This is a genomic window from Acinetobacter sp. ACIN00229 (assembly GCF_016106645.1).
Taxonomy (GTDB): Bacteria; Pseudomonadota; Gammaproteobacteria; order Pseudomonadales; family Moraxellaceae; genus Acinetobacter; species Acinetobacter oleivorans.
Map to the genome: position 1 here is coordinate 115,343 of NZ_JADWOM010000007.1, position 93,430 is coordinate 208,772.

Here is a 93,430-nt window from a genome sequence, read left to right on the forward strand (position 1 = left end):
TTGGCTTGATCCACTTTGGCTTGTGCCGCCACAATGTCAGCTTGTTTCTGGGCTATGGATTGCGTTTGATTGGCTAAGGTATTTTTAGCTTGCTCAACACCAGAAGCTGCTTGCGTTACTTTTTGGTCGTAAGTGGTTGCATCAATATGCATGAGCACTTGACCTTTTTTGACATGATCAAAGTCTTTAACGACTACATCTTTAACGTAACCATTAATTTGTGACGACAAAATCGTGGTTTTACCTTTGACATAACTATTGTCAGTTTGCTGAACACTCGTTGCAAACGGCCCGATTCTCCAAGCCCATAAAATCACTAAAATACCGACAATAAGAACACCTAACATCCATAACAGTGTTGAGCGTTTTGTCGGAATCAGTTTACTTGCAGGTGCAGGTGCAGGTGCAGGTGCAGGTGTTGGCTCGTTGGTAGGTGCCTGAGCAGGTGTTGGTTCCGGTTTGTTTTGATCATCTGGCATATATCAATCTCAATTTCTATTTCATCAAATACGAAAGCCATTAAGGACGGCTAATTCCTCTGCGTTGTAGATATTTACTACGTGCAATATTAAATCCACCCCATAAGAGTAGGGCGACGGCAAAAATACCGTTTAAAGCAATAACATCATTGTAGGCACGCACTTGGGCTTCACGAGTGACCACTTGATTAAGTGAGCGCATGGATTGAGCTGTTTGTAATGCTGGGTCAGTAGTGGTGATGGATGCACTACGCTGATAGGTGGAGAGCCTTTGAGAAACTAATGGATCGGATTGTTCTAAATCTTTAATAATCTCGACTTGATAGTTTTGCGTGCGGTGTTGTTGATAGGTCGAGAAGAAAGAAGACCCGACCAGACCACCAAAGGTTTGAGTTGCTGAGAACAGCACAATAAAAGTCACCACATAGGAAGGACCTTTAGCCAAAGTTTGGGCAAAACCAATCAGAAGTAACGGCCCAATAAATAGACCACCAGCAAAACCGACTAAAAACTGACTTGCAAAGAAATTCACAGGTCGAACATCACTGGTTAGGTGATAATCTAGTCCACAAGCAACCAGAATGAGGAACTCTGCAAAAAGTAAGTGAAAGATAATTCGTTCGCGTGAAAAAGTAAGTGCACTAAAAAGTGTTCCGCTTAAAATCCCAACCAATATGACAACATAGAGGGGTACAAATTGGTCAGGACCCATTCCCATGGCTTTTAAGAAATTAACAGCAGCGTAGCTTTGTTCAGACATTAAAAGTCGAATAGCAAAAGCACCAAAAATGAAACGCAAGGTTGAAGAGGCGCCTAGCCAACGTGTCATAATTAATGGATTGGCGCGATAGTGTTCATAGAGCAAACCTAAAACAACTAAGCTAAAACCTGCAATCAAGACGTAAGCGAGCCATTCACTATTAAACCACCATAAAATTGGGCCTTGCGTGAGCACAATACATAAGCAGGCAAAACCTGGAGCCAGTAAAGCAAAGGTAAAGAAATCTTGCTTCTCAAAAACATAAATTCGTAAGCTACGTGGTAATTTCAATGAAACAACCATCGCTAAACAGCAAAGTGCTAAACCTAGCTCAAAGGTATATAGAACAGACCAACTGTCTGTACTGACAAGAAATGGAGAAATAATCCAAGCGAGGGGAACCCCTAACTGCTGAAAACCGAAGGCGATATATATACCTTTTGCCATATCTGCTTTTTTAAAAGCTTGCATGGTGTAATACATACCTAAAGAGCTGAGAGGTGCTCCTGCTAAACCTGCAACAACCCGAGCGAATAGTGCCATTTCATAGGTGTGTACAAAAATATGCAACACAAGCACGGCAATAAAAATGACAAGCCCTATTTCTGAAAATACTCTCAGGCCATACTGTTGTCTGGCTTTAAACAAAATCAAGTTTGAGCTGACATTTGCCATGACATATGCCGCAGGCAGCCAAGCAGCTTCGGAAGGCGTCAGGCCATATTCACCTTGGATTAAGGGTAAATTTGCCGTAATAAAACCATTACTTAAGCTTGCCGATAGCGCGATGAATAAACCAATAAAAAAGTAAATAAACCGCTTAGGTACAGAGTGAGCAATAGCTGCTGGTGAACCGGGTAGAGTCGGTTGCTCTTCTGGTGTCCAGTCGGGTGGTGTTTCTAAATAACGAGGCGTTTTACTCATTCTATCCCTCGAATTTTTTGTATTTGAATACCATGAAATAGTAATTCAATTGCTCGTTTTGCTAAGCGAGTCTGTTCTTCTGGCTCATGTCCTTGAAATGAAGAACCCAACATTGCAGTGACCATTGCATAGTCATTGGCAGTGAAATCAGCTCGGCACAATTTTTGTTCTATCGCATTTTCAATCAGTGGGTTAAGTGCATTATTTCGCCGTTCATAAATTTTTAACATAATTGGGTCTTGTCGATCAATTACTCTCCAAAAATCTTGCAAAATTGCGAGCTTGGGAAGTTGCCCAATATGTCCTTCAATTAAACGAAATAAACCGTCCTCGAATTGTTGAAAATGAGCTGCTTTTTGCTCTAGCTGTGTAATCGCACGCTCTAGAAGCGCGCTAATTAAAGCCTTGCGATCACAAAAGTTGCGGTAAAAAGTTGCTCTGCCAACACCAGCGTGGTCAATTACAACTTGTAAGGGAACATTAATGCCATGAATACGAAAACATTCTTCGGCTGCATTGAGTAATTCATCCCGATTTTGGGCAGCAATTTTTTGACGTTTACTCATGTCATCGATTGGGGAGTTTCAAAGGTGATATATTTAACGGACATTTTTGTCCGTTGTGAAGATATAAATTGTAAAAACATGAAAATTCAATTTTCATCATTTATATCTTCTGCATTTTTATATGCGTCATAAAAAACTGTTAGAATACCGCGCAATTGCGTGATGCTAGGTCAATACAATGTTTGAGTCCCTTATTCCTCTTTTTTCAATTGCGATGGCATTGATGCTTGGAGCAATAAGCCCTGGGCCAAGCTTTATTTATGTAGCGCAAAATTCGATTTCTAAATCACGTAAACATGGCTTGTTTACAGCGTTAGGAACAGGAACGGGCGCAGCTCTGTTTGGCCTATTAGCTGTTATGGGGTTACAAGCAGTTTTATTGGCAGTGCCTTCTGCTTATTTGATTTTAAAAATTGGTGGTGGGCTGTATTTGCTTTGGCTTGCTTTTAAAATTATTAAACACGCCAAAGAGCCAATTGCCATGGAAAATGATGGCAAATCAAAAATGACCTATAAACAGGCATATCGTTATGGTCTTATTACGCAGTTAAGTAATCCGAAAATTGCAGTCGTGCTAGCCAGTGTATTCACTGCTTTGTTGCCAAAAGAAATCCCAAATTATTACTACGTCGCATTACCAGTGATTTGTTTTATGATTGATGCTGGTTGGTACTCATGTGTGGCAATGCTGCTCTCTTCAGAGAAGCCTAGAACGATGTACTTAAAAGCAAAAACTGGCGTTGACCGAGTCGCTGGAAGTATTGTGAGTGTATTAGGCTTAAAGTTAATTTTCTTCAAATGATAAGTCTTTAATTAAAATATCTAAAAAATCCAAAGCCAGCTATTTATAGTCTGGCTTTATTTTTGCGTAAAATATATACAAATTGAAATATCTTTTTTAGCACTTAAACACTTTAAAAGTGGTAACTTAATAAATAAAACAAAAAGAAATGAGGATCACGTTATGAAAAAACTAATGGTGAGCATTTCTGTAGTTTTTCTCATTTTAACTACAGGATGTGAGATGAGAACAATGAGCAAGCAACAGCCAGCAAATGAGAGGACCATGAGTATTGTGGGTACTCCGGTTCATGAAAAGGATTATAAAATTTCCGATATACAAGTGAATAATCATGAGCAAGCTAACTATTAAGTTACTTGCTGGATGTGCAACTTACTGTATTTTGAATATGGTAAATGCATGTGAGCCTGCTTCTTTAGATTGGAAACTTTTTCAGGAAAAATATGATTTAAATCATGATGGCATGTATAGCCTAAAAGAATTTCAACGTGTTGAAGATTTCTATCCTTACAACTGGCCGAGCGATAAACGTTTTCAAGGTGAAAACAAGCAAACAGAGCTATTTCATTATCTAGATGAAAATAAGAACGGTTATTTAACAAATGAGGAGTTAGGAAACATACATGTTTTATTTAATAACCCTTGTGAAGGCTGGCCGTGGTCATAATTTGAAAGCACTGGCTTCCTAAGTTTATTTAATATTTTAATTCACTCAGTTTTGATATTTCAAAAATAAAAAAGCTTCCAATTTAGGAAGCTTTTTTATTAAGACAGATTAAGAAACTTTATCGCCTGGTTTCGCGCCTGTATCTGGAGAAATAATGAAAATACCTTCACCATTTCCAGCAGCAAGTACCATTCCGTTTGAAATACCAAAACGCATTTTACGTGGTGCAAGGTTAGCCACCATGACGACCAATTTACCTTTTAAATCTTCTGGTGCATATTGGCTACGAATACCACTGAATACATTGCGTGGTTCAGCTTCACCAACGTCTAACGTCAGTTGAAGTAACTTATCTGAACCTTCAACTGTACCTGCTTCAACAACCTGAGCAACACGCAAGTCAACTTTTAAGAAGTCTTCGATACCGATAATTTCAGCTTCACCCACTGCTGGAGTAGGGGCAGCTTTTTTCTCTGCCGCTTTGTCCTTTTTCGCCGTTGCTTTAGTTGCTTCTGGAGCAGGAGTACCTAAAGACTCTTTAGAAGCATCCACCATTGCGGTAACAGCTTTGGGATCAACGCGCTGCATGAGCGGTTGGAACTGTGCAATCTCGTGGCTTACAAGAATTTGTTTACGTGATTCGAAATTAAAACTTTCAAGTTTTAAGAAACCTTGAACTTGCTCAGCCAAAGTTGGAAGAACAGGAGCTAAGTACACTGCTAATTGACGGAATAAATTGATACCAACCGAGCATACATCAAGAACTTGTTGCTCTTGACCTTCTTGTTTAGCAAGTGCCCAAGGTTTTTTCTCGTCAATATATTGGTTTGCACGGTCAGCTAGCGCCATGATTTCACGAATAGCCAATGAGAATTCACGTGCTTCATATGCGCTAGCGATTGAATCACCTGCATCAATAAAGCTTTGTACCAATTCAGGCTCTGCACATTCAGCAGATAAAGTATTGTTAAAGCTACTGTTGATAAATTTAGCGCAACGGCTAGCAATGTTGACTACTTTACCGACTAAGTCAGAATTTACTTTTTGAATAAAATCATCAAGATTTAAATCAGAATCTTCAACTTTATCTGAAAGTTTAGAAGCAAAGTAGTAACGTAAATATTCTGGATTCAAATGCTGTAAATAAGTCTCTGCTTTAATAAAAGTTCCGCGAGACTTAGACATTTTTTGTCCGTTCACAGTCAAGAAGCCATTTACAAACAGACCAGTTGGAGTGCGATAGTTTGCACCATCTAACATTGCAGGCCAGAACAATGCATGGAAATAAACAATATCTTTACCAATGAAATGGTAAACATCGTTTTGGCTGTCTTTTTTCCAGAAATCATCAAAGTTTAAATCTGGACGTTTCGCTTTGATGTAATTTTCAAAACTAGACATATACCCGATCGGGGCATCTACCCATACGTAGAAGTATTTATTAGGCGCATCTGGAATTTCAAAACCAAAGTATGGCGCGTCACGAGAAATATCCCAATCTGCTAAACCTGCTTCAAACCATTCATCCAGTTTGTTTGCAATTGAAACAGGTAAGCGACCTTCATCACGGGTCCATTTCTGTAAATACTCAGCAAAGTTCGGTAGTTTAAAGAAATAGTGATCTGAAGATTTTTCAACTGGTGTTGCACCACTTAAAGTCGAGCGCGGGTTAAGTAACTCAGTTGCATTATAGGTCGTACCGCAAACTTCACATGAGTCGCCGTATTGATCTTCTGATTTACATTTTGGGCATGTACCTTTAATGAAGCGGTCAGATAAGAACATGCCTTTTTCTGGATCAAATAATTGAGTTACAGGACGAACTGCAATATTTCCAGCTTCACGGTTTTTAATGTAGATATCTGTTGAACGTGCTTTATTGGCATCGCTATGAGTTGAATCATAGTGATCGAAATGTACGCCAAAACCGTCAAAATCACGAATGTGTTCTTTCTGAACGTTCGCAATTTGCTCCTCAGGGCTAATACCGTTTGCCTCAGCACGTAGCATGATGGCAGTACCATGAGCATCATCCGCACATACATAAGTCACATCATGACCCATTGCCCGCATGGCACGAACCCAGATATCTGCCTGGATGTAACCGAGTAAATGACCCATATGAATTGGACCATTAGCGTAAGGAAGGGCATTAGTGACTAAAATTTTACGCACGGATTTCATTCTCTCATTCGTATTTATAAGGTGGAAGATTTTAACTGATGAGCGAGGATAAGCAAAGATTAATAATCTTTGCCCGACTGCAAGACGAGAGCTGTGCTTGAGTGGTGGGATAAGCAAAGGTTAATATTTTTGCCCAAGCGCAAGGAGAGAGCTGTTCTTGAGTCGCGGGATAATATCTTTGTTGGGCAACAATGAGTATTCGTAAAAATCGGGTTTTAATTGCGAAGTTATTTCTCTTTAGAACAGATAAACAAATCGAAAAATATTTGAATCTTCCTGTATTGTCTTTGTTTCAAATTGCAGTTACGGTCAGAAAACAAGCCATAACGATGTATAACTAATAACTTATTCAGGTAATTTTTTAATTAACTACGAGGATAACAACGATGACTACTGAAAATAAATTAGATGATTTAAAGGCAAAAGCGGCAGATGCAAAAGTTCAAGGTGAAAAAGCTTTGGATGATTTAAAGGAAAATGTAAAAGAGAAACAAGCTGCTGGTAAAGAAGCAGTTGAAGATACAGTAGACAAATTAAAAGCAAAAGCGGCAGATGCAAAAGCTCAAGGCGAAAAAGCTTTGGATGATTTAAAGGAAAATGTAAAAGAGAAGCAAGCTGCTGGTAAAGAAGCGGTTGAAGATAAGGCAAGTGATTTGAAAGGCAAACTTGAAGATGCTCAGCACACTCTGCAAGACAAGTTCGATCATTTACGTACTGAGGCAAGCCATAAACTTGATGATGCCAAAGCTAAGGCAGCAGAGTTAAAAGATGAGGCTGCAACAAAATTTGATGAGTTAAAAACTCAAGCAACAGCAAAATTTGACGAGTTAAAGAAAACAGCAACTGATAAGTTAAATAAATTGAAAAACCATGATTCTGCTGAATAAGCTGATCTAAACTAAAATCTGCACTCCTCACCTAAAAGATGAGATTGTAAGTGAGTAATTATTCATCTCAAGGTGAGCGAGTGCGGACCAATACTGTTACACTATCTCCATTAAGCTGTAATGATCTGTTTTTGGAGTAAACAATATGTCTTGGCTTTCTTCACTAAAGTCTGTTTTTTCACCCGCACAAGAAGTGAAAGAAGATGAAATCCAAACCGTACTCCAAAATTATTTACTACCCCATTCAAAAGATGCTTTAAAAGATCGCATTAGTCAGCTCCAAGTTCAGGGGCGTGTATTACAACTTACTATTAATACATTTCCTGATGAAAAAGAGCACTTGCAGCAAATTCATGATGATTTGGCTGGGGCTTTAGAAAAGTGTGGTATTGAAGAATTAAACCTGCATGTGGTTCAACAGAAGTGCCCTACACAAGAAAGTTCAAATTTACCTCCTGTGCTAGATGCTTCACCTAAATCAGAACCAGATCCGAATAATCCCCCTATTCAAAAAGCTGCTCCACAACAAAGAGATGTTCCACTTCATCCACGCATTAAGCATGTTATTTTAGTTTCATCTGGTAAGGGCGGTGTTGGTAAATCGACAACTACGGTCAATTTAGCACTTGCCTTGCAAAAAATGGGACTTAAGGTTGGGGTTTTGGATGCTGATATCTATGGCCCAAGTATTCCGACCATGCTAGGCAATGCAGGTAAAACTCCTCTTATTGAAAGTGAAAATTTCGTGCCTTTAGATGCCTATGGAATGGCCGTGTTATCGATTGGACATTTAACTGGCGATAACAACACACCTGTCGCGTGGCGTGGACCAAAGGCAACGGGTGCTTTAATGCAATTGTTTAATCAAACGCTTTGGCCTGATCTAGATGTGCTCATGATTGATATGCCGCCGGGTACTGGTGATATTCAACTCACGCTTGCACAGCGTATTCCAGTGACTGGTTCAATCATTGTGACTACACCACAAAATGTTGCCTTACTGGATGCTACAAAAGGTATTGAGTTGTTTAATAAGGTTGGCATTCCAGTATTAGGTGTCGTTGAGAACATGTCGACCCATATTTGCTCTAACTGTGGTCATGAAGAACAAATTTTTGGTATTGGTGGGGGGGATAAGCTCTCTGAGCAGTACCACATTCCATTATTAGGTCGTTTACCTTTAAACGCTCAGATCCGTGAGCATGCCGATCAGGGTAAACCAAGTGTTGTAGCAATGGATGATGCGGCTGATAGTTATATTGATATTGCTAAAGTTATGTGGGAACAAATTGAAAAAATTCCTCAACGTACACGTGATGACAAGCGGATTTTTTAACTTATTAAAGCCCGACTTTAAGTCGGGTTTTTTATTGTCTGGTTAAAATAAAAAATTAAATTACTGAATTTTAATAACAAAGCTAAACTTGAAATTGGCATGTAGATTGCTACTTTACACTTTTTAAAAACAAAGGGTAAAAAATGCAATTTAAATGTGCTTTTGGCGTAATCAGTTTATGTAGCGCTTTATTTTTAGTCGGATGCAATAATGACGACTCTTCTGTTTCACAAACACCAACAGTTCAGGACCAAAAACAGAAATTACAGCCGATTATTATTCAGGGTGCTTTGCCAGTAGAATCGGAAAAAATGGCTTCAAAATTAGAGAATAAGACTGTTGAAGAAATTGGTGGGTGGAAATTCTGGAAGGGTACCTATAACGGTTATCCAATGATTATTTCTAAAACCCGTATGGGTATGAGCAATTCTGCTGCAGCAACTGCTTTAGCTATTGAGCGTTATAAACCGATTGCGATCATTAATCAGGGAACAGCAGGTGGGCACGACCCAGATCTACACGTTTACGATATTGTCTTAGGAAAATATGCGACCAATATTGGTGCATTTAGAACTCCTAAACAGCCATTGGGTGCTGGGTCAAATTCACTCACTTGGGTTGAAGCTTTTGATGTTTTGCCAACAGATGAGTCTGATCCAGAACCGATTGCAATACGCAAATTTGAAGGTGATCAAGAGCTATTAATGGCGGCACATAAAGTCCGTTATGACAAAGGTGAGGTGGTTGAGGGAACGATTGGTTCAGCAGATGTTTGGAATAACGAACTTGATCGTATTCAATTTTTCCATCAGCGTTATGGCACTTCAGTTGAGGAAATGGAAGCAGCATCAGTTGCCCAAATCGCAAGTCAGTTGAATGTTCCGTTTTTAGGCATTCGAATCTTATCTAATAATATTACGAATAACGGAGCTTATGACCCTGGTACAGGAGAGGCTTGCCAAGAGTATGTACTCAATGTGGCTGAAGAATATATGAAATCAAAACTACCAAAATAATAATTTAAGACTTAGCAAGAAGCTTGGAGTTTTATAAAACTTCTTCTTCTTGCTTTTTATGACGATGTCTATTTTTCCAGTTCTTAATAACCATCCATCGCCAGAAAATTTCTGTAGATAGATATAAAATGACGGCAAATACGAAAGCTTCGACAACTAGACCCGTCATCAAAATTTTCGCGAGACTAAAATCAATGTGTCCATGCCCGAAATGAGTAATCCAGCGGGAAATTTGGTGCAATACACCTAGCAACATTTCTTTATTAATCATATGCACATGAAAAATATGTGCACCAAACCAAAAACCAATATACAGAATAGGAACTAAAGTAAGAGGATTACTTAACCAAGCCAGCATTAAGCTAATTGGTAAATTGACTTCGAATAGTAAGACCGCCATCACAATAAATACACTGTGAAAAGGAATAGGCAGTAAACCAAAAAAAGTTCCGACAAAAACAGCTCGGGTAATCGATTTCCGATTGACATACCAAAGCACAGGATTCAAGGTCTTTTTACCAAAAATCCTTAGAAATTTCATATTTGAAACTTTCTCGGGTGAGGGAAGCCAAGATTGAAAAAAGTGCTTTGCCATAATCATTAAGGTAGTAGAGCTCGGTGCTCTATATAAAAAAATCAGAAACAATATATGAATTGAAACTTATTAAAAGCTTAAAATTTAAACTTACCATCGCTATATATTTTTTATTATAAAGGCTTTTGATGGAAAAATAGACTTAAAATAAAAATACTTATGTTACTTAAGTACGAAATTATTTGAAAAGCATAACAACTGACCGTAAAGTTTTCTTTACTGCTTTCTCTAGTAATTTTTTAAGTAATTGTTTTTAATTTATTTATTTTAAATTAAAAAATGATTTGAAAAACTTTGTCTTACAATTACCTTTTGCCATGTGACAGGATATCTATTAATCTGAGGTGACTATATTGTGAGGTCATTCAATGATTTCATGGCTTTTTATTGGCTTAGTAGCCACAATTTTACTTACCCCTGGTCCAACTAACACTTTGCTTGCTTCTTCAGGCGTGCAAGTAGGACTACGGAAGTCAGTAAAACTTATTCCAGCAGAAGTTTTAGGTTACGTAATCTCTATTTCTGCATGGGGAATGCTAATTGGGAAAGTGTCTAACACATTGCCCTTGCTGCCGCCTATTCTTAAGCTGTTGAGTGCTTGCTATATTATTTTCTTAGCCATTAAGTTATGGCATACGGCAAATCAAGAAGTTGAATTAAATCAGCCTACAATTCGTGCTCGTGAATTATTTTGTGCAACTTTATTGAACCCAAAAGCCTTACTCTTTGCTTCAGCAATTTTTCCGGTAGCTGCATGGAGTGATTTTCATATTTATTTGGTTCATATGATGGCTTACTTAGCACTTATTACACCAATTGCATTGTTCTGGATTTTCTTAGGTTCAGTTTTAGCATCTAAGAAAGTGGGTTGGTTAAATCAAACTAATTTACAAAGAACGGCTTCACTTGTTTTAGTCAGCTTTTCAATTCCAATTAGTTATTCTGCTTTACTGAACCTTTAAATGTACAGCTGAGCTATTCTTATCGAGAAGAGTAGCTCAAGCGTTGTTTTCATAATTGCTTTTTTACGTTAAAGTACGTCGCAATCAATGAAATTACCTTTTGGATAGAAAATACATGGCTATTAAGTCTGATCGTTGGATTCGCGAGATGAGCGAAAAACACGGCATGATTGAACCTTATGCAGAGAATCAAGTCCGTTTTGATGAAAATGGTGAAAAGTTGATTTCCTACGGGGTCTCTAGCTATGGCTATGATGTACGCTGTGCCCGTGAATTTAAGGTTTTTACTAACGTACATTCTGCAATTGTCGACCCAAAGAATTTTGATGACAAAAGCTTTATCGATATTGAATCTGATGTTTGTATTATTCCGCCAAACTCATTTGCTTTAGCCCGTACAATCGAATATTTCCGTATTCCTCGTAATGTGTTGACAGTCTGCTTAGGTAAATCGACCTATGCTCGCTGCGGTATTATTGTGAATGTGACTCCATTAGAACCTGAATGGGAAGGTCACGTAACTTTAGAATTTTCAAATACCACTAATTTACCTGCCCGTATTTATGCAGGGGAAGGTGTAGCACAAATGCTATTTTTTGAAAGTGATGAAGTATGTGAAACATCTTATAAAGACCGTGGTGGTAAATACCAAGGCCAAACAGGTGTTACACTGCCTAAGACATAATTTTTCTTAGATAGAGAAGAATTTTAAAATAATGGGTCGCTTAGGTGGCCCAATTTTATGAATAAAATTTACAAGAGATGCGTTTATCGGAATAGTGATAAATGACAGTTTCCTTTTGTAAAAAATAATATAATATGATCAATAATTGATTTGTTTTTTTGTTCTGCATCACAGAATTTAAAAGCAAATGTATCGGTTGTCTTTTAGTAGTAATTGTTTAGATATCTACTAAATTTAGGTAAACCAAATAAAAAGAAATTAAACAGGATTATGCCCCCACGGATACGGAGGTCGGCCATGCGACAGTTTACGTCTCTTCGAGTAGCACTTTTGACACTCGGAAGCTTATGCTTTTCTTCAGCTTATGCTGCTTCTACATTAGTGCCTATGTCAGATTCGGAACTATCCGCAACTCGTGGTCAAGCTTTAATGAGTATGTCTTATATTGCGCCTACGGACTCGGCAAATTTAGAAAAACTACGTGATAATAATAGTAATGTAGGTTTTTATAAATTGGGCTTAGATGCTGATTTAGAGCTGAATGCGAATATTAAAAAACTACAGCTTGGGTGTGGTGGAGCGAATGGAGCAGGTGCATGTGATATTGATATCGATAACTTAAGTCTAAGTGGGCTTTCAGATACTAATGATGGTCGTGCTAGCTCTTCAGCAAAACTAACTAATCCGTTTATTGAGTTTGCGATTAAAAATCCTAACAGTGCATCGACTCGCGAAGTAGCTGGGGTGAGATTAAGTGCCGAATCTATTCAGGGTCTACTTACTTTTGGTTCAGAGAATACTGCTACAAAAAATGGTATTAACTCTTTTAGTGGTTATATGGTGACTCAAGCGACTGGAGGCAGTGTTAGCACAGCTGCCCGTCCAACAGGTTCAGGGTTAACGCAAGCCAATTTAGGTACACAAATTACTGGACGAGCAAAAGGAACATTGTTTGGTCTTGATGTTATCAATACAAATTTCCGTTCAACTAGTTATGATTTAGGGCTTAGTAGTGCTTCTGGTAGTTTATTTTTACCTTCTCAAGTCATCTCTGGCAAACGTATAACTACTGCCAATTTAACTGGTACTGCTAATGTGAGCGGTATTAATTTGTCAGGTACAATTGCAGCTGATACTGATTTAATTATCAAGATTGCAGGTAACTTAAGTGGAACAATTAATAACTTAGGAGTAAATGTTGCTGTCAATGAAGATTTAGGTTACTTCCATAAAGTTAATTTGAATGGCACAGCGGCTTCTCTTTCTTTACAAGGACAAAATTTGCAATGGACAGGCGCGAAGTCAGTTTCTCAGGCAGGTTGGTGGTTAGAACTGTCAAATCCGATTGATATTGGTGATGTAACACCACAATCACAAGTGGTAATTACTGATGATGTGGTGAAAGCAACATTAGGCAAAGTTAGCCAGTATTTGACAGCTAACCCAGTTAACTGTGGAACTTTAGCTTTCGATTGTTTACTAGGTAATATTGATGTAAGTACTGTCGATTTAACAGGTCAGTATGTTCCTATGAATTTAACGAATTTAGTTTTAAAAAATCAGAGTTTTGCTCCTAACTGTTATGGGAATTTAAAGTTCTGTTAATTTTAAAAGAATGTTATAGCTAATACTTTTCATTCATCGGAAAAGTAATTTTTTACATGCTTTTTTTTGCATTTGTGCAAATATTCCGCATAATAGAAATGTGGAAAGGTTGGCAATATCTTTTAGATTTGCCTCTTTGTCTAAGGTGAAAAGGATAGATTCACCTGGCATCAAGGATTGTTAAAGAAAAATAAATATGGTGCGCGGCATCGTATAAAACAGGAAGGTCAAGATGACTACACTTAATTATACGGTAAGGTTTCAAAAAACCGTTTTGGCAAGTTTAATCGGGCTTTGTGTAAGCCAAGCTAGTTTCGCACTCGAAGAACTTTCTGATGCGGGCTTAAGTGAAACTACAGGTGAAGGTATTGCTATCTTGCCACAGAATGCCTATATGGTATTTCGTGGTGCAGGCGCTAATGAAACCTCAAGTCAGATATTAACCGATCGTACTAAAGATACTGGTTATATCAATTATGTACCTGTCGGTCCTTTGAGTATGACAGCAGCCGATACTAATAAAAATGGCTCTGTCGATTCGGGCGATCGTGCAGTTGGTAAAGCAGATATTTTTCTTTATGGTTTAGCACTTTCTAAATCTGATAATGATACAAATACCCGCATTGCTTCTACTGATGCGGCCGCTGCAATTTCGAGTTGGGGTACTGCGGTTAACCCATGGATATTTAAAGTTGCGACTGAAAATTCAGTGCCGAATTTTAGTGCAAATAATTGTACAGGTGCGACTGATCCTACTTGTCAGGTAACTTACTTAGCTCTGGAAGCACCTTTATATGAAGTCGGAACGAAAGATACAGCAGGTATTGATGCATATAAGCTGAAATTAGGTTTGTGGACAGATATCTTTGTTCGAAACCCAAATAAAATAAATGGTGCAGCAGATCAATTTAATTATGGCGACTCAAATGGCTTAATTGGTACGAGTACGGATGCAAGCCGTGCAAACCGTCTTCGTTTACAAGGGGTTTGGAATAACTTTAGTTTAAATGGCAGTCGTTTACAGCTTTTCCAGACACTAGGTGGAGCGACATCTGCTGGAGGAATGAGTCCTTTTTATAACGATACTTTAGGTTTAGCAGGAGTTATTCGCTTAAACAGCGGTGATGCCTCTAATTTAAGAGCAACCATCACTTCAAATACCCCAACATCTACAGTTGGGCCATGGGTAAATCGTTATAGTACCCAATATACTGGCGCACCAAGTAATAGTTCACCTAGCTCGGATTGGTTATATCGGGTTCGTAGTCAAACTACGACGGTTACTTCAACTGGTTCATGGACTGCCCCAACAGACAGCGCTATGAATAATGTATTACGTTTGAGCACGCGTGAATCTGGAACTACTCAAGGTAATTTGGTAACACCTGCAATTAATGGTGGGCTTGCTCCAACTTTTGATGCAAATGAAGGTTTATATCTCTATAACCCAAATATTAACCTTGTTTTGGGCTCGTTATATCAACCCTTAGTTTTAAGCTCAGATGGTAAAAACTTTAGTTTAGAACTTGCTCGTATTCCAAATAAACCTGAAATTTATAAGAAAATTTATACAGACTATAGTGGTGCCGACACAAGTTACTTAGGCTCAACTTGTAATATTTACCAATGTGGTACTAGTGTCACGTTAGGTGGTAAAACTTATCAAGGTTCTAGTGCAACGCATAGTAGTATTTCAATTGGTTCAACAGTTTATAATGCAACGAATAATACTCTAGAAGCATTTAAAGGGAACAGTACACAAGATGCGGTCGGTATTTCATTTGGTAAATTACCTACAGGCACTGTAGCAGCTGTAACCCAGACTAAAAACTTCTATCAATTGCAAAATCAGGAACGTCGTGTAAATAGTTATACATGTAGTTTAATTTTTACTTGTTATGACTGGCAGTATCGTACAGCAACAGGCTGGACTGGCAATGCAGGCTCGGGTTTAAAATTTGATTCTCAAGGCGCGAACTGGGCTAATATTGATAGTACCTCTTATTATAACCCAACAGTAAATAATACAGGGTATACCTTAGCTGATGCAGGTAATGGCGCTCAGTTTGCTGTACCAGCTGGCACACCTTTACCAGATGCACTTTATAACAATGGACGTTGGTCTACTACCACGCCAAATGCAGATATAAATACCTATAAGTTATCTGGAGCACAAATTAGTTCTGCGATTACGAATAACATGGGTTCTGCTGTTATTGATGGTGTTTTAATCCAGCACTTGAAACTTACCACTAAGGGTCTATAAGAGGAGGAGATTGATATGAAAAAAATAAGCACTTTGATCCTCGCTCTTTGCACAACGGTTACGCATGCGGAGCTGCAAACTTTAGATAATGATGCTTTGCAGGCGATTAATGGTCAAGCTGGTGCTGATTTATCTTTAATGCTTAATTTAAACCAGACAGCTAACGGTGTCTTTGACAATGGTAGTGGTGGTGTCTGTGAGAACGTTGAGTTCTGTCATATAGGTTTAGCGATTAATAAACGTTTTGTACAAGCAGATGCAACTAAGCCAAGTGGTTGGGCTGAAAATAGCGATAGTGGTAATAAACTTTGGCTCGTGTTTAAAGGCGTACAAGGAACTTTAAATATTCAAAAAATGGGCTTGGATGGCGTTGATTTAAAGTATCTTGATAAAAGTAATACTGAAATTATTAAGCCTGCTATTCAGCTTAGTTTTAGCTCAGCTCAACCGATTTTATTCCGTAATTTTGGGTTCAATGCTTTATCAATTGAGCAAGATAACTTTACCAGCTCAACAACAACGCAAGGCTCGAGTGCAAATATGTATGATTATGCATATTTCAAAAAAACGACATATGCTGCGACTGCTAATAGTGCAGCACAGCAAGTTGCTACAGCGACTCCATCGGCCTATGACTATGGGCGTGAAACTGGTTTTATGGGTTTAATGATGAACGGAAACTTGGCTATCCAAGGAAAAGTCATGGTCTTTAGCTGTGATGGTAGCCATCCTCGTTGTTAAGGGTTAATGTAGATTTCAAAGGAACTGAAGTGATGAAAAAAAATAAAGAAAATCACAGCTCAAAGTTTATTTTAAATACATTAGCAACCAGCATGTTGTTAGTGAGTGGTCAAATTTATGCTTTAGAAGCTTTAACAGATGCTGATTTGAGTGCCGTCAATGGACAAGATGGGATCTCTATTCAAACTACGTTTAATGAAATTAATATTGATAATGCTTACTGGGATGACCATGCAGGCACACCAACAAGTGCTGATCAGGTATTAAGAGCTCAAGCAAGTGGTGTAAAAGTCCAAAAAAGTAATGCATCTAGCCAAACTTTAAGCACTAATTATCGTTTAGATGTAGGGAGTAACCCAACTACGGGTAAAACTGGACTCGACTTTTCTATGCAAAGTAGTCCATCACTTATTACCGTAAATAGCGTTAAAGTTTGTAATAGTTCAGCTACATGCTCGCCAACTTTAGGGCAGTTGGCTATTCAAACGACCTCTCCTTTAAATTTGGCACTTACAACCCAAGATGGGCTATTTAATGCAAATAGCCAGTCAAGCATGACACTTGGTATTAATAATGCCAATATTTATCTAGGGCAATTGGATGCTCGCAGCCAGTTAAATCAGTTAATTTTAAGAAATTTTAACTTTAATTTTGTTGGTAAAGGGGCCATGTTGATTGACCCAACTCGTGGCTTAGTTTTACAGACAAATACTGGAACTAATGTTGCTGGTGTAGGGCAAACTCCGAATACTACCTATGGATATGTTGATTTTAACCGTGTAGCAGATTCAGCTTCTGGTTTAACTGCGGGTACATATGTTGACAGTAGTGGTAAAGTAACCAATTCAGGCCTGAATATTGAGGTAATGCTCAGCTCGAATGTAGATAAAACTAACCCTTATGCTTTAGATGCAACTAATAGCCCACAAAATGCGAAAGGTTTGATTCGTTTAGGTGCTAGCGGACGTATGGTAAATAGTTATTTACAAGTCCGTGGTATGGATGGTACGTCAGATTCAACAATATTAGGTACGGCAAATACTGCTTCTGGTACCAGTTCAAGTAATAGCATTTTAGGTAATTCTGGCATTGCCTTTCGCATGAAAGGTGAGTTCACTAAAGATAATGACTCAATGCTAGGTGCAGATGGTAAAGCAACCACTTTAGAAATTGGTGGAGCAGGTCTAAATGCTTATGGTTTCGAGTTTGGTAATTTAACAGGCCTTAACTCAGCTACACGTGGTTATTTTGACAGTGGAAATATTTATTTAAATCTCGCTGATACAAAAACATTATTAATGCCAAATAACGCGACTTTAAATGCAATTCGTTTAGGATCGGGCACTTTAACGACAGCTGCTGATTATCAGCATAATATTCACCGTGATACGGTTACTAATCCATTCAGTTTAATTCTTGCAATGCGTGGAGCAGAGTTTCAAGCATTTTCAAGACGTGGTCGTTTTACGACAAGTGCGAATGTCGCTCCTGCAAATCAGTTTGCAGACAATGGTGCAAACAACCAATGGGGCTTAGCACTACCTTTTTATAACTTAAATGCTAATGCTGCTGTATATGGTTTAGACGCGCCAGCAAATAGCGCTTATTACTATACAAAAGATGCCAATGGTAAACCTGTTCAGAATGTTGTTGCGACATCTGGAACGACTTCACGTTTGGGTTTTGGTATTGCAGCTGGAACTACAGGACGTGATGCGACTGGAACCAAAACGACCTCAATTTTATTAATTGATGGTTCTCCAAATGCTAATAATGGCGGTAGTCCTACTGATTATTACATGGGGTTACGTAACATTGATATGTTCGTTAAAGGCAATGGAAGCATCGGTTTAGAAAATGGCAGTCTTAACATTAGTTTAAAAGAGATGCTACTTGCTTTATCAACCGAGATCGCAGCAGGTTATTTACCTGGAGCAAAATATAAAACTTGTCCAGCTACCGGTTCATGTACCTCACCAATTGATAACTTTGCCAGAAATAATGATGTCTTATTTGGTCTAAAACTGCGTTTAGGCGGAGATCTTAACTTATCGATCGTGCCAAACAGTTCAATTGCAGATGGTAGTGCTTTAACTGTACTGGGCGATTTCACCATGCCTGCCACAGCAACTGGAAATACGGTTCAAATTAGTGATCCGATCGATGGTTCTGCAATTGGTTTTGATAATATTACTGGAAAGCTTGCGTTTAATACTGCTTTAGTTGTTGGTAAAGATAGTGCAAGTGGTTTAGGTAAAGTTGGCGTAAATACGGCAGTTTATTTTAATCCCGATAAGAGTATTGATGGTGCATTACGTGTTAAAGATATTAACTTCTATCCTCCATCAACTGGTGCAGGTGCACGTTTAGGTGAGCTTGCGATTACTGGTGGACGTTTAAATAGTAGCTTTAGTATTGTGCCTAGAAATGGTGCTTTTAACTAATCAAAAAAGTGGCAGCCATTGCCACTTTTTATATGGTTTTTATTTTAATGTGATTAGATTTGCATTCGTCGGGTTATAGGGATAATTGCTTTGTACTTGAATATTATTCTGATAGTCTGAACAAATAATAAGCGTTTGTCTCTTAAGGATTAGAGCGACATGAAGAATAAAAATATAGGGTGCTGGTTGCTACTTGCCAGTAGTTCAAGTGTTTTTGCAATGCAGCCTTTAGATGATCAAAGTCTTGCGGCAGCAACGGGCCAAAATGGTTTAACTTTAGGTATTCAGGCTGATAAAGTTAAATTTAATCAAGTCGCTCTGATTGATACAAACGGTATTGCTTCAACTTCATATAACAGTAAGGCTGGCTTTGTCATTGCAGGAAATTCTACGAATCCAGTTCCTGGCATAGAGTTTATTAAAGCTGCGGTATCGAGTAATCCTTCTTTTAATATTGCAATGGATACAGATGCTGGTGGTGGAAATCCTTTTTTAAATTTAGCAGTATCGATGGGGAGTGATGTAAACGGTATTCGACTTTTACCTTTTTCAGTTTATTTAGCCCCAAGTGCGTCTTTATCTAGTCCATCCGATTATGCATTAACCAGTTATGCACCAAAATCAATTTTTAGTTCGGGAACGACAGTGAATACGGGTGTAAAAGAACTGATCCGTTCTACTGGTAATTTAGATATTAACTTTGTACAAACCAATAAACCTCGTTTAAATATTCAGCTTGGCCATGCTGCTCAATCAGTTATGGTTAAATTTGGAGGGGCAATTCAATCTATTTGTTCTGCTGCTGCGGGTTGTCCAATTACTTTAGTGTCCGATAATACGGGTGCTACATTCGGGTTTAAATTTGCTGGCACAAATACCTCAACAGGTTTTGTACTTGATGGTTTCTATGCAGGTGTTGATCCAACTGGATTAACTTTTGGAAATACAGGCGTATCAAGTAAATTTGATGCTTCACTTAATAATGTCACTTTAGGAAATATGGGTACTCAAAATACAACAACGTTTAATAATTTACCGAATGGCTCAATGGGGAGTTTTGGTGTCACTGGCGTTTCTGTAACTGACTTTAAAATGAAAGTAAGCGGTTTTTAAATAATTACTTAACCTGAAAAATGAAAGAGGGTGGTTGTAAAAACAATCACCCTCTTTTTTATGACTATATTGCGTTAAATGGTTTCTGATCTGGTGTGTTCTAACTGTTGAACAATTTCATCCAAAGCTTTAATACGTTTTACTTGGTCCCATAGGTCTTTTGCTTGTGGATAGGCTTTAGTCATCATGCCTAACCATTGCTTATAACGACCAACCATACCAATTTCTGTTTTTGCTTGACCGTTTAAAAAACGAATTTGTAAATCAACCAGTTGTTCCCAACTAAATAACGCTTCATCCATGTTTTGGCGAATGCATTGTGTTAAATCTGGAGTAGTTACAGCACCACGTCCAATCATTAAGTCTTCACAGCCAGACTGTTGCTGACAAGCTCTAGCATCAGCATTATTCCAGATTTCACCATTAGCAATGACATTAATTTTTAAAGCTTCTTTAATGGGCAGAATTTTTTCCCAATAGGCAGGAGGCGTGTAACCATCTGCTTTAGTACGTGCATGAACCGTTAACCAGTTTGCACCAGCATCTTCAACAGCATGGGCATTTTCCATGGTGTGATTTTCATCGAGATAACCTAAACGCATTTTTGCTGAAACAGGAATATGTGCAGGTACTGCATCTCTCACTGCTTTAATAAGCATATGTACAACATCAGGTTCATCAAGAAGAACAGAGCCGCCTCTGTGTCGGTTTACAGTTTTCGCAGGACAACCGAAATTAAGGTCGATTGCTGGTGCACCAAGCTCTACAACTTTTGCAGCATTTGCTGCCAGCATATCTGGGTTGTTACCTAAGAACTGGACATGGACAGGTGTACCCGCAGCTGTTTTACCGTCGTTCTTTAACTCAGGGCAAAAACTATAGTAAATATGGTCTGGCAAAATGCTGTCTGTAACACGAATAAACTCGGTCACACACCAGTCGAAATGACCAACAGATGTGAGTGTATCCCGCATGATCGGGTCAGTTAAACCTTCCATTGGAGCGAGTATGAGTTTCACAGTCTGTGTCACCTGAGCAAAAAGAAAACAGCGTTATACGGGATATGTATAACGCTGTCTAGTATCGAAGAAATTTTAATTTACTTAACGGCCCAAGATCATCTCAAGCACAAATTTACTGCCAATAAAACCAATCGCCAAAAGCACAAAACCGATTAACGTAAAACGAATCGCTTTTTGACCTCGCCAGCCAAGTTTGTAATGGCCAATCAAGAGTGAGCCATAAATAAACCAAGAAATAATACTAAATACGGTTTTATGAGCAAGATGCTGTGCAAAGAAGCTATCGATCGTCAAGAAACCAAAAGTGAGTGCAATTGTTAATAAAATAAAGCCAGTAATGATCAGATCAAATAACAAAGACTCCATCGCCTGAATTGGCGGGAGTAAATTGACCCAAAAGCGTTTTTTTTGTTTCTTTTTGAGTTCACGATTTTGGAACCATAGCAAAATAGCGTGAATGGTTGCCATCAATAAAACTGCATAGGCAGAAAGTGAAAGAATAATATGAGTATCTAAGCCTAACGAATGCTGCTCAATAAATTGATCTGGTCGACTGAATCCAAAACCTAAAATTAGACCAATAGCCGCTACAGGAATGCCTAATAAATTTAGCGGTACGATGGGACGAAAAATACTAAAAATTAAACTTAACAACAGCATAAGCCACGATGTAAAAGATACTAAATTAAAAACATCGTAGTTAATTCCGGCTGGTGTCAGCATGGCGTGACATAAAACTGTACCATGCAACAGGAGCGCCAAAGTCGCAACAAAAGCAAATAACCATGGGTTTGGTTCACGTTTTGACATTAAACGAATAAACAGATACCAGAAAGAAGTGGTATATGCGATGAGTGCCAAAATTGTGTAAACCAAGGGGAGGCTAATCATGTCAAACCTTTTTCAGGATTAATTCATCTATATAAGATATAAATTCGCTGCGAACTAAAGTATCCTATAGCATTCTATGCATAAATTTTCTATTTCGAGAAAGATTTTTTTGCAACTAGCCATTTTAAGCGGATTTTGCAATGTTTGATACCTTAACAGAACGACTCACACAGAGTTTAAGAAATGTTACTGGCTCAGGGCAGCTGACCGAAGACAATATTAAAGATACCTTACGTGAAGTACGTATGGCACTTCTTGAAGCCGATGTCGCGTTACCTGTAACTCGTGAATTTATCGCGAAAGTTAAGGAAGAGGCATTGGGCCAAGAAGTGATGACTCAGTTATCACCAGGCCAGGCATTTGTAAAAATTGTCTATGACGAACTCACCAAGATGATGGGTGAGGCGAATGAAACACTTGATTTAAGTGCTAAGCCTCCCGTTGTTGTATTACTTGCTGGTTTACAAGGTGCGGGTAAAACGACAACTGCCGCTAAGTTGGCACGTTTCTTAAAAGAACGTCAAAAGAAAAAAGTAATGACGGTTTCTGCTGACGTTTACCGTCCAGCAGCAATTAAACAGTTAGAAACTGTCTCTAACGAAGTTGGTGCTGGTTTTATTCCTTCAGATGCTTCTGAAAAGCCAATTGATATCGTTAATCGTGCAATTGAACAGGCAAAAATCCAGTTTGCTGATGTATTGATTGTCGATACCGCTGGTCGTTTACATGTCGATGCAGACATGATGGACGAAATTAAAGAATTACATGCTGCTGTTAAGCCAACTGAAACTTTGTTCGTGGTTGATGCCATGACAGGTCAGGATGCTGCAAATACAGCTAAAGCCTTTAATGATGCATTGGCACTTACGGGTGTGATTCTCACTAAGACTGATGGTGATGCACGTGGTGGTGCAGCGCTTTCTGTGCGTGCAATTACGGGTAAGCCAATCAAGTTCTTGGGTATGGGTGAGAAGCTTGATGCTTTAGAACCATTCCATCCAGATCGTGTTGCTCAACGTATTTTAGGCATGGGTGATGTACTTTCTTTAGTCGAGGAAGTTGAACGTAAAATCGACAAAGAAAAAGCCGAAAAAATGGCTAAAAAATTGCAAAAAGGAGGCAGCTTCAACTTTGAAGATATGCTGATGCAATTTGAGCAAATGAAAAGTATGGGCGGCATGATGGGCTTCTTAGATAAGTTGCCTGGCATGAGCGGTGCAGGAATTCAGCAAGCGATTGAGCAAGCAAATCCTGAAAAACAGGTCAAGAAAATGGAAGCTATTATCCAGTCAATGACCGTTAAAGAACGCCGTAATCCAGACCTGATGAACCCAAGTCGTAAAAAACGTATTGCAGCTGGTTGTGGTATGGATGTTGCTGAAGTAAATAAACTCATTAAGCAACAAGCACAAATGGCTAAAATGATGAAGAAGTTTGCGAATCCATCTGGTATGAGCAAAATGATGCGTTCATTAGGCAATATGCAAAAACAATTTGGCGGCGGCGGTGGTGGCGGAATGGGACCACTCTTTGGTAACAACGACCAAAAGAAATAAGTTCGTAAAATAAAAGGCGCATATAGCGCCTTTTATTTTGTTCTGTATTTTAGTCTTTAGGATAATGAGCAATATATTGTTGTAATCCTTTGAGCAAAAGATCAGTTTCTACGACTGGATCATATTTTTTCAAGAACTTGGCAAATAGTTGTGCATCTCCACCGGTAAGGAGCAGTTTTTTCGGAGATTGCTGCATAATGCTTTCAATTGTACTAATCAGGCCTAACAAAATACCGTGGTGTACTGCATCGACTGTGTTATTGCCTGGGTTTAAATTATCAAAAGCTGAGTCTGGAATTTTAATGCCTTTAGTATTTTGAATGAGTGCATCGCGCTGCAAATATAAATTAGGGAGGATGTAACCGCCTAAATGTTGTTTGCCTTGCGTTAAATCAATCGTTAAGGCTGTTCCACATCCAATAATGCAATAGTTTTCATCTGTTTGAGCTACAGCGAGTACTTGTAGCCAACGGTCAACCCCGAGCTGACTTGGAACTTCATAGCCGCACTTTAACTCAGCATATTCAGCATGTACTTTGGCAAAAACAACAGGTATTTCTAACCATTTTAAAATCTGCTGAATACGTTGGTTGTTCTCGGTATCGAGTACTGAGGAAATCCCAATGCGATGTAGACCCTGATGTTTAAAGTGTTGAATCAAACCCAGTAATAAATCGGCAGGGGATTGTAAATGTAGCTCAGCTGCATGTTCAATAATCTGCTGATTTTCAGTAATCCAATACTTTAAACGGGTGTTTCCGATATCAAGCCATAAACTTTTCATGGAAGAACACCTATTTATTGATTCACTTGTGGTCTTAAGCGACCTTGATAAAACTGCTGAGGTTCAGGAGTCTCAAGAATTACTGCACCTTCATTGGATATTCCAACAAAACGACCATGAACCAGTCCCTGACTATGTTCGAACTGCACCAACTGATTAAGCCATGCAGCGTGGTGATTAAAACGTCCAGCCAAGTTGTAGCAACCATGATCAAACCAGCGAGCTGCATTTTGAATCGCCACATAAAGCTCTGAAATGAGTTCAAGACGACTCATTTGTTCTAGGCCTAAATCCTCTAGAGAGGTAATCGGTTGATCACTATCAGTCACTGGTGGTGTTTTTAAATTAATACCTACGCCCACAATAGCTTGATGCTGGGAAAGCGGTTCGACCAAAATTCCACCCCATTTTCCATGCGTACTATACAAATCATTTGGCCATTTCACTTGCAAATTCAGCGCTTGTAACTGCGGGATTTGCAAAATATTCAGAGCAACTTCAAGTGCTAAGCGACCATCTAAGGGTGTTCGAGTTTGCACCAATGTGCTTAAATAAATGTTTCCTTCAGGTGAAATCCATTGCCGTTGATGTTGACCTCGCCCTTGAGTTTGTTGAGCACTGCAAACCAAGCCCGTTGTAATGCCTTTTTGGGCAATTTCACGAATATCATCATTGGTCGAAGTTGTGGTTGCTTTTAATAAAACCACTTCTGGAAGCTGGTTTTTTGCGCTTAAAAGTTGTTGTAGTTGGCGAGTCTCTAAATCCATGTTGAATATGAGCAGAGTGGTAAAACATTTATGGAGTTAATCATATATTTACTCATTGGCGCAATTGCTGGTTTTACTGCCGGATTGTTTGGAGTTGGTGGTGGACTAATTATTGTACCAATCCTCTATGTCGTTTTTACCCAGTTGCACTATGACCCAGCGGTAATCATGCATATTGCAGTTGGAACATCGCTTGCAACGATTATTGTGACGTCTTTTAGTTCAGTTTCGGCCCACCATAAAAAGGGTGCAGTTCTTTGGCCTGTTTTTCGTAATTTAGCACCTGGACTGGTGATTGGTTCATTTTTAGGAGCGGGTATTGCCGATTTGATGTCTGGTCAGCATTTACAGCTACTTATTGGTGTTTTTGCAGTTGTGATGGCTTATCGTATGTTTAAAGGGGCAAATGTGGTTGTTGACCCAACACGTCAGCTTCCTTCAACACCTATGCAATTTATGGCGGGTGGTGGCATTGGTATTGCCTCTGCAATTTTTGGTATTGGAGGCGGTAGCTTAACTGTTCCGTATTTAAACCGTCATGGCGTCGTCATGCAAAAAGCAGTCGCGACTTCTGCCGCTTGTGGTTTACCTATTGCTATTGCCGGTGCAATTGGTTTTATGTGGTTTGGTGCCAAAGAACACATCTCTGTACCTAACACGATTGGTTATGTGCACATCTATGCGTTTATTGGTATTAGTGTCATGAGTTTTGTTACAGCCAAGTTTGGCGCTAAAGTTGCTCATGCATTGTCACCACAAATGTTGAAAAAATGCTTTGCCTGTTTGTTAGTGGTGGTAGGTAGTTACTTTATTTATAAAGGGATTATGCACTAGAGAGTAAAATATTAATCTCACTAGAACTACGATTTAAGAGCTTGAGTTTTTAGAAATTCGAGCTTTTTTTATTCAGTAAAATAAGAACATTCGAGGCTTTTATTCATCCGATTTTGGTGTTGTTTTTAAATGGGTTGGCTTAAAATGCAATAAAATTGTCAGACAATGACATAGTTTTTAATCGGTACGATCAGTTAAAAACAAGGATGCGAAAGAAAAGCATGGATTAATGCATATAAAAAGTAGCGGGTGATTTATGAATCTCGAAGAGACAGAAAGTCTTTCTGAGCAAATTGTCAAATATATTAGCGAACAGATCATTAGTGGTGAGCTGGTTGAAGGCGAGCGTATTCAAGAATTACGTATTGCCAAAGAGCTTGATGTAAGCCGAGGGTCAGTTCGTGAAGCATTGTTATTATTAGAGCGTACTCATTTAATTGAGATATTTCCACGCCGCGGGGCAATTGTTTCAGAAATGTCTGCACAGCAGGTTAAAGCACTGTTTGACACAAACGTGATGTTATTAGGGCATATTGTTCAACGTATCAGTGAAACATGGCGCGCACATGAAGCCGATCAATTGCAGCTATTGTTGGAACAACTACTTGAGCATGTAAAAGCAGGTGATATCGAAAAATTTTATGATGGTGTTTTTCAATATCTCGCTGAACAGCAAGATATGGTGGGCAATCCCTACCTAATGAAGTTCTATAAAGAGTTACTACCTTCACTACGTCGCAGTTATTTTTTGACCTTAAATACCTCTAAGCGGGAACTACAAGAAGCATTTGCATTATTTAAACTCGTGACTGATGCAATTTTGATCCGAAAATCACAACAAGCCGCTTTATTTATGGAAGATTTTTGTCGACACTTACGTAACCTTGTGTTGGAATCGCTGACACGAATGAAACAGATTGAATTGGCCTGGGCAAGACGCTCACGCCGCTAGTTAGGGCATTATGCGTTTAAGCAGTTTAAAACTTTCAGGCTTTAAATCTTTTGCAGATAGTACAACTTTAAATTTTAAGGCGAACCGCACAGCAGTGGTTGGTCCAAATGGTTGTGGCAAATCAAATGTAATTGATGCCATTCGTTGGGTGATGGGTGAATCAAATGCTCGTCAGCTACGTGGTGGTAGCATGCAAGATGTTATTTTTACAGGAACCTCCAAGCGTAAGCCAGTGGGTGTAGCGAGTGTTGAGCTACGTTTTGACAATACCTATGGCAAACTGGGCGGATCTTATAATGCCTATAATGAGCTAGCGGTTCGTCGTCAGGTCACCCGTGAAGGTAAGTCCGAATATTTCTTAAATGGCACACGTTGCCGCCGTCGTGATATCACCGATATTTTCTTAGGAACAGGGTTAGGGCCACGTTCTTATGCAGTGATTGAACAAGGCATGATTAACCGTCTGGTTGATGCTAAACCTGAAGAAATGCGCATCTTTATTGAAGAGGCGGCAGGTGTTTCACGCTATCAAGCTCGTCGACGCGAGACTTTGCAACACCTTGAACATACTGAGCAAAACCTTTCACGTTTAGAAGATATTGCCCTCGAATTAAAATCACAGCTGAAGACGCTTAAACGTCAATCCGAAGCAGCGGTTCAATATAAGACTCTGGAAAGCCAGATTCGTACCCTGAAAATTGAAATTCTATCTTTTCAGGCAGATAAAAGCGTACGCTTACAAGAAGAATATACAGTTCAAATGAATGAACTGGGTGAAACTTTTAAATTGGTTCGCTCAGAGTTAAGTACGATTGAACATGATTTAGAAGCAACCAGTGCTTTATTTCAGCGCCTCATTCAGCAATCTTCACCACTACAACAAGAGTGGCAACAAGCTGAAAAAAAATTATCTGAACTGAAAATGACTCTGGAACAAAAACAGAGTTTATACCAGCAAAATAGTATGACTCTCGTTCAGTTAGAACAGCAAAAATTCCAAACTAAAGAACGTTTACAACTTTCTGAATTGCAACTTGAAACACTCAATAATCAGTTAGATGAACAAACTGAATCATTAACTGGAATTGAGCATACTGCAACGGAAGCTGAACAAAACTTTGCTGATTTACAATCTCAGCAAAAACAAGCACAGCAACAATTTGAACAAGTAAAAGCTCAGGTTGAAAAACAACAGCAGCAAAAAATGCAGATGTCTGCCCAAATTGAGCAGTTAGGCAAAAATGTTCAACGCATTGAACAGCAAAAAGAAACGTTGCAGCACCAAGCAAGTCAGATTCAATCGCAGGTTCATGAAGATGAGCAGGGCGAATTTGAGCAACTACAGCAGCAATTACGTCGTGAAATCTCGACGTTAGAGACTGAAATTGAGCAGTATGTGCAACAGATTGAACAGTCTCAACAAGCGCATCAGACAACCAAAAATCAGCAACAAACGCTAAAAACAGAAATACAGGTTTTATTATCTGAGCAGAAAAACTTAAGCCAGCTTGTTGCTAAACAAAGTCCAAAGCAACATCAAGATGCACTACGTTTAATGCAGGCTCTACAGTTAACGGAGCAAGGCAAACCGCATGCGCAGATTGTTGAAAAGTTTTTAGCAAAATGGTTACAAGCTCATATTCTTGAGACTGAACAAACTTTTCAAGAAGGGGTTGCTCGCCAGTTAAAACCGTCAGAGCAAACAAGCAAATTTAAAGGGAATTTGGCCTGTTTAAATGACTGGATTGAGTCTCCACAACTATCAATCTTTTCGAATGTAGCGATTGCACAAGATTTGACGGTCGCTTTAAATGAGCAAAAGCAACTACAACATGGTCAGTCTATTTTGACCTTAGATGGTTATCATGTCGGGCAGGATTGGGTGATTGCCCTTATGTATGATGACGAGAGTCAAAGTGCACAAGGTATGCTGAGCCATCGTATTCGTCTAGATGAAATTGAACAAGCCCTTGAAAAGCAGCAACCTGAATTACAAGTATTAGATCAAATTTTAGTTCAGCAAAAAGATGAGCTAGGGCAGTTACAGTCTGACTTGCAGCAGAAACAGCAAGTTGTTAAACAAAAACAAAAAGACTTACAACAGCTTGATGTGCAAATTGCTAAACAGCAAACCGCAGCTCAAGCATTTTTACTGCAAAAACAACAATTGAAAGATCAGTTAGCTCAGTTAGACATGCAGCTTGAAGAAGATGCAATGCAGAAAGACGATCTGGAAATTGATTTACATGCTCTAGCAATCAAACTTGAAACCATTTTACCTGATTATAAAACTATGCAATTTCGGGTAGAAGAGTTAACAGAGCAGTTAGAAGAACAGCAACAAGCTCTACAACATCAGCAACAAGAACGCGAGATTTTACGTCGTAGTAGTACGCAAACCACTCAACAAATCGAGTTGCTTGAAAAAGATATCTCGTTCTTGCAGAGTCAATATCAGCAGATTAATGCTCAAATGGAGCAGGCGAAAAAATTTGTTGACCCTATTCAGTTAGAGTTACCAAATCTTGAGTCAGAATTTCAGCAACAATTTGCTCAAACTGAAAAGTTGCAAAAGAACTGGAATGAATGGCAGCTTGAACTCAATAGTGTGCAGGAAAAACAACAAACCCTGACAGATCAGCGTCATCAATATCAACAAAAAGATGAACAACTCAGAGAGCAACTTGAAGAAAAGCGTTTGGCATGGCAAGCGGCTAAGTCAGATCGTGAACATTACCAAGAGCAACTCAAAGAGTTAAATGCTGAGATCCAAAAGGGCTTACAAATCGATTTAACTGAGCACCAGCAAAAACTGGAAAAAGTACAGAAACAGTTTGAAAAAATCGGTGCGGTAAACCTTGCAGCTTCACAAGAATTTGAAGAGGTTTCTCAGCGTTTTGATGAGTTGAGTCACCAGATTCAAGATTTGGAAAATACGGTAACTCAACTAAAAGATGCGATGAAAAGCATTGATCAGGAAACCCGTAAGTTGTTTATGACAACGTTTGATCAGATTAATCAAGAGTTGCAAAATCTGTTTCCAAAGGTCTTTAATGGTGGCGAAGCGAGTTTAAGCCTTGAAGATGACTGGCAATCTGGTGTTAAACTGATGGCAAGACCACCTGGTAAAAAAAATAGTTCTCTAGCATTACTTTCCGGTGGAGAAAAGGCTTTAACAGCGTTAGCATTAGTATTTGCGATTTTTAGATTAAATCCGGCACCGTTCTGTGTGTTAGATGAAGTGGACGCACCACTTGATGATGCGAATGTTCAGAGATATTGTAATTTGGTAAAAGAGCTTTCTGAACATGTACAATTCATTTACATTACACATAATAAGCTGGCGATGACCATGGCAACTGATTTGTTGGGTGTGACCATGCCTGAACCGGGTACATCAAAATTAGTCACTGTCGATTTAGAACAGGCAAAAGAATACGGGTTAGTTTCGGAGTCATAGAATGGAAATCAATACGATTATTGGCATCGTTGTCGCCATTATTATTATGCTAATTGGCTTAAAAATGATTTTAAAAAAGTCAAACCATGCCGAACCCTCATTAGACAGTGATTTGCATATTAATCCTGATAGTAATCAACCAGTTATACCTAGACATGTGCGGGATCAGCTTGAACAAGCTGAAGCTGAACGTGTATCGGCAACTAGTACAGAGCGAGTAGAGCCGACGTTAAATGAATCTGCATCGGTAGAAACTAGTACAACAAAACAAACAGAAACTTTGGCTGTAGAACCTGCTCAATCAATTTCAACTGAATCAACTCAACCCGCTGTTGAAAATTCTTCAGACCAAATTAAATCTGAAGAAACTGTAAAAAGTTCTACCATTAACACAGACAGTTCAGCTGAGTTAGTTGGTACGGTTTCTGTTAAATCAGAAATTGAAGCTTTATCAGAAGAAAACTTGAAATCTGAAAGTGAAAAAACTGAGCCTGAGTTGAGTTTAAACCCAAATATTGAAACTGCCGAAATTGCTGAATTTGAAGGCGAGAGTAATATTCTGGATGTACATTTGCATGAACAGCAACGCTATGATGATGAAAGTGCATTAGCGATGGCTGAACAGATTATTGCTTTAAATGTCTATCCGAACCCACGTCGCGCGTTGTCTGGCGATAAAGCACTTAAAGTATTGTTAAAATACGGTTTACGTTATGGCGAAATGTCGTGTTTCCATCGCTATGAAAATACGGATGAGCCGAGCGTACTGATGTTTTCAGTATTACGTATGACTGACAATGGACCAGCTGGGTTTGATCTTGAAACGTTGTCTAGTGAACAAGTTCAAGGGTTGGCATTTTTCCTTGCGCTTCCAAACAGTAAAGCCGTGACTGGTTTTGACATGATGGCGAGTATTGCAGGTTTAATTGCTCGTGAAATTGATGGCAAAGTTTATGATGAAAATAATCTTGAATTTACACCACAGTTAAAAGAGCACTGGCGTCATCATGTGATTGATTATCGTCCGGCACATGCGACTGCCTAGTTTTATTTTTTTACGTTCGTTGCGATAATTGCAACATATCTAGTCGCAGCTCAGGGTGGAGAAATTTCCACCCTTTTTTATGGTGAATAACATAATGGCAACAACTTCCGTGATCGAACAGATGCGTCAGCTTATTCAACTGATTGCAAAGCATAACCACGCCTATTATGTGATGGATCAGCCGACAATCTCGGACAGTGAATATGATCATTTATTTCACCAGTTAAAAGCTTTAGAAGAGCAATATCCTGATCAGGTTCAATCAGATTCTCCAACGACAAAGGTAGGCGGCCAAGCACTCTCTAAATTTCAAAGCGTGACTCATGTCGTTCCGATGCTTTCTTTGGGGAATGTTTTTAATCAGGAAGACTTATTTGCATTTGCTCGCCGTGTAGAAGAGCGTTTGCCTAACCAAAAAGTACAATATGAAGTAGAACTAAAACTTGATGGTCTTGCGATTTCGCTTTGGTATGAAAATGGTGTGTTAACACGTGGTGTTACACGTGGTGACGGAGAAACCGGAGAAGACATTACCCAAAACGTCAAAACGATTCGTAACTTGCCTAAAGTGTTGCATTCAGATCATTTTGAAATTCCACGTTTGCTTGAAGTCCGCGGTGAAGTTCTCATGCCAAAGTCGGGCTTTGAAAAACTTAATGCCGATCAGGAAGCAAAAGGCGATAAAACCTTTGCGAACCCACGTAATGCCGCAGCAGGTAGTTTAAGACAGCTCGACCCGAATATTGCTGCTAGTAGACCTTTAGCGTTTTATGCGTATGGTATTGCCCAGTGCGAACCAAATCATAACTTAACGACCATGCACGACAGCCTGCAATGGCTCACACAACTTGGATTTGAAATTGCTGAGCGTCAATATCTGTGTAATTCAATTCAAGAAGTACAGCAGCGTTATGAGCAAATTCAGAAAGAGCGTCCAGATCTACAAGTTGAAATTGATGGAATGGTCGTAAAGGTTGATGACTTAAAACAACAACAACAACTTGGTTTCTTAAGTCGTGAGCCACGTTGGGCAACTGCTTATAAATTTCCTGCACAAGCTGCATTAACTACAGTTGATCAGATTGATTGGCAAGTAGGGCGTACAGGTACTTTAACCCCTGTAGCGCGTTTAAACCCTGTATTTGTAGGGGGAGTAACGGTTTCCAACGTAACTTTACACAACATTGGTGAAATCCATCGTCTAGATGTGCGTGTTGGTGATACGGTTAGTGTTTATCGTACGGGCGATGTTATTCCTAAAGTAGAAAAAGTTTGGCCAGAATTCCGTTCACCTGATGCTGAAATTGTACATTTACCTGAAAGCTGTCCTGTTTGTGCTTCACCAGTTGTAATGCCTGAAGGAGAAGCTTTAGCACGTTGTTCTGGTGGACTTTACTGTGCTGCACAGCGAATTGAAGCTATTCGTCACTTCGTATCACGTAAAGCACTGGATATTGAAGGTTTGGGCGACCGCTGGGTAGAGTCTTTATTACATCTCGATTTGCTCAAAGATGTTGCTGATATTTACCATTTGCATGAGCACCGAGAAACTTTGCTCGGTATTGAAAAAATGGGTGAGAAATCGGTACAGAACCTCATTGATGCCATTGAAGCCAGTAAGAAGACAACGCTTGCTCGTTTTATTTATGCTCTGGGAATTCGTGGAGTTGGTGAAACAACAGCTAGAATGTTGGCCAATACTTTCCAAACTCTAGAAGCACTTAAAGCTGCCGATGTTGAAGCTTTAAAGAAAACCCCAGATGTCGGTGATATTACCGCAGAGTGGATTGCTGACTTTTTCTTGGCACCACATAACATTGAAGTGCTTGATCGCTTAATTGCAGCCGGGATTCATTGGGATGCGCCAACAGCTCCAACACGTCAACCGTTAAATGGTGAGAGCTGGGTGTTAACAGGCACATTAGAACAAATGACCCGTGATCAGGCGACTCAAATGCTACAAGCATTAGGTGCGCGTGTAAGCGGTAGTGTATCAAGCAAGACCAAATGCGTTGTTGCGGGCGAGAAGGCTGGTTCGAAATTAGAAAAAGCAGCAAAACTTGGTATTGCTGTTATGAATGAGACTGATTTCTTATCACTTATGGCTAGCTACGGACAGACTTTAAGCGAATAGGTCTACCGAAATAAGAACCATTGATTTTAGTTACAAATTTATAAATTGATGGTTTAAGTTATATTTTAACGCTTGTTTGAGCTTATAAATCAGACAAGCGTTTCTTTTTGCACAGGAAATTTAAATAACTTAAACTGCAAATGCGTATGTTTCTCATTTTAATTTGATAAAAATCATAAACTTAACTATTTTTTATTTTGCAATCATTTTTAAGATTGCCCATAATAGTCTTCATACGATAGGAGATTTATTATGCGTGGCAATCCAGAAGTCATAGACTATTTAAATATGCTCATTGGCGGAGAATTGGCTGCCCGTGATCAATATCTAATCCATTCTCGTATGTATGAGGATTGGGGCCTAAATAAAATTTATGAACGTATTGATCATGAGATGCAAGAAGAAGCTTCTCATGCTGATGCGATCATTCGCCGTGTATTGTTCTTAGGTGCTAAACCAAACATGCATCGTGAAGATATCAATGTTGGTACAGACGTTGTATCTTGTTTAAAAGCTGATTTGGCGCTTGAATATCATGTTCGCGAAAAGTTAGCGACAGGTATCAAACTTTGTGAAGAGAAGGGCGATTACATTAGCCGTGATATGTTGCGTCAACAATTATCAGATACTGAAGAAGACCATACATACTGGTTAGAAAAGCAATTACGTTTAATTGAGTTAATTGGCTTACAAAACTATATTCAATCTCAAATTTAATAAAAAAACCCAGCTAAGGCTGGGTTTTTTTATTGGCTCATTTTAATAAAATGAAGTCTTAACTTGGGTGTTAATTTTGTCAAATTGAACATATTCAAAGCCTTACTATATAAGGCTTTGGCAGTTACAAAAAAGTCAGAAAAATTGTATCGCACCCCCTGTTTTTTTTATGAAATTGGATATAATTTCGCCAATAAAACCCTTGCCTAGAAATTTAATGAGGCAAGGGTTTTTCTATGGAAAATCGGTTGGTATGGATCGCCAATGATTTTATGGTGAGTTCGCGAAATATGTTATTTACCAAACCTGCTGTTTTAGATACAGCTACTCTCTTAAGCACACAGCGTCTTGCAACACGACTAAGCTTTTTTAGCTTAGGTTTTGCGACTGCAGCTTGGGCACCTCTCATTCCTTTTGCACAGCAGCGCCTAAATCTAAATCATGCCGATTTTGGTTTACTTTTGCTTTGTATGGGTATTGGCTCAATGATTGCTATGCCTGCGACAGGTGCTTTAGTCAAGCGCTGGGGATGTCGTCCGCTAATTGCTTTAGCATTGATGCTGTTAATGGTTTTATTGCCTAGCCTTACGATGTGGAGCAGCATTGTGACCATGGCTGTAGCATTGTTTGTCTTTGGATCGGCAGCAGGATGTCTTGGAGTGGCTATCAATTTACAAGCAGTAGTTGTTGAAAAACATAGCTTGCGAGCGCTCATGTCTAGTTTCCATGGAATGTGTAGTCTTGGTGGCTTAACGGGCGCTATGCTTGTGACAGCACTATTAGCAGTAGGACTTTCACCCTTAATGAGTACTTTATCAGTCGTTATGATTTTGCTTGTTATTGGTGGTATTGCTATTCCTTCTTGTTTAACGTCTTTTGAACAGGATGAAAAGCCACATGAAGATACAACTCAAGCACCCCAAAAACGTTATCGTCCCGATGGCATTATTCTGCTTATTGGTATGATGTGTTTTATCGCCTTTTTATCAGAAGGTGCGGCGATGGATTGGGGTGGTATTTATTTAACGAGTAAATATCAACTTAATCCTGCTTTTGCTGGTCTCGCATATACTTTTTTTGCTCTTAGCATGACCATTGGTCGTTTTGCAGGTCATGTCTTGCTTAAGCAATGGGGCGAAAAAAATATTGTAACTTATAGTGCAATTGGGGCTGCGATTGGTATGGCTGTTATTGTGACAGCACCCGTGTGGCAAGTGGTTGTACTAGGTTATGCGCTATTAGGATTAGGCTGTTCTAATATTGTGCCAGTGATGTTTTCTCGCGTAGGTCGACAAAACAAGATGCCGAAAGCAGCAGCACTTTCTTTAGTATCTACGATTGCCTATACAGGTTCATTAAGTGGACCAGCTTTAATCGGTTTAATTGGTGAATGGACTGGTTTAAGTACGGTTTTAACAGGCGTAGCTGTATTGCTTTTTGTTATTGCTTTACTTAACCGTTTTACATTAATCAAGACAAATTAATTTATAAATAATATCTACCCTCTAGCGAACATCGAGAAATTAAATTTCTCGATGTTCTTTTTTTAGATTTATAAAACTTGATAGATAGATTGATAATTATCTTGTAATAATCGCTGAGGCTTCATCAGTAGAGTCGGTGTCTTTTCTAAATCATCCAAGAAGTTATTTCGCCAATTGGTAAGATCAGAAGATGTTAATCCCTCTATTAATTGCTCATAACGATTAATACGCTCAGTTTTAGACATTTCTAAAGCCATTTTCAAAGTATCCATCATTGCTGCTCTATCTTGCGGATCAACAATCAAGGCTTGAGACATCTGCTCAGCAGCTCCCGCATATTTAGATAAAATGAGTACCCCAGGATTTTCTGGGTCTTGGGCTGCAATATACTCTTTAGCGACTAGGTTCATACCATCGCGTAGTGAGCTGATCCAGCAAATATCTGAATGGCGGTAAATGTGCATAAGATTATGGTGTTGAACCGTGTCATAGCAGCAATCTACCGGTCTCCAGTCTTCATGTGCAAACTCTTCGTTAATTAACTCCAGCTTGTTTTTAAAACGTTGGTATAAGCGTTGATAAGCTGGAATATCGGTACGAGATGGTATTGCAACTTGAAGATGTCGAACTAAACCATGATATTCGGGACTGGTTTCCAAAAAGGTTGCAAATGCATTAAATCTTTCGAGTAAACCTTTTGAGTAATCAATACGATCAACACCAATAATCGTTTTTTGACGTGGGATTTCTTCAAAATTAAACACGGAAGAAGTCGCCAAATCTTGTTGTGCTTGCTTTTGTATAATCTCTGGCTGAACACCAATTGGGTACGACTTAATTAATATTTGACGTTTTTTATAGCTAATACTGTTGCTTTGAATTTTCTGAGCTTCGAGTAAATTTAGACAAGTTTGCATACATGCATTTTGATCGATCTGAGTTTGTAAGCCAATAACATCATATTGACTCAAGTCTTGAATTAATTCTCGAGCTACTGGAATTTTGTGCCAGATATTTAGGCTAGCAAAAGGAATATGTAAGAAGAAACCAATTTTATTTTGCATGCCTAATTCACGGCAGTAACGCGCCACACTAAAAAAGTGATAATCATGTATCCAAATAAGATCGTCAGGCTGTGCAAGCTGTTTTAATTTTTCAGCAAATAACCGATTGACCTTTTGATAGGTATTATATTCTTCTGCATCATATTCAATCAGGTCTTCTCGAGCATGCATTGCTGGCCAGAGAACCTTATTTGCAAATCCACAGTAATATTGCGCGTATTGTTGATGAGTAAGAGGACAGGTAATGTAATCAATTCCTTCAGAATAAGCCTGTTCAAATTCTGGTGCTTCGCCATCGGTGATTTGCTGACCATTCCAGCCTAACCAAATGCCATTACTATCATTCAAAGCATCTTGTACAGCCACGGCAAGGCCACCTGCTGAAGCTTTACCTGATGGCATACTTATTCTGTTCGATAACACAATTAATTTAGACATATTTGTTCTCCATTCTCATTTTGGCTATTTTTGACATATAAGCTTTTTATTCTGTTTTTAAATAAAAGAAGAAAATTCGCGACATTATCAATATCTTTTAATCTGTAGTTGGCTTGTGTTTCGCCGGACCCTACTTTAATCGTGAGACCAGCGTGCTGATTAATAAAAATAAAACCAGATTCATCTGTTAAATCATCTCCTATAAAAATCGGTACTACAGAAGGTAAATTAAGATGATTTAATATAGTTTGAATTGCTTTACCTTTGTCAGCTTGGTTTGGTATTAACTCAACAACAAATTTCCCATGATTTATTTTTAATTGTGGATAATCAGGATTGATCTGATGCATAATATTAATAGCATTATTTTCTAGGGTAGGGTTTTTTCGATAATGTAAAGCAATAGAATATCCTTTATCCTCAATTACTAATTCAGGATATTTCTCACAAGAATTTATAATATCTTGTTTTAATTTTTTAAAATTAATCGAACTTAAATCTGGTCGAATATAATGATCTGAGCCAAAATAAATATCTAAACCATGCAAACCAGCAACAGGGATCTCAATAGACGGTAGTAGTTTGCAAGCTGTGTCTACATCTCGACCTGTTACAGCAATAACGGGTATATTTAATTGAGTTATTTCTTTTATAATTGCTAATGTAGTGTTTGGAATAAAACTTTGCTCAGGATTAATTTGGAATGGTGCTAACGTCCCATCAATATCCAAAAATAAGCAATAATTTTTATCTAAAGATAAGGTATTTATAATATCATCTGGTGTAACAAAATATGTATTTTTTTCTCTCCCATCAGATATTGTACTTTGACTGTTCATATTAGCCTTCCCAATATATTTTGTTCAATAATTAATCTTCTAACATTAAAATGAATTGATGAGTCATTTCTTTTAATAAAAAAACATAAGTATTAACATTAATTACATTGCATAATGGATTTATAGGCGAAGTGTGGATTATGTTGTTTTTTGAGTGGCTTCAATGTTTAGATAATTAAAGTTTTGTATATTTACTATGAATAATGCAGGTCTTGTTTATCAATATATTTCAGAATATTAAATACTCATAAATCATTGATTTTAATTTTTGAAATTCAATTTTTATGTTGATTTTAAAAGATATTTTAAAACGATAATATTATATAATCCTGATAAAGTTGGCTTTGGACAGGCATATGAAGTTACAAAATAAAATTTTATTAATTACGGGTTGGGGAGTAGGCGTGGAACCTTTGCAATCTTTAAAATTGCATTTGGAAAAAAAGGGTTTTGAAACTCAACTCATTAATATTTTTAATGTTTTAGATCGTAACTTTCAAGCACAGCTTGATTTAGTGGCTGAAGTTGATGTGGTAATCGGTTGGTCTTTAGGTGGGCAGTTAGCGACTCAACTGGTTGATATTTTTTACCAGCAAACAGGGCAAACTAAAACTTTAATTACGCTCGCTTCAAACCCTTGTTTTGTGGCCAATGACAATTGGCAAACAGCAATGCCTACTGATGTATTTAGTCAATTTAAAGCGTCTTTTTTACAGAACTTGCAAGCTACTTTAAAGCGCTTTTATTATTTAATTACACTTGGCTCATCTCAAGCCAAACAAGATTGGCTAAACATGCAAAATATATCAAACCCGCCTCCTTATGACGTGTTATTACAAGGGTTAGAAATGTTAGAGCATTTAAACTTGGTAGATAACTTAAAAAATTACTCTGGTCCACAGCTTCATTTATTCGCAGAGCAAGATGGTGTCATTCCGTGCAAGATTGTTGAAAATTTTAAGGATATAGCGACAAAAAACATGAGTTATAAGCTGCTAAAAGATGCTACACATGCTTTTCCTTACCTACAGGTGGAAAGAACAATTGAAGAAATCTGCCAATTTTTAACAATTCATCAGCAAAGTTAATAAGCTTTGATTGATATCGCAATTTTCTTTAATTCTTAACAGGTTTAACATGTGTTCAATGAAAGATTTGAACGCTGTAAAAGGGTAAATAGGATGACCGATAATTTTGATTTAGAACATATTTGGCATCCTTATACTTCAATGACCCAACCTTTACCCACATTTAAAGTGAAACGTGCCTATGGGGCAACGATTGAACTAGATGATGGTAAAACTTTAATTGATGGTATGTCGTCTTGGTGGTGTGCAATTCACGGCTATAACCACCCTGAACTCAATCAGGCAGTGACAGATCAATTACAGAACATGTCACATATCATGTTTGGTGGGCTAACCCATGATCCTGCGATTGAACTTGGGAAAATTCTTTTAAAAATTACACCGCCAAGTCTCGATAAAATTTTTTATGCAGATTCAGGGTCGGTTGCCGTTGAAGTTGCTTTGAAAATGGCTGTGCAATTTTGGACAGCACAAGGTCAACCACAAAAAACAAATTTTATTACTACGCGTTCTGGTTATCACGGTGATACATGGAATGCGATGTCTGTCTGTGATCCAGTGACAGGCATGCATCAGATTTTTGGCACAAGCTTACCAAACCGTCTTTTTGTAGCAGCACCACAGACCAAATTTCATGAAGATTGGAATCCTCAAGATACTGCCGAGCTAGAACAGGTTATTCAGCAAAATCATGAAAACCTTGCTGCACTCATTATCGAACCAATTGTTCAAGGTGCAGGGGGCATGCGTTTTTATCATCCTGAATATTTACGTCAGGCTAAAGCGCTTTGCGAGAAATATCATCTGTTATTAATTTTTGATGAAATCGCGACTGGCTTTGGCCGTACGGGTAAGCTTTTTGCGTGGGAACATGCACAAGTTGAGCCCGACATTATGTGCCTAGGTAAAGGGTTAACAGGCGGCTATATGACGTTATCTGCGACCTTAACAACAAAGCATGTTGCAGAAACGATTAGTCGTGGTGAGGCTGGAGTATTTATGCACGGCCCAACCTTTATGGCCAATCCGCTTGCTTGCGCTGTTGCCTTGAGAAGTACGCAATTGTTAATTGAGCAAGATTGGCAAGCTAATATTAAGCGAATTGAGCAACAGCTTAGCCAATATTTAACGCCTTTAAGTCAGCTTGATTATGTTGCTGATGTACGAGTGCTGGGTGCAATTGGTGTCGTAGAACTTACCTTTAATGTCGATATGAAAACTTTACAGCAACAATTTGTAGACCGTGGAATCTGGATTCGTCCTTTTGGCAAACTGGTTTATGTGATGCCACCGTATGTAATCACTCAACAAGAGCTAAGCGATTTGCTTGAACAATTGGTTGACGTTGTTAAAACGTTGCAGGGAGCACATTAAGATGTCATTGCTTGATCATTTTGCTAACGAGTTAGATGAGTTAAAACAACAAGGTAATTTCAGACAATTTACCCAAAATGTGCAGCATGGCCGTTTTATTACAATTCAAAATAAAACAATGCTCAACTTAGCTTCAAATGATTATCTTGGACTGGCGGCTGATCTAAATCTTCGCCAAGAGTTTTTAGATAGCTTGCCGTTAGAGCGGAGCTATTTTAGTTCTTCATCGGCCCGGTTATTGACGGGTAATTTTGATGAATATGAACAGTTGGAAAATAGCCTAAGTAAAGCATTTGGTGGTCGGTCGGCTCTGCTATTTAATAGTGGCTATCACATGAATATTGGTATTTTGCCAGCTGTTGCTGATAGCAAAACTTTAATTTTGGCAGATAAGTTAGTCCATGCGAGTATGATTGACGGTATACGTTTATCTGGTGCGCAGTATGTGCGTTATCGACATAATGATTTAAAGCACTTAGAACAACTTCTGCAAAAGTATCATGATGATGACAAGATTGAACGAATCATTGTGGTCACAGAAAGTATTTTTAGTATGGATGGTGATGAAACGGATTTAGCTGCATTAGTCCAGCTTAAAAAACGTTTTGCTAAAACCATGCTATATGTCGATGAAGCACACTCAATTGGCGTTCGTGGTCAGCAAGGCTTAGGATGTGCTGAACAATATAATGTGATTCAGGAAATTGATTTTCTAGTTGGTACCTTCGGTAAAGCATTAGCAGCAGTTGGTGGTTACATTATTTGCGATCCAATTATTAAAGATTATCTTATTAATAAAATGCGTCCGCTTATTTTTACTACCTCTCAACCCCCTATTATTGTAGCTTGGGTAAACTTTATATTCCAAAAAGTATTGGTTGCTCAACCTCAGCGTGAACACTTAAAAAATATTAGCCAATATCTTCAACAAGCCGTTATACAAAAGGGTTATGTAAGCCCGTCGACTAGTCATATTGTTCCAGTTATTGTTGGAGAAAGTCAGGCTGCGATTGATAAGGCAAAACACGTTCAAGAAAGCGGCTTTTATGCCATGCCTGTACGCCCACCAACAGTACCTAAAAATAGTGCACGTTTACGTATTTCTTTAACGTCAATGGTGCAACAGCATGAGCTTGAGGAATTGGTGAGTTTTCTGTGAGTTTGAATAAAAACTTGGTTGCCCAGCGTTTTGCCAAAGCTGGGCAAAGCTATTCAGAGCATGCAATAGTTCAAAAACAAATTTGCCAAAATTTAACGGGCTTACTAAAGCAGTTTTGCCCAAGTACGATGTCACGTGTTTTTGAAATCGGTTGTGGTTCTGGTAATTTAACTCGTCTTATTACTGCATCTTTTCAGATTAAAGAGTTAATTTTGAATGATCTGTATGCAGATGTGCAGCAGCACTTCAATCATCAAGAAAATCTGAAATGGTTGATTGGGGACATTGAAACTTTAGAGTTTCCCCAGCAGCTCGATATGATTGTTTCAGGTTCTGCTTTGCAATGGATGCAGGATTTGCCGCTTTTGCTTAAGCGTTGTAATGAGGCTTTAGTTGATCAAGGCTGGTTATGCTTTTCAACATTCGGCTCTCAGAATTTAAGAGAAATTAAAGAGCTGACAGGCCAAGGTTTAAGTTATTGGTCAGTTGAAAATTGGAATAGTGCCTTAACTCATGCTGGTTTTGAGATTTTGCATTTGTCAGAGTCAGAAACTCAACTCTATTTTGATTCGCCTAAAGCCGTGTTGCAGCATTTAAAAGCAACAGGTGTAACGGCAACTGCTCAGCATCGTTGGACAAAGCAAACTTTACAACAGTTTTATCAAGATTATGATCGATTTAAGTACGCTGAGGGATATTCCCTAACATACCATCCGATTTATTGTATTGCCCGGAGAGTGAAGTAAATGAGTGGCCAGATCTATTTTGTGAGTGGGATTGATACCGACATTGGTAAAACCTACGCTACAGGCTTTTTAGCAAAATTATGGACTGAGCAGGGTAAAAAAGTGATTACCCAAAAACTCATTCAGACGGGTAATGCTGATATTTCTGAAGATATTGAAAAGCATCGTGAAATTATGGGACAGGGCTGGTTTCAAGAAGATCATGACAAGCTAACCATGCCTGAAATTTTTAGTTATCCTGCTTCGCCTCATCTTGCAACACGCCTAGATAACCGAGAAATTGATTTTCAAAAAATTGAAAATGCGACGCAAACATTGGCAGAGCGTTTTGAAATTGTATTGTTAGAAGGTGCGGGCGGCTTAATGGTGCCACTAACTACCAGTCTGCTTAGCATTGATTATATTGTTCAGCACCAGTTTCCAGTTATTTTAGTAACATCAGGTCGTTTAGGAAGTATTAACCATACTTTACTTAGTCTTGAAGCACTTAAGTCTCGTGGACTTAAATTAAAAGCTTTGGTTTATAACTTAAAAGATGAATCAAAAGATCCATTAATTTCTCAAGATACTTCAAATTATCTGAAAGACTATTTAGCAGTTCATTTTCCTGAAACTGAATGGATTGAGCTGGAAAAAATGAATTAAGTTAAAAAGCTATAAAAAAACCGCTCTGATTTGAGCGGTTTTTTATATCATTAAATCTTAGAATTTTTTTGAACCACGGTTAAAACCAGTCGATTTACGTTGGTTACCCGTGTTAGCAGGAGCTTCTTTTTCTTCATCACGACGTTGTTGGCGTAAGTAACCGCCACGACGAGCAGCCATTGGCTTTTCGGTCATACGGTCAGTACGACGTTTTGCCATACCAAATAAACCTGTACCTTGACGTGGTTTTAACTCAACAGATTTTGCTAGATTATCGATGTCAGTTTTATCGAGTTCCATCCAGCGGCCAGTACGTAATTCGCGTGGTAAAATAACTGTACCGTAGCGCGTACGCAATAAGCGGCTTACTTTAAGTTCTTGTGATTCAAAAATACGACGAACCTCACGATTACGACCTTCTTTCACCACAACTTGATACCAGCGGTTAATACCTTCACCGCCAATTTCTGAGAAGGATTCAAATTTAGCAGGGCCATCTTCAAGTTCTACGCCATTAACCATGTTTTGACGTATTTTAGGTGTTACTTCACCCATAACTCGAACAGCATATTCACGTTCAACTTCATTTGATGGGTGCATTAAGCGGTTAGCAAGCTCACCATCATTTGTAAATAGTAATAAACCAGTACTGTTAATATCTAGACGACCTACCATTACCCAGCGGTCATTCGCGATTTGTGGCAAATGATCAAATACAGTCGGGCGTTTTTCAGGATCATTACGTGAACAGATTTCGCCTTCTGGCTTATAGTAAATCAATACACGGCGACGAATTTCGTCTTCAATTTGAAACTGAACTTTACGGCCATCAATGCGTAATTCATCGCCTGGTTCAATGCGCTCACCCACTTGGGCAACACGACCGTTTACACTCACGCGTCCTGCGGCAATAACCTCTTCCATATATCGGCGGGAACCTAATCCGATTCGCGCTAATACTTTTTGCAATTTTTCACTCATGACAGCACAACCTTAGACATAATGATCAACAGTCCACCTCTTTATGATTTCGGTGCATTTGCATCGAGAGCCATAAAGGCTTCCTTGGCGTTCTGTAGGGGAGGCAATTGGCCTAGCGATGCTAGACCAAAAGCATTCAGAAACTGAGGCGTTGTAATTAGCAACGCGGGTCTTCCGGGTAAATCTCTAAAACCGGCTTCTTTAATCCAGTTCCAGTCAAATAGTGTTCTAAGAATCTGACTATTATTAGACACACCACGAATTTGTTCAATATCAGCGCGGGTAACCGGTTGATGATAAGCAATGACAGCCAGGGTTTCTAGTAATGAAGGCGACAGTTTTGTTGGTCGCTCTGGCCAAATTTGAGCAATAATACTACGATATTTAGATCTTACCTGAAAGCGAAACCCTTGCGCTGTTTCAATCAACTCAATAGATCGGCCGTGTTGTAATAGCGCGAGCTGTTGTAAAAGTTGACGAAGCTGTTGTTTATTATATTGATTATTGAATGCTTCTTTTAAACGGGCAATTGAAACGGGCGCTTCACTGGCAAAAATAATAGCTTCAAGTTGTAATAAGACTTCGTGGTGAATGTCAGCTAATGACAAATCCGTATTATTTTGTTCAAAGCTCATATTGAAGATCCTTGAATTGCTAACGGAGCTTCAATACCTGAGGCAATAATTTTAATTCGCTGTTGTCGGGTTAACTCTAAAACAGCCATAAATGTAACAACCATTCCCATGCGACCTTGCAGAGGATTGAGCAATTCTTTAAAACTTAACACGTCACCAGACTCTAATTTCTCTTCAATATATGCAATGCGTTCTTCTAGTAAGACAGGCTCTTGAGCCACAACATGCGTAATAGGTTCTGGTCGGTTAAACACACAGAATAATGCGTCATGTAATGCTGAAATATCATAGCCTTCATAAACAGGAGCAATATAACCTAAGCTCACATTTGCACTGAATGTATCACGCTCAAGAATTGGCATTTGACCCAAACGTTCAGCTGCTTGCTTGATACGTAGATAGGTTTCCAGTCGATCAATGAGTTCCTGCTTAGGATCTTTTTCAATACTGATGATTGTTGGCTTTGGTAAAAGCAGGCGAGACTTTAAATCTGCCAATAAAGCTGCCATCACCATATAATCAGCGGTTAGCTCAATATTTAAGGATTTCATACTATCCATATAAGTTAAATATTGAGTTGCGATAGGCGCAATATCGACGTGAATTAAATCAAAACCGTTTTTTTGAATCAGATAAATTAAAAAATCTAGTGGACCTTCAAACTGTTCGAGCAAAATCTCAAATGCAGCAGGAGGAATATAGAGATCTTCAGGAATCTTGTCATGCCACTCATCTAAAACACGGATGTGTGGAGCGTCTTCCATGGATTGATGAAGTGATTGATTCATTACGATTATAAGCCACGCGAATTTTCAAAAGCATGAGACTTGTTATTCAAGTCAAAGAGAGCTGTAAACAGAAGAACAGCAGATAGTGAAAATCATTCTAAATGAATTGTGCCTTTTAATAAATTACTTAACGACTAAAGTGTAAAAAAAATCCAAAATAAATAAAGAGTATTTTTTTGAGTGATAATACTTTTTTTAAAACTATTGGTAAAAAATGTAAGTGCTTATTCAAAAGCACTTACATCGCCAATACCACGACGGATAATTTCAGGATGTTCACCCGATAAGTCGACAATACTTGTGCTTGTTAAAGTACCGAAACCACCATCAATAAATACATCGATTCGTTTATCTAGCTGATTTTCAATATCGTAAGGATCATCTAGAGGATCTTCTTGGCCCGGTAAAATTAATGTACTCGTAAGTAGGGGCTCACCAAGTTCTTGTAATAAAGCCTGACAAATTGGATTACTTGGAATACGTAAGCCAATCGTTTTCTTCTTAGGATGCATTAACCTACGAGGAACTTCACTTGTTGCAGGTAAAATGAATGTCGTTATAGCAGGGGTATTGGCTTTCAATAAACGATATGTCGCATTATCAACTTTTGCATACGTTGCAATATCTGATAAGTCACAGCACATAATGGCATATTGATGTTTAGGTCCTAAACCGCGAATCTGCGTAATACGTTCCATGGCATTTTTATTACCGATTTGGCAGCCAATTGCGTAGGCTGCATCGGTAGGATAAACCACAACATCTCCGGCACGAATGCGTTCAACCGCTTGGCTAATAAGGCGTTGCTGTGGATTTTCAGGATGTACATGTAAATGCATCATATTTTAGAGACTCCATCACGCCAGTGTTAAAATAATTATTAGGCTTTTTAAACAACCTATGCAAGTAATTAACGTGGTTTTTTTGTCAATTAATCAAGGAGTTCACGTTTAAATTCATTTAATTGTAATGCTAGGCCTGAACGTGTACATTGGCAAATAAAACCAATAAATGCTGCTGCATCACGTGGCAACTTGGCTTCACCTGAAAAGTAACGTTGTACTTGAGCATAGACATTATCTTTAAATATTTTGCCATCTCCACCATCACCTGTCAGGTTATCAAGCGAGACTCTAAATTTTCTACCAAAAGACTGTGCAAACAACCATTCAATTGCCTGAGGCTTAATTTCGACTTGTTCAAATAGACTTTGCTGTTCTTGCGTACGGCCATCGGGAGCATACCAATATCCTAGATCCGATAATAGACGTCTTTTTTCACCAGCAATAGACCAATGACTAATTTCATGCAAGGCACTATTAAAGAAACCATGGGCGAATTGAATCTTGGCAGGTTCTATATTTGTTGCAGGGAAATATTCTGGTTCAAAATCTCCACGAACTAATGTCACATTATGGTGGGAAAACCAGTGATTAAAGTGTAAAATAAGCCAATCGACTTGCTCAGACTCCGATTTTGAGCTTGACCATGGTGAGAGTTGCACTATGTCAGGTACAAGAGTGTTCTGATGAGTTGAATGGGTGCAAACGAGTAATGAAGTGTTAACTTCAGGTTGCGGCTGCAACAGGTGCATTGCTTAATTTACCCCGAGTTCTGTCTGAAGAAGTGCAAAATTGTATCTTAATCTTTGACAGAGTACCGATGAATTTGTAGAATTGCCGCCTTAATTATGTCAGCAAATACCTTTCCGGCACAGATTGAGCCGTTTAAATGGGCTGAACAAGGCTTTACATGGTCAGGTCAACTGCCCTTGTCTCGCTTTGCTCGTATCGCTCGTGAAGCTGTTGGATCAATTGATAACCAATTGATCAACATAGACTGTAAGCTATCAATGGATGCATATCATCGCATTGTGTGGATGGATGGTCATATGGACACGATAGTTCCAATGGAGTGCCAACGTTGTTTGGAACCTGTTGAAATGCCTCTTGTCTTAGACTTTCATATTGCATTAGTGGATGATGAGTCACTGATAGAGCGCTTGGATGAGGATGCTGATTTCATCGTTTTAGGTGAAAGTGAGTCTTCGACGAAAGGCGATTATGATACGCCAGCCTCGATTAACTTGCTCGCATTACTAGAAGATGAACTGTTATTGTTGATGCCTTTATCTCCCAAGCATGATGCTTGTGAAAATAAACATCAACCTACCATTCAAAATGTTGTTGAAGAAAAACGGGATAACCCGTTTGATGTTTTGGCAGGTTTGAAGGGTAAACTTAACTCATAATTTGTGATATAATTGTGAGATAAGACAACTGAATTTGTTCTGATCCATTTTTTCGATCTTTGTAAGGAGCCATCATGGCCGTTCAGCAAAACCGTAAAAGTCGCTCTCGCCGTGACATGCGCCGTTCACATGACGCTTTAACCGAGAATGCATTAACAGTAGACCAAGCAACTGGTGAAACTCATCGTCGTCACCACGTGACTAAAGACGGTTTCTACCGTGGTCGTCAATTATTCGCTAAAGCAGCTGATGCTGAATAATTGTATGATATGCATTAAGCGTGATGCTTAAGTATAGAAAAAATGGGAGCGAAAGCTCCCTTTTTTTGTTGTTTTTCGCAATTATAAAAATATAAATAACATGTTAAATTTCCGCTCCAGAAATGAGTGAAAACCCAAAAAAGGATTTCTTATGTCTGCTAAACGTCTTGAACAAGTAGCTTTAGCCACAAAAACTGCGTTTGTGTTTCCTGGTCAAGGTTCACAAAAAGTCGGTATGCTTGCTGAACTAGCAGAACAGTTTAGTGGGGTTGGGCAAACCTTTGCGGAAGCTTCAGATGCACTTGGATTTGATCTGTGGCATATTGCGCAAAGTGGTGAAGGTCTCAACCAAACAGAAAATACCCAACCTGTATTATTAACTGCCAGTATCGCTTTATGGCGTGTATGGCTTGATTTAGGTGGTCTGGCACCTAAGTACCTTGCAGGACATTCTCTAGGTGAATACAGCGCTTTGGTTGCTGCAGGATCTATGAGCTTGGCAGATGCAGTGAAACTCGTGAATTTGCGTGGCAAACTCATGCAAAATGCTGTTCCTCAAGGGGAAGGTGCTATGGCTGCAATCCTTGGTTTGGCTGATGAAAAAGTGGTTGAACTTTGCCAAATCGTGAATGCAGAAGGTCAAGGCTCAGTAGAAGCTGCAAACTATAATTCACAAGGCCAAGTCGTAATTGCCGGAAGTACAGCATCTGTACAACAAGTAATGGCTTTGGCAAAAGAGCAGTCTGCTAAGGCAATTGCTTTACCTGTGTCAGTTCCTTCGCATTGTTCATTGATGAAGCCTGCTGCTGAAAAATTTGCAGAAGCTTTGGAACAAACTGCCATTGAGCTGCCTACCATACCTGTAATACAAAATGTCAACGCGGGAATAGCTACCGATGTTGCTCAATTGCGTCAGGCGTTGACTGCTCAATTGTACCAATCTGTACAATGGACAGACACGATGCAGTTCTTACAAGACCAAGGTATTCACTACGTTGTTGAGTGTGGCCCTGGTACAGTATTGAGTAATCTCGCGAAGCGTTTACCAAATATAGAAAAAGCTTTTGCGATTGATAGCAAGAGTAAAATGGAAGATGCCCTAAATGCTGTTTTAGTGGCAGAAGGAAAAATTGCATGACACAAGAACGCAAAGTTGCATTAGTAACGGGCGCGAGTCGGGGCATTGGCGCTGCAATTGCCCAGCAACTTATTCAAGACGGTTATTTTGTTGTAGGTACTGCGACATCTGAATCTGGTGCACAAAAGTTAAGTGAAAGCTTTGGTGAGCAAGGTGCAGGTTTAGCTCTCGATGTGCGTAATCTCGATGAGATTGAAGCAGTCGTTTCTCATATTGAACAGAACTATGGCCCTGTGCTTGTTTTGGTTAATAATGCGGGTATCACGAAAGACAATCTATTGCTACGCATGTCAGAAGATGATTGGGATGACATTCTCAACATTCATCTTAAAGCTGTATATCGTTTATCTAAACGTGTGCTTAAAGGTATGACAAAAGCACGCTTTGGCCGCATTATTAATATTAGTTCTGTTGTTGCGCACTTTGCAAACCCAGGCCAAGCGAACTACTCTGCTGCAAAAGCAGGTATTGAAGCGTTTAGCCGTAGTCTTGCAAAAGAGATGGGTAGCCGCCAAATCACTGTGAACAGTGTGGCACCAGGCTTCATTGCAACAGAAATGACAGATGCACTTAGTGAAGAAATTCGCAAAAAAATGAGTGATCAAGTGGCTTTAAATCGCTTAGGTGAGCCACAAGATATCGCAAATGCGGTGAGTTTCCTTGCAAGTGATAAAGCAGGTTACATTACCGGTACGGTATTACATGTAAATGGTGGTTTATACATGGCCTAGGGCTGATGTATAACTTTTAAAAATTTTTATATTCAATTAAACTAGTGGCAAATCAAACGCCACGAGCAATGAGGAGAATTCCTGTGAGCGATATCGAACTACGCGTTAAGCAAGCAGTTGCAGAACAACTTGGTCTTAAAGCTGAAGAAATTAAAAACGAAGCATCTTTTATGGATGACTTAGGTGCTGACTCTTTAGATTTAGTTGAACTTGTAATGTCTTTCGAAAACGACTTCGACATCACTATCCCTGATGAAGATTCAAACGAAATCACTACAGTTCAATCTGCAATTGACTATGTAACTAAAAAACTTGGTTAATTCGCATATTGCTGAATAAAAAGAAGGCCACCGTAAGGTGGCTTTTTTTTATTGGAGAAAAAATTTAAGAGATACATATTTTTACAAGATCAACCTCAATTGATAGCAGAGGCATAACTTTTTTGAAGTATAACAATAAAGGTCAGTTTAATGACTTTACTATAAACAATAATATGAGGACTAAAAGATGGGTCTTTTTGATTTTGTAAAAGGTATTGGTAAGAAAAATACCGCTCCTGCAGAACCACAACCGGCTCCGGCAACACCAGCAGAACCTTCTGCACAAGAAGTTGCAAATAAATTATTAGGTTTAATTAAAAGTTTAGGCTTAGGGGTAGAGGGCTTATCTGTAACCTATAATGGTGCTACAGATACTGCAATTATTAAAGGGCAGGTAAAAAGCCAAGCAGATAAAGAAAAAATTATTCTTATTGTTGGAAACATTGATCATGTGGCACAAGTAGATGACCAGATGACTGTTGCAACTCCTGAACCAGAAAGTAAGTTTTATACAGTGAAATCTGGTGACAATCTTTCAAAAATTGCGAAAGAATTTTACGGTGATGCAAATCAGTATCCAAAAATCTTTGAAGCAAATAAACCAATGTTAAAAGATCCAGATGAGATCTTCCCTGGACAGGTTTTACGTATTCCTCAATAATTGAGGATAAGAAAAAAGGCGCTTTTGGCGCCTTTTTTCTTTTTAGAATCTTTTTGGTATTTTTTGCCCATTCGGCACTGGAGTGTCAGCATTCTTTAAAACACCGAATAACCATGTTTCAGCATGCTGAACTGCAATTTTCAAAGAATCACCTAAAGCTAAACGACCCGCAATAAAACTAGCTAAAGAACAACCTGATCCATGATATTCTCCATCTAAGCGTGGGCAGCTACTACTCGCTGCAAGTTCATCATTAATATATAAACTATTTTTAATATGATCTGGTGTATCTTCGTGTCCACCTTTAACTAATACAGCTTTAGCACCCATTTCAAAAAGTTTTTTGGTTGCTTGGTCTAAGTCATCTGTACCAGTTAATGCACGTAATTCGACTGTGTTGGGAGTAATAATAGTGGCTAGGGGAATAAGCTCAACAAATGCTTTAACAAGAGTCGCTTGATCACCTAAAGAGCCACCACTGTTTGCCACTAAAACTGGATCAAGTACATATTGATAGTCAGGGTGTGCGCGAAGAAATTCAGCTAGAGCAGCAATATTATCTGTAGTGCCAAGCATGCCTGACTTAACGCATTTAATTGGTAAATCACCAACAACGGCATTGGCTTGAGCTAATAAGAGTTCTTTTGAGGTTGCTTCGAAGCCAAATACTTGTTGTGAGTTCTGAATGGTAAGCGCTGTACATGCAATTGCTGCATGAGCACCACTTTGTCCAATTGCTTCAATATCAGCTTGTAAACCTGCACCACCTGAAGGGTCTAAACCCGAGAAACAAAGTACGGTTGGACGCACGGTTATTTCCTTTTCAATTTAAATTTACGTTAGTATAAGAGAGTTTGATTAAACTCTCGACCAATTGAATTAAATACTTTACTGGGTTAGTGATTGAATGGCTATAAAACATATTTTGATTGATTTAGATGGAACCCTAACAGACCCAAAGGTTGGTATCCATACTTCAATTCGCTATGCAATGGAAAAACTAGGCTATCCATTGGCTGCCGATTTAAATATTGACTGGACCATTGGCCCCCCCTTAAAACCTTCACTCGCAAAATTGTTGGCTACTCAAGATGATGCGTTAGCTGAACAAGCTCTATTTGCTTATCGCGAGCGTTTCTCGGTGATTGGTTTATTTGAAAATGAAGTATATCCTTCTGTTGTACAGACACTTAAAGCGTTAAAAAAGGAAGGGTATCGTTTATTTGTTGCCACTGCTAAACCAACGATTTATGCAAAACGTATCTTGGATCATTTTGAGTTAAGCCAATATTTTGTAGATATTTATGGCAGTGAATTGACAGGTGAGCGCACCAATAAAGCTGAACTCATTCATTATATTCTTGAGCATGAGCAACTAAACCCAGAAGAATGCTTAATGGTAGGTGACCGTCAATATGATGTTTTAGGTGCACGTCATAATGGTATTGAGGCAGTCGCTGTGACTTATGGTTATGGAACAGCAGAGGAACTTGCTCAAGCACAGCCAAAAGCAATGATTAATCAATTCTCTGAACTCTTGGACTATGTTGAAGAAGTGGCAGCACAAAAGAAAGTTTCTTAAATATAAGTAAGATTTAATTTAAAGGTTTGGCTTTGATATAAAGCCAAACCTTTTTTTATTTAAACACCGTGTTGTTGACGGTATTGAACAAGTTCTTCAATTGTAATCACAGTTAAGTGATGAGTTTGGGCATATGCTAAAACTTGAATACCTGATGCCATAGTGCCATCTGGGTTAGTCAATTCACATAACACACCAGCAGGTTTTAAACCGGCTAATCTTGCGAGATCAATTGTTCCTTCAGTATGACCACGTCGAGTAAGCACTCCACCATTACGAGCACGTAATGGAAAAACGTGACCTGGACGATTAAGATCGCTTGGGACAGCACCATCTTTAATTGCAGTTTGAATGGTAGTAACACGGTCTTTAGCAGAAACACCTGTAGTAACACCTTGAGCAGCTTCAATGGTCACTGTAAATGCAGTATGAAACTGGCTCGAGTTTTGAGAAACCATTGGTGGTAGTTCTAGATGATCTGCTAGCTCTTCTGTAAGGCATAAACATACGATACCCGAGCCATCACGAATCATGCGTGCCATTGTTTCTACCGTTAACGTTTCGGCTGCAACAATGAGATCAGCTTCATTTTCGCGATCAAAGTCATCCATAACCAAGATAGGTTTACCTTTACGGATATCTTCTAATGCTTGTTGAATGCGCTGCTCAGCAGGAGAGAGGGCTGAGAAAAAAAGTTCTGGTTGAATTAAGCTAGACATAATGAAACGCTCTCGTAAAAATACGGTTGAACATTTCAGGACTGATGTAAAAACAGGCTGGCACTGAAATAAAACGGATTTATCCCAGTTCGTCGTCTTCTTTCATCCGGACTATACCGTCGGCTTTGGAGTTTCACCAAATCTGCTCAAATTACACAATTTAAGCTCGTGGGCTTGTTAATCTAATCATAAAAATTAACTTTACCACCGGTGGGGAATTACACCCCGCCCTGAAGCGATGGGTTTTATTATAGCGCGCTTGGCAAAATTGGCTAGATGCTTTTGTAGAATGCTAAGTCTCATTATGAATAAGTATTTTCATAAACAGAATTAGGCTTTTTAACACGAGCTTACTTGTTGATATGAAAATGGAATGCTATGTTTTTTATAGAAAATTATAAATAAAATAGGTGTTTCATGCAGATAAGAGACGATTATCCTCTAACAAATAGCTCATTTATTCAGCATCTCCATATTTTCAGTTATGTATTTATGGCGGTAAGTATTCTTTATTTAATTGCTGCTAACTGGTTGATGCTTCCAGATAGCATTCAACTCGCTATCCCGCCCCTTATATTACTTGTGACAGCATGGTTCAGTGTAAAAGATACCTTAACTGAAGGTGTTAGGCAGACCTTACACAGTATTTGTGGCTTGATGATAGGCTTAAGCTCGGCCGTTATCGGACAGGTTTATCAAACTGGTGCAGATAGTTATTTGCTTTTTTTAATTTGGACATTGCTTTTACTACCGTGGCTATATCGACCGAATATTGGAATTTTTGGTCTAATTTGTATAACCAGCCAGCTCACACTTTTTTTATTTTTTAAACAGACTTTTTGGTCAGAAAAGTTTCCATATTTATATCTGTTCGCTCTAAATTTATTAAGCCTGGTCGAGTTTGGGGTGTGTATAAAGAAGTATCGTGCTTTAAGATTTGTTTTTATCGCTTGGTTTGCAGTTATTTCAATCATTGGAATGATCCAATATTTATCGAATGAAAATATTACTTATCTGATCTCGGCTTTCTTTTCAGGACTCATCGCTTTTTATTATTTCTTCAAAAAAGATGATCAGTTATGTGCCAGTTTGATGGCTGCTGTTCTTGGTGTGACTGCAACAATATGGCTTGTAGATGGGATTAATAACTTATTTAAAGATTCTAATGAATTTATCTTTTTATTGATTGCGGGCATTATTTTTATTTGGTTTGCACTGATTAGTTATCTTTTAATAAAAATTTTTCGTCAAAGCCGCTTTTATGTCATTCCATTGGCAATTGGTGCTTGGCTTGCAGGTCTAGCACTTGCAGCTTTTACACTGGTGTTTTGGGAGGCCATTTCTTTAGTTATTGGAATTATTTTTGTTGGACTAGCTTTTATTCTTTTAAAGAAATCACAAAGCTATTTCTTTCGACAATTTGCTTATTGTTTATTTATCAGTGGACAGACTGCTTTCTTATTTCATCTTGGTTCCGAAACAGATCAAATTCTATGGGTTTTAATTGCGCAGATTTTTATTCTATGTATCAGTTATTTCCTTAAACCGCATTGGTTCTTCATTTTAATTCAATTGCTTGCTACATATGGCATCGCTTTTATCTACTTGCTGCAATTAGACCATTCATTGTGGTCAATACATTCTAATCAGACCTATTTAAATTTAACTTTGCTCAGTTACTTGGTTTTTAGTTTGGTGCTGTTGCCTAAGAGTGAATCAATAGCGTTATATGAGCGTAGTATTTTTTTATGTGTGCTTGTAGTAATTCTAGTAGCTTCTTTTTTTGATGCTTTTATGGGGTTAATTCCAGAGAGTTCGATAGGTCAGCAGCTATGGGTTTTGTATTTGCTACCTAGTCTATGGTTGCTATGTTTTGGTATTTTTCATTTATATAGACAACTTCATGGAGTCACTTTTTTTGCCTTTTTAATTTTTGGCATATTGCTTATTACACTTGGCTATTTTGAAATTTTTATCCTGTTCATTATTTTAACGTGGGCATTAAAAAAGAAAGATTATATAGTTTATGGAGTTAGCTTGGCTGTATTAGTTTTAGTGTTCTGGCAGCTCTACTACAACTTACAAATAACTTTTCTAGCCAAGAGTGCTTCAATTTTTATTTCTGGTGTTGTTCTCTTTGCTCTGTCATGGTTACTTCATCGTGAAAATAAAGATGAACTCGTTGAAGTTGAAGGAGAGAAAGAATGAAAAAGTATTTTTCTCTTATTCTTGCATTAGTCACCCTATTAATCTTTGTAGGATTAGTGGCAAAAAACGAATGGCATCTGCATCATAGTAAAAGTATATTTATTGAGCTTAGACCAGTCGACCCGCGTTCAATTTTACAAGGGGACTATATGGCACTGGCTTATAAGTTAAATTTACAATCTCTTAAAGCTCTTGCAGGAAGTGAGAGTGAGGCTCTAGATCAGGTAATTTTTAATCATTCTTCTGTTCAAGCAAAAGTTATTTTGGATTCACAAAATCGAGTAGTTCGTACAATTTTAGATACTAACAATTCATTTGCTGGGCAAAGCTTAATTTTAAAAAATCCTGAAAATCGTTTACAGGCTTTATATCCCGCTTCACGAAGTTTCTTGTTTGCTGAAGGTCTAGCTCAATGCTATCAGAAAGCAAAGTATGCTGAATTTAAGGTAAATACAAAAGGAGAGGCGATTCTGTTTGATTTGCGAGGAGAGGGGCTTCAACCATTGAATTGCAAACAGCAAAAGAACTGGTGGGAAGGAACGATTTAGGATTTATAAAATTATAAAAGCCCGTCAAAGCGGGCTTTTTTATTCTTAGAAGAAATTAAGCAACTTGAACAGGGATACAATTCGCTGTGTGGTTGACTGTATTATTTGGGTTTGCATAGACCAAACGTGGTTTATGCATGTTTGCTTCAGCTTCAGTAAAATCACCAAATGTAGCAATAATGACGAGATCACCAACGTCTGCTTGATGTGCAGCACCGCCGTTTACTGAAATAATTCCAGAGTTATCTTCACCACGAATCGCATAAGTCGTGAAGCGTTTGCCATTGGTTACATTCCAAACATGAATTTCTTCATATTCACGAATACCAGCTAAGTCCATCAATACGCCATCAATTGCACAAGAACCTTCATAGTGAAGTTCAGCATGGGTTACAACTGCACGGTGAATTTTGCATTTTAATAAACGAGATAGCATGGCTAGCGTCTCCTGAGTAGACCTAAGATGTAGATCTTATGGTGAAATCTTTAGCTTTTGCGGTTGGCAAAGTGGCTGATGCGCATTTTGCTCCTAAAAAAGCAAGATAGCAAGCATGATTGTTCAACAATTTAAGTGGGTTTATATGCATTAATTTGATTCATGGCCTGTGGAACTTGTCCTTGAACAAGTAGTTTCACTTTAGAAAGGGCATGATCAATTGCAGCATCCATCAGACTTTGTTCACTACTTGGTGCTTTTCCAAGTACGTGACCTGAAACTCTTTCTTTTGAGCCAGGATGTCCGATACCAATACGTAAACGATGAAAATTTGGACCAATATGAGGGACAATGTCACGTAAACCGTTATGACCGCCATGTCCTCCGCCTGTTTTTAAGCGAATTACACCAGGATTCATATCAAGTTCATCATGAGCAATCAAAATTGCTTCGGGAGCAATTTGATAAAATTTTGCAAATGGAACTACACTTTGTCCAGAACGGTTCATAAATGTAGTGGGTAGAAGTAGACGGACATCGTGTCCTTCTATATTACCACGTCCACTGATTCCGTGAAATTTCGGATCATTTTTTAATGTAATGCCATATTTATTAGCAAGCTGTTCAATGAACCAAAAGCCTGCATTATGGCGGGTTTGGGCATATTCTGAACCAGGATTGCCCAAACCAACAATTAGCGAAATATTTGACACTAATCTACGCCTTTCAACACTTATGCGCGTTTGAAGTCAGCGTGCATAGGAGTGTTTTTAGATGGGTGACGTTGTAACGCTTGGATTTTAACGTTTTCAACTTTGTCGCCTACTTTGATTTCTACAACTTCTTCAAAGAAAGCATTGTTTTCTAAAGCTTTTACAAGCTCACGAAGTTCTAAAGTAATAGCTACAGGCTCAGCATTGCCACCATAAATGATAGCTGGAATTAATGCTTCGTGACGAAGGCGGCGGCTCGCACCTTTCCCTTGTTTGTCTTCAGCACGCGCTTGAGCGTTTAATACGAAGTTTGCCATGAGTAAATCCTCATTAAAGTTTAAATATACTAAACTTGCGACCAGTTTAGTGATAGAAAACCCCAGCCAAGGCCAGGGTTCATAAAAGCTGCGGTATTATAAACTATCGAACATCGCACTGATAGATTCTTCGTTATTAATACGACGAATCGTTTCAGCAACCATGCTAGCAACAGAAACCTGACGGATTTTGCCCAAGGTTAATGCTTCATCAGAAAGAGGAATGGTGTCAGTGACAACCAATTCATCAATAACTGAATTACGTAAGTTTTCAATAGCCTTGCCAGAAAGTACAGGGTGAGTTGCGTATGCAACTACACGGCGTGCACCAAATTGCTTAAGCGCATCAGCTGCTTTGCACAGTGTACCGGCAGTATCAACCATGTCATCTACGATAACGCAATCACGATCTTTTACGTCACCAATTAAGTGCATAACTTGCGACTCATTGGCTTTTTGACGACGTTTGTCAATAATTGCTAAATCGATGTCACCCATCTGTTTGGCAACGGCACGAGCACGTACTACACCACCAACGTCAGGAGAAACCACCATAAGGTTGTCATGCTGTTGTTGACGTAAGTCAGCAAGCAAAGCAGGAGTACCGTAGATGTTGTCGACTGGAATATCGAAGAAACCCTGAATTTGGTCAGCATGTAAGTCAATCATTACGACACGATCAATACCAACAGTGGTAAGCATGTCTGCAACAACTTTAGCTGTAATCGGTACACGTGCAGAACGTGGACGACGGTCTTGGCGAGCATAACCAAAATAAGGGATAACAGCGGTAATACGACCAGCACTTGCACGACGCAAAGCGTCTGCCATAACCAAGATTTCCATAAGGTTATCATTGGTAGGGGCACAAGTAGGCTGAACGATAAATACGTCTTTACCACGAACATTTTCAGTAATTTCTACTGAAATTTCTCCATCAGAAAAGTGACCGACTGATGCAGCACCTAGAGGGATATGTAAGTGACTTACGACTTTTTGAGCGAACTGTGGATGAGCATTTCCACTAAAAACGACAAGATTGGGCATGAAGCACCCTTGGCGGTTGGTATGTAATTAAATAGATGGCAGGGGCGGCTGGATTCGAACCAACGGATGCCGAGATCAAAACCCGGTGCCTTACCACTTGGCGACGCCCCTAATGCGGCAGAACTTTAATATTTTTGCAATGCAATGTCAAGATTAATCAACAAAAAGCATAGCAATTAAGTCTGTCTTTAAAATAAGAGAATGGCAGGGGCGGCTGGATTCGAACCAACGGATGCCGAGATCAAAACCCGGTGCCTTACCACTTGGCGACGCCCCTAAATTCGATGATATATATGATGGCAGGGGCGGCTGGATTCGAACCAACGGATGCCGAGATCAAAACCCGGTGCCTTACCACTTGGCGACGCCCCTAATATAATCATCATTACAGGTGAGGTTGGCAGGGGCGGCTGGATTCGAACCAACGGATGCCGAGATCAAAACCCGGTGCCTTACCACTTGGCGACGCCCCTAACTTGTAACCTTAAAATGATTAAGAGGAGATTCTTTTAAACTATTTACCAAGTAAGATTTACAAGGTGAATGGTTAAGAATTTCATCAATATTCATTTCATTCGTTACTTCAATAAAAACACAAGCACCTGTACCTGTAAGCTTTGCTTGACCAAACTGGTCTAAATATCGCATTGCTTCTTCTACTTCAGGGTATAACTGCCGAGCTAATGGCTCAAAGTTATTTCCAAAATTAGAAGGTTCTAACTGATAGGCGCAAAATTTAGTGGTCTTAGAGTCTCTTGTCAATGTTTTTTGTGAAAAAAGCAATTGAGTGCTGATAAAACAATCAGGTTTTAAAATAATGAACTGTTTTTGATCTAAGTCTATGAATGATAAATGTTCACCAATACCTTCAGCCCATGCATTTTTACCATAAATAAAAATAGGAACATCGGCACCAAGCTTCACTCCATAGTCCGCAAGTTGTTCTTGATTTAGTCCACATTCCCATAATTGATTTAACACAATCAGGGTTGTGGCAGCATTGGATGAACCTCCGCCTAGACCTGCACCCATTGGAATATTTTTTTCAATTTTGATGTGTAGACCGCAGAATTTTTTTGCATGCGGTCTTAGTATTTGAGCAGCCCGATAAATCAGGTTTTCTTCAGGTCTGACTTCACTCAATCCATCAATTTCGATTTGTTCATCCAAAGTCGGCGTAAATATCATCCAGTCATATAAATCAATAAGTTGGAAAATAGTTTGTAACTCGTGATAACCATTTTCGCGTCGGCCTGTAATATGCAAAAACAGGTTGAGCTTAGCTGGAGAAGGAACTCGAATCATAGATTTATATAATTAGACTTAACGGTTTTGGATGACCATTGTAATACGGTTTTCTTTATCTTCAGCAAGAGCTTGCTTTAAAACCAGTTTGTTTGGCAAAGTTTGTTCGCCATCATAGCTAAAATTAACAGTCCAGCCATCTTCAATCAGTTGGTTTACACGATTTTCATTATCTTTACTGATCCGAGCACTTAAAGTTGCAGGTTTGGCTAAAATCCAACTCGTTAAATGAGTAATTGGTGCTTGCCAACCAGTTGCACGCTCTAAAAGCTCTTCTGGAGAGGCAGCAGTAATTAATCCAGTTTTCGCACTATTTAACTTCACTTCACCGGGTTTGCCCTGAATTTGGGTTTTTCCTACGCCTAAAATACCGCTTAATTCAATATCAAAATTATCTTGTTGTTGAACCCATGTGAAAAAAGCACTACCGGTTTGCTGTGGTGTGCGAACCCCGATTTTACCTTGTAAATTAAAGTGTTTTTCATCTTGAACTTGCTGGGTAACCGCAGGTTTTGGTTGAGTAAAATGCTGACAACCGGTTAGAAATAATACACTTGATCCACAGATCGCTGTGCACAGTTGGGCAAATTTGCTCATATATTTAACTCTTTTTTGCAGATGTAGGTAAAATTAACGCATCAAGCTGTTGTAATTGTGGATCATTGGCATGTTTTTGTTTCAGTTGTTGTAACACAGCGCTAAATTGAGTTAATGATCCTTGCATATACAATGCTTTAGCATAGCGAACGCCAATATTTATATTGTGACTAAGTTCATAAGCTTTGCCTAAAGCCTCTGCCGCGGCTTCATAATCATTCTGTAAAAATGCAATATAGCCCAGCGTATCAAGAATTGAGGCTTGTTCCGGTGCATATTCTAAAGCTTGCTCTGCATATTGACGTGCTTCTTTTAGCCGACGGTTTTGCAGGGCTAATGTATAAGCATATGCATTGAGGTAGGTTGGACTGTTAGGCTCAAGTTGTAGTAATTGTTTTAATGTTTTGTCGAGTTTATCTCTGTCAGTATACGGATCAAGTAATAAAATTTCTGCGTAAATGAGTTCCGGATCATCGGGTAAATTCTTTATCGCTTCATCTAATAAGTTTAATGCAGCTTTTTTATTGCCCATTTTCTTTAAGATTTCAGCTTGAGCTTGATATAAGAAACTCGCATGTTGGGGATAATTTACGCGTTCTTGCGTGAGGAACCGTAAAGCATCATGTAAATTTTCTTGTTTATCATATATTGCAATCAGATTGCGTCTGGAAACGACGTATAAGCTGCCATCGACTAAACGATAGTAAGCTTTTGCGGTTTCATAATGTTGTTTACGTTCTGCATTAATTGCTAAGTAGTAATAGGCTTCATTTTGATATTTTGCAGAGTTTCGTAGATCAACAAGATATTGTTCTGCTTTGTCATACTGCTTTAAATCGATACTGGTTAAGCCTGCAATAAATAATGCTTCTTCAGCTTTAGGATTAGCTTCTATAACGTTTTCGAGCTTTTCTAACGCGAGTTGAGATTGATTGATTTGTATGAGATAGCGGATTTCAGCTAAACGAATGTCTAAATTTTTCTTATATTTACGGCTGGACTTCGCATACCATTTAAGTGCACCTTCTTGATCGCTCAGAGCAATGAGCAGGTTAGCTTTCATTAAAATAAAGCTCGTCACTTTAGGACGTCGGCGTAATGCCTTGTTAATGTTGGTTAGAGCAGATTCTAATTGGCCATTTTGGGCTTCTAAGTTGGCGATGAGTGCTAAAATAGAAGGGTTATCTTTTTCAGCACTAGAGCGTAAAGCTGTTAATAGTACATCTCGATCTTGAGCATTTTCTGGAGCAATACTTGCTAAAATTTGTTCTAAATCAGCAGTCGGATCTATTTTTAAAATTTTATCTAATGTTTCAGCGGCAAGCTGGTATTCATGTGTTTTTAAGGCAATATGTGACAAATAGAATAAAGCCGGCACATCTTTTGGCTCTTGAGCTACCCAATGTGTAGCAATATTTAAAGCGGCTTGTAAGTCATTATATTCAAGAGCAACATCTAAAGCTCGTTGTTTAATTGAGGTAGAGTTGCTTTTAATTGCGAGCACTGTGTAATTGTGCAAAGCGTTAGGAATATCATCATAAGCCAGAGCAAATTCAGCGACCATAGTTTGTTCTAAGGCCTGATCAAATGAATGCACGGTATAGGTCTCTTGCACAGGACGTGCATAGACATGCGAGGACATGCTACCTAACAATAAGAATGTGGTAGAATACTGTCTTATCGAAGCACCGTTAAAATTAATACGGCTATTCATTTGACGCAATTTTTATTGATCCAAAGTAATGCTTTTTATGACACCGATGTTGCACAATAGCATAAATTTAGCGAAATGATGATCTGATATGTCTTTCTTTGCATTGGGTGTCAACCATCAAACAGCTTCTGTCGAACTCCGCGAAAAAATTGCTTTCAATGCAGAGCGATTAAGTCGTTTGCTTGCCGAACAAAACCATCACCAGAACTTAAAGGATTTGGTGGTCGTTTCGACGTGTAACCGCACAGAAGTGTATGCCATGGCAGAAAATGCCGAAAGCCTTCTGAAATGGTTAGCCGATGCCAATAATATTGATGTACAGCACTTAATTCATCATGTTTATCGTTACGAGAACACGCAGGCTATTACACATTTAATGCGAGTAGCGAGTGGTCTTGACTCTCTCATGTTAGGTGAGCCGCAAATTTTAGGGCAGGTTAAAAGTGCTTTAGCATTGTCTAAAGAAGCTCAAACGGTTTCTCCTGAATTAAACAGTGTTTTTGAATATGCTTTTTATGCTGCTAAACGTGTACGTTCCGAAACGGCGGTGGGTAGTCATGCGGTTTCGATGGGGTATGCAGTAGCGCAATTAGCTTTACAGGTCTTTAGTAAGCCCGAAAAACTTACTGTAATGGTCGTTGCAGCAGGTGAAATGAATAGTTTAGTTGCTAAACATCTGGCTGAAATGGGTGTTGCCAAAATTATTATTTGTAACCGTAGCCGTGAGCGTGCTGACCAATTGGCTCAAGAGATTTCACATCAAGTTGAAGTTGAAATTATTGATTTTTCAGCATTGGCTGAAAATTTATATCGTGCTGATGTTGTGTCTAGCTGTACTGGTAGTTTATATCAAGTTATTGCTTATCCAGATGTTAAGGCTGCATTAAAGAAACGTCGCTATCAACAAATGTTAATGGTTGATTTAGCCGTACCTCGTGATATAGATCCTAAAGTTGAAGCGCTTGATGGGGTCTATTTGTATGGTGTTGATGATTTACAAAGTGTGATTGATGAAAATCTTGCTCAACGACGTCAGGCCGCTGTTGAAGCAGAAGTCATGGTTAATCAGTTAGCTACCCAGCTTATTACTCATCAGAAAGTTAAAGAGGCTGGCAGCACAATTCATGCTTACCGCCAACATAGTGAAGAAATTAGTCAACAAGAGCTTACGCACGCATTAGAGGCTTTGCATCATGGTGAAAATGCTGAACAAGTATTACAGCAATTTGCGCATCGTTTGACGCAAAAGCTTATGCATCCGACATCTATTTTGCTACGCGAAGCTGCCAAGGCAGAAAATCCTGATTATTTAGAATGGCTACAACAGCATTTACAGGACGTCTTTGACCATGAGCGTAAGCCAAAACATTAAGACAACAGTCTTAAACTAATTTGTTTTGTTAATTCATTGAGTTGCTGTCTTAAATTTCTTGATTCAATCAGAGAAATCGGTGACTTAAGCTTTTGACGTAAATATCTTTCTTTTAAGCCTAACGCATATTCTTGAGCTAACTTGTCAGCCACTTCAGGTGCTTGAGTTAATGCCTGGATATTGGTCCTTTGCATAATATCTGCAATTTCATGGCAATAACTGCTGCATGCACCTAAAACATAATAAGTCGCTAGCTCTTGGTCATCAGGCAATTCATCAAATATACGGTTTAAAGTTGCTAATATTTTAGCTAATAACTCATCTTGGGGAATATAGGCACGTAATCCTTCAAAATGAATATAAAGGAATGGATGATGCATCAAAATTGCGACAGCAAAGTCTTCATCTTTCGTTTGAATATTAAATGATAACGATGCATCGTGACTAACTTGTGGGGTAAAACGTTTACCTAGTCCGAGTTTTTCACGGAAAGATTGATTAAGTAAATAACGGAAAGAACCCTGTTTGGGTAATAGTTCAGTTAGTTCCCTGAGTTCACCCATGACCAAGCTTTTGCCTTCAGGAGTGCTAATGTCGTGTTGACCTGTTAAATGGGCAAACACAAAATCAGACAAAAGAGGGGCCTGTTGTAATAGTTTCTGGAAATTTTCAAGCCCTTCACGACGAATAAGAGAGTCCGGATCCTGGTCATTTGGTAGAACGAAAAATTTGAGTTCACGGCCATCATTGAGAAGTGGTAAAGCAATTTCTAGCGTTCTGCGTGCTGCTTTTTGACCCGCAGCATCACCGTCAAAAGCAATGGTAATTCGGCTATTTTGTTTAAATAAAATATTAAGATGTTCTGTATTACTTGCAGTCCCTAAAGTTGCGACAGCCCCTGTAATGCCATATTGCTGAAGCGCAATGACATCCATGTAGCCTTCAACCATCAACCAGTCGCTAGACTTAAGTTTTCTGCCTTCATAAAGCCCATAAAGTAGCTGATTCTTGTGAAAGACTTCTGAGTCAGGTGAGTTGATATATTTGGGTTTGATTTCATCATTTAAGGCACGTCCACCAAAACCAACGACGCGACCTTTTGGGTCTCGAATCGGGAAAATGACACGGTCACGTAATAAGTCAAAATCACGGCCACTATCGCTTGAACGAATAAGTCCAAGTTGTTTTAAACCATCAATGTCATAAGGAAAAGCTTTTTCTAAGTGTTGCCAGTCTTCTGGTGCATAGCCCAAGCGCCAAAACTGAATAGTCTGATTAGTTAAGCCACGTTGTTTAAAGTAGTTTTTTGCCTTTTGACTATTAGGTAATTGGTGCTCATAGAACTGAGCAACATTTTCCAGTAAGTCATATAAATTACCTTCTTGAACTGGTTCATCAAAACTAAAAGGCTGCTCAAACTGAGCAAATGGATCATCAAAAAATACAGGTTCAAGCGTGTTATAGCTTTCATCAGTTGGTTGTTGTGGAGTTGGAGTTACAGGCTCCGCCGTATTTGCTTTAGCAACTGGTGGTTTCGTAACCTGACGGGTATAAGACAGCTTTTTATTTTCAGTATTATCTTTCGGTAGTTCGACTCCAGCGCTACTCGATAGCTCCTTCATGACATCTATAAAATTTCGGTTATCGATGTCCATGAGAAATCGGATCGCGTTCCCGTTAGCCTGACAACCAAAGCAGTGATAATACTGCTTGTCGCGATAGACATGGAACGATGGCGTTTTTTCTTGATGAAAAGGGCAACAGCCGGAATATGTACGTCCCGTCTTTTTCAGTTTCACACGTTGACCAATCAGATCGACAATATCTGTGCGATCTAAAATCTGATCAATCGTATGTTGTGGAATTGCCATAATTCAGATAACCGTATTAAAACTGATGAGAGAGTGAGTCAGAATATTCTGACATGATGAGGCAAGATCTACACAATAAATATTTTAATATTTTATAAAAACAAACAGGCAAGTGGTATCACTTGCCTGTTTATTGGTGCTTTTTAAAATTTGTAACTTATTGAGCAGCGTCGCTAGTACCTTGCGTTGCATCATCTGACTGAGTATCAGTTGATACACCTGTAGAGCTAACAGCTGGAGCAACAGTTGTATTTTCTGCTGGTTGTGGCTCAGGTTTATCTAATAAACCGAAGCTTAAACGATTTGTCCAACTACGTTCTGACTTTGGAGCTTCAACAGTAGTTTTTTCTGGTTCTTCAGTTTCTTCTTTATCTGAATTACCAATTAAACCAAAGCTTACGCGATTGAGGAAACCACGTTTTGGAGCTTCTGCTTCAGCTGTGCTTTCTGGAGTTGCAGCCGTAGATTCACGACCGAAAATACCCAGAGTCGCACGGTTAATCCAGTTGCCTTCTTTACGAGCAGCACGCATGTTAACTGTGCCGTCTTTTTTCACCAAGTTAGGATAATTAAGCTTTAAAACTTCAATATATTGTTGTGAAGTCGCTTTATCACCTAATTGGTTATAGCTATATGCCAAAGTCGCTAATGCTTCTGGAACTTGAGGAGTTTGTGGATAGTGTTCAATTACCCATTGCGAACGTTCGGCAGCTGCGATCCAAGCTTTACGTTTAACGTTAAAACGCGCAGCAGTCATTTCATTTTCAGCAAGTTCTTGCCCAATGAACTTCATACGCTGAGCAGCATCAACAGAGTATTGGCTACTTGGGAAACGACGAATTAAATCAACAAAGTTCTGATAAGCAACTTTTAAATAACTCACATCACGATGAGATTGTTGCAGAGATGTATAGCGCATCAAACTGTCGTAATTTTGCTCCATATTCGATACAGCACGAACATAGTAAGCATAATCTACATTTGGGTGTTGAGGATTTAAACGAATAAAACGTTCTGCTAAGGCAATCGCGCCTTCATAATCTTTTTGTTTAAATTTTGAATATAGAAGTTCAAGTTGTGCTTGTTGTGCGTATTGTCCAGTCGGATAATAAGTATCGATTGCCTCTAAAGACTTGGTCGCATCAAGATATTGACCACGGTCAAGCGACTTTTGGGCCTTTTCGAAGTAAGCTTGTTCACTAGATTGTGGGCCACTATCGACCACTTCTTTTTTACTTGGATTGCTGCTACAGCCCACAAATGCAGACGCTACACCTAAAGATAAGGCAAGCATCGTAATTTTATAACGTGGTAGCGACATAAAAACTCCTCTGTTATGTTGGGCAATGAGCTACAATTGCGCTATTAAACCACTTTTATCTCAATGATCAAATGACTTCAGCACAATCTTCAAACACAAACTTATCTGAAACCGACTTCAATTTACTTGAAGATTCTGAGGATGCAGATAACCATACTTCTGATTCAACTGCAACACGTTTATCGTTGCAAGTTCAGTTAGATGAAACCTATCTGGGACAACGTATCGATCAGGTTGCGGCCTTGGTGTGGAATGAGTTTTCACGTGAAAAGCTTAAACAATGGTTGAAGGATGGCCATCTGTTGGTGAATGGTAACATTGTCAAGCCGAAGCACCGTTGTGAAGGGACAGAGCTGCTTACACTCGAAGTTGAGCTCGAAGCACAGACCACAAGTCAACCTGAAAATATTCCACTTAATATTGTTTATGAAGATGACGACATTTTAGTCATTAATAAACCAGTAGGCATGGTAGTACATCCTGGGGCAGGCAATAGTTCTGGAACTTTAGTGAATGCCTTGCTTTATCATTTCCCAAAATTGTCGGAACTTTCTCGCGCAGGTTTAGTGCATCGTATTGATAAAGATACAAGCGGTTTGTTGGTCGTTGCCAAGAGCCTTGAAGCACAATTTTCTTTAAGTAAACAGTTGGCAAATAAATCGGTTTACCGTGTATATGACCTAGTTGTTTATGGAAATATTATTGCTGGTGGTACTATTGATGAACCGATCAAACGTCATCCTGTTGACCGTGTGAAAATGGCGATTTTACCGGGCGGGCGTGATGCTGTGACCCATTACAATGTAAAAGAACGCTTTAAAGATTTTACTCGTGTACAAGCTCGTCTTGAAACAGGCCGAACTCATCAGATTCGTGTCCATTTTAGTTATATCGGCTATGGACTTATCGGTGATCAGATTTATATGAACCGTGTACGTGTACCAGCAGGGGCATCTGAATTACTCATTGATACTTTACGTGGTTTTAAGCGCCAAGCATTGCATGCAGCTAAATTGGGCTTAAAACACCCTCGTACTGGTGAAGAAATGCTATTTGAAGCGCCGTGGCCTGAAGATTTTACGCATTTAGTAGATGTGTTACGTTCAGAAAACGCTGCATATTAAGGACGCGTATATGGAATTTGTTCAAGGTTTACCTCAAGGTGTATATGTAGGACAGACACGTGTTCAACATCCTTTAGCATTAGCAACGGATCAACATGAGCTGTCTGGCTTTAATCTGGCTTTACATGTGAATGATGAGGCAAAACGTGTTCAGCAACATCGCATGATATTACTAGATGAGTTTGCCCAGTTTGGTGTTAAAAAAATGACATGGATGACTCAAACACATAGTACGATTTGCCATACAGTAAATGAACAAATTCCTTTTAAAGCTTTAATTGGTGATGGTTTGGTCACTCAAACCAAAGGCCATGCTTTAATGATGATGACTGCTGATTGCTTACCTGTCGTGTTAGGTAACGCCGAAGGTACCGAAGTCGCAAACTTACATGCGGGTTGGCGTGGTTTAGCTGGTGGGATTGTTGAAAACACGATTGCTGCTATGCAGGACCCTCCAGCTTGGGCATGGTTAGGAGCTGCGATTAGCCAACCTTGTTTTGAAATTGGGGCTGAAGTAAAGGCTGCTTTTTGTGACAAATATCCTGAGTTGGAAACAGCTTTTGTTGCGGGCGCAGCTCCAAATAAATTTCATGCAGATTTATATGCAATTGCACGTTTTATTTTGCAGAGTCTAGGTGTGAAGCAGGTTTTAGGCGGAGACCAATGTTCATATCAACAGAGCGATCAATATTTTTCTTATCGTCGTGATGCGAAGACTGGGCGTATGGCTACCTTTGTTTTTATCTAAGCTTTATAAACATCATTAAATTCACTCTCTTATTTTGTAGTCATTAAATAAAATAAGAGAGCGTCTATTTAGTTTAAAAATATTACGATTGTGAATTGTATTGAAACGCTTCTATTTCATATTTATAGATGTAGGTTTAGCAAGAGCTAATAAAATGATAAAATAGAAAAAATCGCTCAAAATTTTAATCTTATGTCTTTGCCTGAAAAACATCTCTCAATTGTTTACCACAGTCCATATGGTCATACCGCCAAGGTGGCCTCTGCTATAGCTGCTGGTGCAGAGGTGATGGGGGTGAAAGTACACTTAATGAATATTGAGCATATTGATTGGGATGCGCTTGATGCATCACAAGGCATTATTTTCGGTTCACCTACTTATATGGGAAGTATGACTGCCGATTTTAAAAAATTTATGGACAGTACTTCTAAGCGTTGGAAAGAACGTGTGTGGCAAGGCAAACTTGCGGCGGGCTTTGCAAATTCGGGTGGATTAAGTGGTGATAAACTTGCGGTATTACAACAATTAAATATTTTTGCCATGCAACATGGCATGCTTTGGTCAGGTTTACCGTTAATGACGACAGGGCATAGTGAAAAAGATTTAAACCGATTATCGAGTTGCTTAGGTTTGATGACACAGTCAGATAATGCGCCTGTTGAAATTACTCCTCCACAAGGTGATTTAGATACAGCTAAATGGTTTGGTGAATATATTGCTGGACTGCTTTATCGAATAAGTTAAAATAAGTTTTTGATTTTATTTTATTAAATATTTAGTTATTACTTTAATTACAAAAACGTTGTATTTTTTTTGTTCTTTTTTGATTATTTTTTACCAAATGGTTTATTTGGACAGTGATGTCCAAAACTTAATAAATAAAAAAATGGAATAATCATGAAAATTTTTTTAACAGCTCTTTGTCTAAGTTGGGCTACTTTAAGCTATGCCAATTTAGAACCTGCAAATCTTGTTCCACTCACTGATTCAGAACTTTCTAAAGTTGAGGCTCAGGCATTATTTTCATTTACATATACAGACCCAAAACAAGCTGATGCTTCGATGAATCAGCAAAATATTGGCTTTTACAAATTAGGTTTAGAGGCAAATCTTGAACTAAATGCCAATGTTAATAAGTTGCAATTAGGGTGTGGCGGAGTAAACGGTTTAGGTGGGTGTGATATTGATATTGATAACTTAAGTTTAAGTGGCTTAAGCGATACAAGTGAGGGTCGAGCTTCATCTTCTGCTGTTTTTAGTAATCCATTTATTGAATTTGCAATTAAAAATCCAGACAGCGCAGCTTTGAGAGAAATAAAAGGTTTCCGTCTAAGTGCGGAAAAGGTTGTGGGCCTATTGACTATGGGACTTGAAAATTCAGAAACACCAAATGGAATTAATAGTTTAAGTGGTTATTTAAAAATTAAAGATACCACTGGTTTAGCTTATACCGCTGCTCGTAATATGTCTTATCAAGATACAGGTAAGACCATTGATGGAACTGTGAATGCATGTATCGGAATTTGTATCCCTTTAGGATTTAATTCATCTGATTATAATTTGCAATTACAACAGACCACGGCACCTATTGTTATTAATGGACAAGTCATTTCTGGTTCAAGAATGAATAATGTCATGCTGAACGGGGTAGCAAATATCGATCAGCTTAACTTCACTGGAGACTTGAAAGCTTCTATTAATGCAGCACTTGGGCTATTAAATTTACAAAAAAATGTAACAGGTAGCATTACCGGATTAAGAGCTGCATTAACTGTTGATCAAAGTCTTGGATTTATTCATAAAATTGAACTAAACAATCCTTTCTCACTTTCTTTGCAAGGCCAACAAATATTTTGGCCAGGTGCAGATGCAGCAGCGGAACGTGGCTGGTGGATGGCTTTTGATGATGAAATTGATATTGGTAACGTGACGCCAAGTAAGCAAATTGAAATAACTAATGACGTTTTAAAGCAGGTGGTAGGTCCAATTAGTGGTTATTTAACTGAAAATCCAGTGAGGTGTAATCTTTTAAATTGTTTATTTGGTGAAGACCTGGTAGTTGGTGAAGTTAAATTACCCAATACGATTGTGAATTTCCCATTGAAAGATTTACAACTTAAAAATCAATCTTTTGCACCAAACTGTTACGGTAATTTAAAATTCTGCTAAATTTAAAGTGACATAAAAAAAACCTTTAAAGTTAACTTTAAAGGTTTTTTTATTACTTATGAAATATACGAGCTTTATCACGTTGCCAGTCACGGTCTTTTTCGGTTGCACGTTTGTCATGAAGCTGTTTACCCTTCACAAGTGCAATCTCTAGTTTGACTAAATGACCTTTCCAATAACACGCTAGAGGAACGCATGAGTAGCCTTTCTGGTTAACTGCACCCATTAGGTGTTCAAGCTGACGTCGGGACAGTAATAGCTTACGAGTACGTGTCGCTTCAGGTACAACATGGGTCGAAGCCGATAATAAAGGCTGAATTTGGGAGCCAAGTAAAAATGCTTCGCCATTTTTGAAAATGACATAACTTTCAGTCAAAGTCATACGCCCAGCACGTAAGGATTTTACTTCCCAACCTTGAAGTGACATGCCTGCTTCAAATTTTTCTTCGATAAAATAATCATGACGGGCACGCTTATTTTGTGCGATTGTTCCGCCATTATGTTTCTTTACTACTGTTGCTTTCGCCATAATTCAAACTTCCACAATTATGCCTATTGTGCCGTAAACTGATGCTAAGGTGAAGTTTTTCCTGCACATGAATATTTCGCCTCATGTATAACTTTTGCTAAAATAGGTTCACAATATAATTAGAGTACTAGCGGATGTCTAAAACGCGTGTAATTTATCCTGGAACATTTGACCCCATCACGAATGGACACGTTGATTTAGTTACAAGAGCCTCAAGAATGTTTGATGAGGTTGTAGTAGCAATTGCAATTGGACATCATAAAAACCCTTTGTTCAGTCTAGAAGAAAGAGTTGAACTGGCCCAAAAATCACTAAGCCACCTATCAAATGTTGAATTTGTTGGCTTTGATGGTTTACTGGTTAATTTTTTCAGAGAGCAAAAGGCAACAGCAGTACTTCGTGGTTTAAGAGCGGTTTCTGATTTTGAATATGAATTTCAATTGGCTAATATGAACCGTCAACTTGACCCACATTTTGAAGCGGTGTTTTTAACACCATCTGAGCAGTATTCATTTATTTCTTCGACATTGATTCGGGAAATTGCTCGTTTAAAAGGGGATGTAACCAAGTTTGTTCCGCAAGCTGTGGTTGAGGCCTTTGAACGTAAACATCAACAAGGTTGGTAACGTGTCGTTATATATCACCGATGAATGCATAAACTGTGATGTTTGTGAACCAGTTTGCCCGAATGAAGCAATTTTTATGGGTGAGGTGATTTATGAAATTCATCCAGATTTATGTACTGAGTGCGTTGGTCATCATGACCAACCGCAATGTCAGTTGTTTTGTCCTGTAGATTGTATTCCTAAAGATCCACAGCATGAGGAAACAGAAGAACAGCTCTTTGACAAATATAAAAAATTAATTGCTCAAAAAAGCACGAGCAATTAGTAAATAAATTTGTTAATATGCGCCCCTGAGGTGAGCTGGATGGTCGCTGCTGTGGAGGTCTTCGTGACTGAAGCAGGGGAGGAAAGTCCGGGCTTCATAGGGCAGGGTGCCAGGTAACGCCTGGGCGGTGAAAGCCGACGGAAAGTGCAGCAGAGAGTAGACCGCCTCATTCGTGAGGTAAGGGTGAAAGGGTGCGGTAAGAGCGCACCGCGTGTCTGGTAACAGTTCACGGCATGGTAAACCCCACCAGAAGCAAGACCAAATAGGAATCCTGAGGTACGGCCCGTACTGGATTCGGGTAGGTCGCTTGAGCGTATGAGTGATTGTACGCCTAGAGGAATGACCATCCTCGACAGAACCCGGCTTATAGGCTCACTTCACCTAATTTATTTAAAATTTTTCTTGACGTGCATTAAAGAAACTAAGATAATGCGCGCACAGTTTTCGGCTATGTAGCTCAGTTGGTTAGAGCACCGCACTCATAATGCGGGGGTCACAAGTTCAAGTCTCGTCATAGCCACCATTTTATAGACCACGCTCCTGCGTGGTCTTTTTTTATGCTCATTTTTTGATTAAACACAGTTTGTAAAGACCGACTTTATAGTTATGGCATTGTTTGTCTACGTCAATTTCTTCATGTTCTTATAACACTTAACAAGGATGTTGAAGACATGAAAAGGTCATTATTATTTTTAGGGATTTTAAGTTTAACGGCGGGAGTTCAAGTTTCTGCGGCTGATTTGAGTTGGGGCGATCCAACTTTAGACTCGGGTCAATTTAAAATTTCTGGCGCGGTACGCTCCCGCTATTTGCATAAAGATTATGTGGTTGATGCAAATGAAGGTTCTCAAAATGATGACTGGCGGCTAACTGATATTAAATTAGTGTTAGGTTATGAAAATCCAGATTGGATTGCAGGGGCGGATGCCCGTTGTTATCAATATGATCGCTTATGCGATGCAATTTTTCTAAAAAAGGCATGGGTAGGTTATAAGTTATCTGGCCAGCAGAGAATCACGGCAGGTTTACAACCCGTTGACTTTGGTTTTGGCGAATTTTGGGGAAGTAGTTATTACGAAACACTTTTAAATACAGTGGGTTTAGAAGATATCGATAATTTGGGTATCAAATATAAATTTGCAGATGATAAATATAATTTGACCTTGGGTTTCTATCCAACTGATGGTGGAAATTATAAGGGAACTTCAAAAGACTCGAGCCGTTACAGTGGTAATTTTGTTGAAGCTGATGATTTAAGTACAGGTACCCATATTGAAGAAAAAAATATGTGGATTGCGAGAGCATCTAGAAAATTTGAGATTGATAAGACTCAAAAACTTTCGACTGAGTTAGGTGGGTCAGCTTGGTATTCTGATTTAGAAAATAAAAGAACAGATGTGGATGGACACCGTAAATCTTGGAACGTTTTTGCTCAAACGCAATATCAAGCATGGCAATGGATGTTCTTAGCAGGTAAGCAAGATGTGACCAATGGCGATGATTTATTCCCTCATAGCTCAACGATTGGAGCATTTGATTATCCATATCAAGTCGCCAATAAAGGTAAATATTTGGTTAATGAAATTAACTATACCTTTGCTCAGCCATTCCATCAGATTGAAAACATTAAACCTTATATCTCTCATAGCCGCTTTTTTAAAGATGAGGATGGTTATAAAGACTCTGAACGTTTAATTGCAGGAGTTTATTTTAATTACAAAGCCATTGGTATTCAGGGTGAATACATTATGAGTAAAAATGATCCAATGGTGGGAGGTGGAGCGAATGGTCTGGCGCAAGGTAGTAGTAATGACTGGGATAAATTGTTTTATCTCTCAATTGGATATTATTTCTAAAATTTAAGAGCAATTTATTGCCCTAAGTGGATAGGTCACACTTAGGGCTTTTTTTATAGAAATACTTTTTCTGGTGGAGGTTCACGTTTGACTGCGGGTGAAACGAGTTGCCCACGGTTTAGGTTTTGTACATGTTGCAATCGATTAAGTAATTCATTTTGAATGAACAAAATGCAAGTTTGTAATTTAGAGGAGCTTTTGAGTCGCGACGGATAAACTGCCCAAACATCTGCATCTTGCCAGTACTCAGGCAAAATATGCTGGAGTTGGCCTGTAATCAATTCATCTGCAACATCCCAAATCGAACGGAAAATAATGCCGTGACCTTCTATGGCAAGCTGATGAATAATTTCGCCGTTATTAGAAACAAAGCGTGGTTTGACATGAACCGAGACATCTTCAGAAGTATGTCGAAATTTCCATAGCACAGATGATTGATCACGCTCACTAATCGTCAAACAATCATGTGTTTGCAAATCTTCAATGCTGTCTGGTACGCCGTGTTTAAGTAAATAACTCGGTGCTGCACATAAAATTCGAAAATTAGAAGCTAACTTCTTCGCAATCATGTTTGGCGCAATTTCATTACCAATTCTGATGTCTAAATCAATACTGTGTTGAATCAAGTCTTTGGTATTGTCGATAGTGTCAAAATGAATCTGGAGCTTTGGATAAAGCATCATTAATTTAGACAGAATTGGGGCGATATGCTTTCTGCCAAAACCAAAGCTACTAATAATATCCATACGACCTGTGGGCGTACTGAGCGGGTTATTGACTAGTTCACAGACTTCATCAAACTCTTCAAGAATATTCGAAACTCTTTCAAGGATGAGTTTGCCATCTTCCGTTAGGCTGACATGACGCGTGCTGCGATGAAAAAGTTTGCAGCTTAACGTGTTTTCTAAAATATTAATTCGCTTGCTAATAAAAGCTGGCGATGTCCCAAGTTCCTCAGCAGATTCGACAAAACTTTTTAGTTTGGCGACTGTGCAAAAAACCTTTAAATCCGATAGGTTAGGTAGATTATTCACGATCCGTGTCCATTGGAGTGATAGTTCCGTTATTGATCATTTTTGCTTAAAACATCATGTTTAAGCCATACAAGGATATTAGTCGAAGGTGTGAAGGAAGCTTATGGCAAAAAGATATAAAGTTGCCACGATTGCAGGCGATGGCATTGGTTTAGAAGTTCTACCAGAAGGCATTAAGGTTGTAAAGGCAGCAGCAGAAAAGCATGGCATTGAGCTTCAACTCGATGCTTTCGATTGGGCAAGCTGCGATTACTACCTTGAGCACGGCAAAATGATGCCAGATGACTGGTTTGAAACCTTGCAAGGTTACGATGCAATTTATTTTGGCGCTGTAGGCTGGCCGGATAAAGTGCCTGACCATATTTCACTTTGGGGTTCGCTGCTCCAGTTCCGTCGTGGTTTTGACCAATATGTGAATTTACGTCCAGTGCGCTTAATGCCAGGTGTGAAATGTCCATTAGTGGGTAAAAAACCAGGCGACATCGATTTTTATGTGGTTCGTGAAAATAGTGAAGGGGAATACTCAGCTATTGGTGGTAAAGCTTTTGAAGGAACAGATCGCGAGTTTGTGCTTCAAGAAGCTGTATTTACCCGTCATGGCGTAGATCGTATTTTGCGTTATGCATTTGAGTTTGCAAACCAGCGTGATGCGAAAAAAATTACCGCAGCGACTAAGTCCAATGGTATTGCGGTCAGTATGCCGTACTGGGATGAGCGCGTTGATGCGATGGCAAAACAATATCCACAAATTCAGGCCGATAAACAGCATGTTGATATTTTAGCGGCGCGTTTTGTTTTACAACCTGAACGTTTTGATGTGGTTGTGGCATCGAATTTATTTGGCGATATTCTTTCCGATTTAGGCCCTGCATGTACGGGAACCATTGGTTTGGCTGCTTCAGCAAATTTAAACCCAGAAAGAAAATTTCCATCGTTGTTTGAACCTGTACATGGTTCAGCACCAGATATTTACGGTAAACAAATTGCCAATCCAATCGCTGCGATTTGGTCAGGTGCCATGATGTTCGAGTTCTTTGGTGAAGAAGATGAGCGTTGCATTCAAGCAGGTCAGGACATTATGCAGGCGATTGAGAATGTCTTAATTAATGGGCCAAAAACAGCTGATATTGGCGGTCAGGCAAAAACTTATGAGGTAGGAGATGCAATTGCATCGTGTGTAGCCCAAATTAAAATGGACGTGTTCGCTATGGAATAACGCCATCCAAAAATGGATGTATGGATATGGATAATCAAAACACAAAAATTTATACGGATAAAGTTCTTGCCGTAACCAGTTTACTGTTTGTATTTATTTCAGTTGCTGGTTTGGCGATTTATTCGCAAGAGTCGATCAAGATTGCTGCAACATGGATGCAGTGGACGACATCGGTATTTACAACCCCAGTATTACTGTTTGCTTTTTTAGCTATCATTTTTACTTTTGGTCTGGCCTTTAGTAAATACGGCAAAATCAAACTAGGTGAAGGGAAACCCCAATACACCACGATGTCATGGATTTTTATGTTCATCTTGTCAGGTATTGGGTCTTCTACACTGTATTGGGGCTTCTTGGACTGGGCTTACTATTATCAAACTCCGGGTTTGAGCTTACCGCCTGAGTCAGCAGAAGCATTGAAATATAGTGTGGCGTACTCGTTTTTTCATTCAGGTTTAAGTGCTTGGGCAATTTATGCATTGGCATCAATTTCTTTGTGCTACAGCTACCATGTGAGAAAAAATAAAGGATTGAGTTTGGCTTCAGTGATTGAGGCTGTTACAGGCTTTAAATCTACAGGTGTGGTTGGTCGTTTAGTTGACCTTATGTTCCTGCTTTGTATGTTTGGTGCCTTAACGATTTCATTGGTACTCACTGCCGTGACATTTACCAATATTTTGTCTCAGCTCACAGGTATTCCAAATACTTTTATGACCAAGGTCATCATTATTTTGGGTGTCTCGGTTGTGTTTGCTCTTAGTTCTTACGTTGGTATGGACAAAGGTATGCAGCGTTTAAGTCATTTGGTGTGCTTGGGTGTTGTGTTATTTGCAATTTATGTACTTTGCTTTGGTCCGACTCAATTCATTTTGAATAATTCATTAATGAGTTTCGGTCTAATGGCAACCAACTTTGTTGATATGAGTCTGTTTACTGACCCAATGGGTGATGGCAAATTTACGCGTGAATGGACTGTATTTTACTGGTTGTGGTGGATTTCATATGCGCCGGGTGTGGCACTGTTCGTAACGCGTGTTTCGAAAGGTCGTACGATTAAAGAAGTGATCTTTGCCATGGTGATTGGCGGTAGTGTCGGTCTTTGGTTCATTTTTGGTGTGTTTGAAAACTACAGTGTATATAGCTTTATTCATGGGGCTGTAAATGTACCGCAAATCTTAAGCCAACAAGGTGGTGAGGTTGCGATTGGTCAATTGCTCAGTCTGTTACCTGCTGGAAAACTCATGATGTGGATTTTCCTCGGCATTATGGTGGTGTTCTTGGCAGCACACATGGATGCGGTAGGCTATGCGGTTTCAGCAACATGTACACGAGGTTTAAGTGAAGGGCAAGATCCATCACCAAATGCCCGTTTGTTCTGGTGTGTCATGCTGACTTTGGTTCCAATTGCCATGATTTTTAGTAAAGCACCATTAGACACCATGAAAACGGCAACTATTGTGACGGCTTTACCATTCATCGTGATTATTCTGATTCAAACCTATGGCTTAGTGAAATGGCTAATTCAGGATTATGCCAAAGTCCCATCGCACTTGATTGAGCAACAAGGTTATGATGATGCGGAAATTGGTTTAAACCAGTCTCAAGATGAACATGCAAAACGGATGCAGCTTGAGCTTGCAAGCTCAATCAAACTGGACAGAAAAACCAGCTAGAGGGAACGTTAATGACTACACATGAACAGACCACTTATGCCTTAAGTGAAGAAATGCAAAGCCTTGTGTATTGGAGCAGCATTTATTCACCAGCAGATGCAGATATTGACTCAGTCCGTGCGGCCTATGATGCGATGTGTCGACACTACACTTTGCCACGTGATGGCAAGATTGAAGTAGAAGATCGCTTTGTTGCAAATGATGAGCATCAAGTTCCTGTTCGTGTGTATTTACCAAAGACTGATCGACCTAAGTCAGGTTGGCCATGTGTGTTGTATTTACATGGCGGTGGTTGGATGGTTGGTGGGCTCGATTCACATGAGTTTATTACCAGCTATTTGTGTCAGGACTTAAATGCAGCTGTCATTAGCGTAGATTACCGCATGGCACCAGAGCATCGCTTTCCGGCAGCTTATGAAGATTGTTTAGCAGTTTATCAATGGCTTAAAAAGCATGGTTCAACTTGGCAGATCGATAGCGAAAATATCGTTCTAGCAGGGGATAGTGCTGGCGGTAATTTAGCAGCAGCCCTTGCAGTGCATCTACAGCATAGTGGTATGCAAGCTCAAGGACTGGCTTTGGTTTATCCGTGTTTAACTACAGCGCTTGATACACCAGCCGCACAAAAGCATGCCCATGCGCCGTTGTTAACAACGGAAGATATGCATTTTTATTTAAAGGAATATGCACCTAACTCACAAGATTGGCAGGATTTACGTCTAGCGCCTTTATTGGCAACTAATTTTTCAGATATGCCTATGAGTTTCGTAGCGGTTGCAGAGTATGACCCTTTAAGTGATGACGGTTATCTCTTTACCCAAAAATTGGAACAAGCTGGGATTCCTAGCGAGTTTCATTTAGGCAAAGGTTTATTACATGGCAGTTTACGTCTGATGCGTGACTGCCCAGAAGTTCAACAGTTATATCAAAACATGCTGAGTGCGATACGCCGCATGTCGAGCAGTGTCGAAAAAACATCAATTTAATATCGAGTCATTTGGACGAAAAGAATTTAATGGAGTAATAACATGAATGCAGTTGAAAAATTACCTGAAGATTTTTGTGCAAACCCAGATGTCGCATGGACTTTTCCTAAAGTTTTCTATACTTCATCTCAAGTTTTTGAGCATGAGAAAGAAGCAATCTTTGCTAAAAGCTGGATTTGTGTTGCACATGGCAGTGAATTGGCACAACCGAATGACTATATTACCCGTAAAGTAATTGGTGAAAATATTGTCATCATTCGTGGTAAAGATAGCGTTTTACGTGCGTTTTATAATGTCTGTCCGCATCGTGGTCACGAGCTTTTAAGTGGCAGTGGTAAAGCAAAAAATGTAATTACCTGCCCATACCATGCTTGGACTTTCAAGCTAGACGGTAGCTTGGCTTTGGCACGTAACTGTGACCATGTTGAATCTTTCGATAAAGAAAACTCAAGCATGGTGCCTTTAAAAGTTGAGGAATATGCCGGCTTTATTTTCATTAATATGGATGAAAATGCGACTTGCGTAGAAGACCAACTCCCGGAATTTGCTGAGCGTTTAAATCAAGCATGTAGCGTGATTAAAGATTTGAAACTGGCGGCACGTTTTGTGACAGAAACTCCAGCAAACTGGAAAGTAATTGTCGATAACTATCTAGAGTGCTATCACTGTGGGCCTGCACATCCGGGCTTTGCTGACTCTGTACAAGTTGATAAATATTGGCATACCACACATCAAAACTGGACTTTACAGTATGGTTTTGCGCGTTCATCAGAAAAGTCATTCAAGCTTGATCCATCAATAACAGATCCTGAATTTCATGGTTTCTGGACTTGGCCTTGTACTATGTTCAACGTACCACCGGGCAGCAATTTCATGACTGTGATCTATGAGTTCCCAGTTGATGCAGAAACGACTTTGCAGCATTACGATATTTACTTCACGAACGAAGAACTCACTCAAGATCAGAAAGACTTAATTGAGTGGTATCGCAATGTATTCCGTCCTGAAGATTTGAACTTGGTCGAAAGCGTACAACGTGGTTTGAAATCACGTGGTTATCGTGGTCAAGGCCGTATTATGACTGACAAGCAACGCTCAGGAATTAGTGAACATGGTATTGCTTACTTCCAAAATTTAGTGGCGCAGCATCACAAGTAAAACAAATGGATTTATTCAGGTGTAAAGATAACTTACACCTGATTCTTCAGTTAGGAAGATGATATGTCGAGTTTACAAAGCACTGAATTATTTCAGCAACAAGCCTATATTAACGGGCAATGGCTAGCTGCACAGTCAAATGCAACGGTTCCAGTGACTAACCCAGCAACAGGTGAAGAAATTGGCACAATTCCAAATATGGGAGCGGCCGAGGCTACACAGGCGGTTGAAGCTGCTTATACTGCTTTACAAAGTTGGAAAGCTTTAACGGCTCAAAACCGTGCAGATATTTTATTGGCTTGGTACAAACTGGTTCTTGATCATATCGATGAACTTGCTTTAATCATGACCATTGAACAAGGTAAACCTTTGGCAGAAGCGAAAGGTGAAGTGCGTTATGCAGCATCATTTATTCAATGGTTTGCCGAAGAAGGCAAGCGTATTTATGGTGATGTGATTCCAACCGTAAATAACCAGCAGCGTTTTATTATTAGTAAAGAACCTGTGGGTGTGGTGGCTGCGATTACGCCGTGGAATTTCCCAATTGCCATGATTACCCGTAAAGCAGCACCAGCTTTAGCAGCTGGATGTACGGTCGTGATTAAGCCAGCGAATGAAACGCCTTATTGTGCTTTAGCGATTGCAAAGCTTGCCGAAAAAGCAGGTATTCCGGCTGGTGTGATTAATGTTGTTACTGGTAAATCTCAGGAAATTGGCTCGGTATTTACTTCACATGAAAAAGTGAAGAAATTGACCTTTACTGGTTCAACTCCAGTAGGGCGTTTATTGATGCAGCAGTGCTCAAGTACCATTAAAAAATTGGCGCTTGAGTTAGGCGGTAATGCTCCTCTGATTGTGTTTGATGACGCCGATTTAGATAAAGCTGTACAAGGTGCGATTTTTGCCAAGTTCCGTAATGCAGGCCAGACCTGTGTTTGTGCTAACCGCATTTATGTACACGACAATATTTATCAAGCTTTTGCCGAGAAGTTTGTTCAAGAAGTACAAAAATTTAAAGTCGGTAATGGGCTTGAAGATGGCGTGCAAATTGGCCCATTAATTAATGAAAAAGCAGTGTTAAAAGCACAGCAGTTGATTGATGATGCTGTGAGCAAAGGCGCTAAGGTGGCTTGCGGTGGTAAGCAGCATGCTTTAGGACAAACCTTTTATGAGCCATCGGTTTTAACTAATGTTGACCGTACAATGGAAATTGTCCAAGAAGAAATTTTTGGTCCAGTTGCGCCGCTCATTCGCTTTACAGATGAAGCAGATGTCGTTGCTCAAGCCAATGACACCATTTTTGGTTTGGCTGCTTATGTTTACAGCGAAAATATTTCACGTTTATGGCGAGTGTCAGAACAGCTTGAATATGGAATGGTCGGTATGAATGCAACAGCAATTTCAAATGAAGTTGTACCATTCGGTGGTGTGAAGCAATCAGGTGTTGGGCGTGAAGGCTCAAAGTATGGTCTTGAAGAATTCATGACTATTAAATACATGTGTTTAGGGCTTTAAGGATAAGCCCTAGCAATAAGAAAATGCGGTAAAAGAAGGATTCTAATATGGCTAGTCATTATGAAATGTTCCCGGCAGTTGTTACTCATGTGGAGCAGCTTACCCCTTTAATCAAACGGTTTACGTTCAAACGTCAAGATGGGCAGAACTTTCCTCGATTTAGTGGGGGAAGCCATATTATTGTCAAAATGAATGAACAGCTTTCAAATGCCTATTCATTAATGAGCTGTACGCAAGATTTATCGACTTACCAAGTCTGTGTTCGTAAAGATGTGGAAGGTAAGGGCGGTTCGGTTTTTATGCATGATCAATGTAATGAAGGCTGTGAAATTCAGATTTCAGAACCAAAAAATTTATTTCCGTTAGCGGAAACAGGCAATAAACATATTTTAATTGCAGGTGGTATTGGCATTACACCATTCTTGCCACAAATGGATGAGCTTGCAGCACGCGGTGCTGAGTTTGAGCTACATTATGCTTATCGTTCACCTGAACATGCAGCTTTACTTGATGAGCTAAAGCAGAAACATGCAGAGCGTGTATTTAGTTATGTTGACTCAGAAGGTTGCGCATTAAATTTGGATGAACTGATTTCATTACAACCTAAAGGTACACATGTCTATGTCTGTGGGCCGAAACCTATGATTGATGCTGTGATTGATTGTTGTAATAAACACCGTTACCGAGATGAATATATTCACTGGGAACAATTTGCGTCAACAGTTCCTGAAGATGGTGAAGCGTTTACGGTGGTACTTGCTAAGTCCAATCAGGAAATTGAAGTACAAAGTAATCAAACAATTTTACAAGCCATCGAAACATTAAATATTGATGTGGAATGTTTATGTCGTGAAGGGGTTTGCGGCACATGTGAAACTGCTATTTTAGAAGGTGAAGCAGAGCATTTCGATCAATACTTAAGTGATGCAGAAAAGGCTTCACAAAAGAGCATGATGATTTGTGTATCAAGAGCAAAAGGAAAAAAACTAGTATTAGATCTCTAATATATTTCTTTGGTTGATCAATTGTTTAAAGTGAAAATTTGCTAAAAAATGAACAAATAATGATGATCTGAATCTTATTTGTTCATTTGATGGAGTTTAATGGTTTTGAACTCTTGACCTGCTATACAGAACTATAGATAATGCGCACACAGTTTACGGCTATGTAGCTCAGTTGGTTAGAGCACCGCACTCATAATGCGGGGGTCACAAGTTCAAGTCTCGTCATAGCCACCATTTTAAAAACCATGCTCATGCATGGTTTCTTTTTATCTACTTTTTACATATTAAAATGTTTTTCAATCGTATCGAGTGTTTTTGAGCTTTGATAAAAAGGAGCTAAAAGCGCTTGTAATAACGGTTCTAAAATACCGTGTTCATTAAAGGCATTCATAACTTTCGGATAAAAACGTAAAGCTTCAGTTTGTAAGTCGCTTTCGGTTAAACCAATCTCACTTAATACTTCAAATAAACTCTGGTCTTTATAAAAGTCATAAAAAACTTCGACACCATACAAAATCAGATCTTGCATGAATTGCGATTGGCGTAATTCTTTCCAGTATTCGTAAATTAAAACAAAAAACTCTTCAACATCGAGAGGAGTGAGCTGCTTCATAAACTCATACATTTTTTTATGTCTAATATCTTCCCATACATGACGCACTAGGCTTTCTAAATCTTCACTCGATAAAAGACTTAATTCTGTGAGTTGCTCATGAATAAAGCTGGCAATCCAAGTTTCAAGTTTATGCTCAAGACGTTGTTGCTGTAGAAAGGAGAATTTTTTGAGTTTGTGTTGCCATTCAAAGTGATAGTCATCAACTCTAGATGCGCTTAGAAATTTTGGTAATTTTTGTTCTAAGGTTGAGGTTGCAATATATTGGCAAAGTTGTTGTACAGAAGGACTACTTCTTAAAAACTGATTGAGATAAAGAGGAATATGTTCCATTTCTAAAAATTTGGAGAGCCACATTTCAAATTGGTGGTCAGATACCAAATCTTGTAGCTGAATTGGAGACTTCATGGCAGATAGATAAATACGCTGCGCAATTTCCCCAATAAACTCAAGTAAACCAGCACCTAGCTGCATTTCAAAAGCATAACGTTTCACAACGGCTTGTAGTTGCTCTAAATCAACAACTTCATGAAGTTTTATTTCGTCAGCATGTTGCATAAACAGTTGAATGAACTGCTGGAAATAAATAGGTGAGTTTTCTATAGATAATTGTTTTTTGAAAAATTCCACCTGCTCAAGCAAAAGTGCTTGAGCAAGTGCTGTAGTTTTTGATGAGTTTTCCTGCTCAGTCATTCGCTGTCCAACCGTTGACAATCGGATAACGTCGTTCACGACTAAATGCACGAGAAGTAATTCTCGGCCCAATCGCGCCTTGACGACGTTTATATTCATTACGATCAACTAAACGGATAACTTTTTCAACTACTTCTTTATCAAAACCTTTGGCAATAATATCTGCCTGACTTAAATCTTCTTCAATGTATGCGTAAAGAATGGCATCTAATACATCATATGCTGGTAAAGAGTCTTGGTCTTTTTGGTCTGGGCGAAGTTCTGCTGAAGGTGGACGAGTAATCACACGTTCAGGAATAACAGGAGTTTCACTTAAGCTATTACGGTATTTTGCTAATTCAAATACGATAGTTTTATAAACATCTTTTAGAACTGCAAAGCCACCAACCATATCACCGTAAAGTGTACAGTAGCCAACTGAAAGCTCAGACTTGTTGCCAGTAGCGAGTACTAAATTACCAAATTTATTTGATAAGCCCATGAGTAATGTGCCGCGTGCGCGCGCTTGTAAGTTCTCTTCGGTCGCATCTGCTGGTGAGTTGCCAAAGAAAGGATACAAGGTTTGCATAAAGCTATTTACAATTGAATGTATTTCAGCAATACCGAAAGTTACACCCATACGACGAGCTTGTTCTGCCGCATCTTCTACACTAATTTGAGAAGTATAAGTATAAGGCATCATTACGGCTTGTACTTTTTCTGCACCAATTGCATCAACAGCAATAGCAAGTGTAAGGGCAGAATCAATACCGCCAGATAAACCTAAAATTACACCAGGGAAACCTGAACGCTCTACATAGTCACGTGTTGCCAGAACTAAACCTTGATAGATCTCTGCAAATGTTTCTAAAGCAGGTGCTGATTCCGTCACTTTAAACGCTTTGTTTTTTTGGTCAAATTCAGCGATGTAGAGGTCTTCTTTAAAGCTTGGTGCTTGTAAAGCAATTCCACCATCTTTATTGCTGACAAAACTTGTGCCATCAAAAATTAAATCATCTTGTCCGCCCACTTGGTTAACGTACACAATGTTGAGGTGAAGTTGTTTTGCAAGTTCACTTAAGGTTTGTGTACGGTGCTGTGGTTTACCGACTTCGTATGGTGATGCATTTAATACAAGAACAGTATCAACATTTAATTGGCTTAACTGTTTTACGGTATTAATTGACCAGATATCTTCGCAAATCAATACGCCAAACTTATGTCCAAGATATTCAAACACCAAATGCTGATGTCCTTTTTGGAAATAACGTTTTTCATCAAAGACGCCATAGTTTGGTAAATTGTGTTTGTTAAAAACACCCAAAACTTGACCGTCTTTCATGACAGCAGCAGAATTATAACGTTGACCATCATCTGTCTGGTTCACAAATCCGAAAACCATGACAATATCTTTAACTTCGGCAAGTTGGGCAAAAGCCTTTTGCATACGTTTATTTAAATTTGGACGTAGCAATAAGTCTTCAGCTGGATAACCAATAACAGAAAGCTCGGGAAAAATAATCAGGTCAGCGTTTTGTTTTTTCGCCTGATTTACTTGCTCAATCATCTTTTTGGTGTTTGAGTCAATATTGCCAATATGCGGAGAAAACTGAGCAAGGGCAACTTTAAAACTTTTCATTCAAACCTAATCCTAGATCATAACGAATATAGATACACATATTGTTGATTTTTATAGATATAATTTTTCAACGATGTGTATGATACGATATTAAACAATTAAAATAGTAAACAAAAATGTCAAGATCAATAATATATACCAATCACATATTTTCTGCGTAAAAATAACGAGATTTTCTGTATAGAATAGAAACAGGCTTCATTATTTTTATTGTTTGTATACTGCCTTATCACAAGCCAATTTGGAATAAGGGCGTTATATTTTTTTCAATAATTTGAATTAAATAAGAGTGATTTTATAGCTTAGGTAAGTATTTCTGATTTATAAGAATTCTCATTTACATTAAGCAAGAAATGTTACGTTCAAAGAAGGATTGATTATTTAGTTACAAATGAATTTGCGGTGAACATATAATATTTGGGATTTTACCAGAGCAAATGTCACGGGCAATTTCACCTTGTTGTTCAATGTTATAAGAGCTAAAAGCCTTGTGGGGAGAGTAGGTGTATTTATAGGGGTTGTAACTTTTAAAGCTCAGATAATAGGCTGATTGAAGTAAGGCGCCTTTAAGTAGTACATGAATGCCTTTTTGATACTGCATGACATGAGTAAGTTCGTGAATAAAAATACCCTGCATAAATTTAGATTCTAGAGCATAATTTTCACTGTAATCGGAAAGATTGACATAAATATTTCCGTTTGGAGCCATAAAAATACCGTAAGACTGCCAAGGAAGATAGCGAGTAGCAATAATTTTAGGTTGTTCACAATTGAGCATGTCGCCGAAGACCATTTGTGCTAATACTTTTTCTTGAGCAGTCAAATACCTAATTGGGTAGTTTTTTAAGTGGCGGAAAATAAAAAGCGTAAAAAGAATAAATTGTGTGCGAATTAAGCGTTTAAGGGCATTAAAAAGTAGCATAGCTTTGCCATTAAATGAGTTCATCTATTTCTTTAGCATACTATAGGTTAGATATCGCGAAATAAAGAGGTGTGGTTATTCATTAGTTTTATCGTTCTGTTTTTAAAATATAAAGCTTTAAATAGATCTAGTTTTCTTATTGCTGTGAATAAAAGAGTTCTTGGATAAGAAAAGCAAAAGCCCCAGTTAAAACTGAGGCTTTACGACAACTAAAATCACAACAGCAAATAAAATTAAGGTCGGCATTTCATTAAAGAAGCGCCAGAACTTATGTGATTTATAGTGAGCATTTCCGATAAGTTTTTTACGGTAGTAGCCACATGCCAAATGGTAGATGACTAACAAAGCGACTAATCCAACTTTAAGGTAAAACCATGTTGCCTGATGGTAATGTCGAGTTGCATCACCCCAATCTACAAGAAAATGAGCAGTAATTAATGTGGCAATCAGAGAAGGCCACATAATTCCACGATATAACTTACGTTCCATTACTTCAAAGCGTTGATGACTAACAGCATCTTCACTCATAGCATGATAAACATATAGACGTGGTAAGTAGAACAAAGCAGCGAACCAACAAACCACGGCAATAATATGTAATGCTTTTACCCACAAAAAAGCATCAGAAGGTGCATCCATCGATAATCCTAGGTGGGATTATGCATCCCACTTCTTGAAAATAAGGCAAGCGTTAACACCGCCAAAGCCAAAACTGTTACTCATTACAGTATTCAATTTTGCATCACGTTTTTCAAGTACGATATCAAAAGGTTTTGCGCCTTCATCAAGTTCAGTTACATTGATGTTTGGTGCAATAAAGTCGTTTTGCATCATTAGAACAGAGTAAATAGCTTCTTGTACGCCAGCTGCACCTAAGCTATGACCTGTCATAGATTTAGTTGAGCTAAGAGGAGGTACATTGCCTTCGCCAAATGCACGTTCCATTGCTTTAAGTTCGGTAATGTCACCAGCTGGAGTAGATGTACCATGTGTATTTACATAGTCAATTTTGTCTACACCATGTTGCTTAGCTTCTTCAAGCGCCATTAACACACAACGTGTAGCACCTTCACCGCTTGGAGCAACCATATCTGCGCCATCGCTGTTTGCAGCATAACCAACAACTTCAGCTAAAATATTGGCACCACGTGCTTGAGCGTGTTCAAGTGATTCAAGTACTACGAAACCACCACCACCAGCAATAACAAAACCATCACGGTCTGCTGAATATGGACGAGATGCTGTTTCTGGAGTTTCATTATATTTTGAGCAAAGCGCACCCATTGCATCAAACAATAAACTTTGAGACCAATGATCTTCTTCACCACCACCAGCAAGCATAAGGTCTTGTTTGCCGAGTTGAATAAGGTTGTACGCATAACCAATTGCGTCCGCAGAAGTTGCGCAAGCACTTGTAATTGTATGAGCAATACCTTGCAGTTTGAATGCAACACCTACGTTTGCAGTAATAGTGTTTGACATGTTGCGTGGTACGAAGAAAGGTCCTACTTTACGTGCACCTTTAGTTTCTAAAAGCTCTGTCATTTCAACAACAGATGCAGTTGAACCACCACCTGAACCGCCTGCGATACCGTAACGTGGATTGCCACCGATTTGCTCAGCAGTAAGACCTGCATGTTCAACAGCAGCTACAGCAGCATTGTAAGCGTACATTGCACATACGCCCATAAAGCGTTTTAACTTACGGTCAATATGATCAAAATCTTGTTCTGCAGCAGCGCTCACATGACTTTTAAAATTGAGTTCAGCATAAGTTGGGTTAAAACGTGTCCCGGAGATTCCATTTTGAAGTGAATGAGTAACTGCTTCTAAAGAGTTACCGATACATGAGTTAATACCCATACCAGTGATTACAACACGTTTCATCTACAGGTCCCTTTATGGTGATATTAAGAGTCTATGGTGATCAACAGCTATGAAAACAAATAGGAGAATATAGCTGTAAGAAAACAAGACTCATGTTTTTTCGTTGTTAACATGATAGCAGAAAGGATTTTTATTTCTTATGGCAAATCTTTATGACAATTTTACATTTAAAAAAAATAACTAAATACATAGTATGTTGCATTTAGGGTTAACTAAAATACACACATTCAAGTTGAGATAAATCCACATTCCACCTAGTATTTATGTCTAATTAGATAAATTAAAAAATCGAGGTACTTGATGACAAAATTTAATAATAATCAATCTGACAATTTGTTTTCTCAGGTCTTCGGAGTGGCTAAAAAGCTCAGTTCTACAGGATTGAGTATCTTGCAACAGAACCAATCAGGTGACGTTAGTAAGGTAATTGAACCAATTCCAACTGGGAAAACAGTTGAAGGAAAATCGAGAACAAAAAGCCCATTTGAAGTTGAGCAATATGAAAGTCCTCAACAAATGCTACGTGAACAATTGCCGAAAGTAACTCGTCAGGTCTTTGGGCGACATTTTACAAAAGTAAATGGTGTAGCTACATTTCTTTCCCCAGATTGGGATGAAAAAATCTCAGGTTATTTATTTGATTGGTTGAATGACTTTAGTTCAAAAAGCACCTTAACTGAAAAAATCTTAGAAGAAGCGGGCGCTAAAGATTTATTTGAGCTCACTAAAGATACGGGCCGTTCTCAACGTTTAAGTCAGGCGCTTATCGAGCAAAATAAATTAATTGCAACTGTACAAGGTGCAATTACAGGCGTGTCGGGTGTGGTTGGTGCTGCTGTAGATATTCCTGTTTCACTCGTACTGGTTTTAAGAACGATTTATCAGACAGGAAGATCACATGGTTTTGATCTTCTGGAAGTTACAGACCAAGACGTTGTCGAGTTTATCTTTAAAGAAGTTGATATTAGTCTGATTGCTGAAAAGCAAACTTTATTGATAGCTTTAAAAACATTACGAAATATGTTGGAAACGCAAGATATTCATCAATTTCAGCAAGTGTTAGGTTCAACTACTGATTTTGATACTTTAAAGAACTGGTTAGTCGATGAAGATGGAGAGTTTAAATGGGGGTGGTTAAACCGTATTCCTAAACTTTCAGCCTTTGGCAAAGTTACACCAGTTGCTGGTGCTGTTTTAAGCGCCGTATATAGTTGGAAACTACAAGAAGATGTTGGTCATAAAGCACAAGCCATTTTTGGTGCTGCAAGACATTATTTAAATGAGCATCCAAGTGAGCATTTATCTCCGTTACAGGCCTATTATGCTGCAGTAACGCTCATTCAGAAGGCGAGTCCTCGTCTTTTAAATGTGGGTGAAGATGGCAATATTCATGCAGCACATCATCATAAAGTAGAAAACCATGATGTCATTTCAAAAGTATCTATTGTCTTAAAGCCTACAGAAAGTAAAAAGAGTGAAGAAAAAATTCAGGAAAATGTTCACCAAGGTATCGAGCAACTTGCTGATAAACATGTAGAGGAACATGAGCATACTGAGCAAAAACCTGCTTTAACTCCTGAGGAAGATGAAGAGGAGTTGAATGATAAAAAATACTCTTAACAATACCCTTACAAATAAGAGGTTTAAAAATAAAATTTGAACTCTATTTAGATTTGTAAGTTATCCTGTCAAAGATTGATATGGTCAACATTTGGTAAGTATTGCCGTGTTGACCATTTTTGCATCTTAGCTTACAATTATGTGCCCTTAAAAAGAGGTATTTTCTTTTTAAGGTTTTTTAATAACGGGAGAATTGCCATATGGCAACAACGAATCAGTTGATCCGTAAGGGTCGTACGACTTTGGTTGAAAAATCCAAAGTTCCTGCGTTGAAGGCTTGTCCACAACGTCGTGGTGTTTGTACACGTGTTTATACAACTACACCTAAAAAACCTAACTCAGCTATGCGTAAGGTTTGCCGTGTTCGCTTAACTTCAGGTTTTGAAGTATCTAGCTACATCGGTGGTGAAGGTCATAACCTACAAGAGCACAGTGTTGTTCTTATCCGTGGTGGTCGTGTTAAAGACTTACCAGGTGTACGTTACCATACCGTTCGTGGTTCATTAGACTGTGCTGGTGTTAAAGATCGTAATCAATCACGTTCTAAATACGGTACTAAGCGTCCTAAGAAGTAATTCTAGGAAACTAGTCCAATAAGCCCTTTAGCGTTTCGCTTGTTTGAATTCTTCATAGATTTGTAATTCAAGCGACGTATAGTAAGGCCAGCGTCGTGTACATGACACTTGTACAAACTGCTGGATTATCCTGAAGTGTCATATTATTAGGTGTATTAAAATGCCAAGACGTCGCGTAGTCGCTGCTCGTGAGATCCTTCCAGATCCAAAATTTAGCAGCCAAACAATCGCTAAATTCATGAACCACGTAATGCAAGATGGTAAAAAATCTGTTGCTGAAGGTATCGTTTACGGTGCTTTAGAACGTGTTCAAGAAAAAAACAAAGTAGACCCAGTTGAATTTTTCGAGACTACTCTTGAAAAAGTTCGTCCTATGGTTGAAGTAAAAGCACGCCGTGTTGGTGGTGCTACTTATCAAGTACCTATGGAAGTACGCCCATCCCGTCGTACTGCCTTAGCTATGCGTTGGTTAGTAGATGCTGCTGCTAAGCGTTCTGAAAAAACGATGGCTTTACGTCTTGCTGGTGAGTTGCTTGATGCAGCTGAAGGTAAAGGTGCAGCAATCAAAAAACGTGAAGATGTGCACCGTATGGCTGAAGCTAACAAAGCCTTCTCTCACTACCGTTTCTAAGCGGATAAAACAGGCCTTATTCAGGAGAATATTCATGCGTACAGCAGCTCGATTCAACATTGCTCTTTATCAAAGTGGGAGCTTTGCAGGTATTTAAGTTGCCTATTTGGATATTCGCGCGCATCAATTTAATTGGTGCGTCCTGTTTTAAATATAACATTTAGGAATGTAGACATCATGGCTCGCCAAACCCCAATTACTCGTTACCGTAACATCGGTATTTCTGCGCACATTGACGCAGGTAAAACAACTACAACTGAACGTATTTTGTTCTACACAGGTGTATCTCACAAAATTGGTGAAGTACACGACGGTGCAGCAACAATGGACTGGATGGAACAAGAGCAAGAGCGTGGTATTACAATTACCTCTGCTGCTACAACTTGTTTCTGGTCTGGTATGGGTAACCAATTCGAACAACACCGTATCAACGTAATTGACACCCCGGGACACGTAGACTTCACAATCGAAGTTGAACGTTCTATGCGTGTTCTTGACGGTGCGTGCATGGTTTACTGTGCTGTAGGTGGTGTACAACCTCAGTCTGAAACTGTATGGCGTCAAGCGAACAAATATAAAGTGCCTCGTTTAGCATTCGTGAACAAGATGGACCGTACTGGTGCAAACTTCTTCCGTGCTGTTGAGCAAGTTAAAACTCGTTTAGGTGGTAATCCTGTACCTATCGTTGTGCCAATTGGTGCTGAAGATACATTCCAGGGTGTTGTTGACCTTATCGAAATGAAAGCGATTATCTGGGATGAAGCATCTCAAGGTATGAAGTTTGAATATGCTGACATCCCAGCTGACCTAGTTGATACGTCTAACGAATGGCGTACAAAAATGGTTGAAGCTGCGGCTGAAGCTTCTGAAGAATTAATGGACAAGTACCTTGAAGAAGGTGATCTTTCTAAAGAAGAGATCATTGCAGGTTTACGTGCTCGTACATTAGCTTCTGAAATTCAAGTAATGCTTTGTGGTTCTGCATTCAAGAACAAAGGTGTTCAACGTATGTTGGATGCTGTAATTGAATTCTTACCATCACCTACAGAAGTTAAAGCGATCGAAGGTATCCTTGACGACAAAGACGAAACTAAAGCGTCTCGTGAAGCATCTGACGAAGCTCCGTTCTCTGCGCTTGCGTTCAAAATCATGAACGACAAATTCGTAGGTAACTTAACATTCGTACGTGTTTACTCTGGTGTTCTTAAACAAGGTGATCCGGTTTATAACCCAGTTAAATCTAAGCGTGAACGTATCGGTCGTATCGTGCAAATGCATGCGAACGAACGTCAAGATCTTGATGAAATCCGTGCAGGTGATATCGCAGCGTGTGTAGGTCTTAAAGACGTTACTACTGGTGATACATTATGTGATGAGAAAAACATCATTACTCTTGAGCGTATGGAATTCCCAGAGCCAGTAATTTCATTGGCTGTTGAACCAAAAACTAAAGCAGACCAAGAAAAAATGTCTATCGCTTTAGGTCGTTTGGCTAAAGAAGATCCATCGTTCCGCGTTCGTACAGACGAAGAATCTGGTCAAACCATTATTGCTGGTATGGGTGAGCTTCACCTTGACATCATCGTTGACCGTATGAAGCGTGAATTCGGTGTTGAAGCGAACATTGGTAAACCAATGGTTGCTTACCGTGAAACGATCAAAAAGTCTGTTGAACAAGAAGGTAAGTTCGTACGTCAAACTGGTGGTAAAGGTAAGTTTGGTCACGTATATGTACGTCTTGAACCGCTTGATGTTGAAGAAGCTGGTAAAGAATACCAATTCGTTGAAGAAGTTGTTGGTGGTGTAGTACCTAAAGAATTCTTTGGCGCGGTTGACAAAGGTATTCAAGAACGTATGAAGAATGGTGTATTAGCTGGTTACCCTGTTGTGGGTATCAAAGCGACATTATTCGATGGTTCTTACCATGATGTCGACTCTGATGAATTGTCGTTCAAAATGGCTGGTTCATACGCTTTCCGTGACGGTTTCATGAAAGCTGATCCTATCCTTCTTGAACCAATCATGAAAGTTGAAGTAGAAACTCCAGAAGACTACATGGGCGATATCATGGGTGACTTAAACCGTCGTCGTGGTATGGTTCAAGGTATGGATGATCTTCCTGGTGGAACTAAAGCAATTAAAGCAGAAGTTCCATTGGCTGAGATGTTTGGTTACGCGACTCAAATGCGTTCTATGTCTCAAGGTCGTGCGACTTATTCTATGGAATTCGCTAAATACGCTGAAACTCCACGTAACGTGGCTGAAGGCATCATCGCTAAGTTCCAGACTGGCGGTAAAAAAGGTGACGACGAGTAATCTTTCGATTACTATAAGCCCAAACTAATTCTTAGTTAAAAACCAAGCGCTCGTGCAGTGACCCTGCATGAGCAGTTTATAAAGGAAGATCATCATGGCTAAAGCC

At 39.0% G+C, this 93,430-nt stretch carries 87 protein-coding genes, 6 tRNA genes, 1 other RNA gene and 1 riboswitch (1 of these 95 only partly in view); of the genes, 56 read left to right on the plus strand and 38 right to left on the minus strand.

Going from position 1 to position 93,430, the window contains the following annotated elements; all coding sequences use genetic code 11:
- The 3 genes in view from I7H67_RS08375 to I7H67_RS08385 are tightly spaced (at most 40 nt apart) and all read right to left on the minus strand, a layout consistent with a single transcriptional unit that may run on beyond the window.
- A protein-coding gene (locus tag I7H67_RS08375) for an HlyD family secretion protein (protein ID WP_198307571.1) crosses the window boundary here: on the minus strand, positions 1-479 show its beginning. The gene continues 655 nt to the left of window position 1, outside the view; 479 of the gene's 1,134 nt are visible here — the first part of the coding sequence; its start codon is at positions 477-479; its stop codon lies off the left edge, out of view.
- A gap of 40 nt (positions 480-519) precedes the next feature.
- Positions 520-2,163 (minus strand): MFS transporter, encoded by a 1,644-nt coding sequence (locus I7H67_RS08380; RefSeq protein ID WP_151767765.1) that lies wholly within the window; start codon positions 2,161-2,163, stop codon positions 520-522.
- Complete coding sequence (locus tag I7H67_RS08385) at positions 2,160-2,729, minus strand: TetR/AcrR family transcriptional regulator (protein ID WP_192836462.1); 570 nt, start codon at positions 2,727-2,729, stop codon at positions 2,160-2,162. Before I7H67_RS08385 ends, I7H67_RS08380 begins: the two co-directional genes overlap by 4 nt.
- 178 nt (positions 2,730-2,907) lie before the next feature.
- Here I7H67_RS08385 and I7H67_RS08390 point away from each other — a divergent pair, with 178 nt between their 5' ends.
- The 3 genes from I7H67_RS08390 (at position 2,908) to I7H67_RS08400 (ending at position 4,198) form a co-directional block, all read left to right on the plus strand.
- Positions 2,908-3,531, plus strand: a complete 624-nt coding sequence (locus I7H67_RS08390; RefSeq protein ID WP_013198835.1) for a LysE family translocator — start codon at positions 2,908-2,910, stop codon at positions 3,529-3,531.
- Positions 3,532-3,693: 162 nt separating this feature from the next.
- The gene (locus I7H67_RS08395) at positions 3,694-3,882 is read left to right on the plus strand and encodes an NF038215 family lipoprotein (protein ID WP_005302999.1); all 189 of its coding nucleotides are present in this window, start codon (positions 3,694-3,696) and stop codon (positions 3,880-3,882) included.
- Positions 3,863-4,198 carry a hypothetical protein gene (locus I7H67_RS08400; RefSeq protein WP_004794282.1) on the plus strand — a complete coding sequence of 112 codons (336 nt, stop codon included), beginning with the start codon at positions 3,863-3,865 and terminating at the stop codon, positions 4,196-4,198. Before I7H67_RS08395 ends, I7H67_RS08400 begins: the two co-directional genes overlap by 20 nt.
- A 108-nt stretch (positions 4,199-4,306) precedes the next feature.
- Here I7H67_RS08400 and metG read toward each other — a convergent pair whose 3' ends face one another.
- Positions 4,307-6,373, minus strand: a complete 2,067-nt coding sequence (gene metG / locus I7H67_RS08405; RefSeq protein ID WP_198307614.1) for a methionine--tRNA ligase — start codon at positions 6,371-6,373, stop codon at positions 4,307-4,309.
- Positions 6,374-6,768: 395 nt separating this feature from the next.
- Between metG and I7H67_RS08410 the strand changes: the two genes are divergently transcribed.
- The 3 genes from I7H67_RS08410 (at position 6,769) to I7H67_RS08420 (ending at position 9,621) form a co-directional block, all read left to right on the plus strand.
- Positions 6,769-7,269: a hypothetical protein gene (locus I7H67_RS08410; protein ID WP_013198830.1), complete on the plus strand. Its 501-nt coding sequence runs from the start codon at positions 6,769-6,771 to the stop codon at positions 7,267-7,269.
- Between the two features lie 145 nt (positions 7,270-7,414).
- Positions 7,415-8,605 carry an iron-sulfur cluster carrier protein ApbC gene (apbC, locus tag I7H67_RS08415; RefSeq protein WP_198307572.1) on the plus strand — a complete coding sequence of 397 codons (1,191 nt, stop codon included), beginning with the start codon at positions 7,415-7,417 and terminating at the stop codon, positions 8,603-8,605.
- A gap of 143 nt (positions 8,606-8,748) precedes the next feature.
- Positions 8,749-9,621: a 5'-methylthioadenosine/S-adenosylhomocysteine nucleosidase gene (locus I7H67_RS08420; RefSeq protein ID WP_107881867.1), complete on the plus strand. Its 873-nt coding sequence runs from the start codon at positions 8,749-8,751 to the stop codon at positions 9,619-9,621.
- A 31-nt stretch (positions 9,622-9,652) separates the two neighbouring features.
- Here I7H67_RS08420 and I7H67_RS08425 read toward each other — a convergent pair whose 3' ends face one another.
- Positions 9,653-10,222 (minus strand): DUF2062 domain-containing protein, encoded by a 570-nt coding sequence (locus I7H67_RS08425; protein WP_092709306.1) that lies wholly within the window; start codon positions 10,220-10,222, stop codon positions 9,653-9,655.
- 362 nt (positions 10,223-10,584) lie between these two features.
- Here I7H67_RS08425 and I7H67_RS08430 point away from each other — a divergent pair, with 362 nt between their 5' ends.
- The 7 genes from I7H67_RS08430 (at position 10,585) to I7H67_RS08460 (ending at position 20,032) form a co-directional block, all read left to right on the plus strand.
- Positions 10,585-11,178 carry a LysE family translocator gene (locus tag I7H67_RS08430; RefSeq protein WP_049838184.1) on the plus strand — a complete coding sequence of 198 codons (594 nt, stop codon included), beginning with the start codon at positions 10,585-10,587 and terminating at the stop codon, positions 11,176-11,178.
- Between the two features lie 115 nt (positions 11,179-11,293).
- Entirely contained in the window at positions 11,294-11,863 is a 570-nt protein-coding gene (gene dcd / locus I7H67_RS08435; RefSeq protein WP_003653416.1) for a dCTP deaminase, read from the plus strand.
- 297 nt (positions 11,864-12,160) lie between these two features.
- Positions 12,161-13,468, plus strand: a complete 1,308-nt coding sequence (locus I7H67_RS08440) for a hypothetical protein (RefSeq protein WP_198307573.1) — start codon at positions 12,161-12,163, stop codon at positions 13,466-13,468.
- Between the two features lie 232 nt (positions 13,469-13,700).
- Complete coding sequence (locus I7H67_RS08445; protein WP_198307574.1) at positions 13,701-15,734, plus strand: hypothetical protein; 2,034 nt, start codon at positions 13,701-13,703, stop codon at positions 15,732-15,734.
- Between the two features lie 15 nt (positions 15,735-15,749).
- Positions 15,750-16,475 carry a DUF6160 family protein gene (locus I7H67_RS08450; protein ID WP_198307575.1) on the plus strand — a complete coding sequence of 242 codons (726 nt, stop codon included), beginning with the start codon at positions 15,750-15,752 and terminating at the stop codon, positions 16,473-16,475.
- 32 nt (positions 16,476-16,507) lie between these two features.
- A complete protein-coding gene (locus tag I7H67_RS08455; RefSeq protein WP_198307576.1) occupies positions 16,508-18,919 on the plus strand; it encodes a DUF6160 family protein in 2,412 nt (803 codons plus the stop codon).
- 159 nt (positions 18,920-19,078) lie between these two features.
- Positions 19,079-20,032, plus strand: coding sequence for a DUF6160 family protein (locus tag I7H67_RS08460; RefSeq protein WP_198307577.1), 954 nt, complete (start codon positions 19,079-19,081; stop codon positions 20,030-20,032).
- Between the two features lie 74 nt (positions 20,033-20,106).
- On the opposite strand, the gene I7H67_RS08465 is transcribed toward I7H67_RS08460, so the two are convergent.
- Positions 20,107-21,051: a tRNA dihydrouridine synthase gene (locus I7H67_RS08465; RefSeq protein ID WP_198307578.1), complete on the minus strand. Its 945-nt coding sequence runs from the start codon at positions 21,049-21,051 to the stop codon at positions 20,107-20,109.
- An 84-nt stretch (positions 21,052-21,135) separates the two neighbouring features.
- On the minus strand, positions 21,136-21,945 hold the full coding sequence (locus I7H67_RS08470) for an inner membrane protein YpjD (protein ID WP_013198819.1): 810 nt from the start codon (positions 21,943-21,945) through the stop codon (positions 21,136-21,138).
- Positions 21,946-22,085: 140 nt separating this feature from the next.
- Between I7H67_RS08470 and ffh the strand changes: the two genes are divergently transcribed.
- Positions 22,086-23,501 (plus strand): signal recognition particle protein, encoded by a 1,416-nt coding sequence (ffh, locus tag I7H67_RS08475; protein ID WP_017392298.1) that lies wholly within the window; start codon positions 22,086-22,088, stop codon positions 23,499-23,501.
- 49 nt (positions 23,502-23,550) lie between these two features.
- On the opposite strand, the gene I7H67_RS08480 is transcribed toward ffh, so the two are convergent.
- Together I7H67_RS08480 and I7H67_RS08485 are read right to left on the minus strand one after the other, a co-directional pair.
- On the minus strand, positions 23,551-24,285 hold the full coding sequence (locus I7H67_RS08480; protein ID WP_198307579.1) for a pantothenate kinase: 735 nt from the start codon (positions 24,283-24,285) through the stop codon (positions 23,551-23,553).
- A gap of 14 nt (positions 24,286-24,299) precedes the next feature.
- A complete protein-coding gene (locus tag I7H67_RS08485) occupies positions 24,300-25,052 on the minus strand; it encodes a biotin--[acetyl-CoA-carboxylase] ligase (RefSeq protein WP_009393886.1) in 753 nt (250 codons plus the stop codon).
- 30 nt (positions 25,053-25,082) lie between these two features.
- Here I7H67_RS08485 and I7H67_RS08490 point away from each other — a divergent pair, with 30 nt between their 5' ends.
- The 7 genes from I7H67_RS08490 (at position 25,083) to I7H67_RS08520 (ending at position 35,678) form a co-directional block, all read left to right on the plus strand.
- Positions 25,083-25,886 carry a sulfite exporter TauE/SafE family protein gene (locus tag I7H67_RS08490; RefSeq protein WP_004794252.1) on the plus strand — a complete coding sequence of 268 codons (804 nt, stop codon included), beginning with the start codon at positions 25,083-25,085 and terminating at the stop codon, positions 25,884-25,886.
- A gap of 256 nt (positions 25,887-26,142) precedes the next feature.
- Positions 26,143-26,838 (plus strand): GntR family transcriptional regulator, encoded by a 696-nt coding sequence (locus I7H67_RS08495; RefSeq protein WP_004794249.1) that lies wholly within the window; start codon positions 26,143-26,145, stop codon positions 26,836-26,838.
- Positions 26,839-26,848: 10 nt separating this feature from the next.
- Entirely contained in the window at positions 26,849-30,298 is a 3,450-nt protein-coding gene (gene smc / locus I7H67_RS08500) for a chromosome segregation protein SMC (protein WP_198307580.1), read from the plus strand.
- A gap of 1 nt (position 30,299) precedes the next feature.
- Complete coding sequence (locus I7H67_RS08505) at positions 30,300-31,343, plus strand: cell division protein ZipA C-terminal FtsZ-binding domain-containing protein (protein WP_198307581.1); 1,044 nt, start codon at positions 30,300-30,302, stop codon at positions 31,341-31,343.
- A 94-nt stretch (positions 31,344-31,437) separates the two neighbouring features.
- On the plus strand, positions 31,438-33,477 hold the full coding sequence (gene ligA, locus I7H67_RS08510; protein WP_198307582.1) for an NAD-dependent DNA ligase LigA: 2,040 nt from the start codon (positions 31,438-31,440) through the stop codon (positions 33,475-33,477).
- Between the two features lie 252 nt (positions 33,478-33,729).
- Complete coding sequence (ftn, locus tag I7H67_RS08515) at positions 33,730-34,194, plus strand: heteropolymeric bacterioferritin subunit Ftn (protein WP_001214863.1); 465 nt, start codon at positions 33,730-33,732, stop codon at positions 34,192-34,194.
- A 290-nt stretch (positions 34,195-34,484) separates the two neighbouring features.
- Complete coding sequence (locus tag I7H67_RS08520) at positions 34,485-35,678, plus strand: MFS transporter (protein WP_198307615.1); 1,194 nt, start codon at positions 34,485-34,487, stop codon at positions 35,676-35,678.
- A gap of 68 nt (positions 35,679-35,746) precedes the next feature.
- Here I7H67_RS08520 and I7H67_RS08525 read toward each other — a convergent pair whose 3' ends face one another.
- Positions 35,747-37,180 carry an alpha,alpha-trehalose-phosphate synthase (UDP-forming) gene (locus I7H67_RS08525; RefSeq protein WP_198307583.1) on the minus strand — a complete coding sequence of 478 codons (1,434 nt, stop codon included), beginning with the start codon at positions 37,178-37,180 and terminating at the stop codon, positions 35,747-35,749.
- Positions 37,168-38,019: a trehalose-phosphatase gene (otsB, locus tag I7H67_RS08530; RefSeq protein ID WP_198307584.1), complete on the minus strand. Its 852-nt coding sequence runs from the start codon at positions 38,017-38,019 to the stop codon at positions 37,168-37,170. Before otsB ends, I7H67_RS08525 begins: the two co-directional genes overlap by 13 nt.
- A gap of 356 nt (positions 38,020-38,375) precedes the next feature.
- Here otsB and I7H67_RS08535 point away from each other — a divergent pair, with 356 nt between their 5' ends.
- The 5 genes from I7H67_RS08535 to bioD all read left to right on the plus strand — a co-directional run bounded on the left by I7H67_RS08535 (position 38,376) and on the right by bioD (position 43,031).
- Positions 38,376-39,107 (plus strand): hydrolase, encoded by a 732-nt coding sequence (locus I7H67_RS08535; protein ID WP_198307585.1) that lies wholly within the window; start codon positions 38,376-38,378, stop codon positions 39,105-39,107.
- Positions 39,108-39,200: 93 nt separating this feature from the next.
- The gene (gene bioA / locus I7H67_RS08540; RefSeq protein WP_198307586.1) at positions 39,201-40,481 is read left to right on the plus strand and encodes an adenosylmethionine--8-amino-7-oxononanoate transaminase; all 1,281 of its coding nucleotides are present in this window, start codon (positions 39,201-39,203) and stop codon (positions 40,479-40,481) included.
- 1 nt (position 40,482) lies between these two features.
- Positions 40,483-41,640 carry an 8-amino-7-oxononanoate synthase gene (locus I7H67_RS08545; protein WP_198307587.1) on the plus strand — a complete coding sequence of 386 codons (1,158 nt, stop codon included), beginning with the start codon at positions 40,483-40,485 and terminating at the stop codon, positions 41,638-41,640.
- A complete protein-coding gene (gene bioC / locus I7H67_RS08550; protein ID WP_198307588.1) occupies positions 41,637-42,386 on the plus strand; it encodes a malonyl-ACP O-methyltransferase BioC in 750 nt (249 codons plus the stop codon). The genes I7H67_RS08545 and bioC overlap by 4 nt, the downstream gene beginning before the upstream one ends.
- Complete coding sequence (gene bioD / locus I7H67_RS08555) at positions 42,387-43,031, plus strand: dethiobiotin synthase (protein ID WP_198307589.1); 645 nt, start codon at positions 42,387-42,389, stop codon at positions 43,029-43,031. It begins immediately after the preceding gene.
- Positions 43,032-43,088: 57 nt separating this feature from the next.
- On the opposite strand, the gene rluB is transcribed toward bioD, so the two are convergent.
- The 5 genes from rluB to I7H67_RS08580 form a co-directional block, all read right to left on the minus strand.
- Positions 43,089-44,012 carry a 23S rRNA pseudouridine(2605) synthase RluB gene (gene rluB / locus I7H67_RS08560; protein ID WP_004794225.1) on the minus strand — a complete coding sequence of 308 codons (924 nt, stop codon included), beginning with the start codon at positions 44,010-44,012 and terminating at the stop codon, positions 43,089-43,091.
- A gap of 41 nt (positions 44,013-44,053) precedes the next feature.
- Complete coding sequence (gene scpB, locus I7H67_RS08565; protein WP_004794223.1) at positions 44,054-44,647, minus strand: SMC-Scp complex subunit ScpB; 594 nt, start codon at positions 44,645-44,647, stop codon at positions 44,054-44,056.
- Positions 44,644-45,435 carry a segregation and condensation protein A gene (locus I7H67_RS08570; protein ID WP_198307590.1) on the minus strand — a complete coding sequence of 264 codons (792 nt, stop codon included), beginning with the start codon at positions 45,433-45,435 and terminating at the stop codon, positions 44,644-44,646. The genes scpB and I7H67_RS08570 overlap by 4 nt, the downstream gene beginning before the upstream one ends.
- Before the next feature lie 224 nt (positions 45,436-45,659).
- Positions 45,660-46,277 (minus strand): L-threonylcarbamoyladenylate synthase, encoded by a 618-nt coding sequence (locus I7H67_RS08575; protein WP_198307591.1) that lies wholly within the window; start codon positions 46,275-46,277, stop codon positions 45,660-45,662.
- Positions 46,278-46,366: 89 nt separating this feature from the next.
- Positions 46,367-47,029: an elongation factor P hydroxylase gene (locus I7H67_RS08580; RefSeq protein ID WP_198307592.1), complete on the minus strand. Its 663-nt coding sequence runs from the start codon at positions 47,027-47,029 to the stop codon at positions 46,367-46,369.
- 96 nt (positions 47,030-47,125) lie between these two features.
- On the opposite strand from I7H67_RS08580, the gene I7H67_RS08585 reads away from it, so the two are divergent.
- The 6 genes from I7H67_RS08585 to lysM all read left to right on the plus strand — a co-directional run bounded on the left by I7H67_RS08585 (position 47,126) and on the right by lysM (position 50,796).
- Positions 47,126-47,686, plus strand: a complete 561-nt coding sequence (locus tag I7H67_RS08585; RefSeq protein WP_004794216.1) for a YceD family protein — start codon at positions 47,126-47,128, stop codon at positions 47,684-47,686.
- A 74-nt stretch (positions 47,687-47,760) separates the two neighbouring features.
- On the plus strand, positions 47,761-47,946 hold the full coding sequence (gene rpmF / locus I7H67_RS08590) for a 50S ribosomal protein L32 (protein ID WP_000290730.1): 186 nt from the start codon (positions 47,761-47,763) through the stop codon (positions 47,944-47,946).
- Between the two features lie 151 nt (positions 47,947-48,097).
- The gene (fabD, locus tag I7H67_RS08595) at positions 48,098-49,084 is read left to right on the plus strand and encodes an ACP S-malonyltransferase (protein WP_009393944.1); all 987 of its coding nucleotides are present in this window, start codon (positions 48,098-48,100) and stop codon (positions 49,082-49,084) included.
- Positions 49,081-49,815, plus strand: coding sequence for a 3-oxoacyl-ACP reductase FabG (gene fabG / locus I7H67_RS08600; RefSeq protein WP_092709241.1), 735 nt, complete (start codon positions 49,081-49,083; stop codon positions 49,813-49,815). The genes fabD and fabG overlap by 4 nt, the downstream gene beginning before the upstream one ends.
- 83 nt (positions 49,816-49,898) lie before the next feature.
- A complete protein-coding gene (gene acpP, locus I7H67_RS08605) occupies positions 49,899-50,135 on the plus strand; it encodes an acyl carrier protein (protein ID WP_004641570.1) in 237 nt (78 codons plus the stop codon).
- Between the two features lie 187 nt (positions 50,136-50,322).
- The gene (lysM, locus tag I7H67_RS08610; RefSeq protein ID WP_005303067.1) at positions 50,323-50,796 is read left to right on the plus strand and encodes a peptidoglycan-binding protein LysM; all 474 of its coding nucleotides are present in this window, start codon (positions 50,323-50,325) and stop codon (positions 50,794-50,796) included.
- Between the two features lie 42 nt (positions 50,797-50,838).
- Here the strand turns inward: lysM and I7H67_RS08615 are convergent, their stop codons facing one another.
- Complete coding sequence (locus tag I7H67_RS08615; protein ID WP_198307593.1) at positions 50,839-51,606, minus strand: hydroxymethylpyrimidine/phosphomethylpyrimidine kinase; 768 nt, start codon at positions 51,604-51,606, stop codon at positions 50,839-50,841.
- A 97-nt stretch (positions 51,607-51,703) separates the two neighbouring features.
- Between I7H67_RS08615 and I7H67_RS08620 the strand changes: the two genes are divergently transcribed.
- Positions 51,704-52,378 (plus strand): HAD-IA family hydrolase, encoded by a 675-nt coding sequence (locus I7H67_RS08620; RefSeq protein WP_198307594.1) that lies wholly within the window; start codon positions 51,704-51,706, stop codon positions 52,376-52,378.
- Between the two features lie 59 nt (positions 52,379-52,437).
- Here the strand turns inward: I7H67_RS08620 and ribB are convergent, their stop codons facing one another.
- The gene (gene ribB / locus I7H67_RS08625) at positions 52,438-53,097 is read right to left on the minus strand and encodes a 3,4-dihydroxy-2-butanone-4-phosphate synthase (protein WP_198307595.1); all 660 of its coding nucleotides are present in this window, start codon (positions 53,095-53,097) and stop codon (positions 52,438-52,440) included.
- 90 nt (positions 53,098-53,187) lie between these two features.
- A riboswitch (FMN riboswitch) is annotated at positions 53,188-53,338 on the minus strand.
- A 176-nt stretch (positions 53,339-53,514) separates the two neighbouring features.
- Between ribB and I7H67_RS08630 the strand changes: the two genes are divergently transcribed.
- Both I7H67_RS08630 and I7H67_RS08635 read left to right on the plus strand, forming a co-directional pair.
- On the plus strand, positions 53,515-55,305 hold the full coding sequence (locus I7H67_RS08630; protein ID WP_198307596.1) for a DUF2157 domain-containing protein: 1,791 nt from the start codon (positions 53,515-53,517) through the stop codon (positions 55,303-55,305).
- Positions 55,302-55,853 carry a GDYXXLXY domain-containing protein gene (locus I7H67_RS08635; protein ID WP_198307597.1) on the plus strand — a complete coding sequence of 184 codons (552 nt, stop codon included), beginning with the start codon at positions 55,302-55,304 and terminating at the stop codon, positions 55,851-55,853. Before I7H67_RS08630 ends, I7H67_RS08635 begins: the two co-directional genes overlap by 4 nt.
- Positions 55,854-55,908: 55 nt before the next feature.
- On the opposite strand, the gene panD is transcribed toward I7H67_RS08635, so the two are convergent.
- From panD to I7H67_RS08690, 11 genes are all read right to left on the minus strand, one after another.
- On the minus strand, positions 55,909-56,289 hold the full coding sequence (gene panD, locus I7H67_RS08640) for an aspartate 1-decarboxylase (RefSeq protein WP_133747958.1): 381 nt from the start codon (positions 56,287-56,289) through the stop codon (positions 55,909-55,911).
- 131 nt (positions 56,290-56,420) lie between these two features.
- Entirely contained in the window at positions 56,421-57,002 is a 582-nt protein-coding gene (gene pth / locus I7H67_RS08645) for an aminoacyl-tRNA hydrolase (protein ID WP_003653332.1), read from the minus strand.
- 20 nt (positions 57,003-57,022) lie between these two features.
- Positions 57,023-57,319, minus strand: coding sequence for a 50S ribosomal protein L25 (gene rplY / locus I7H67_RS08650; protein WP_004794199.1), 297 nt, complete (start codon positions 57,317-57,319; stop codon positions 57,023-57,025).
- 96 nt (positions 57,320-57,415) lie between these two features.
- On the minus strand, positions 57,416-58,366 hold the full coding sequence (locus I7H67_RS08655) for a ribose-phosphate pyrophosphokinase (protein ID WP_005303079.1): 951 nt from the start codon (positions 58,364-58,366) through the stop codon (positions 57,416-57,418).
- 36 nt (positions 58,367-58,402) lie between these two features.
- Positions 58,403-58,477 (minus strand) — tRNA-Gln (locus tag I7H67_RS08660).
- Between the two features lie 91 nt (positions 58,478-58,568).
- Positions 58,569-58,643, minus strand: a tRNA-Gln gene (locus tag I7H67_RS08665).
- A gap of 20 nt (positions 58,644-58,663) precedes the next feature.
- Positions 58,664-58,738: transfer RNA gene (locus tag I7H67_RS08670), tRNA-Gln, on the minus strand.
- A gap of 26 nt (positions 58,739-58,764) precedes the next feature.
- A tRNA-Gln gene (locus I7H67_RS08675) sits at positions 58,765-58,839 on the minus strand.
- Positions 58,838-59,671, minus strand: a complete 834-nt coding sequence (gene ispE, locus I7H67_RS08680; RefSeq protein ID WP_198307598.1) for a 4-(cytidine 5'-diphospho)-2-C-methyl-D-erythritol kinase — start codon at positions 59,669-59,671, stop codon at positions 58,838-58,840. The genes I7H67_RS08675 and ispE overlap by 2 nt, the downstream gene beginning before the upstream one ends.
- A gap of 18 nt (positions 59,672-59,689) precedes the next feature.
- Positions 59,690-60,268 carry a lipoprotein insertase outer membrane protein LolB gene (gene lolB, locus I7H67_RS08685; RefSeq protein ID WP_198307599.1) on the minus strand — a complete coding sequence of 193 codons (579 nt, stop codon included), beginning with the start codon at positions 60,266-60,268 and terminating at the stop codon, positions 59,690-59,692.
- A 4-nt stretch (positions 60,269-60,272) separates the two neighbouring features.
- Positions 60,273-61,982: a tetratricopeptide repeat protein gene (locus I7H67_RS08690; protein WP_198307616.1), complete on the minus strand. Its 1,710-nt coding sequence runs from the start codon at positions 61,980-61,982 to the stop codon at positions 60,273-60,275.
- Between the two features lie 88 nt (positions 61,983-62,070).
- Between I7H67_RS08690 and hemA the strand changes: the two genes are divergently transcribed.
- Positions 62,071-63,354 (plus strand): glutamyl-tRNA reductase, encoded by a 1,284-nt coding sequence (gene hemA, locus I7H67_RS08695; protein ID WP_004794195.1) that lies wholly within the window; start codon positions 62,071-62,073, stop codon positions 63,352-63,354.
- Here the strand turns inward: hemA and I7H67_RS08700 are convergent.
- Together I7H67_RS08700 and I7H67_RS08705 are read right to left on the minus strand one after the other, a co-directional pair.
- Positions 63,351-65,225 (minus strand): DNA primase, encoded by a 1,875-nt coding sequence (locus tag I7H67_RS08700; protein WP_198307600.1) that lies wholly within the window; start codon positions 65,223-65,225, stop codon positions 63,351-63,353. The genes hemA and I7H67_RS08700 overlap by 4 nt on opposite strands.
- 157 nt (positions 65,226-65,382) lie before the next feature.
- Positions 65,383-66,546, minus strand: a complete 1,164-nt coding sequence (locus tag I7H67_RS08705; RefSeq protein WP_198307601.1) for an outer membrane protein assembly factor BamD — start codon at positions 66,544-66,546, stop codon at positions 65,383-65,385.
- A gap of 71 nt (positions 66,547-66,617) precedes the next feature.
- Between I7H67_RS08705 and rluD the strand changes: the two genes are divergently transcribed.
- The 4 genes from rluD to I7H67_RS08725 all read left to right on the plus strand — a co-directional run bounded on the left by rluD (position 66,618) and on the right by I7H67_RS08725 (position 70,587).
- Positions 66,618-67,670, plus strand: coding sequence for a 23S rRNA pseudouridine(1911/1915/1917) synthase RluD (gene rluD / locus I7H67_RS08710; RefSeq protein WP_013198792.1), 1,053 nt, complete (start codon positions 66,618-66,620; stop codon positions 67,668-67,670).
- Between the two features lie 10 nt (positions 67,671-67,680).
- A complete protein-coding gene (gene pgeF, locus I7H67_RS08715) occupies positions 67,681-68,418 on the plus strand; it encodes a peptidoglycan editing factor PgeF (RefSeq protein WP_198307602.1) in 738 nt (245 codons plus the stop codon).
- Between the two features lie 192 nt (positions 68,419-68,610).
- Positions 68,611-69,162 (plus strand): flavodoxin family protein, encoded by a 552-nt coding sequence (locus tag I7H67_RS08720; RefSeq protein ID WP_174727539.1) that lies wholly within the window; start codon positions 68,611-68,613, stop codon positions 69,160-69,162.
- A 153-nt stretch (positions 69,163-69,315) separates the two neighbouring features.
- Entirely contained in the window at positions 69,316-70,587 is a 1,272-nt protein-coding gene (locus I7H67_RS08725; RefSeq protein WP_198307603.1) for a hypothetical protein, read from the plus strand.
- 52 nt (positions 70,588-70,639) lie between these two features.
- Here the strand turns inward: I7H67_RS08725 and smpB are convergent, their stop codons facing one another.
- Positions 70,640-71,116: an SsrA-binding protein SmpB gene (gene smpB / locus I7H67_RS08730; protein ID WP_004641603.1), complete on the minus strand. Its 477-nt coding sequence runs from the start codon at positions 71,114-71,116 to the stop codon at positions 70,640-70,642.
- Positions 71,117-71,250: 134 nt separating this feature from the next.
- Between smpB and coaD the strand changes: the two genes are divergently transcribed.
- The 5 genes from coaD to I7H67_RS08755 all read left to right on the plus strand — a co-directional run bounded on the left by coaD (position 71,251) and on the right by I7H67_RS08755 (position 73,863).
- Positions 71,251-71,742 carry a pantetheine-phosphate adenylyltransferase gene (gene coaD, locus I7H67_RS08735; protein WP_023274310.1) on the plus strand — a complete coding sequence of 164 codons (492 nt, stop codon included), beginning with the start codon at positions 71,251-71,253 and terminating at the stop codon, positions 71,740-71,742.
- 1 nt (position 71,743) lies between these two features.
- Entirely contained in the window at positions 71,744-72,007 is a 264-nt protein-coding gene (locus I7H67_RS08740; protein WP_004794186.1) for a YfhL family 4Fe-4S dicluster ferredoxin, read from the plus strand.
- A 27-nt stretch (positions 72,008-72,034) separates the two neighbouring features.
- An RNA gene (rnpB, locus tag I7H67_RS08745) (RNase P RNA component class A) lies at positions 72,035-72,390 on the plus strand.
- Positions 72,391-72,453: 63 nt separating this feature from the next.
- Positions 72,454-72,530, plus strand: a tRNA-Met gene (locus I7H67_RS08750).
- Between the two features lie 148 nt (positions 72,531-72,678).
- Positions 72,679-73,863 (plus strand): porin, encoded by a 1,185-nt coding sequence (locus I7H67_RS08755; protein ID WP_198307604.1) that lies wholly within the window; start codon positions 72,679-72,681, stop codon positions 73,861-73,863.
- Positions 73,864-73,916: 53 nt separating this feature from the next.
- Here the strand turns inward: I7H67_RS08755 and I7H67_RS08760 are convergent, their stop codons facing one another.
- Complete coding sequence (locus I7H67_RS08760) at positions 73,917-74,897, minus strand: LysR family transcriptional regulator (RefSeq protein ID WP_198307605.1); 981 nt, start codon at positions 74,895-74,897, stop codon at positions 73,917-73,919.
- Positions 74,898-75,000: 103 nt separating this feature from the next.
- On the opposite strand from I7H67_RS08760, the gene I7H67_RS08765 reads away from it, so the two are divergent.
- From I7H67_RS08765 to I7H67_RS08795, 7 genes are all read left to right on the plus strand, one after another.
- The gene (locus I7H67_RS08765; protein ID WP_111855982.1) at positions 75,001-76,113 is read left to right on the plus strand and encodes a tartrate dehydrogenase; all 1,113 of its coding nucleotides are present in this window, start codon (positions 75,001-75,003) and stop codon (positions 76,111-76,113) included.
- Between the two features lie 20 nt (positions 76,114-76,133).
- Positions 76,134-77,786 (plus strand): BCCT family carnitine transporter, encoded by a 1,653-nt coding sequence (locus I7H67_RS08770; protein WP_198307606.1) that lies wholly within the window; start codon positions 76,134-76,136, stop codon positions 77,784-77,786.
- 11 nt (positions 77,787-77,797) lie between these two features.
- Entirely contained in the window at positions 77,798-78,772 is a 975-nt protein-coding gene (locus I7H67_RS08775; RefSeq protein WP_151302769.1) for an alpha/beta hydrolase, read from the plus strand.
- 42 nt (positions 78,773-78,814) lie between these two features.
- Positions 78,815-79,930 carry a carnitine monooxygenase subunit alpha gene (gene cntA, locus I7H67_RS08780; RefSeq protein WP_198307607.1) on the plus strand — a complete coding sequence of 372 codons (1,116 nt, stop codon included), beginning with the start codon at positions 78,815-78,817 and terminating at the stop codon, positions 79,928-79,930.
- 63 nt (positions 79,931-79,993) lie between these two features.
- Entirely contained in the window at positions 79,994-81,445 is a 1,452-nt protein-coding gene (locus I7H67_RS08785; RefSeq protein ID WP_198307608.1) for an NAD-dependent succinate-semialdehyde dehydrogenase, read from the plus strand.
- Positions 81,446-81,492: 47 nt separating this feature from the next.
- Positions 81,493-82,449, plus strand: coding sequence for a carnitine monooxygenase, reductase subunit CntB (gene cntB / locus I7H67_RS08790; protein WP_107881795.1), 957 nt, complete (start codon positions 81,493-81,495; stop codon positions 82,447-82,449).
- A 157-nt stretch (positions 82,450-82,606) separates the two neighbouring features.
- A tRNA-Met gene (locus tag I7H67_RS08795) sits at positions 82,607-82,683 on the plus strand.
- 43 nt (positions 82,684-82,726) lie between these two features.
- Here the strand turns inward: I7H67_RS08795 and I7H67_RS08800 are convergent.
- The 5 genes from I7H67_RS08800 to I7H67_RS08820 form a co-directional block, all read right to left on the minus strand.
- Positions 82,727-83,755 carry a hypothetical protein gene (locus tag I7H67_RS08800; protein WP_013198781.1) on the minus strand — a complete coding sequence of 343 codons (1,029 nt, stop codon included), beginning with the start codon at positions 83,753-83,755 and terminating at the stop codon, positions 82,727-82,729.
- On the minus strand, positions 83,748-85,373 hold the full coding sequence (locus I7H67_RS08805) for an NAD+ synthase (RefSeq protein ID WP_198307609.1): 1,626 nt from the start codon (positions 85,371-85,373) through the stop codon (positions 83,748-83,750). The genes I7H67_RS08800 and I7H67_RS08805 overlap by 8 nt, the downstream gene beginning before the upstream one ends.
- Positions 85,374-85,758: 385 nt before the next feature.
- Entirely contained in the window at positions 85,759-86,319 is a 561-nt protein-coding gene (locus I7H67_RS08810; protein ID WP_198307610.1) for a hypothetical protein, read from the minus strand.
- A gap of 162 nt (positions 86,320-86,481) precedes the next feature.
- A complete protein-coding gene (locus I7H67_RS08815) occupies positions 86,482-86,934 on the minus strand; it encodes a CopD family protein (RefSeq protein WP_013198778.1) in 453 nt (150 codons plus the stop codon).
- 18 nt (positions 86,935-86,952) lie between these two features.
- Positions 86,953-88,182 carry a beta-ketoacyl synthase N-terminal-like domain-containing protein gene (locus I7H67_RS08820; RefSeq protein WP_004641618.1) on the minus strand — a complete coding sequence of 410 codons (1,230 nt, stop codon included), beginning with the start codon at positions 88,180-88,182 and terminating at the stop codon, positions 86,953-86,955.
- 300 nt (positions 88,183-88,482) lie between these two features.
- Between I7H67_RS08820 and I7H67_RS08825 the strand changes: the two genes are divergently transcribed.
- The 4 genes from I7H67_RS08825 (at position 88,483) to fusA (ending at position 93,324) form a co-directional block, all read left to right on the plus strand.
- Positions 88,483-89,802, plus strand: a complete 1,320-nt coding sequence (locus I7H67_RS08825; protein WP_198307611.1) for an EcsC family protein — start codon at positions 88,483-88,485, stop codon at positions 89,800-89,802.
- A gap of 200 nt (positions 89,803-90,002) precedes the next feature.
- Positions 90,003-90,377, plus strand: coding sequence for a 30S ribosomal protein S12 (rpsL, locus tag I7H67_RS08830; protein ID WP_002050319.1), 375 nt, complete (start codon positions 90,003-90,005; stop codon positions 90,375-90,377).
- 160 nt (positions 90,378-90,537) lie between these two features.
- The gene (gene rpsG, locus I7H67_RS08835) at positions 90,538-91,008 is read left to right on the plus strand and encodes a 30S ribosomal protein S7 (RefSeq protein WP_004638185.1); all 471 of its coding nucleotides are present in this window, start codon (positions 90,538-90,540) and stop codon (positions 91,006-91,008) included.
- A gap of 177 nt (positions 91,009-91,185) precedes the next feature.
- Positions 91,186-93,324: an elongation factor G gene (gene fusA, locus I7H67_RS08840; RefSeq protein WP_005303124.1), complete on the plus strand. Its 2,139-nt coding sequence runs from the start codon at positions 91,186-91,188 to the stop codon at positions 93,322-93,324.
- The last annotated feature ends 106 nt before the right edge of the window (positions 93,325-93,430 follow it).

Bases quoted from the DNA above. Each gene is read 5' to 3' on its own strand.
- I7H67_RS08380 (WP_151767765.1), bottom strand. From the start codon at position 2,163: ATGAGTAAAACGCCTCGTTATTTAGAAACACCACCCGACTGGACACCA.
- I7H67_RS08385 (WP_192836462.1), bottom strand. From the start codon at position 2,729: ATGAGTAAACGTCAAAAAATTGCTGCCCAAAATCGGGATGAATTACTC.
- I7H67_RS08390 (WP_013198835.1), top strand. From the start codon at position 2,908: ATGTTTGAGTCCCTTATTCCTCTTTTTTCAATTGCGATGGCATTGATG.
- I7H67_RS08395 (WP_005302999.1), top strand. From the start codon at position 3,694: ATGAAAAAACTAATGGTGAGCATTTCTGTAGTTTTTCTCATTTTAACT.
- I7H67_RS08400 (WP_004794282.1), top strand. From the start codon at position 3,863: ATGAGCAAGCTAACTATTAAGTTACTTGCTGGATGTGCAACTTACTGT.
- I7H67_RS08410 (WP_013198830.1), top strand. From the start codon at position 6,769: ATGACTACTGAAAATAAATTAGATGATTTAAAGGCAAAAGCGGCAGAT.
- apbC (WP_198307572.1), top strand. From the start codon at position 7,415: ATGTCTTGGCTTTCTTCACTAAAGTCTGTTTTTTCACCCGCACAAGAA.
- I7H67_RS08420 (WP_107881867.1), top strand. From the start codon at position 8,749: ATGCAATTTAAATGTGCTTTTGGCGTAATCAGTTTATGTAGCGCTTTA.
- I7H67_RS08425 (WP_092709306.1), bottom strand. From the start codon at position 10,222: ATGATTATGGCAAAGCACTTTTTTCAATCTTGGCTTCCCTCACCCGAG.
- I7H67_RS08430 (WP_049838184.1), top strand. From the start codon at position 10,585: ATGATTTCATGGCTTTTTATTGGCTTAGTAGCCACAATTTTACTTACC.
- dcd (WP_003653416.1), top strand. From the start codon at position 11,294: ATGGCTATTAAGTCTGATCGTTGGATTCGCGAGATGAGCGAAAAACAC.
- I7H67_RS08440 (WP_198307573.1), top strand. From the start codon at position 12,161: ATGCGACAGTTTACGTCTCTTCGAGTAGCACTTTTGACACTCGGAAGC.
- I7H67_RS08445 (WP_198307574.1), top strand. From the start codon at position 13,701: ATGACTACACTTAATTATACGGTAAGGTTTCAAAAAACCGTTTTGGCA.
- I7H67_RS08450 (WP_198307575.1), top strand. From the start codon at position 15,750: ATGAAAAAAATAAGCACTTTGATCCTCGCTCTTTGCACAACGGTTACG.
- I7H67_RS08455 (WP_198307576.1), top strand. From the start codon at position 16,508: ATGAAAAAAAATAAAGAAAATCACAGCTCAAAGTTTATTTTAAATACA.
- I7H67_RS08460 (WP_198307577.1), top strand. From the start codon at position 19,079: ATGAAGAATAAAAATATAGGGTGCTGGTTGCTACTTGCCAGTAGTTCA.
- I7H67_RS08470 (WP_013198819.1), bottom strand. From the start codon at position 21,945: ATGATTAGCCTCCCCTTGGTTTACACAATTTTGGCACTCATCGCATAT.
- ffh (WP_017392298.1), top strand. From the start codon at position 22,086: ATGTTTGATACCTTAACAGAACGACTCACACAGAGTTTAAGAAATGTT.
- I7H67_RS08480 (WP_198307579.1), bottom strand. From the start codon at position 24,285: ATGAAAAGTTTATGGCTTGATATCGGAAACACCCGTTTAAAGTATTGG.
- I7H67_RS08485 (WP_009393886.1), bottom strand. From the start codon at position 25,052: ATGGATTTAGAGACTCGCCAACTACAACAACTTTTAAGCGCAAAAAAC.
- I7H67_RS08490 (WP_004794252.1), top strand. From the start codon at position 25,083: ATGGAGTTAATCATATATTTACTCATTGGCGCAATTGCTGGTTTTACT.
- I7H67_RS08495 (WP_004794249.1), top strand. From the start codon at position 26,143: ATGAATCTCGAAGAGACAGAAAGTCTTTCTGAGCAAATTGTCAAATAT.
- smc (WP_198307580.1), top strand. From the start codon at position 26,849: ATGCGTTTAAGCAGTTTAAAACTTTCAGGCTTTAAATCTTTTGCAGAT.
- I7H67_RS08505 (WP_198307581.1), top strand. From the start codon at position 30,300: ATGGAAATCAATACGATTATTGGCATCGTTGTCGCCATTATTATTATG.
- ligA (WP_198307582.1), top strand. From the start codon at position 31,438: ATGGCAACAACTTCCGTGATCGAACAGATGCGTCAGCTTATTCAACTG.
- ftn (WP_001214863.1), top strand. From the start codon at position 33,730: ATGCGTGGCAATCCAGAAGTCATAGACTATTTAAATATGCTCATTGGC.
- I7H67_RS08520 (WP_198307615.1), top strand. From the start codon at position 34,485: ATGTTATTTACCAAACCTGCTGTTTTAGATACAGCTACTCTCTTAAGC.
- I7H67_RS08525 (WP_198307583.1), bottom strand. From the start codon at position 37,180: ATGTCTAAATTAATTGTGTTATCGAACAGAATAAGTATGCCATCAGGT.
- otsB (WP_198307584.1), bottom strand. From the start codon at position 38,019: ATGAACAGTCAAAGTACAATATCTGATGGGAGAGAAAAAAATACATAT.
- I7H67_RS08535 (WP_198307585.1), top strand. From the start codon at position 38,376: ATGAAGTTACAAAATAAAATTTTATTAATTACGGGTTGGGGAGTAGGC.
- bioA (WP_198307586.1), top strand. From the start codon at position 39,201: ATGACCGATAATTTTGATTTAGAACATATTTGGCATCCTTATACTTCA.
- I7H67_RS08545 (WP_198307587.1), top strand. From the start codon at position 40,483: ATGTCATTGCTTGATCATTTTGCTAACGAGTTAGATGAGTTAAAACAA.
- bioD (WP_198307589.1), top strand. From the start codon at position 42,387: ATGAGTGGCCAGATCTATTTTGTGAGTGGGATTGATACCGACATTGGT.
- rluB (WP_004794225.1), bottom strand. From the start codon at position 44,012: ATGAGTGAAAAATTGCAAAAAGTATTAGCGCGAATCGGATTAGGTTCC.
- scpB (WP_004794223.1), bottom strand. From the start codon at position 44,647: ATGAGCTTTGAACAAAATAATACGGATTTGTCATTAGCTGACATTCAC.
- I7H67_RS08570 (WP_198307590.1), bottom strand. From the start codon at position 45,435: ATGAATCAATCACTTCATCAATCCATGGAAGACGCTCCACACATCCGT.
- I7H67_RS08575 (WP_198307591.1), bottom strand. From the start codon at position 46,277: ATGATGCATTTACATGTACATCCTGAAAATCCACAGCAACGCCTTATT.
- I7H67_RS08580 (WP_198307592.1), bottom strand. From the start codon at position 47,029: ATGCACCTGTTGCAGCCGCAACCTGAAGTTAACACTTCATTACTCGTT.
- I7H67_RS08585 (WP_004794216.1), top strand. From the start codon at position 47,126: ATGTCAGCAAATACCTTTCCGGCACAGATTGAGCCGTTTAAATGGGCT.
- rpmF (WP_000290730.1), top strand. From the start codon at position 47,761: ATGGCCGTTCAGCAAAACCGTAAAAGTCGCTCTCGCCGTGACATGCGC.
- fabD (WP_009393944.1), top strand. From the start codon at position 48,098: ATGTCTGCTAAACGTCTTGAACAAGTAGCTTTAGCCACAAAAACTGCG.
- fabG (WP_092709241.1), top strand. From the start codon at position 49,081: ATGACACAAGAACGCAAAGTTGCATTAGTAACGGGCGCGAGTCGGGGC.
- lysM (WP_005303067.1), top strand. From the start codon at position 50,323: ATGGGTCTTTTTGATTTTGTAAAAGGTATTGGTAAGAAAAATACCGCT.
- I7H67_RS08620 (WP_198307594.1), top strand. From the start codon at position 51,704: ATGGCTATAAAACATATTTTGATTGATTTAGATGGAACCCTAACAGAC.
- ribB (WP_198307595.1), bottom strand. From the start codon at position 53,097: ATGTCTAGCTTAATTCAACCAGAACTTTTTTTCTCAGCCCTCTCTCCT.
- I7H67_RS08630 (WP_198307596.1), top strand. From the start codon at position 53,515: ATGCAGATAAGAGACGATTATCCTCTAACAAATAGCTCATTTATTCAG.
- I7H67_RS08635 (WP_198307597.1), top strand. From the start codon at position 55,302: ATGAAAAAGTATTTTTCTCTTATTCTTGCATTAGTCACCCTATTAATC.
- panD (WP_133747958.1), bottom strand. From the start codon at position 56,289: ATGCTATCTCGTTTATTAAAATGCAAAATTCACCGTGCAGTTGTAACC.
- rplY (WP_004794199.1), bottom strand. From the start codon at position 57,319: ATGGCAAACTTCGTATTAAACGCTCAAGCGCGTGCTGAAGACAAACAA.
- I7H67_RS08655 (WP_005303079.1), bottom strand. From the start codon at position 58,366: ATGCCCAATCTTGTCGTTTTTAGTGGAAATGCTCATCCACAGTTCGCT.
- ispE (WP_198307598.1), bottom strand. From the start codon at position 59,671: ATGATTCGAGTTCCTTCTCCAGCTAAGCTCAACCTGTTTTTGCATATT.
- lolB (WP_198307599.1), bottom strand. From the start codon at position 60,268: ATGAGCAAATTTGCCCAACTGTGCACAGCGATCTGTGGATCAAGTGTA.
- I7H67_RS08690 (WP_198307616.1), bottom strand. From the start codon at position 61,982: ATGAATAGCCGTATTAATTTTAACGGTGCTTCGATAAGACAGTATTCT.
- hemA (WP_004794195.1), top strand. From the start codon at position 62,071: ATGTCTTTCTTTGCATTGGGTGTCAACCATCAAACAGCTTCTGTCGAA.
- I7H67_RS08700 (WP_198307600.1), bottom strand. From the start codon at position 65,225: ATGGCAATTCCACAACATACGATTGATCAGATTTTAGATCGCACAGAT.
- I7H67_RS08705 (WP_198307601.1), bottom strand. From the start codon at position 66,546: ATGTCGCTACCACGTTATAAAATTACGATGCTTGCCTTATCTTTAGGT.
- rluD (WP_013198792.1), top strand. From the start codon at position 66,618: ATGACTTCAGCACAATCTTCAAACACAAACTTATCTGAAACCGACTTC.
- pgeF (WP_198307602.1), top strand. From the start codon at position 67,681: ATGGAATTTGTTCAAGGTTTACCTCAAGGTGTATATGTAGGACAGACA.
- I7H67_RS08720 (WP_174727539.1), top strand. From the start codon at position 68,611: ATGTCTTTGCCTGAAAAACATCTCTCAATTGTTTACCACAGTCCATAT.
- I7H67_RS08725 (WP_198307603.1), top strand. From the start codon at position 69,316: ATGAAAATTTTTTTAACAGCTCTTTGTCTAAGTTGGGCTACTTTAAGC.
- smpB (WP_004641603.1), bottom strand. From the start codon at position 71,116: ATGGCGAAAGCAACAGTAGTAAAGAAACATAATGGCGGAACAATCGCA.
- coaD (WP_023274310.1), top strand. From the start codon at position 71,251: ATGTCTAAAACGCGTGTAATTTATCCTGGAACATTTGACCCCATCACG.
- I7H67_RS08755 (WP_198307604.1), top strand. From the start codon at position 72,679: ATGAAAAGGTCATTATTATTTTTAGGGATTTTAAGTTTAACGGCGGGA.
- I7H67_RS08765 (WP_111855982.1), top strand. From the start codon at position 75,001: ATGGCAAAAAGATATAAAGTTGCCACGATTGCAGGCGATGGCATTGGT.
- I7H67_RS08770 (WP_198307606.1), top strand. From the start codon at position 76,134: ATGGATATGGATAATCAAAACACAAAAATTTATACGGATAAAGTTCTT.
- I7H67_RS08775 (WP_151302769.1), top strand. From the start codon at position 77,798: ATGACTACACATGAACAGACCACTTATGCCTTAAGTGAAGAAATGCAA.
- cntA (WP_198307607.1), top strand. From the start codon at position 78,815: ATGAATGCAGTTGAAAAATTACCTGAAGATTTTTGTGCAAACCCAGAT.
- I7H67_RS08785 (WP_198307608.1), top strand. From the start codon at position 79,994: ATGTCGAGTTTACAAAGCACTGAATTATTTCAGCAACAAGCCTATATT.
- cntB (WP_107881795.1), top strand. From the start codon at position 81,493: ATGGCTAGTCATTATGAAATGTTCCCGGCAGTTGTTACTCATGTGGAG.
- I7H67_RS08800 (WP_013198781.1), bottom strand. From the start codon at position 83,755: ATGACTGAGCAGGAAAACTCATCAAAAACTACAGCACTTGCTCAAGCA.
- I7H67_RS08805 (WP_198307609.1), bottom strand. From the start codon at position 85,373: ATGAAAAGTTTTAAAGTTGCCCTTGCTCAGTTTTCTCCGCATATTGGC.
- I7H67_RS08810 (WP_198307610.1), bottom strand. From the start codon at position 86,319: ATGAACTCATTTAATGGCAAAGCTATGCTACTTTTTAATGCCCTTAAA.
- I7H67_RS08815 (WP_013198778.1), bottom strand. From the start codon at position 86,934: ATGGATGCACCTTCTGATGCTTTTTTGTGGGTAAAAGCATTACATATT.
- I7H67_RS08820 (WP_004641618.1), bottom strand. From the start codon at position 88,182: ATGAAACGTGTTGTAATCACTGGTATGGGTATTAACTCATGTATCGGT.
- I7H67_RS08825 (WP_198307611.1), top strand. From the start codon at position 88,483: ATGACAAAATTTAATAATAATCAATCTGACAATTTGTTTTCTCAGGTC.
- rpsL (WP_002050319.1), top strand. From the start codon at position 90,003: ATGGCAACAACGAATCAGTTGATCCGTAAGGGTCGTACGACTTTGGTT.
- rpsG (WP_004638185.1), top strand. From the start codon at position 90,538: ATGCCAAGACGTCGCGTAGTCGCTGCTCGTGAGATCCTTCCAGATCCA.
- fusA (WP_005303124.1), top strand. From the start codon at position 91,186: ATGGCTCGCCAAACCCCAATTACTCGTTACCGTAACATCGGTATTTCT.